107 protein-coding genes, 2 tRNA genes and 1 pseudogene (2 of these 110 running past the window's edge) are annotated in these 112,691 nt (G+C 67.8%); 66 read left to right on the top strand and 44 right to left on the bottom strand.

The window, feature by feature from the left end:
• The 5 genes in view from EOJ32_RS12795 to EOJ32_RS12775 are tightly spaced (at most 3 nt apart) and all read left to right on the top strand, a layout consistent with a single transcriptional unit that may run on beyond the window.
• Positions 1–614: the 3' portion of an ABC transporter permease gene (locus EOJ32_RS12795; protein WP_127898824.1), read on the top strand. The gene continues 268 nt to the left of window position 1, outside the view; only the last 614 of its 882 coding nucleotides appear in the window; the start codon falls outside the window, past its left edge; it ends in the stop codon at positions 612–614.
• Positions 601–1,614 carry an ABC transporter ATP-binding protein gene (locus EOJ32_RS12790; RefSeq protein WP_127898823.1) on the top strand — a complete coding sequence of 338 codons (1,014 nt, stop codon included), beginning with the start codon at positions 601–603 and terminating at the stop codon, positions 1,612–1,614. Before EOJ32_RS12795 ends, EOJ32_RS12790 begins: the two co-directional genes overlap by 14 nt.
• Positions 1,611–2,588, top strand: coding sequence for an ABC transporter ATP-binding protein (locus EOJ32_RS12785; protein WP_127898822.1), 978 nt, complete (start codon positions 1,611–1,613; stop codon positions 2,586–2,588). The genes EOJ32_RS12790 and EOJ32_RS12785 overlap by 4 nt, the downstream gene beginning before the upstream one ends.
• A gap of 3 nt (positions 2,589–2,591) precedes the next feature.
• Entirely contained in the window at positions 2,592–3,761 is a 1,170-nt protein-coding gene (locus EOJ32_RS12780; RefSeq protein WP_127898821.1) for an amidase, read from the top strand.
• Positions 3,758–4,228, top strand: coding sequence for a RidA family protein (locus EOJ32_RS12775; RefSeq protein ID WP_127898820.1), 471 nt, complete (start codon positions 3,758–3,760; stop codon positions 4,226–4,228). The genes EOJ32_RS12780 and EOJ32_RS12775 overlap by 4 nt, the downstream gene beginning before the upstream one ends.
• Here EOJ32_RS12775 and EOJ32_RS12770 read toward each other — a convergent pair.
• The gene (locus EOJ32_RS12770) at positions 4,215–5,105 is read right to left on the bottom strand and encodes a LysR substrate-binding domain-containing protein (RefSeq protein WP_127898819.1); all 891 of its coding nucleotides are present in this window, start codon (positions 5,103–5,105) and stop codon (positions 4,215–4,217) included. The genes EOJ32_RS12775 and EOJ32_RS12770 overlap by 14 nt on opposite strands.
• A gap of 106 nt (positions 5,106–5,211) precedes the next feature.
• Here EOJ32_RS12770 and EOJ32_RS12765 point away from each other — a divergent pair, with 106 nt between their 5' ends.
• On the top strand, positions 5,212–6,420 hold the full coding sequence (locus EOJ32_RS12765) for an acyl-CoA dehydrogenase (protein ID WP_127898818.1): 1,209 nt from the start codon (positions 5,212–5,214) through the stop codon (positions 6,418–6,420).
• Entirely contained in the window at positions 6,413–7,558 is a 1,146-nt protein-coding gene (locus EOJ32_RS12760) for a CaiB/BaiF CoA-transferase family protein (RefSeq protein ID WP_127898817.1), read from the top strand. The genes EOJ32_RS12765 and EOJ32_RS12760 overlap by 8 nt, the downstream gene beginning before the upstream one ends.
• On the opposite strand, the gene EOJ32_RS12755 is transcribed toward EOJ32_RS12760, so the two are convergent.
• Genes EOJ32_RS12755 through ribA form a run of 5 tightly spaced genes read right to left on the bottom strand, consistent with a single transcriptional unit; the run spans position 7,542 to position 11,655 of the window.
• Positions 7,542–8,372 (bottom strand): RibD family protein, encoded by an 831-nt coding sequence (locus tag EOJ32_RS12755; protein WP_127898816.1) that lies wholly within the window; start codon positions 8,370–8,372, stop codon positions 7,542–7,544. The two genes, EOJ32_RS12760 and EOJ32_RS12755, sit on opposite strands and share 17 nt — an antisense overlap.
• A 20-nt stretch (positions 8,373–8,392) precedes the next feature.
• Positions 8,393–9,166: a trans-aconitate 2-methyltransferase gene (locus tag EOJ32_RS12750; protein ID WP_127898815.1), complete on the bottom strand. Its 774-nt coding sequence runs from the start codon at positions 9,164–9,166 to the stop codon at positions 8,393–8,395.
• A gap of 2 nt (positions 9,167–9,168) precedes the next feature.
• Positions 9,169–9,564 (bottom strand): 6-carboxytetrahydropterin synthase, encoded by a 396-nt coding sequence (locus EOJ32_RS12745; RefSeq protein ID WP_127898814.1) that lies wholly within the window; start codon positions 9,562–9,564, stop codon positions 9,169–9,171.
• A 13-nt stretch (positions 9,565–9,577) separates the two neighbouring features.
• Positions 9,578–10,522 (bottom strand): zinc-binding alcohol dehydrogenase, encoded by a 945-nt coding sequence (locus EOJ32_RS12740; RefSeq protein ID WP_127898813.1) that lies wholly within the window; start codon positions 10,520–10,522, stop codon positions 9,578–9,580.
• Complete coding sequence (ribA, locus tag EOJ32_RS12735) at positions 10,519–11,655, bottom strand: GTP cyclohydrolase II (protein ID WP_127898812.1); 1,137 nt, start codon at positions 11,653–11,655, stop codon at positions 10,519–10,521. The genes EOJ32_RS12740 and ribA overlap by 4 nt, the downstream gene beginning before the upstream one ends.
• 195 nt (positions 11,656–11,850) lie before the next feature.
• Between ribA and EOJ32_RS12730 the strand changes: the two genes are divergently transcribed.
• A complete protein-coding gene (locus tag EOJ32_RS12730) occupies positions 11,851–12,582 on the top strand; it encodes an FkbM family methyltransferase (RefSeq protein WP_164871443.1) in 732 nt (243 codons plus the stop codon).
• On the opposite strand, the gene EOJ32_RS12725 is transcribed toward EOJ32_RS12730, so the two are convergent.
• Positions 12,579–13,361, bottom strand: coding sequence for an inositol monophosphatase family protein (locus EOJ32_RS12725; protein ID WP_127898811.1), 783 nt, complete (start codon positions 13,359–13,361; stop codon positions 12,579–12,581). The genes EOJ32_RS12730 and EOJ32_RS12725 overlap by 4 nt on opposite strands.
• A 185-nt stretch (positions 13,362–13,546) precedes the next feature.
• Here EOJ32_RS12725 and EOJ32_RS12720 point away from each other — a divergent pair, with 185 nt between their 5' ends.
• Positions 13,547–14,656, top strand: coding sequence for an efflux RND transporter periplasmic adaptor subunit (locus EOJ32_RS12720; protein ID WP_164871442.1), 1,110 nt, complete (start codon positions 13,547–13,549; stop codon positions 14,654–14,656).
• Positions 14,653–17,721, top strand: a complete 3,069-nt coding sequence (locus EOJ32_RS12715; RefSeq protein WP_127898809.1) for an efflux RND transporter permease subunit — start codon at positions 14,653–14,655, stop codon at positions 17,719–17,721. Before EOJ32_RS12720 ends, EOJ32_RS12715 begins: the two co-directional genes overlap by 4 nt.
• Before the next feature lie 3 nt (positions 17,722–17,724).
• Here EOJ32_RS12715 and EOJ32_RS12710 read toward each other — a convergent pair whose 3' ends face one another.
• On the bottom strand, positions 17,725–18,360 hold the full coding sequence (locus tag EOJ32_RS12710; protein ID WP_127898808.1) for a GntR family transcriptional regulator: 636 nt from the start codon (positions 18,358–18,360) through the stop codon (positions 17,725–17,727).
• 92 nt (positions 18,361–18,452) lie between these two features.
• Here EOJ32_RS12710 and EOJ32_RS12705 point away from each other — a divergent pair, with 92 nt between their 5' ends.
• The 6 genes from EOJ32_RS12705 to EOJ32_RS12680 all read left to right on the top strand — a co-directional run bounded on the left by EOJ32_RS12705 (position 18,453) and on the right by EOJ32_RS12680 (position 27,121).
• On the top strand, positions 18,453–20,030 hold the full coding sequence (locus EOJ32_RS12705) for a gamma-glutamyltransferase family protein (protein WP_240542431.1): 1,578 nt from the start codon (positions 18,453–18,455) through the stop codon (positions 20,028–20,030).
• Between the two features lie 10 nt (positions 20,031–20,040).
• The gene (locus tag EOJ32_RS12700) at positions 20,041–21,021 is read left to right on the top strand and encodes a bile acid:sodium symporter family protein (RefSeq protein ID WP_127898807.1); all 981 of its coding nucleotides are present in this window, start codon (positions 20,041–20,043) and stop codon (positions 21,019–21,021) included.
• A gap of 76 nt (positions 21,022–21,097) precedes the next feature.
• Entirely contained in the window at positions 21,098–21,625 is a 528-nt protein-coding gene (locus tag EOJ32_RS12695) for a 2Fe-2S iron-sulfur cluster-binding protein (RefSeq protein WP_127898806.1), read from the top strand.
• Positions 21,622–22,584 (top strand): xanthine dehydrogenase family protein subunit M, encoded by a 963-nt coding sequence (locus tag EOJ32_RS12690; RefSeq protein WP_127898805.1) that lies wholly within the window; start codon positions 21,622–21,624, stop codon positions 22,582–22,584. Before EOJ32_RS12695 ends, EOJ32_RS12690 begins: the two co-directional genes overlap by 4 nt.
• Positions 22,581–24,797 carry a xanthine dehydrogenase family protein molybdopterin-binding subunit gene (locus EOJ32_RS12685; protein ID WP_127898804.1) on the top strand — a complete coding sequence of 739 codons (2,217 nt, stop codon included), beginning with the start codon at positions 22,581–22,583 and terminating at the stop codon, positions 24,795–24,797. The genes EOJ32_RS12690 and EOJ32_RS12685 overlap by 4 nt, the downstream gene beginning before the upstream one ends.
• Before the next feature lie 50 nt (positions 24,798–24,847).
• Positions 24,848–27,121 (top strand): FdhF/YdeP family oxidoreductase, encoded by a 2,274-nt coding sequence (locus EOJ32_RS12680; protein ID WP_127898803.1) that lies wholly within the window; start codon positions 24,848–24,850, stop codon positions 27,119–27,121.
• Here the strand turns inward: EOJ32_RS12680 and EOJ32_RS12675 are convergent.
• Positions 27,025–27,606 (bottom strand): MarR family winged helix-turn-helix transcriptional regulator, encoded by a 582-nt coding sequence (locus EOJ32_RS12675; RefSeq protein ID WP_127898802.1) that lies wholly within the window; start codon positions 27,604–27,606, stop codon positions 27,025–27,027. The genes EOJ32_RS12680 and EOJ32_RS12675 overlap by 97 nt on opposite strands.
• A gap of 157 nt (positions 27,607–27,763) precedes the next feature.
• On the opposite strand from EOJ32_RS12675, the gene EOJ32_RS12670 reads away from it, so the two are divergent.
• Positions 27,764–28,951: a hypothetical protein gene (locus tag EOJ32_RS12670; protein ID WP_127898801.1), complete on the top strand. Its 1,188-nt coding sequence runs from the start codon at positions 27,764–27,766 to the stop codon at positions 28,949–28,951.
• On the top strand, positions 28,948–30,195 hold the full coding sequence (locus tag EOJ32_RS12665) for a Zn-dependent hydrolase (RefSeq protein ID WP_127898800.1): 1,248 nt from the start codon (positions 28,948–28,950) through the stop codon (positions 30,193–30,195). Before EOJ32_RS12670 ends, EOJ32_RS12665 begins: the two co-directional genes overlap by 4 nt.
• On the opposite strand, the gene EOJ32_RS12660 is transcribed toward EOJ32_RS12665, so the two are convergent.
• Both EOJ32_RS12660 and EOJ32_RS12655 read right to left on the bottom strand, forming a co-directional pair.
• Positions 30,192–30,764: a TIGR02281 family clan AA aspartic protease gene (locus EOJ32_RS12660; RefSeq protein WP_240542430.1), complete on the bottom strand. Its 573-nt coding sequence runs from the start codon at positions 30,762–30,764 to the stop codon at positions 30,192–30,194. The two genes, EOJ32_RS12665 and EOJ32_RS12660, sit on opposite strands and share 4 nt — an antisense overlap.
• Positions 30,761–31,381, bottom strand: a complete 621-nt coding sequence (locus EOJ32_RS12655) for a MarC family protein (RefSeq protein WP_045998899.1) — start codon at positions 31,379–31,381, stop codon at positions 30,761–30,763. The genes EOJ32_RS12660 and EOJ32_RS12655 overlap by 4 nt, the downstream gene beginning before the upstream one ends.
• Before the next feature lie 195 nt (positions 31,382–31,576).
• On the opposite strand from EOJ32_RS12655, the gene EOJ32_RS20435 reads away from it, so the two are divergent.
• The 14 genes from EOJ32_RS20435 to EOJ32_RS12585 all read left to right on the top strand — a co-directional run bounded on the left by EOJ32_RS20435 (position 31,577) and on the right by EOJ32_RS12585 (position 42,204).
• Positions 31,577–31,843, top strand: coding sequence for a twin-arginine translocase TatA/TatE family subunit (locus EOJ32_RS20435; RefSeq protein ID WP_045998900.1), 267 nt, complete (start codon positions 31,577–31,579; stop codon positions 31,841–31,843).
• 28 nt (positions 31,844–31,871) lie between these two features.
• Positions 31,872–32,363, top strand: coding sequence for a Sec-independent protein translocase protein TatB (tatB, locus tag EOJ32_RS12645; protein WP_127898799.1), 492 nt, complete (start codon positions 31,872–31,874; stop codon positions 32,361–32,363).
• Entirely contained in the window at positions 32,364–33,224 is an 861-nt protein-coding gene (tatC, locus tag EOJ32_RS12640) for a twin-arginine translocase subunit TatC (RefSeq protein ID WP_045998902.1), read from the top strand.
• Complete coding sequence (locus EOJ32_RS12635) at positions 33,221–34,060, top strand: ATP-binding protein (RefSeq protein WP_127898798.1); 840 nt, start codon at positions 33,221–33,223, stop codon at positions 34,058–34,060. The genes tatC and EOJ32_RS12635 overlap by 4 nt, the downstream gene beginning before the upstream one ends.
• A 3-nt stretch (positions 34,061–34,063) precedes the next feature.
• Positions 34,064–35,353 (top strand): short-chain fatty acyl-CoA regulator family protein, encoded by a 1,290-nt coding sequence (locus tag EOJ32_RS12630; protein ID WP_280115160.1) that lies wholly within the window; start codon positions 34,064–34,066, stop codon positions 35,351–35,353.
• A gap of 63 nt (positions 35,354–35,416) precedes the next feature.
• Positions 35,417–35,776, top strand: coding sequence for a response regulator transcription factor (locus EOJ32_RS12625; protein ID WP_127898797.1), 360 nt, complete (start codon positions 35,417–35,419; stop codon positions 35,774–35,776).
• A complete protein-coding gene (locus tag EOJ32_RS12620) occupies positions 35,776–36,051 on the top strand; it encodes a hypothetical protein (RefSeq protein ID WP_127898796.1) in 276 nt (91 codons plus the stop codon). Before EOJ32_RS12625 ends, EOJ32_RS12620 begins: the two co-directional genes overlap by 1 nt.
• Positions 36,041–38,686: a sensor histidine kinase gene (locus EOJ32_RS12615; RefSeq protein WP_127898795.1), complete on the top strand. Its 2,646-nt coding sequence runs from the start codon at positions 36,041–36,043 to the stop codon at positions 38,684–38,686. Before EOJ32_RS12620 ends, EOJ32_RS12615 begins: the two co-directional genes overlap by 11 nt.
• Before the next feature lie 61 nt (positions 38,687–38,747).
• Positions 38,748–39,857, top strand: a complete 1,110-nt coding sequence (locus EOJ32_RS12610; protein WP_127898794.1) for a FliM/FliN family flagellar motor switch protein — start codon at positions 38,748–38,750, stop codon at positions 39,855–39,857.
• A gap of 87 nt (positions 39,858–39,944) precedes the next feature.
• Positions 39,945–40,163: a translation initiation factor IF-1 gene (gene infA / locus EOJ32_RS12605; protein WP_010397442.1), complete on the top strand. Its 219-nt coding sequence runs from the start codon at positions 39,945–39,947 to the stop codon at positions 40,161–40,163.
• A gap of 37 nt (positions 40,164–40,200) precedes the next feature.
• Complete coding sequence (locus EOJ32_RS12600; RefSeq protein ID WP_371705532.1) at positions 40,201–40,803, top strand: nucleoside triphosphate pyrophosphatase; 603 nt, start codon at positions 40,201–40,203, stop codon at positions 40,801–40,803.
• The gene (locus tag EOJ32_RS12595; protein WP_127898793.1) at positions 40,800–41,855 is read left to right on the top strand and encodes a ribonuclease E/G; all 1,056 of its coding nucleotides are present in this window, start codon (positions 40,800–40,802) and stop codon (positions 41,853–41,855) included. Before EOJ32_RS12600 ends, EOJ32_RS12595 begins: the two co-directional genes overlap by 4 nt.
• Entirely contained in the window at positions 41,855–42,016 is a 162-nt protein-coding gene (locus tag EOJ32_RS12590; RefSeq protein ID WP_127898792.1) for a DNA gyrase inhibitor YacG, read from the top strand. Before EOJ32_RS12595 ends, EOJ32_RS12590 begins: the two co-directional genes overlap by 1 nt.
• Positions 42,017–42,128: 112 nt before the next feature.
• Positions 42,129–42,204 (top strand) — tRNA-Phe (locus EOJ32_RS12585).
• A 409-nt stretch (positions 42,205–42,613) separates the two neighbouring features.
• Here EOJ32_RS12585 and EOJ32_RS12580 read toward each other — a convergent pair.
• From EOJ32_RS12580 to EOJ32_RS20155, 6 genes and pseudogenes are all read right to left on the bottom strand, one after another.
• Positions 42,614–42,805 carry a hypothetical protein gene (locus EOJ32_RS12580; protein ID WP_127898791.1) on the bottom strand — a complete coding sequence of 64 codons (192 nt, stop codon included), beginning with the start codon at positions 42,803–42,805 and terminating at the stop codon, positions 42,614–42,616.
• Positions 42,806–42,816: 11 nt separating this feature from the next.
• Positions 42,817–43,167 carry a hypothetical protein gene (locus tag EOJ32_RS12575; protein ID WP_127898728.1) on the bottom strand — a complete coding sequence of 117 codons (351 nt, stop codon included), beginning with the start codon at positions 43,165–43,167 and terminating at the stop codon, positions 42,817–42,819.
• Between the two features lie 135 nt (positions 43,168–43,302).
• Positions 43,303–43,563, bottom strand: a complete 261-nt coding sequence (locus EOJ32_RS12570; RefSeq protein ID WP_127898727.1) for a hypothetical protein — start codon at positions 43,561–43,563, stop codon at positions 43,303–43,305.
• A 217-nt stretch (positions 43,564–43,780) separates the two neighbouring features.
• Positions 43,781–45,002: pseudogene (locus EOJ32_RS12565) on the bottom strand (IS3 family transposase).
• 198 nt (positions 45,003–45,200) lie between these two features.
• Positions 45,201–45,509, bottom strand: coding sequence for a DUF1153 domain-containing protein (locus EOJ32_RS12560; protein WP_127898790.1), 309 nt, complete (start codon positions 45,507–45,509; stop codon positions 45,201–45,203).
• Positions 45,510–45,714: 205 nt separating this feature from the next.
• Positions 45,715–45,876 (bottom strand): hypothetical protein, encoded by a 162-nt coding sequence (locus EOJ32_RS20155; protein WP_164871441.1) that lies wholly within the window; start codon positions 45,874–45,876, stop codon positions 45,715–45,717.
• A gap of 222 nt (positions 45,877–46,098) precedes the next feature.
• Between EOJ32_RS20155 and EOJ32_RS12555 the strand changes: the two genes are divergently transcribed.
• The 4 genes from EOJ32_RS12555 to EOJ32_RS12540 all read left to right on the top strand — a co-directional run bounded on the left by EOJ32_RS12555 (position 46,099) and on the right by EOJ32_RS12540 (position 51,449).
• A complete protein-coding gene (locus tag EOJ32_RS12555) occupies positions 46,099–46,848 on the top strand; it encodes an SDR family oxidoreductase (protein WP_127898789.1) in 750 nt (249 codons plus the stop codon).
• 391 nt (positions 46,849–47,239) lie between these two features.
• Positions 47,240–48,031 carry a DNA repair protein RadC gene (gene radC, locus EOJ32_RS12550; RefSeq protein WP_127899391.1) on the top strand — a complete coding sequence of 264 codons (792 nt, stop codon included), beginning with the start codon at positions 47,240–47,242 and terminating at the stop codon, positions 48,029–48,031.
• A 632-nt stretch (positions 48,032–48,663) separates the two neighbouring features.
• On the top strand, positions 48,664–50,370 hold the full coding sequence (locus EOJ32_RS12545) for a hypothetical protein (RefSeq protein WP_127898788.1): 1,707 nt from the start codon (positions 48,664–48,666) through the stop codon (positions 50,368–50,370).
• 26 nt (positions 50,371–50,396) lie between these two features.
• Positions 50,397–51,449: a TAXI family TRAP transporter solute-binding subunit gene (locus EOJ32_RS12540; RefSeq protein ID WP_127898787.1), complete on the top strand. Its 1,053-nt coding sequence runs from the start codon at positions 50,397–50,399 to the stop codon at positions 51,447–51,449.
• Here EOJ32_RS12540 and EOJ32_RS12535 read toward each other — a convergent pair whose 3' ends face one another.
• The 12 genes from EOJ32_RS12535 to EOJ32_RS12475 all read right to left on the bottom strand — a co-directional run bounded on the left by EOJ32_RS12535 (position 51,450) and on the right by EOJ32_RS12475 (position 67,275).
• Positions 51,450–53,156 (bottom strand): AAA family ATPase, encoded by a 1,707-nt coding sequence (locus tag EOJ32_RS12535; protein WP_164871440.1) that lies wholly within the window; start codon positions 53,154–53,156, stop codon positions 51,450–51,452.
• Between the two features lie 903 nt (positions 53,157–54,059).
• A complete protein-coding gene (locus tag EOJ32_RS12530) occupies positions 54,060–54,326 on the bottom strand; it encodes a hypothetical protein (RefSeq protein ID WP_127898785.1) in 267 nt (88 codons plus the stop codon).
• A 697-nt stretch (positions 54,327–55,023) separates the two neighbouring features.
• Positions 55,024–55,779, bottom strand: coding sequence for an ABC transporter ATP-binding protein (locus EOJ32_RS12520; protein WP_127898783.1), 756 nt, complete (start codon positions 55,777–55,779; stop codon positions 55,024–55,026).
• Positions 55,776–56,810, bottom strand: coding sequence for an iron ABC transporter permease (locus EOJ32_RS12515; protein WP_127898782.1), 1,035 nt, complete (start codon positions 56,808–56,810; stop codon positions 55,776–55,778). Before EOJ32_RS12515 ends, EOJ32_RS12520 begins: the two co-directional genes overlap by 4 nt.
• The gene (locus EOJ32_RS12510) at positions 56,807–57,817 is read right to left on the bottom strand and encodes an ABC transporter substrate-binding protein (RefSeq protein WP_127898781.1); all 1,011 of its coding nucleotides are present in this window, start codon (positions 57,815–57,817) and stop codon (positions 56,807–56,809) included. Before EOJ32_RS12510 ends, EOJ32_RS12515 begins: the two co-directional genes overlap by 4 nt.
• A gap of 188 nt (positions 57,818–58,005) precedes the next feature.
• Entirely contained in the window at positions 58,006–58,254 is a 249-nt protein-coding gene (locus EOJ32_RS12505) for a DUF2188 domain-containing protein (protein WP_127898780.1), read from the bottom strand.
• Between the two features lie 148 nt (positions 58,255–58,402).
• Entirely contained in the window at positions 58,403–59,587 is a 1,185-nt protein-coding gene (locus tag EOJ32_RS12500; RefSeq protein ID WP_127898779.1) for an alginate export family protein, read from the bottom strand.
• Between the two features lie 21 nt (positions 59,588–59,608).
• The gene (locus tag EOJ32_RS12495) at positions 59,609–61,765 is read right to left on the bottom strand and encodes an aminoglycoside phosphotransferase family protein (protein ID WP_127898778.1); all 2,157 of its coding nucleotides are present in this window, start codon (positions 61,763–61,765) and stop codon (positions 59,609–59,611) included.
• Positions 61,749–63,602, bottom strand: coding sequence for an ABC transporter ATP-binding protein (locus EOJ32_RS12490; RefSeq protein ID WP_127898777.1), 1,854 nt, complete (start codon positions 63,600–63,602; stop codon positions 61,749–61,751). The genes EOJ32_RS12495 and EOJ32_RS12490 overlap by 17 nt, the downstream gene beginning before the upstream one ends.
• Positions 63,602–64,762, bottom strand: coding sequence for a glycosyltransferase family 4 protein (locus EOJ32_RS12485; protein WP_127898776.1), 1,161 nt, complete (start codon positions 64,760–64,762; stop codon positions 63,602–63,604). The genes EOJ32_RS12490 and EOJ32_RS12485 overlap by 1 nt, the downstream gene beginning before the upstream one ends.
• The gene (locus EOJ32_RS12480) at positions 64,762–65,994 is read right to left on the bottom strand and encodes a glycosyltransferase family 4 protein (RefSeq protein ID WP_127898775.1); all 1,233 of its coding nucleotides are present in this window, start codon (positions 65,992–65,994) and stop codon (positions 64,762–64,764) included. Before EOJ32_RS12480 ends, EOJ32_RS12485 begins: the two co-directional genes overlap by 1 nt.
• A 27-nt stretch (positions 65,995–66,021) precedes the next feature.
• The gene (locus tag EOJ32_RS12475; protein ID WP_127898774.1) at positions 66,022–67,275 is read right to left on the bottom strand and encodes a glycosyltransferase family protein; all 1,254 of its coding nucleotides are present in this window, start codon (positions 67,273–67,275) and stop codon (positions 66,022–66,024) included.
• Positions 67,276–67,491: 216 nt separating this feature from the next.
• Between EOJ32_RS12475 and EOJ32_RS12470 the strand changes: the two genes are divergently transcribed.
• The 5 genes from EOJ32_RS12470 to arsJ are packed head-to-tail and all read left to right on the top strand — an operon-like array spanning position 67,492 to position 72,929.
• Positions 67,492–69,072, top strand: a complete 1,581-nt coding sequence (locus tag EOJ32_RS12470) for an ATP-binding protein (protein ID WP_164871439.1) — start codon at positions 67,492–67,494, stop codon at positions 69,070–69,072.
• Positions 69,069–69,755, top strand: coding sequence for a response regulator transcription factor (locus EOJ32_RS12465; RefSeq protein WP_127898772.1), 687 nt, complete (start codon positions 69,069–69,071; stop codon positions 69,753–69,755). The genes EOJ32_RS12470 and EOJ32_RS12465 overlap by 4 nt, the downstream gene beginning before the upstream one ends.
• A gap of 60 nt (positions 69,756–69,815) precedes the next feature.
• A complete protein-coding gene (locus EOJ32_RS12460; protein WP_127898771.1) occupies positions 69,816–70,652 on the top strand; it encodes an ArsR family transcriptional regulator in 837 nt (278 codons plus the stop codon).
• A gap of 4 nt (positions 70,653–70,656) precedes the next feature.
• A complete protein-coding gene (locus EOJ32_RS12455; protein ID WP_127898770.1) occupies positions 70,657–71,667 on the top strand; it encodes an ArsJ-associated glyceraldehyde-3-phosphate dehydrogenase in 1,011 nt (336 codons plus the stop codon).
• A complete protein-coding gene (arsJ, locus tag EOJ32_RS12450) occupies positions 71,664–72,929 on the top strand; it encodes an organoarsenical effux MFS transporter ArsJ (protein ID WP_127898769.1) in 1,266 nt (421 codons plus the stop codon). Before EOJ32_RS12455 ends, arsJ begins: the two co-directional genes overlap by 4 nt.
• Before the next feature lie 17 nt (positions 72,930–72,946).
• Here the strand turns inward: arsJ and EOJ32_RS12445 are convergent, their stop codons facing one another.
• Positions 72,947–73,507, bottom strand: coding sequence for a DNA topology modulation protein FlaR (locus EOJ32_RS12445; RefSeq protein WP_127898768.1), 561 nt, complete (start codon positions 73,505–73,507; stop codon positions 72,947–72,949).
• Between the two features lie 173 nt (positions 73,508–73,680).
• A tRNA-Ile gene (locus EOJ32_RS12440) sits at positions 73,681–73,757 on the bottom strand.
• A gap of 106 nt (positions 73,758–73,863) precedes the next feature.
• Here EOJ32_RS12440 and purM point away from each other — a divergent pair.
• The gene (gene purM, locus EOJ32_RS12435; RefSeq protein WP_127898767.1) at positions 73,864–74,904 is read left to right on the top strand and encodes a phosphoribosylformylglycinamidine cyclo-ligase; all 1,041 of its coding nucleotides are present in this window, start codon (positions 73,864–73,866) and stop codon (positions 74,902–74,904) included.
• Entirely contained in the window at positions 74,901–75,488 is a 588-nt protein-coding gene (gene purN, locus EOJ32_RS12430) for a phosphoribosylglycinamide formyltransferase (RefSeq protein WP_127898766.1), read from the top strand. The genes purM and purN overlap by 4 nt, the downstream gene beginning before the upstream one ends.
• On the opposite strand, the gene EOJ32_RS12425 is transcribed toward purN, so the two are convergent.
• Entirely contained in the window at positions 75,485–76,087 is a 603-nt protein-coding gene (locus EOJ32_RS12425) for a thiamine phosphate synthase (protein ID WP_127898765.1), read from the bottom strand. The genes purN and EOJ32_RS12425 overlap by 4 nt on opposite strands.
• 68 nt (positions 76,088–76,155) lie before the next feature.
• On the opposite strand from EOJ32_RS12425, the gene EOJ32_RS12420 reads away from it, so the two are divergent.
• From EOJ32_RS12420 to EOJ32_RS12410, 3 genes are read left to right on the top strand one after another with little or no spacing between them, the layout of a single operon-like run.
• Positions 76,156–76,884, top strand: coding sequence for an RNA methyltransferase (locus EOJ32_RS12420; RefSeq protein ID WP_045998933.1), 729 nt, complete (start codon positions 76,156–76,158; stop codon positions 76,882–76,884).
• Between the two features lie 35 nt (positions 76,885–76,919).
• Complete coding sequence (gene ctaA, locus EOJ32_RS12415) at positions 76,920–78,065, top strand: heme A synthase (protein WP_045982910.1); 1,146 nt, start codon at positions 76,920–76,922, stop codon at positions 78,063–78,065.
• The gene (locus EOJ32_RS12410) at positions 78,062–79,531 is read left to right on the top strand and encodes a carboxypeptidase M32 (RefSeq protein ID WP_127898764.1); all 1,470 of its coding nucleotides are present in this window, start codon (positions 78,062–78,064) and stop codon (positions 79,529–79,531) included. Before ctaA ends, EOJ32_RS12410 begins: the two co-directional genes overlap by 4 nt.
• Before the next feature lie 104 nt (positions 79,532–79,635).
• Here the strand turns inward: EOJ32_RS12410 and preA are convergent, their stop codons facing one another.
• The 5 genes from preA to EOJ32_RS12385 all read right to left on the bottom strand — a co-directional run bounded on the left by preA (position 79,636) and on the right by EOJ32_RS12385 (position 84,731).
• Positions 79,636–80,934 (bottom strand): NAD-dependent dihydropyrimidine dehydrogenase subunit PreA, encoded by a 1,299-nt coding sequence (gene preA, locus EOJ32_RS12405; RefSeq protein WP_045982912.1) that lies wholly within the window; start codon positions 80,932–80,934, stop codon positions 79,636–79,638.
• A gap of 10 nt (positions 80,935–80,944) precedes the next feature.
• A complete protein-coding gene (locus tag EOJ32_RS12400) occupies positions 80,945–82,300 on the bottom strand; it encodes an NAD(P)-dependent oxidoreductase (RefSeq protein WP_127898763.1) in 1,356 nt (451 codons plus the stop codon).
• A 97-nt stretch (positions 82,301–82,397) separates the two neighbouring features.
• Positions 82,398–83,696, bottom strand: coding sequence for an ATP-binding protein (locus EOJ32_RS12395; protein ID WP_127898762.1), 1,299 nt, complete (start codon positions 83,694–83,696; stop codon positions 82,398–82,400).
• A complete protein-coding gene (locus EOJ32_RS12390) occupies positions 83,693–84,352 on the bottom strand; it encodes a response regulator transcription factor (protein WP_127898761.1) in 660 nt (219 codons plus the stop codon). The genes EOJ32_RS12395 and EOJ32_RS12390 overlap by 4 nt, the downstream gene beginning before the upstream one ends.
• A 10-nt stretch (positions 84,353–84,362) precedes the next feature.
• Positions 84,363–84,731, bottom strand: coding sequence for a PepSY domain-containing protein (locus EOJ32_RS12385; protein WP_127898760.1), 369 nt, complete (start codon positions 84,729–84,731; stop codon positions 84,363–84,365).
• 132 nt (positions 84,732–84,863) lie between these two features.
• Here EOJ32_RS12385 and EOJ32_RS12380 point away from each other — a divergent pair, with 132 nt between their 5' ends.
• The 5 genes from EOJ32_RS12380 to EOJ32_RS12360 all read left to right on the top strand — a co-directional run bounded on the left by EOJ32_RS12380 (position 84,864) and on the right by EOJ32_RS12360 (position 89,998).
• On the top strand, positions 84,864–85,895 hold the full coding sequence (locus tag EOJ32_RS12380; RefSeq protein ID WP_127898759.1) for a hypothetical protein: 1,032 nt from the start codon (positions 84,864–84,866) through the stop codon (positions 85,893–85,895).
• A gap of 210 nt (positions 85,896–86,105) precedes the next feature.
• Positions 86,106–87,224, top strand: coding sequence for an extracellular solute-binding protein (locus EOJ32_RS12375; RefSeq protein WP_045981663.1), 1,119 nt, complete (start codon positions 86,106–86,108; stop codon positions 87,222–87,224).
• A gap of 50 nt (positions 87,225–87,274) precedes the next feature.
• Positions 87,275–88,339, top strand: coding sequence for an ABC transporter ATP-binding protein (locus EOJ32_RS12370; RefSeq protein ID WP_127898758.1), 1,065 nt, complete (start codon positions 87,275–87,277; stop codon positions 88,337–88,339).
• A complete protein-coding gene (locus EOJ32_RS12365) occupies positions 88,332–89,213 on the top strand; it encodes an ABC transporter permease (RefSeq protein ID WP_127898757.1) in 882 nt (293 codons plus the stop codon). Before EOJ32_RS12370 ends, EOJ32_RS12365 begins: the two co-directional genes overlap by 8 nt.
• On the top strand, positions 89,210–89,998 hold the full coding sequence (locus tag EOJ32_RS12360) for an ABC transporter permease (protein ID WP_127898756.1): 789 nt from the start codon (positions 89,210–89,212) through the stop codon (positions 89,996–89,998). The genes EOJ32_RS12365 and EOJ32_RS12360 overlap by 4 nt, the downstream gene beginning before the upstream one ends.
• On the opposite strand, the gene EOJ32_RS12355 is transcribed toward EOJ32_RS12360, so the two are convergent.
• Positions 89,995–90,612, bottom strand: coding sequence for a nucleoside/nucleotide kinase family protein (locus EOJ32_RS12355; RefSeq protein ID WP_127898755.1), 618 nt, complete (start codon positions 90,610–90,612; stop codon positions 89,995–89,997). The genes EOJ32_RS12360 and EOJ32_RS12355 overlap by 4 nt on opposite strands.
• Before the next feature lie 117 nt (positions 90,613–90,729).
• Here EOJ32_RS12355 and EOJ32_RS12350 point away from each other — a divergent pair, with 117 nt between their 5' ends.
• Together EOJ32_RS12350 and EOJ32_RS12345 are read left to right on the top strand one after the other, a co-directional pair.
• Positions 90,730–91,845 carry a PAS domain-containing protein gene (locus EOJ32_RS12350; protein WP_127898754.1) on the top strand — a complete coding sequence of 372 codons (1,116 nt, stop codon included), beginning with the start codon at positions 90,730–90,732 and terminating at the stop codon, positions 91,843–91,845.
• Positions 91,842–92,309, top strand: coding sequence for a response regulator (locus EOJ32_RS12345; protein ID WP_127898753.1), 468 nt, complete (start codon positions 91,842–91,844; stop codon positions 92,307–92,309). Before EOJ32_RS12350 ends, EOJ32_RS12345 begins: the two co-directional genes overlap by 4 nt.
• Here EOJ32_RS12345 and EOJ32_RS12340 read toward each other — a convergent pair.
• Entirely contained in the window at positions 92,290–94,428 is a 2,139-nt protein-coding gene (locus EOJ32_RS12340) for a histidine kinase dimerization/phosphoacceptor domain -containing protein (RefSeq protein ID WP_127898752.1), read from the bottom strand. The two genes, EOJ32_RS12345 and EOJ32_RS12340, sit on opposite strands and share 20 nt — an antisense overlap.
• A gap of 47 nt (positions 94,429–94,475) precedes the next feature.
• Positions 94,476–95,006 (bottom strand): biliverdin-producing heme oxygenase, encoded by a 531-nt coding sequence (locus tag EOJ32_RS12335; protein WP_127898751.1) that lies wholly within the window; start codon positions 95,004–95,006, stop codon positions 94,476–94,478.
• 164 nt (positions 95,007–95,170) lie between these two features.
• On the opposite strand from EOJ32_RS12335, the gene EOJ32_RS12330 reads away from it, so the two are divergent.
• Positions 95,171–96,436 carry a glycerate kinase gene (locus tag EOJ32_RS12330; RefSeq protein ID WP_127898750.1) on the top strand — a complete coding sequence of 422 codons (1,266 nt, stop codon included), beginning with the start codon at positions 95,171–95,173 and terminating at the stop codon, positions 96,434–96,436.
• Here the strand turns inward: EOJ32_RS12330 and EOJ32_RS12325 are convergent.
• Entirely contained in the window at positions 96,433–97,128 is a 696-nt protein-coding gene (locus EOJ32_RS12325; RefSeq protein ID WP_127898749.1) for a GntR family transcriptional regulator, read from the bottom strand. The genes EOJ32_RS12330 and EOJ32_RS12325 overlap by 4 nt on opposite strands.
• An 80-nt stretch (positions 97,129–97,208) precedes the next feature.
• Between EOJ32_RS12325 and uxaC the strand changes: the two genes are divergently transcribed.
• The 9 genes from uxaC to EOJ32_RS12280 all read left to right on the top strand — a co-directional run bounded on the left by uxaC (position 97,209) and on the right by EOJ32_RS12280 (position 106,293).
• A complete protein-coding gene (uxaC, locus tag EOJ32_RS12320) occupies positions 97,209–98,615 on the top strand; it encodes a glucuronate isomerase (protein ID WP_127898748.1) in 1,407 nt (468 codons plus the stop codon).
• A 23-nt stretch (positions 98,616–98,638) separates the two neighbouring features.
• A complete protein-coding gene (locus EOJ32_RS12315) occupies positions 98,639–99,610 on the top strand; it encodes a TRAP transporter substrate-binding protein (RefSeq protein ID WP_045981674.1) in 972 nt (323 codons plus the stop codon).
• Positions 99,611–99,677: 67 nt separating this feature from the next.
• Positions 99,678–100,271, top strand: coding sequence for a TRAP transporter small permease (locus EOJ32_RS12310; RefSeq protein ID WP_232303234.1), 594 nt, complete (start codon positions 99,678–99,680; stop codon positions 100,269–100,271).
• A 4-nt stretch (positions 100,272–100,275) separates the two neighbouring features.
• Complete coding sequence (locus EOJ32_RS12305; protein WP_127898747.1) at positions 100,276–101,559, top strand: TRAP transporter large permease; 1,284 nt, start codon at positions 100,276–100,278, stop codon at positions 101,557–101,559.
• 10 nt (positions 101,560–101,569) lie between these two features.
• Complete coding sequence (locus EOJ32_RS12300; protein WP_127898746.1) at positions 101,570–101,851, top strand: cupin domain-containing protein; 282 nt, start codon at positions 101,570–101,572, stop codon at positions 101,849–101,851.
• A gap of 10 nt (positions 101,852–101,861) precedes the next feature.
• Positions 101,862–102,686 carry a 5-dehydro-4-deoxy-D-glucuronate isomerase gene (kduI, locus tag EOJ32_RS12295; RefSeq protein WP_127898745.1) on the top strand — a complete coding sequence of 275 codons (825 nt, stop codon included), beginning with the start codon at positions 101,862–101,864 and terminating at the stop codon, positions 102,684–102,686.
• The gene (gene kduD, locus EOJ32_RS12290) at positions 102,683–103,423 is read left to right on the top strand and encodes a 2-dehydro-3-deoxy-D-gluconate 5-dehydrogenase KduD (protein ID WP_127898744.1); all 741 of its coding nucleotides are present in this window, start codon (positions 102,683–102,685) and stop codon (positions 103,421–103,423) included. The genes kduI and kduD overlap by 4 nt, the downstream gene beginning before the upstream one ends.
• Complete coding sequence (locus EOJ32_RS12285; protein WP_127898743.1) at positions 103,401–104,825, top strand: mannitol dehydrogenase family protein; 1,425 nt, start codon at positions 103,401–103,403, stop codon at positions 104,823–104,825. The genes kduD and EOJ32_RS12285 overlap by 23 nt, the downstream gene beginning before the upstream one ends.
• Complete coding sequence (locus EOJ32_RS12280) at positions 104,818–106,293, top strand: UxaA family hydrolase (RefSeq protein ID WP_205963148.1); 1,476 nt, start codon at positions 104,818–104,820, stop codon at positions 106,291–106,293. Before EOJ32_RS12285 ends, EOJ32_RS12280 begins: the two co-directional genes overlap by 8 nt.
• Here the strand turns inward: EOJ32_RS12280 and EOJ32_RS12275 are convergent, their stop codons facing one another.
• Positions 106,294–107,226 carry a sugar kinase gene (locus EOJ32_RS12275; RefSeq protein WP_127898741.1) on the bottom strand — a complete coding sequence of 311 codons (933 nt, stop codon included), beginning with the start codon at positions 107,224–107,226 and terminating at the stop codon, positions 106,294–106,296.
• Positions 107,227–107,239: 13 nt separating this feature from the next.
• Entirely contained in the window at positions 107,240–107,902 is a 663-nt protein-coding gene (locus tag EOJ32_RS12270; protein WP_045998957.1) for a GntR family transcriptional regulator, read from the bottom strand.
• 159 nt (positions 107,903–108,061) lie between these two features.
• On the opposite strand from EOJ32_RS12270, the gene EOJ32_RS12265 reads away from it, so the two are divergent.
• The 3 genes from EOJ32_RS12265 (at position 108,062) to EOJ32_RS12255 (ending at position 111,445) form a co-directional block, all read left to right on the top strand.
• Positions 108,062–108,520, top strand: coding sequence for a molybdopterin-dependent oxidoreductase (locus tag EOJ32_RS12265; RefSeq protein ID WP_127898740.1), 459 nt, complete (start codon positions 108,062–108,064; stop codon positions 108,518–108,520).
• On the top strand, positions 108,517–110,742 hold the full coding sequence (locus EOJ32_RS12260) for an ATP-binding protein (RefSeq protein WP_127898739.1): 2,226 nt from the start codon (positions 108,517–108,519) through the stop codon (positions 110,740–110,742). Before EOJ32_RS12265 ends, EOJ32_RS12260 begins: the two co-directional genes overlap by 4 nt.
• A gap of 130 nt (positions 110,743–110,872) precedes the next feature.
• The gene (locus tag EOJ32_RS12255; protein WP_045981684.1) at positions 110,873–111,445 is read left to right on the top strand and encodes a L,D-transpeptidase; all 573 of its coding nucleotides are present in this window, start codon (positions 110,873–110,875) and stop codon (positions 111,443–111,445) included.
• 32 nt (positions 111,446–111,477) lie between these two features.
• On the opposite strand, the gene EOJ32_RS12250 is transcribed toward EOJ32_RS12255, so the two are convergent.
• A protein-coding gene (locus EOJ32_RS12250; protein ID WP_127898738.1) for an aldehyde dehydrogenase family protein crosses the window boundary here: on the bottom strand, positions 111,478–112,691 show its 3' portion. The gene runs 244 nt beyond the window's last position; the window shows 1,214 of its 1,458 coding nt (coding positions 245–1,458); the start codon falls outside the window, past its right edge; its stop codon occupies positions 111,478–111,480.

The following is a 112,691-nucleotide window of genomic DNA, read 5'->3' as shown; positions in this document are numbered from 1 at the left end:
TTCATGGCGGTCGCCTGACGCTGTTCATCGGGCTGATGCCGGTGGTGTTGGCCTTCTTCATCGGCGGCACCCTGGGGATCATCGCGGGCTATGTCGGCGGCATCACCAACACGATCATCATGCGGGTCGTGGACGTGTTCTTTGCCTTTCCGTCGGTCCTGCTGGCCATCGCCATCTCGGGCGCCCTGGGCGCGGGGGTGCTGAACAGCCTGGTGTCGCTGACCATCGTCTTCGTGCCCCCCGTGACCCGCGTGGCCGAGGCGGTGACCTCGGGCGTGCGGTCCTTGGACTATATCGACGCGGCGCGGGCCTCGGGGGCGAATGCGCTGACGGTGATCCGGGTGCATGTGATCGGCAACGTGCTGTCGCCGATCTTCGTCTATGCGACCTCGCTGACATCGGTCTGCATGATCCTGGCGGCGGGGCTGTCCTTTCTGGGCATCGGCGTGCGCCCGCCCGAACCGGAATGGGGGCTGATGCTGAACACGCTGCGATCCGCCATCTATGTGAACCCGTGGCTGGCGGCGCTGCCGGGGGTGATGATCTTTGCCACCTCGCTGTGCCTGAACCTGCTCAGCGACGGTCTGAGGAGTGCGATGAATGTCCGCGACTGACAAAACCCTGCTGAGCGTGCGCGACCTGAAGAAGCATTTTCCCATCAATGGCGGCATCCTGGGCCGCACCCAGGCGATGGTCCAGGCCGTGGACGGCGTCAGCTTCGACGTCCGCGCGGGGGAGGCCCTGGGCATCGTCGGCGAATCCGGCTGCGGAAAGTCCACCACGGCGAAACTGCTGATCGGCCTGGTGGACCGCGACGAGGGCGACATCGACCTGGGCGGCAAGTCCCTTGGCCGCGACATCAGCCTGCGCGCGCTGCGCCGCGACATCCAGATGGTCTTCCAGGACAGCTATGCCTCGCTGAACCCGCGCATGACCATCCTGGACAGCATCGCGTTCGGCGCGCGCGTGCAGGGCCTGGACGATCCGGCGGGCCGGGCGCGCCGCCTGATGGCGCGGGTCGGTCTGGACCCCGACCGCTTTGCGGGCCGCTATCCGCACGAACTCTCGGGCGGGCAGCGCCAGCGCATCAACATCGCCCGCGCCCTGGTCATGTCGCCCAAGGTCGTGGTGCTGGACGAGGCCGTCAGAGCGCTGGACAAATCGGTCGAGGCGCAGGTCCTGAACCTGCTGTCGGACCTGCGCGCGGAGTTCGGGCTGACCTATATCTTCATCAGCCATGACCTGAACGTGGTGCGATACATCTCGGACCGCATCCTGGTCATGTATCTGGGCGAGGTCGTGGAACTGGCCCCGGTCGACATGATCTGGGCCGAACAGGCGCATCCCTATACCCGGTCGCTGTTTTCCGCGATGCCGTCGATGGACCCGGACAACCGCACGCAGAAGCCGCCGCTGACCGGCGATCCGCCGAACCCCATCGACCCGCCGCCGGGCTGCCGGTTCCACACCCGCTGCGCCTTTGCGGCCGACATCTGCAAGACCCGCCACCCCGCCCTGGGGCCGATGGTCGCCGGGTCGCCGCATTGGGTCGCCTGTCACCTCCACGACCCGGCATCCGGCCATCCGCGCGCCGGACAGGGGGTGCCCGCATGACGCCGCTGCTGCAGATCGACAATCTGGACGTCCGTTTCAAGGGCGGGCGCACGGTCCATGCCATCAACGACCTGTCCCTCACCCTGATGCCGGGCGAAACCCTGGCCCTGCTGGGCGAGAGCGGGTCGGGCAAGAGCGTCATGCTGAAGACCCTGCTGCGCCTGCTGCCCCAGAAACGCACCGACCTGTCGGGCGATATCCGCTTTGACGGGACCGACATCATGACCCTGTCGGGGCGGGCGTTGCGGTCCTATCGCGGGGGCGACGTGTCGATGGTCTTCCAGGACCCCGGCCTGGCGCTGGACCCGGTCTATACCGTGGGCCAGCAGATCGCCGAGACGGTGATGCGCCACAAGGGCCTGTCCCGGGAGAACGCGATGGACGTGGCGCTGGACATGCTGCACCGCGTGCGCATCCCATCGCCGAAACGGCGGCTGGCCAATTATCCGCACGAGCTGTCGGGCGGCATGCGGCAGCGGGTGATGATCGCGCTGGCGCTGGCTTGCCGTCCGCGCCTGCTGCTGGCGGACGAGCCGACGACCGCGCTGGACGCGACGGTGCAGATCCAGATCCTGCTGCTGCTGCGCGAATTGCAGCGCGAATTCGGCATGGGGGTGATCTTCGTCACCCACGACATCGGCGTGGCGGTCGAAATCTCGGAACGCATCGCTGTCATGTATGCCGGCCAGATCGTCGAGGAAGGCACTACGCGCGACGTCATTCGCAACCCGCGCCACCCCTATACCCAGGGGCTGCTGGCCGCGAACCTGCATGACGTGGCGCGCGGCGCGCGGCTCGACGCGATCCCCGGTGCCCCTCCGTCGCTGGAGGTGCGGCCGGACAGCTGTTCCTTTGCGCCCCGCTGTCCGATGGCGCTGCCGGCCTGCCGACAGGCGTTGCCGCCCGTCCTGACGCCCGGCCCCCGCCGCCGCGTGGCCTGCCTGCGCGCAGGCGAAACCCTTGCCGCAGAGTAGATCATGACCGACCCCTGGCACGCCTTTCTGCCCTATCCGCCCGTCCCGGTTCCCCATGCGGACCAGGGCCCGCTGTCGGGCCTGACCCTTGCGGTCAAGGACATCTATCACGTCGCCGGATACCGCACCGGGGCGGGGTGTCCGCTGTATCTGGCGGAAAGCCCGGTTCACGCGGACACCGCCCCCTGCGTCCAGCGCCTGCTGGATGCCGGCGCGCGCTTTGTGGGCAAGGTTCACACGGACGAACTGGCGTGGTCCATGTACGGCATGAATGCCCATTTCGGCACGCCCGTGAACCCGGCCGCCCCGGACCGCATTCCCGGCGGGTCGTCGTCGGGGTCGGCGGTTGCGGTGGCGGGCGGGCTGGCCGACATCGCCATCGGGTCGGATACCGGCGGCTCGGTCCGCGCACCGGCCAGCTTTTGCGCGACATGGGGGTGGCGGCCGACACACGGCCTGATCCCGATGGCGGGCGCGATGGCGCTGGCGCCCAGCTTCGACGCCTGCGGGCTGTTCGCGCGCAACGGGATGGTGCTGGCCCGTGCCGCCGCCGCGCTGGTCGCGGATGCAGCCCCCGTGACCGCGCCGGACCTGATGGTGCCTACCGACATGCTGGCCCTGCTGGGGCCTGAGGCGCGCGCGGTCTGGCAGGCCGGGTTCGGACATCTGCCTGCACGCGGGGTAAGTGTCTATCCCGACGGGGTGGATGCGGCCTATGCGACGTTCCTGACCGCGGTCACGGCGAATGCCAAGGAAACGATCCTGCCCTTCATCCGGGCCTCGCGCATGCCGCTGGTGCGCGGCATCGACGGGCGCGCCGACGCGGCCGACGCGCTGACCCCCGACCAGATCGCCCAGGGTCGCGGCGCGCGCGAGGCGTTCGCGCGGCACATGGACGCCCTGCTTGGCGCGAATGGCGTCCTGCTGGCCCCGGTCGTGCATGACGCGCCGTTCCGCCTGGACGCGCCCCAAGCGGTGTTCGACGGCTTTCGTCACGATGCGCAGCGGTTGCTGTGCGTGGCTGGCATGGCGCGGCTGCCGCAGGTCGTGTTTCCCGCCGGAACCGTCGACGGTGCGCCGTTCGGCCTGTCGCTGATAGGGCCGCGCGGGTCCGACCTGTCGCTGATCGCGCTGGCCTGCCAACTGTCCCGCCAACCGCAGGAGGCCGCATGACCTGTCCCATAGAGACGCGCCTGGCCGACCTGGGCCACGCGCTGCCGCCATCCGCCCCGTCGCGGGCGCTGTTTCTGCCCGGCAAGGTCAGCGGCAACCTGCTGTTCCTGTCGGGCCAGATCTGCGAATGGGAGGGGGTGCCGCAGTATTTCGGCCCCATCGGTCCCGGCTTTGATATGGCGGACGGGCAGGCGGCGGCGCGGATGTGCGCGCTGAACCTGCTGTTCTCGATCCGCGCGGTGGCTGGCTCGTTGTCACGGGTGTCGCAGGTGATCCGGCTGGGCGGGTTCGTCGCCGCGCCGCCGGGCTATGGCGATGGACCGGCGGTCGTGAACGGTGCGTCGCAGCTGTTCATCGACCTGTGGGGCGATGCGGGACGCCATGCCCGCACCGCGGTCAACGTGGCGTCCTTGCCCGCCAACGCGCTGGTCGAGATCGAGGCGATCGTCGAGCTTACCCCGCCGTGACCTGATCCGCGATCCAGGTGCGAAACCGGGCAAAGGCCGGGTCACCCTGACGGCGGTCGGGCCATGCCAGCCAATAGGCGCCCTCGCCGGGAACGCCTGCGCGCAGGATCGGCTCTAGGCGGCCCTCGTCGATCTCTGGCTGGGCGAGATAGCTGGGCAGCAGCGCCACGCCAAGCCCCGCGATCGCCGCCTGGATCATCATCGAGAACTGGTCCATCACCATGCCCGACACAGCCGGCGGCGTGCCGCCCTGGGCCGCGAACCACGCGGACCAGCCCGAAGGCCGCGTCTCCAGCTGCAGCAGGGGCAGGCCCGCCATGTCCGAGGGATGCGCCACCGGATGATGCGCCAGCATCTGCGGCGAGGCGCAGGCCGTCAGGCGTTCGTCGAACAGCCGCAGGTGATGCGCGTCGGGCCAGTCGGGCTGGCCGAAGAAGATCACCGCGTCAAAGGCTTCGCTGGCAAAGCTGAAACGCTGTATCTTGGTCGAAAGGTTGATCGAGATGCCGGGATTGTCCGACAGGAACTGTCCGATCCGCGGCGCCAGCCAGCGCGTGGCAAAGGTCGGCAGCACCGACAGCGACAGCACGCCCCCGCCCGGATTGGCGATCAGCCCCATGCTGGCCCGCTGGATCACGTCCAGCCCCTGGGTGACGGACGCGGCATAGGTCACGGCTTCGGGGGTGGGGGTCAGGCGCTTGCGGTCGCGGGTGAACAGGGGCTTGCCCAGCTGCCGTTCCAGTGACGCGACCAGCCGGCTGACGGTGCTTTGCGTCAGGTGCAGCTCGTCCGCGGCGGCGGTGACGGACCCGTGGCGCATCACCGCCTCGAAGGCGATAAGTTGGGACAGGCTGGGCAGGAACCGACGTTGGCGCATGAGATCATTCATAGAATGCATGAACGCATGAGGAAATAGCGTTTTTCATGCGACGCGTGCCGGGTTACCCTGTGTCCAACAGTCATCACATGCAGGACCCATCGCCATGCTGGACAAGACAACCGTCGATCACAAGGGTACGGCCTTTGCCTGGGAGGACCCCTTCCTGCTGGACGACCAGTTGGAGGAGGATGAGCGCATGATCCGCGATACCGCCGCCTCCTTTGCCGCCGACAAGCTGGCCCCGCGCGTCACCGACGCCTATCTGTCCGAGCAGACCGACCCCGAGATCTTTCGCGAGATGGGTGCCAGCGGCCTTCTGGGCGTGACCATCCCCGAGGAATATGGCGGGGTCGGCGCGGGCTATGTGGCCTACGGCCTGGTCGCGCGCGAGGTCGAGCGGATCGACAGCGGTTACCGGTCGATGATGTCGGTGCAGTCGAGCCTGGTGATGTTCCCGATCCATGCCTATGGGTCGGAGGAGCAGCGGATGAAGTACCTGCCGAAGCTAGCATCGGGCGAATGGATCGGCTGCTTTGGCCTAACCGAACCGGATGCAGGCTCCGACCCCGCCGGCATGAAGACCCGCGCGACCAAGACCGAGGGCGGCTATGTGCTGAACGGGGCCAAGATGTGGATCTCGAACAGCCCGATCGCGGATGTCTTCGTGGTCTGGGCCAAGTCCGAGGCGCATGGCGGCAAGATCCGCGGCTTTGTCCTGGAGAAGGGCATGAAGGGCCTCAGCGCGCCCAAGATCGGCGGCAAGCTGAGCTTGCGCGCCTCCATCACCGGCGAGATCGTCATGGAGAACGTGGAGGTGTCCGAGGACGCGCTGCTGCCCAATGTCAGCGGCATGTCCGGTCCCTTCGGGTGTCTGAACCGCGCGCGTTACGGCATCAGCTGGGGCGTGATGGGGGCGGCCGAGGATTGCTGGTTCCGCGCGCATCGCTATGGCATGGACCGCAAGCAGTTCAACCGGCCCCTGGCCGCGACGCAGCTGTTCCAGAAGAAGCTGGCCGACATGCAGACCGAGATCGCCCTGGGCCTGCAGGCGTCCTTGCGCGTCGGTCGCCTGATGGATCAGGGCCGCTTCGCGCCCGAGATGATCTCGATCATCAAGCGTAACAACTGTGGCAAGGCGCTGGATATCGCGCGGATGTCGCGGGACATGCATGGCGGCAACGGCATCCAGGCCGAATATCACGTCATGCGCCACGCGCAGAACCTGGAGACGGTGAACACCTATGAGGGCACGCATGACGTCCACGCCCTGATCCTGGGCCGCGCGCAGACGGGGCTGCAGGCCTTTGCCTGAAGGCCCGCTCTCCGGCCTGCGCGTCGTCGAACTGGCGCGCATCCTGGCCGGTCCCTGGATCGGCCAGACCTTGGCCGATCTGGGCGCCGAGGTCATCAAGGTCGAGGCCCCCGAAGGCGACGACACCCGCCGTTGGGGCCCGCCCTTCATCGACCGTCCCCGCGCCGACGGCACGGTGGAGACGGTCGCCGCCTATTTCCACGCCACGAACCGCGGCAAGACCAGCGTCACCTGCGACTTCAACGATGCGGGCGATGTGGAGCGTCTGCGTGCGCTGATCGACGGCGCCGATGTGGTGATCGAGAATTTCAAGGCGGGTGGCCTGGCGCGGTTCGGGCTGGATTACGCGACGCTTTCGGCGCGCAATCCGGGACTGGTCTATGCTTCGGTCACCGGCTTCGGGCAGACCGGGCCGCGCGCCAGCCAGCCGGGATATGACTTCATGATCCAGGGCATGGGCGGCATCATGGAGCTGACTGGCGATCCTGCAGGTGATCCGCAGAAGGTCGGCGTGGCCTGGATCGATATCTTCACCGGCCTCTATGGTGTCATCGGCATCCAGGCGGCGCTGGCGGAGCGGGCGCGGTCGGGGCGGGGGCAGCAGGTCGATCTGGCGCTGTTCGACTGCGCGGTGGGAGTGCTGGCCAATCAGGCGGCGAACCATCTGCTGGGCGGGGTCGAACCCGCGCGGTTGGGCAATGCCCATCCGAACATCGTGCCCTATCAGGTCTTTCCGGCGCGGGACGGCCATCTGATCGTCGCCTGCGGGAACGACCGTCAGTTCCGGTCGCTGTGCCTGGCGCTGGACCTGCCTGCGCTGGCGGATGATCCGACGCTGGCCACCAATGCGCAGCGGGTGGCGGGGCGCGAGGTGCTGTGCGCGACCCTGGCGCGGGCGATGACATCGCGCGACCGCGCCGACCTGATCGCGGCGCTGACCGCGGCCGGAGTGCCTGCAGGTCCGATCAACCGTGTGTCCGAGGCGCTGTCCGACCCGCAGGCGCAGGCGCGGGGCATGGTCGTGTCGCCCGAGGGCATCGCGGGGTTGCGCACGCCCATCACCCTGTCTCGCAGCCCGACGGTAGCAGAAGGTGCCGCCCCGGCCCTGGGCGAGGGTTCGTTTAGCTGGCGGCGGTGACCAGCGGCTGCGGCGCATGCAGCGGCAGGATCGCCCGCGCCGCCTGATCGCCAAAGGCGCAATCGAAGACGATGTCGCTGCCCATGCCGAAGACGCGCGTGTCCGGGCGAAGCGCATCTTTCAGCTTGTCCACCGGGGACAGGCTGGTCAGCCCCTGCGGCCCTGATCCGATGATCAGCGGTGCAATCGACACCTGCAGCCGGTCCAGCAGGCCAGCCTCCAGGAAACCGGTGATGGTGATGCCGCCACCCTCAATCAGCAGCGATCCAAGGCCCATGTTCCGCAAGCCTTCAAGCACCTGCGCCGGGTCCAGGCGTCCATCCGGGGCGGGCAGGCGCAAGACCTCGATCCCCGGGGCGCGGGGGCGGTTTACGCCGGTGACGATGATCCGCCGCGCACCATCCGCCATCAGCACCAGCGCATCGTCGGGCAGCCGCCCGCGCGGGTCGATGACGATGCGCGCAGGGTTGTGGCCGCTGCACAGGCGTACGGTCAGGCGCGGCTGATCGTGCAGCGCGGTCTTGACCCCGATCACCACCCCTTCGACCAGCGCGCGCAGGCGGTGCAGATGGGCTAGGCCTTCGGGGCCGGACACATCACGCGCATCGCCGGTGGCCGTCGCGACCCGCCCGTCCAGCGACTGTCCGATCTGCGCGATCGTGACCGGACCAAGATCGCGTCGCGCGACCGGCGCATAGAGGTCAAGCGCCGCGCGTTCGCCGGCGCTGAACCGACCGCAGCAGGCGCAGGCCTGGCCGGTGCGGACCGACAGAAGCCGGTCCCAGACCCGAGGGGTGACGTCGACGGCATGCATGGGCGGTCCTCCTCTGGGTGTCAGGCCGTGCCGGGGGGCAGGACCAGCATGTCATGATGCCCGATCAGGCAACGGCTGTCGCCTGCCATGGCGATCCGGCTGCGGCCCCAATCGGTGGCGACGGACAGGCCGGTCTCGGATGCGGCCTCGGCGATGCCCTGGACCAGGGCGCGGTGCAGCGGGGCCTGATCGGGGCCGATCCGCCACGGGCTTTGGCCGGTGTGGACGTCGAAGCCCGCGTCACGGAAGATCTGCGTGGCGGTCACGGCCGCATCGGGCCCAAGCGCGGGGCCAAGCCCCTTGTCGCCGCGCTGATGGTCGTTGAACGCCCGCGTGACGTCCGCATCGCGCGGCAGCGCCGGATCCCACGTCATGATGCCGTCATAGGACAGCGCCGCATAGAACGGCACGCCGGCATCGGCCAGTCGCGTGGCCAGCGCGGCGATCCAGTCAGCGGGCATCAGGTCCAGCAGAGCCGATGCCGTGACCAGCGTCACGCCATCCAGCGGCAGCCCCTTCAGGTCGCGCAGGTCCAGCTGGTGGACGGTGGCGCGGCCCGGCGCCTCGGTCGCCGCGCGCTCCAGCAGGGCTGAATCGTTGTCGACCAGGTGCCAGCGGGCATTGTCGGGCAGATGCGGGCCAAGCGTGCGCAGGGTCGATCCGGTACCGCAGCCCAGGTCCAGCACGACCGGGTCCGGCCCGGCCAGAACCGCCGCCTGCGCCATCAGGGTCGCGTCGCGGGCGGCCATGTCGGCGGGTTCGCGCAGGCCCAGCCATTCCGCCGAGAACCCCATGCTCAGATATCCCCTTCGTACCAGGCGCGGGCCATGTGGCTTTCGTGCAGCAGGACGCGCAGCTTCTTGACGCGGCCGCCATCCTTCAGCCCGCCGGCCCGCACGGTGCCGGCCATCTGATCGAAGATATGCTTGCACAGAAATTCGGTCGTAGTCATTTTCCCTTCGAATTCAGGAATGTCGTCCAGGTTCTTGTAGCGCAGCGGAGCCAGCGTCTCGGCCAGGGCTTCGGTTGCAAGGCCGATGTCGACGACCAGGCTTTCATCATCCATCTCGGCGGCGAAGAAGGCGCAGTCTACGGTGAATGTCGCGCCATGCACCCCTTGTGCCGGACCGAAGGTCGGCGAGGGGAAGGAATGGGCGATCATGATGTGGTCTCGGACTTCGACGGCGAACATGGTGTCTCCAAGGTCAGTAGATGATGCGGTGGCACAGCGTGGCGGGGTCCGCCAGAATGCCGGGATAGGCGTCGGGCAGGTCGGCAAACGCCGTCTGCCCCGAGATCAGGGCGTCCAGCCGCGCATCGCGAAGCAGGTCCAGCGCCTTGGTCAGGCGGCGGCGATAGGTCCAGCGCGGCGCACGGTCGGGCAGGATCCCGCCCACCTGCGTGCTGACGATGCGCAGGCGTCGGCTGTGGAACGCGCCGCCCAAGGGCAGGGCCACCTGTTCGGCGCCGTGCCAGCTGGCTTCGGCGATGGTGGCCTGCGGCCCGGCCAAGGACAGCGCCAGCACCAGCCCGGCTTGCGATGCGCTGGTATGGATCACCACGTCCTGATCACCGGGGGCATCATCGGGGGTTGTAAAGGCGCAGCGCAGGTCGCGCGCGATGGCGGCTCGATCGGGCAGGGGGTCGATCACCGTAACCTCGGCCCCCGGCAGTCGCGCGGCCAGAGAGGCCGTCAGCAATCCCACCAGCCCACCACCGACCACGGCGATGCGGTCACCCGCGCCCGCGCCGCTGTCCCACAGGATGTTTAGCGCGGTCTCCATGTTCGCGGCCATGATCGCGCGTTCAGGCGGCAGTGCGTCGGGCAGCGGGATCAGCGCATCCTCCGGCAGGCGAAATTCGGTCTGGTGGGGGAACAGCGAAAAGACCATGCGACCGGCAAGCGCCCCGTCGGTTGCCTGACCGACATTGGCATAGCCGTACTTGACCGGAAACGGAAAGTCGCCTTCCTGGAACGGCGCGCGCATGCGGTCATGTTCGCTGGACGGCACCTTTCCCGACAGGACCAACCGTTCCGTGCCCCGGCTGATGCCGGAAAACAGGCTGCGGACATGGATGCCGTCGCCGACCTGCGCGGGACGCAACTGCGCCTCGCCCGGTGCGGTGCACCAGAGTGCGCGGGCCGTCATGCCAGCAGATGTCCCGACTTGCGCGCCTTGGTGTCCAGATAGCGGGTGTTCTCGGGGCCGCGGCCAACCTTGAGCGCGACTCGATCTACGACCTCGATGCCCTCGCTGTCCAGGCGGGCGATCTTGGCGGGGTTGTTGGTCATCAGGCGCACGCGGCCGATCCCCATCTGGCGCAGCAACGCGGCGCCGGTGCGGAAATCGCGTTCGTCATCCTCGAACCCAAGGCGGTGATTGGCCTCGACCGTATCCAGTCCCTGATCCTGCAGGCTGTAGGCGCGCATCTTGTTGGCAAGGCCGATGCCACGGCCTTCCTGGTTCAGATATAGCAGGACGCCGGTCCCGTTCGCTTCCATAGCGCTCAGGGCGGCTTGCAGTTGCGGGCCGCAATCGCATTTCAGGCTGCCCAGCACGTCGCCGGTGAAGCAGGCGGAATGAAGGCGCACCAACACCGGCTGGCTGCGATCGGGTGTGCCGACCTCGACCGCGTAATGCTCGGGGCCGCCGTCGGGCGCGCGGAACACGTGCAGCCGTCCGTTTCGTGCCGCCAGCATGGGCACGCGGGCATCCGACACGGGGCGGGGATCGCGGGGCAGCAGGATCTGGTTCAGGACGTCATCGGCGGCCAGGATGCCCAGATCGTTGCGCAGGGCGGTCTCGACGACATCGGGGCCGGTCACGACCAGAACGGCGGGCAGCAGTTCGGCCGCCTTGACCAGACGGATGGCGGCGCGGTGCAGCGGGGCTGGGGCGTGCTGCGGTGCCTGGGGCACGGCGGCCGATGCGGGCATCTGGCGCGACGGATCGGCCAGCGCCTGGATCCAGTCCAGACGCGCGCCGGCGGGAACCGGGATCAGGGCGACCTCACCCTCGTGGGGACGATGGCGCAGGGCGTCCGCGCGACGGGCCGTCAGCACCAGTTCGCCCCCGGAACCAAGGGCCGCGAACCGTTCCGGCGACAGCGTCTCGACCGGCAGGATCAGTGCAGCGGCAGGCTCGCCCAGCAGCACGACGGGCAGGCCAAGCCTGAGGTCGGAGACCATGCGCGCAACCCGTTCGGCCGTGCGCAGCGCCAGCGGATCACCGGTCGCGGTGACCGAAAGCGCAGCGGGGGTGGTCGGGGGAAATACGTGCATTGGTCAACCTTCGTCCCTGCAAATTGAGGTGTCACGCAAGTCGCAACGTCTTGAAACACGTAGCAGTTCCGCAAAGGTTGCGGCGTTGTGGCAGAATGTCGCAAAGTTTCGCGCGGCATTTCGGCACGCCCCGGTTTTCTGGACGCGGGCCGCCGATGGCCCTAGGCTGCGACCGTTCAAACCTGAGGATACCCGATGCAACTGCGTGCCTATCTGGGGCTGATCCGGTCGCTTGCCATCTATTATAATCCGCTGCGGCGCAGGCAGCTGCGGGCGTTCTACGGCGGGCTGCTGCAACCGGGCGACCTGGCCTTCGACATCGGCGCGCATGTGGGCAGCCGGGCGCGCGCCATGCGGGCCGCCGGGGCGAGGGTCGTGGCCTGCGAACCGCAGGAGCCGTTCGCGGGCTTTCTGCGCCGCAGCCTGCCGCGCGACATCGTGCTGGTGCAGCAGGCCGTGGGCCCGACGGAGACGGTGGCCCGCATGGCGGTGTCGTCGCTGCATCCGACGGTGTCGTCGCTGAGCACCAGCTTTGCGGCCGAGGCGGCCGCTGCCCCCGGCTTCGAGCATGTCCGGTGGGACCGCAGCCAGGAGGTGCGGATGACCACCATGGACGCGCTGATCGCGGCGCATGGCCTGCCCGATTTCGTCAAGATCGACGTCGAGGGGTTCGAACTGGACGTGCTGTCCGGGCTGGGCCAGCCGCTGCCGATGCTGTCGGTCGAATACCTGCCGGCGTTCCGCGACCGGACGCTGGCGGTGATCGACCGGCTGCAGGATCTGGGCCCCTACCGCTTCAATCCGGTGACTGGCGAGGCGGGCGGGTTCCTGTGGGACGACTGGCGCGACGCGGATGCCGTGCGCGCTTGGCTGAAGGGCCTCGACCCGCAGGGCGGGTCGGGCGATCTTTACGCGCGGCTGGCCTAGCGGTCCGCACGCAGCGCCGCGGCCAGTCGGTCGAAGATCGGCACCGGGGCGGTGATGACGGTCCCCGTCTCCTCGGGGCGTTCGTTGGGGGTCCAGCCTTCGACCCGCATCCCGGCCTCGCGGACCAGGACCAGACCGGCACTGATGTCCCAGGGACGCAGGCGGCGTTCCCAGAACCCGTCCAGCCGCCCGGCAGCCACATAGGCCAGATCCAGCGCCGCGGCACCCATCCGGCGCACCCCCGCCGTGCCCGGCAGCACCCGCGCCAGGTCGGCCGCGTGATCGTCGATGTAAGGCATGTTGCCGAACGGCAGGCCCGTCCCGAACAGCGCCGCGTCAAAGCCCGGCGGCGCGGCAGGGTCCAGGCGGCGCCCGTTCAGCTGCAGCCCCGACCCTGTCATGGCGCTGAACGTTTCCGCCTTCAGCGGGTCGTGGACCACGCCCAGCACCAGCTGCCCGTCCTGTTCCAGCGCGATGGACACCGCCCAATGCGCGATCCCGCGCAGAAAGTTCGTCGTGCCGTCCAGGGGGTCCACGATCCAACGGCGCCGGCCGGGACGGGCGTCGGTCTCCTCGCCCAGCCAACCGTCGTCGGGGTTGGCGCCCAGCAGGCGGTCGCGCAGCAGCGCCTCGGACTGGTGGTCGGCCTGCGACACGAAGTCGCCCTGACGCTTGGCGTCGATGGTCAGCAGGTCGCGGTCGTTCCAGTGCGCCTGCAGCAGCGCTCCGGCTGCATGGGCGGCGTCGATCGCCAGGGTCAGGTCATCGGTGGTACCCATCGGAGATCCTTTCAGGGGGCGGGCCGCATGCCCCCTGCGGAGGCAACGGGGGCGTATCAGGCCCCCTACACGGGATTATCAGTTGCACGATGCGCACCAAGGGGCAATCTGCGCGCAGCACCGCCCGGCGACAAGGGCGGCAGGAGGCCGACCGACCCCAGGCCCGTCACGGGAGAATACAGACCATGCGCTTCGTCAAGGCAACCATCGGCGCCATCGTGATCATCGCCGCGGCCGCCGGGGGCATGACGCTGTCGGACCGTCTGGTGAGCGAACCCGAACAGGCCCGCCGCCCGTCCGACGGCGCCGGAGAGGCGGTGCCGGTCGAGACCGTGGCCGTCCAGACCGCGCGGTTCGTCGACAGCGTCCGCGCCGTCGGCACCGCACGTGCCCGCAGCGCGGTCGAGCTGATGCCCGAGGCGAGCGGCCGCATCACCCGCATCGCCTTTCGCCCCGGCGCACAGGTCGAACGCGGCGATGTCCTGCTGGAACTGGACGACCGCGCCGAACAGGCCGATCTGGCAGCCGCCGAGGCGACCCTGGCCGAGGCCGACGCCGCCTTTGCCCGCCAGGAACAGCTGAACGCAAGCGGATCGTCGTCGGACGCCGCCTTTCAGACCGCCCGCGCGGCCCAGCTGCGCGCCCAGGCCGAACGCGACCGCGCCCAGGTCCTGCTGGAGGATCGCCTGCTGCGCGCGCCGTTTTCCGGCGTCATCGGCCTGACCGACCTGGTCGAGGGGCAGATGCTGGACAGCGGCACCCCCATCGCCACGCTGGACGACCTGGAGGTGATCGAGGTGGATTTCGGCGTGCCCGAGACGCTGTTGCCGCGCCTGGCGGTCGGGCAGGGGGTCCAGCTGCGGTCCTCGGCCTGGCCCGACCGGGTCTTCGACGCGACGATCAGCCTGATCGACACGCGGGTCGATGCCGCCACGCGGTCGATCGCGCTGCGCGCGCAGATGCCGAACCCCGACCGCGCCCTGACCGGCGGGATGTTCCTGCAGGTCGAGCTGGTCCTGGATCAGCGCGAACGCCCCGCGGTCCCCGAATCCGCGCTGAGCGTCGAGGGCGATGTCCAGCGTGTCCTGATCGTGCAGGGGAACGAGGCGGCCTGGGCCGACATCCAGGTGGGCCAGCAATCCGACGGCCTGGTCGAGGTCCTGGCGGGCCTGGACCTGGGCACCCAGATCATCGTGTCGAACCTGCACCGCGTCGACGCCGGCACCGTCGTCACCGCCACGCCGCGCCCCGACCGGACCGCCGCCGCCGAACCCCTGGTCGGAGCCGACGGATGAGCGTCCCTGATTTCGCCCTGCGCCGCCCGGTCTTCGCAACCGTCATCAACCTGCTGATCGTGCTGATCGGGGCGGTGGCCATCACCCGCCTGCCGGTCCGCGAGCTGCCCTCGGTCGAGGCGGCCGAGGTCAGCGTCCGCGTGAACTATACCGGCGCCGCGCCCGATGTGGTCGACAACCAGCTGGCCACGGTGATCGAGGGCGCGCTGGCCGGGGTCAGCGGCGTGACCGCCATGCGCACCAGCTCTGACCGGGGACGGATGCGCAGCGTGCTGACATTCGATCCGGGACGCGACATCGACAGCGCCGCCAACGACGTGCGCGCCGCCGTCGAACGGGTGCTGAACGACCTGCCCGACGGGGCGGACACGCCCCGCGTGGAAAAGAACGACGACGAGGGCGACCCGGTGATCCGGCTGGCCCTGTCCAGCCCCTCGATGACGCCGCTGGAACTGTCCGATTACGCCAGCCGCTTCATCACCGATCGCCTGGCGCGCCTGCCCGGCGTGGCCAATGCGCAGATCTTTGGCGAGCGCGCGCCGTCGATGCGCATCTGGCTGGATCAGTCGCGCATGGCCGCCTATGGCATCACCACCAGCGACATCATCGGCGCGCTGCAGGCCAACAACGTCGAACTGCCCGCGGGCCAGATCGAGACGAACGCCCGACAGCTGCAGGTGCTGGCGCAGACGCGCTTTACCTCGGCCGACGTGTTCCGCCAAGTCGTGCTGCGCGACGAGGGCGGGCGCCCTTTGCGCCTTGGCGACGTCGCGCGGATCGAGGAGGGGGCCGAGGACACCACGACCATCTATCGCGCCAACGGCACCGTGGCCCTGGGCTTGGGCGTCCAGCCGCAGGCGCAGTCGAACACCGTCGCCATCTCGACCGCCGTCCGGGCGGAACTGGACCGCATCCGCGACACCCTGCCCGACGGCATGGCGCTGACCATCACCACGGACGAGGCGGTGTTCATCGAAAGCTCGATCGAACAGGTCCTCAAGGTGTTCCTGGAGGCGGTGGCCCTAGTCACGGCGGTGATCTTCCTGTTCCTGGGGTCGCTGCGGCTGTCGCTGGTGCCCATCGTGACCATCCCGGTATCGGCCTTGGGCGCCGCATTGGGGATGCTGGCCCTGGGGTTCACGATCAACATCCTGACGCTGTTTGCGTTGATCCTGGCGATCGGCCTGGTCGTCGACGACGCCATCGTCGTGCTTGAGAACATTCAGCGCCACCGCGCCATGGGCAAGTCGCGGGCCGAGGCCGCGCGGCAGGGCGCGGGGCAGGTCAGCTTTGCCGTCATCGCCACCACCGCCGTGCTGATTGCTGTCTTTGTCCCGGTCAGTTTCATGGACGGGGAACTGGGCCAGCTGTTCGCGGAATTCGGCATCGTGCTGGCCATTGCGGTCGCCGTGTCGGGCCTTGTCGCGCTGACCCTGTCACCGGTGCTGGCCGCGCGGGTGATGCCGCGCGAAGATCGTCCGAACCTGCTGACCCGCACAATGAACCGGGCCATCGTCTGGCTGGAACGCGGCTATGACCGCATCCTGCGGGTGCTGATCGCGCGGCCCGTGGTCATTCTGGCGGGCACGGCCTTCCTAGTCGCCGGGGCGGTGTCCGTCTATCAGGCGCTGCCGCGCCAGCTGACCCCGGACGAGGATCGCGGCAGCTTCCGCATCATTCTGAACGCGCCCCAGGGGTCGAACCTGGAATATACCGACGCGGCGACCCGGAAGGTCGAGGCGATGATCCAGCCGATGCGCGATCAGGGCATCGTGGAAAACGTCACCGCCATCGTCGGGCTTGGCGCGAATGCGCGCCGGGCGCTGCTGTTCGTTAACCTGTCGCCGTGGGACGGCCGCGATGTCAGCGTGGAGGAGGTCATGGCCGACCTGCGCCCGCAACTGTCCGCGATGACCGAGGTGTCGACCTCGATCCGCCCGTCTGGTGGCCTGGGCCTTGGCGGCGGCAGCGGAAGCATCAGCTGGTCCATCGGCGGGCCGGACCTGGACCGCGCCGCCGCGTGGGCCGAGGACGTGGCCGCCCGACTGGCCGATGCGCCGGGCCTGTCCGGGATCGAGGTCGATTACGCGGCCAACCAGCCGGGCGCGTCGCTGGACATCGACCGCACCCGCGCCCAGGACCTTGGCCTGGACAGCGAAACCGTGGCCCAGACCCTGCAGGTGCTGTTCGCGTCCCGCACCGTCGGTGAATACACCAGCGACGGCCGCCAGTACCCGGTCATCCTGCAGGCGGCCCCCGAAGACCGCGACAGCGTTCAGGACATGCTGTCCGTGCTGATCCGCAACACGCGCGGCGACCTGATCCCGCTGTCGGCCTTTGCCGACGTCACGACCGGGGCCACGGTCCCGTCGATCGCGCGGAACGACCGCCTGATCTCGGTCAACACCGAGGCCGATCTGGTCGAGGGGACCGACCTGGCCCGCGCCATCACCCTTGTCGAACAGGCCGCGGCCGAGCTGCCGGCGGGCGCTCTGCTGGTCTGGCGCGGTCAGGCGGCGGATTACCAGGAGAACCAGGGCGGCGTCGCGACGGTCTTCGGAATGGCGCTGCTGATCGTGTTCCTGGTGCTGGCGGCGCAGTTCGAGAGCTTTCGCACGCCGCTGACGATCATGCTGACGGTGCCCCTGGGCCTTGCGGGGGCGGTGGCGACGCTTCTGCTGACGGGGGCGTCGGTGAACATCTTTTCACAGGTGGGGATGATCCTGCTGATCGGGATCATGGCCAAGAACGGCATCCTGATCGTCGAGTTTGCCAACCAGCTGCGCGAGGAGGGCCGCGATTTGGTCACCGCCGCGCGCGAGGGGGCGGTGACGCGCCTGCGGCCCGTGCTGATGACGACCATCGCCACGATCCTGGGAGCCGTGCCCCTGGCGACCGCGACGGGGGCGGGGGCGGAAAGCCGCCGCGCCATCGGTGCGGTCATCGTGGGCGGGCTGTCGCTGGCCTTCGTGCTGACGCTGCTGCTGACGCCGGTGATCTATGTGCTGATCGAACGGATCGGGCGCCGGGACGTGCCCGCAACCGATCCTCAGCCCGCGGAATAGCGGTCAGTCCCGCCCCGCGATCATCTCCAGGATGACGCCAAGCGACGTGCCCATATGCGCCCGCATCAGGTCGGCCGCGCGATCCGCGTCGCGCGCCGTGATCGCCCTCAGGATCGCGCGATGTTCCGCCCGCGAGGTTTCGATGCGCGCCGCGCGGACCTGGAACTGCGCGTTGCGCCACGGCAGGCTGCGCCGGTTCAGGTCGGCCAGCAGGTCGGCCAGCACGGCGTTTCCCGCGCCTTGGCGCAAGGCCTCGTGAAAGCGCATGTTGGCCTGGGCGTAATCCGCGCCGGGCAGGTCGTCGCGGTCCAGGATGCCCGCCAGCAGCGCATGGTCGGTCGGGGTCATCCGCAGCGCGGACAGGCTGGCGCACAGCGCCTCCAGTTCCGCCAGGGCCTCGAACAGGTGGCGCAGGGCGTCGCTGCCCATGCGGCGCACCAGGAACGCCCGGCGGGGGCCGCGTTCCACCAGCCCTTCGGCGGCCAGCCGCTGCAACGCCTCGCGCACCGGGGTCCGGGACAGGCCGAACCGCGCGGCAAGGGTCGTCTCTCCCAACGGATCGCCGGGACGCAGCGTGCCCGCGATGATCTGCGCGGAAAGCGCACCGTGGATCTGATCGGCCGAACGGATGGGAGGCATCGGGAATTCCGTCAATTGTATTCCTGTGCCTGCAACATGTATACATACCGCAGCCGCTTGACCATGTGATTCCTCGCCGGAGAGCCTGTTCCATGACCGCATTCGATTTCCTGTCGGGCCGCAGGCCGTCCACCCTTGCCGGTCGTGCGATGGTCGCCACCTCGCACCCGCTGGCCAGCGCGGCGGGCCTGGCCATCCTGGCCGAGGGAGGGAACGCGGTCGACGCCGCCATCGCCGCCAGCGCGGTGCAGGCGGTAGTCGACCCGTTGATGACCGGGATCGGCGGCGACTGCTTTGCGCTTTATGCACCGGCAAACGGGCCGGTGCGCGCACTGAACGGGTCGGGCCGCGCCCCCGCCGCGGCGACGGTCGAGGCGCTGCAGGCCGCGGGTCTGACCGACACCATTCCCCAGACCAGCGCGCATGCGGTGACCGTGCCCGGCGCAATCTCCGCGTGGTGCCGCCTGCATGCCGATCTGGGCCGCCTGCCGCTGTCGCGCCTGTTCCGCGACGCGATCGGCTATGGCCGCGACGGGTTTCCCGTCACCCCCCGCGTCGCCCAGGACTGGGCCGAAGGGCAGGCCACCGTCGCAGGCGATCCGCATGCGGCGGCGCATTTCCTGCCTGTCCCGGATGCCGGCGCCCGCTTTGCCCAACCCCTGCTGGCCGACCGCTTGGAGGAGATCGCGGCCCATGGTCCGGCCGCCTTCTATCAGGGCGACACCGCGGCACGCATGGTCGCGCATCTGCGATCCTTGGGCGGGCTGCACACCCAGCAGGATTTCGCGGATGCCACCGACGGCGCCGAATGGGTCGACCCGATCAGCGCCCGCTATCGCGGGTTCGACGTCCATGAATGCCCGCCGAACGGGCAGGGGCTGGCCGCGCTGTTGATCCTGAAGATCATCGAGGGGTTCGACATGGCCGCGCTGTCCGTGGCCGACCGCATCCATGTCCAGGCCGAGGCGACGAAGCTTGCCTATCATCACCGCGACGAACTGCTGGGTGATCCCGATCATTGCGCTGGCCTGACCGAGGCGCTGATGTCGGAGGCCGCCATCACGGCCCTGCGCGCCCGCATCGACTTGGCCCGCGCCCAGGCCCCGGCCCTGTGGGACGAGCCCGAGCACAAGGACACCATCTATCTGTGCGTCGTGGACGCCGCGGGGAATGCGGTGTCCTTCATCAATTCGATCTTCCACGGCTTCGGGTCCGGGCGGCTGGACCCCGCGACCGGCGTGCTGTTCCAGAGCCGCGGTGCGTCGTTCCGTCTGATCCCCGGCCATCCGAACGCGATCGGCCCGCGCAAGCGCCCGATGCACACGATCATTCCCGGCGTGCTGACCCAAGGCGACCGCACGGTCATGCCCTTTGGCGTGATGGGCGGACAGTACCAGGCGGCGGGCCACGCGGCCTTCCTGTCGGCGGTGATCGACCGCGGCCTGTCGCTGCAGGCGGCCATGGACGAGCCGCGGACCTTTGCCACCGACGGCGTGCTGCAGGTGGAGCCGACCCTGCCGCAGGACATCTGCGACGACCTGGCCGCGCGCGGCCATGTCATCAAGCGCCTGACCGGCCCGATGGGCGGGGCGCAGGCGATCCGCATCGGCGACGGCCTGCTGGAAGGCGGGTCGGACAGCCGCAAGGACGGCATGGCCATCGGCCTGTAAGGAGACGGACATGGGCTTTCTGAAACGCATCGGAATCGACAGCTATATGCTGATGCTGCTGGGCACCGTCATGGTGGGCCTGGTGCTGCCGGCGCGGGGCGTGGCGGCCGACGCCCTGGGTCAGGTGACCTATTGGGCGGTGGCGCTGCTGTTCGTCCTCTACGGGGCCAAGCTGGACCCCGCTTCGGTCAAGGCGGGGATGCTGAACTGGCGCCTGCAGGGACTGACATTCGCCGCGACCTATCTGATGATCCCGGTGCTGGGCATGGCATTCGCGCTGATCTTCGGCGATCTGCTGGGACCGCAGGTCACGCTGGGGCTGGTGTTCCTGGCGGTGCTGCCCTCGACGATCCAAAGCTCGATCGCCTTCGTGTCGATGGCGGGGGGCAACGTCCCCGCGGCGATCTGCGCGGCGTCGCTGTCGAACCTGGTCGGCGTGGCGCTGACCCCGGCGCTGGTCGCGGCGCTGTTGAAGACCGGAGAGGGCGGCGTCAGCCTGGACGCCGTGCTGCGCATCGGCACGCAGATCCTGCTGCCCTTCGTCCTGGGCCAGGTCCTGCGCCCGTGGGTGGGGGCGTTCGTGCGCAACCGCAAGACGCTGACCCTGGTCGTGGACCGGGGCGCGATCCTGCTGATCGTCTATTCGGCCTTCAGTGCGGGCACGGTGTCGGGCCTGTGGGCGTCGATCCCGCCGACCGCCCTGATCGCGCTGATCGCGGTCATGCTGGTGCTGCTCGCCTGCGTCTTCGGAATGATGGCCGGGGCGGGCCGCGCATTCGGCCTGCCGCTGGAGGACAGGATCGTGCTGTTCTTCTGCGGGTCCACCAAGAGCCTTGCGACGGGCCTGCCCATCGCCACCGCGCTGTTCCCGGCCGAGACGGTCGGGGCCACCGTCCTGCCCGTCCTGGTCTATCACATGGCGCAGCTGCTGATCTGCGCGATGATCGCGCAGAACCGGGCGCGGCGGAACGCCACGGCCCTGGTGGCGTAAGGGCGAAAAGACATGGGAACCGGGTTGCCCGGCCCACGTTGCCTTGGACCCAGCACCGCGGTCCAAGGAGCCCCCAATGGCACAACGCCCCGCCGCCAGGTTGTCCGTCAACGGCCAATCCCATGAATATCACGGCGACCCCCGCCGCAGCCTGCTTGACGTCCTGCGTCTGGACCTTGGCCTGACCGGCACCAAGAAGGGCTGCGACCATGGTCAATGCGGCGCCTGCACCGTCATCGTCAACGGCCGCCGCATCAACTCCTGCCTGACGCTGGCCGTCATGCATGACGAAGATGAGATCACCACGATCGAAGGCATCGGCACGCCCGATGCGCTGTCGACCCTGCAGGCGGCCTTCGTGGCCCATGACGGGTTCCAGTGTGGTTATTGCACGCCGGGCCAGATCTGTTCGGCCACCGCGATGATCGAGGAGATCCGGCAAGGCTGGCCCAGTGCCGTCACTGCCGATCCGGCCGACAAGCCCGCCGTCGCCGATGCCGAGATCCGCGAACGGATGAGCGGCAACCTGTGCCGCTGCGGCGCCTATGACAACATCCTGGCCGCCATCCGCGACGCCATGGCCCAGACGGAGGCCGCGCAATGAAGGCATTCGAATACGAACGCGCGGGTGATCTGGCGCAAGCCGTCGGCAACCCCGCGATGCTGATCGCCGGCGGCACCAACCTGCTGGACCTGATGAAGCTGGAGGTCGCGACCCCGGATGCCCTGCTGGACATCACCCGCGTCGGCCTCAAGGAAATCACCTCCGAGGGTGCCGGTCTTCGCATCGGCGCGCTGGTCAGCAACTCGGACTGCGCGGCGCATCCGCGCCTCCGTGCCGACTGGCCGCTGCTGTCGCGCGCCATTCTGGCCGGTGCCAGCCCGCAGTTGCGCAACAAGGCGACGATGGGCGGCAACCTGTGCCAGCGCACGCGCTGCGGTTATTTCATGGACGGGCGGTCGCCTTGCAACAAGCGCGAACCGGGCACAGGCTGCGCGGCGCAGGGTGGCGTGAACCGCAACCATGCGATTCTGGGCGCGTCCGACGCCTGCATCGCGACCTATCCGGGCGACATGGCCGTGGCCCTGTCGGCCCTGCGCGCCACGGTCGAGACCGAAGGCCCTGACGGCACGCGTGAAATTCCGATGCGCGATTTCCACCGCCTGCCCGGAGACGATCCGTCGCGCGACAACGTGCTGAAGGCGGGTGAGGTCATCACCGCCATCCGCCTGCCGGCACCGTTCGGGGGGCGTCAGCTGTATCGCAAGGTGCGCGACCGGGCATCTTATGCCTTTGCGCTGGTGTCCGTGGCTGCGGCGGTCCGCATGGACAACGGCCGCATCGACGCCGCGCAACTGGCGTTCGGAAGCATTGCCCACAAGCCGTGGACCGACGACCGCGTCGAGACGCTGCTGGTCGGGGAACGCCCGACGCCCGCGCTGTTCGACAAGGCCGCGGATCTTCTGCTGGAGGATGCGCGCGGCCAGGGACACAACGATTTCAAGATCACGCTGGTCCGCCGCGCCCTTGCGGCCGTACTGGCGGAAGCCACGGGGGAATGACGATGAGCGATACCTATGACACCCCCGACACCCGCGACATGCTGGATCGCACCCGCCAGGGGGTGATCGGCAAGCCGCTGAACCGGCCGGAAGGCCCGCTGAAGGTGGCGGGCACCGCGACCTATGCCGCCGAATATGCACGCGAGAACTGCGTCGAGGGCGTGCTGGTCGGCGCGACGATCAGCACCGGTCGGGTCAGGAAGATCAACCGCGACGTCGTGATGGCGATGCCCGGCGTTCTGGCCGTCTATTCGTCGGAACGGATGCTGCGCCGTGCCGCGCAGGGTACCGCGGGCGAGGCCCCCGAGCAGGACGTCTCGAAGGTCGACTTTCCGATGCAGCCGGTGGCCCTGGTCGTCGCCGAGACGTTCGAGCAGGCGACCAATGCCGCAAAGGCGCTGGACATCGAATACGAGGACCAGTCCGGCGAGGCGCAGTTCCTGCCGGATGCCGCCGATGCGGAACCGGCCGCAGATCCGATCAAGGCGGGCAATCTGGACAAGGCCATGCGCGACGCCGCGCATTCCGTCGATCTGACCTTCACAACCCCCGGCCATGCCAGTGCCGCGATGGAACCGCATGCGGCGGTCGCGGAATGGGACGGCAAGGATCTGACCCTGTGGGGCAGCCTGCAGATGCTGAGCTACAACGTGGCGGAATTGGCTGACAGCCTGGGGATCGACCCCAAGCACGTGCATCTGCTGTCGCCCTATGTCGGCGGCGGGTTCGGGTCCAAGCTGGGCATCTCGCACGAGGCGGTCGCCGCGGCGATTGCCGCCAAGGAACTGGGACGCCCGGTCCGTGTGGTCATGAGCCGCCAGCAGGTGTTCCAATCGATCATGCGCCGGTCCGAAACCGAACAGCGCATCCGTCTGGGCTGCGGCCCCGACGGCCGCCTGATCGCCTTCGCCCATGAGGCGCTGGTGTCGAACCTGCCCGGGGAAAGCTTCTCCGAACCGGTGACGCAAGCCTCCGAGTTCCTCTACGCCGGCGAGAACCGCCTGCTGGCAGTGCGCAAGTCCGACATCACCCGTCTGACCGCCGGTTCTGTCCGGGCGCCGGGCGAGGCCGTCGGCATGCAGGCCCTTGAGGTCGCGATGGACGAACTGGCCGAAGCCACCGGCATCGACCCGGTCGAATTGCGCAAGCGCAACCTGCCCGACGAGGTGCCGGGCGAGGGTACGCCCTATTCCTCGCGCAGACTGGTCGAGGCTTTGGACGCCGGCGCTTCGGCCTTTGGCTGGGACAAGCGCAACGCCACACCCTGCGCGCGGCGCGAGGGTGAATGGTGGATCGGCATGGGCGTGGCATCCGCCGCCCGCGTGAACATCCTGGCCAAGGCCGAGGCCCGCGTGACCCTGACCGCCGATGGCCATGTGGTGGTCGAGACCGATCACACCGACATCGGCACCGGCAGCTATGCCATCCTGGGTCAGGTCGCAGCAGAAATGCTGGGCCAGCCGATCGAGCGCACCACCGTCCGTCTGGGTGACAGCCGCCTGCCGTCCGGCGCCGGTTCGGGGGGCAGCTGGGGTGCGTCGTCGACAGGTTCGGCGGTGTTCCTGGCCTGCGAGGCGATCCGCGCGACCCTGGCGCAGGCGCTTGGATGTGCATCCGACGACCTGCTGCTGCAGGACGGCAAGGCCTGGGCCGAGGGCGTCGAGCCGCGTCCCGTGACCGACCTTCTGTCCGAGGATCTGACGCGGACCGGCAAGATCGAACCGGGCAAGCTGATGGAGAAGGTCAACCAGTCGACCTATGGCGCCTTCTTCTGCGAGGTCGCGGTCAATGCCTTCACCGGAGAGACGCGTCTGCGCCGCATGACCGGGGCATTCGGCTTTGGCCGGGTGCTGAACGCCAAGACGGCGCGGTCGCAATGTCTGGGCGGCATGGTCTGGGGCATCGGCAGTGCATTGACCGAGGAGTTGTCCTTTGACAGCCGCGACGGTCATCTGGTGAACCACGACTTGGCCGAATACCATGTGCCGGTCCATGCGGACATTCCCGACATGGAGGTCATCCTGCTGGAGGAGCGTGATCCGCACGCATCGCCCATCCAGGCCAAGGGTGTCGGCGAACTGGGCATCTGCGGGGCGGCGGGGGCGGTGGCAAACGCCATCTACAATGCCTGCGGCGTGCGTCTGCACGAATTCCCGATGACGCCGGACAAGCTGCTGGCCCATCTGCCCGATCCCTTCGCCCCGGCGGCGTGATCGCATCCGGGGGCGGTGCGCCGCCCCCGAACCCCTGACAGGAGCCCGACATGTCCGACGACCAGCCCAAGACCGACGACCGCGTTTTCTCCTATGACGGCCCCGTCGGGGGGTGGGGATCGGCAAAGGGGATGGCCCAGGTGGCCCGTGCCGCAAAGCCGGGGCCGGGCGCGTTGGAAACCTTGCGGGGTCAGAACAAGGCGGGCGGCATGATGTGCGCGTCCTGCGCCTGGGGCAAGCCGCCCAACCCGCATGTCGTCGAATTCTGCGAGAACGGCGCCAAGGCGACGCTGTGGGACCTGACCTCGGAACGCTGCGGGCCCGACTTCTTTCTGGATCACACGGTGGCCGAACTGGCAACCTGGTCCGAATACGACTTGGAGATGGCGGGACGGCTGACCCACCCCCTGCGCTATGACGTGCCCAGCGACCGTTATCTGGAAACCACGTGGGATGAGGCCTTTGCCGAGATCGGCCAGGGCCTGCGTGCGCTGGACCCCAAGACCGTGACATTCTATGCCTCCGGCAAGGCGGGGCTGGAGGCGTCGTTCCTCTATGGGCTGTATGCGCGTGCTTATGGGCATGTGAACCTGCCCGACAGCTCCAACATGTGCCATGAGACGACATCCGTGGGGCTCAAGACCGTTGTCGGATCGCCGGTCGGCACCTGCGTGCTGGAGGATTTCGATCATTGCGACATGATCCTGCAGATCGGCCAGAATCCCGGCACGAACAGCCCCCGCATGCTGCACCCGTTGCAGCAGGCGGCCAAGCGCGGCTGCTGCATCGTCGCCATCAACCCGCTGCGCGAGAAGGGTCTGCTGGAATTCGCAAACCCGCAAAGCCCGTGGCAGATGACCGTGGGCGCACCCACCGAGATCGCCGACCGCTATCTGCAGGTGCGCGCGGGCGGCGACATCGCCGCATTGACCGGTATCGCCAAGCATGTGCTGGCGTTGGAACGCAGCCAGGGCGGCGTGCTGGATCATGACTTCCTGAACAGGCATGCACATGGGTTGCAGGATTGGATGGATTGGGTCGATGCGACCGACTGGACCGAACTGGAACAGGTTAGCGGCCTGACCCGCGCGGCGATGGAGGGGATCGGTGCGATCTATGCCCGGTCGCGCGCCGTGATCGGCGTCTATGGCATGGGCCTGACGCAACATGTCCATGGGTCGGCCGCCATCGGCGCGCTGGTCAACCTGCTGCTGTTGCGCGGAAATATCGGGCGCAAGGGTGCGGGCTGCAGCCCGGTCCGTGGCCATTCCAACGTGCAGGGGCAGCGCACCGTCGGCATCACCGAAAAGCCCGAACTGGTCCCGAACGACCACCTGCGCGCGCTGTTCGACATGCAGCCGCCGATGGAGGAGGGGTGGAACACCACCGCCTTTGTCGAGGCGCTGCTGGAAGGGCGGGCCACGGGGTTCGTGGGCTTGGGTGGCAACCTTGCGCGCGCGGTGCCCGACACCGATCGCGTGGCCGACGCCTGGCGGTCGATGCCGTTGACCGTCCACGTGGCGACGCGACTGAACCGCACCCACCTGATGCCGGGACAGGCGTCTTGGATCTTGCCCTGCCTAGTCCGGGCCGAACAGGACATGCAGGGTGGCGTCAACCAGCAGGTCTCGGTCGAGGACAGCTTCAGCCATATCCACGGATCGATCGGCAATCGCACGCCCGCCAGCCCGCACCTGCTGTCCGAGACCGAGATCGTCGCCCGGATGGCCGCCGCGACCCTGGACCCCAACCCCAAGATGCCGTGGAGGCATTGGGCAGGCGATCATGCCCGCATCCGCGCGTTAATCGAGGCGGTCTATCCCGATGATTTCCGCGATTTCGAGACCCGCATGAACCAGCCGGGCGGATTTTATCGCGACAACGCCGCCCGCAACCGCGTCTGGAAGACCGAGAGCGGCCGCGCGCAGTTCACGCGACCCGCCGATCTGGACGCGACCGGCCTTGGCGCGCAGGAAGGCGTGTACCGCCTGATGACGCTGCGGTCGAATGATCAGTTCAACACCACCGTCTATGGCATGTCCGACCGCCTGCGCGGGATCGAGGGCGACCGGATGCTGGTCATGATGTCGCCCGACGACATGGCGGCGGCGGGGCTGGCCGCGGAGCAGCGCATCACCCTCACCTCGGCCGCCGAGGACGGGATCGCGCGGCGGGTCAATGGGCTGCGCGTCATCCCCTATGACATCCCGCGCGGCTGTCTGGCCGGCTACTTCCCGGAGCTGAACCCGCTGTCGCCGCTGTCGCGTGGGGATCTGGCATCGGACACCCCGGCGTCCAAGGGCATCCCGGTCCGCCTGGCCTGATCGGGCATCACCTGGGATCTCACCAGCCGTGGTCCCGCGGCGATCTTTCGGCATAATGCCAGAAAGGTCGCCCGTTCCCCGGCATCCAGCACGCCGAACATTTCGTCCTGACGCAGCCTTGCGGTCTGGCGGATGGTGGCCAGCAGGTCGGACCCGTCCGGGGTCGGATAAAGCCGTTTGGCCCGCGCATCCTGAGGGCAGGGACGTTGTTCGATCAGGCCGCGCGCCTCCAGCAGGGCCAGGGCGCGGCTGACGGTGTTCTGCGGGCGCGGGAACAGATGCAGCAGATCGCGTGCCCGGAGTCCCGGAAAACTGACCGTCGCCAGCAGCGCGGACCAGCATTGCACGGGCATGTCGTGGAAACGCTCGATATGGCGGTTCGTCACCTGGTTGTTGGCCAGCACGACATAGCTGATCGACAGCAGCTCTGACAGGTCGCTGTCCAGCAGCTGCGCCAGCATCGCATCGAGGTCGTCGGTCTGCATCGGCTCCTCCTGCCATGGCCGTCGCGTGGACGCGACGATTGACCGTTGCACAATACATCCAGATGGATCAATTGTAACGCGCATCACGGCCGGCGCGCGGGTTTGTTGCGTCATGCGGCCCCTCTTTGACAGATCCTGATCCGAAAGGCTTGGACCCATGCCGCAATTGCTGGCCTTCTCCATCTTGGCGCTGATCCTGTGGATCGGCGATGTCGTCTCGACCCGGACGCGGTCCTGGCTGCCGTCGGTCTTCGTCTGCGCGATCCTGTTCCTGGTGGGCTACTGGACCTTCTTCCCCGAGGACATCGTCCAGGTCGCGGGGTTCCAGACGCCAATCGTCTTTCTGGCCATGTACCTGCTGATCACCAACATGGGGACGCTTCTGTCCTTCGCCGAACTGGCACGGCAGTGGCGCACCGTCGTCGTGGCGTTGGCCGGAATCGGCGGCATCGTGGCGCTGCTGTTCACACTGGGCGTGATGCTGCTGGACTGGCAGACGGTGGTCGTGGCGACGCCGCCGCTGGTCGGCGGGGTGGTGGCATCGCTGATCATGTCGCAGGCGGCAGCGGATGCGGGCCTGCAGGCGTTGTCGGTTCTGGCGATCCTGATCTACGTGATGCAGGGCTTTGCGGGCTATCCGCTGACCGCCATCATGCTGAAGCGCGAGGGGCGGCGCGTTCTGGACCTGCACCGTGCGGGCCGCTGGCACGGAACGGCACCGGTGGCCGACAGCGCCGATGCGCCGATGCCGCCGCGCCTGTTCGCGCGTCTGCCCGCTGCCTATGACACCGTCTACTTCAAGATGCTGCGGCTTGGAGTCGTGGCCTTTGCGGCCTGGGGCCTGTCCGAACTGGCCGCGCCGGTCGTCACCATCAGCCCCTTCGTGCTGTGCCTGGTCTTCGGCGTCATCGCGACGTCGGTCGGGTTCCTGGAGCGTGAGCCGCTGCGCAAGGCCAATGCCTTCGGCTTTACCGTACTGATCCTGATGGTCTTCATCTTCGACGGGCTGAAGCGCGCAACGCCCGAGATGCTGGGCCAGCTGGCAGTGCCGCTGGTCACCATCATCGCGATCGGGCTGGTGGGGATGTACATCGCGTCCTGGATCGTGGGGCGCCTGCTGGGCATCACGCCCGCGATGGCCTTTGCCTGCTCGCTGACCGCGCTGTACGGGTTTCCCGCCGATTACATCATCACCAAGGACGTCATCGACACGCTGACCGACGATGCCGCCGAACGCGAGGCATTGACCGCGCATCTGCTGCCGCCGATGCTGGTCGCGGGCTTTGTCACGGTTACGATGGTGTCGGTCGTGCTGGCAGGTTTGTTCGTGGGGCTGATCGGATGACAGGATTTGCGGATGCACGCCGGATCGAGGCGCTGATCGATGGCATCGACCGTTTCAACGCAACCCCCGGCAGGGGTACGACCCGGCTGACCTACAGCCCCGAATACCGCGCCGCGCGCGATTTCGTGGCGGGCCAGATGGTCGAGGCCGGGCTGGAGGTCCGAGAGGACGCCGTCGGCAACGTCTTTGGCCGGCTTGAGGGCAGGCGCCCGGATCTGGCGCCGATCCTGGTCGGATCACATCTGGATTCGGTGCCCAACGGCGGGCGGTTCGACGGCCCCGCGGGCGTCGTGGCGGGGATCGAGACCGCGTTCCTGTTCCGCGACCTCGGCCTGCAGCCGGATCGCCCCGTCGAGGTGGTGGCCCTGATCGAGGAGGAGGGCACCCGCTTCGGCGGCGGCCTGTTCGGATCGCGGCTGCTGACCGGGCAGGTGGACCCGGCCGGGCTGGACGACCTGCGCGACGATGCGGGCGTGTCGGCCGCGAAGGCGATGACCGATTATGGGCTGGACCCGGCACGGGCGGGGCAGGCGGCCCTGGCGCCCGGATCGGTGCATGCGTTTCTGGAACTGCATATCGAACAGGGCCCGGTGCTGGAAACCGAGGGTCAGGACATCGCCATCGTCGACCGCATCGTGGGGTTGGCGCAGCTGCGTGTGACCGTGCGCGGTCAGGCGGGCCATGCCGGCACCACGCCGATGGATCAACGCCGCGACGCGCTGACCGGTGCGGTCGGCATCCTGTCACTGCTGCCCGATCTGGCGCGGCAGGTGGGGCGGCAATCGGTGCTGACCGTGGGCAAGATGGAGGTGCTGCCCGGTGGTGCGAACGTGATTCCCGATCTGGTGACCTTCACCGTCGATCTGCGCGCCCCCGCCGAGGAGGACGTGCTGCGCCTGATCGAGATGGTGCAGGGCGCCGTGGCGCATGCGCAGGGCAACGGCCTGACCGCCCAAGTGGAACGACAGCTTTATGCCGCGCCCACGCCGCTGTCGGGTCAGATCCACGCGGCCCTGTCCGCGCAGGCCGAGGCGCTTGGCGTGTCGCATCGGGTCATGGTCAGCGGCGCGGGCCATGACGCGATGATCATGGCGGGTTTCGCGCCCACGGGGCTGATCTTCGTGCCAAGCCGGGGCGGCATATCGCATGCGCCCGAGGAATGGACCGACTATGCCCAACTGGCGCGCGGCATCGACGTGATCTTTGCAACCATCCGCCAGATGGCCGGTGCGATGCCGCGCTAGCGTTCCAGGATCAGCAGGTCGCCCTCGAAGCTGACACGGGCAAAGCGGCGCAGATAGGACATGCCCAGCAGGCTGTCCTGCAGTGCGCTGTCGATCACCACGGCGCGCACGTCGCGGTCCACCGCATCGCCGATGGCGAATTCCGCGATCGTCACGGGGGCCGTCGCCACGCGGCCGTTGGCCGTCACCGCCTGGCCGCCAAAGCGCAGCGTGTCGGGGTCCAGCCCGATCGCACGCGCATCGTCGCGGCTGAGTGCGACGCTGGTGGCGCCGGTGTCGACGATGAAGTCGATGGGCGTGCCGTTCAGCACGGCTTCCAGGTGGAAATGGCCGCCGGGGCCTGCGGGAACCTCGATCCGGGCGCCGTTCTCCAGCACCTGCTGGCGGGGGCCATAGGTCTGCTGCCACCAGTCGTATCCGGCGGCCAGCCCGGCGATGATCACCGCCCACATCAGCAGCGCGCGCAGGGCGCGGCCGCCCCGGCCCGCGAATTCGAACACCATCGCGCCGCCGATCACGACCAGCAGCATCGCATAGAAGGCCAGGCGGGCGATGTCGTCGCCGCTCACCCGAACAGGCCCGATCCGCGCAGCCCGTCGATCACGAACTGCACCGACAGCGCCGCCAGCAGCATGCCCAGCAGCCGGGTGACGACCATCACCCCCGTGCGCCCAAGCGCGCGCGCCAGGGGCGTCGCCAGCGCGAACAGGACCATGCAGATGCCCAGCACGATCAGCATCATCAGGTGGACCATGACGACATGACCCACGCCCTGGTTCTCTCCGACCAGCAGGATCATGGTGGCCAGCGCGCCGGGCCCCGCCAGCAGCGGCATGGCCAGCGGAAAGACCGAGGGGTCGTGGCTGGGCTGGTCCCCGTCGGCCTGGCCCTCGCGGCGTTCGGTGCGGCGTTCGAACAGCATGTCCAGTGCGGTCAGGAACAGCAGCAGCCCCCCCGCGATGCGGAAGGCCGAGATCGAGATGCCGATCGCCGACAGGATCGCATCGCCCGTCAGGCCGAACAGCGTCAGCAGGACGGCGGCGATGACCAGCGACCGCGCGCCGATGCGGCGACGTTCCGCCCCCGACTGGCCGGGGGTTAGCGCGATGAAGATCGGGGCCAGGCCGATCGGGTCGATGACCACGAACAGGGTGACGAAGGCGGTCAGGTACAGCTGCAGGTCCATGCGGCCCTTATCGCGTGCCGCGCCGCCCCTGCCAAGCCGGGACGCGCCGTCAAAATCGCGTCATCGCAGGCTGCGCCGGAGGGGGGCGGGGCTTTATCGCGCCGGGTGGGCTTTCAACGGCTGCGGACTGGGCCTATAGTTGGTTGCAGTCCTTGAAATCAGGTCAACGGCCTGACACCGGTACGGAGAACTGAAATGCACGCACCGTCCCCCATGGCCCTTCTGGTCATCGCCATCGTCGTCCTCGTCCTGTTCGGACGCGGCAAGGTTTCGTCCCTGATGGGCGAATTCGGCAAGGGAATCACCGCCTTCAAGAAGGGCCTGAACGATCCTTCCGCCGAACAGACCGCCGACAAGCCTGCGGCAAGCCTGGACACCCCGACCCAGCCCGTCGCACCGGTCCACACCGTCCCGGGCACCGATGCACGCGACGTGACGCCGCATACCGACACCCGCACCTGAACCGTGCGCCCCAAGGTCGAGTGCCCGAATGCTTGATATCGGCTGGAGCGAGTTGCTGCTGATCGGGGTGGTCGCGCTTGTCGTCATCGGCCCCGAGGATCTGCCCAAGCTGTTCCATACGCTTGGGCGGCTGACCTCGCGCGCCCGATCGATGGCCCGCGAGTTCACCAGCGCAATGGAGGATGCGGCCAAGGCCAGCGGCCTGGACGACGCGGCCAAGGGGATGAAGAACCTGTCCTCGATGACCTCGAAGAACAGCCGTGGCCTGGACGCGCTAGACCGCGCGGTCACCAAGTTCGAGAAGTGGGACCCCAAGACCAACATGGGCCAGCGCATCCAGCCAGACCCCGCGGCCCCGGTCGCGGACAAGGGGGCCGATGCGGCCATCCCCGCGGCGCCCGCCGCACCGACGGTCCAGCCTGCGAACACGGCCACCCAGCCTGCCGCCGACGTGGCGCCTAATCCCGATTCGCGCCGCCGCATCTCCGGCGTGCGGCGGACGGACACGAAGGACCTGTAAGTGTCAGCGCATACCCCGATCGACGACGATCTCGACGGCAGCTCGGCCCCCCTGATCGAACATCTCAAGGAACTGCGCACGCGGATCATCTGGTCCGTGCTGGCCTTGGTCGTGGCGATGATCCTGGCCTATCTGGTCTGGAACCCGATCTACAACTTCCTGACCCGGCCCATCTGCGCCGCGCTGGAGGAGCGGGGCCAGGAATGCGGCCTGATCCTGCTGAAGCTGCAGGAGGGCTTCTCGGTCGCGATCCGCATAGCCTTCTTCGGCGGGTTCATCCTGTCGTTCCCGGTGATCGGGTACCAGCTGTGGCGTTTTGTTGCGCCGGGCCTGTACAAAAGTGAACGCCGCGCCTTTCTGCCCTTCCTTCTGGCATCGCCCATCATGTTCGTGCTGGGCGCCGCCTTCGCCTATTACATCATCCTGCCGATGGTCTTCGCGTTCTTCCTGGGCTTTCAGCAGGGTCCGCTGGCCCTGCCGGACGATCCGGCGGCCGTGGCGGGCGAGGGAAGCCGACTGGCCGGCATCGTGTTCCAGGGTTCTGTCAGCGAGTATCTGACCCTGACCACGCGGTTCATCCTGGCCTTTGGCCTGTCGTTCCAGCTGCCGGTCGCGCTGGCGCTGCTGGGCCGGGCGGGGCTGGTGTCGTCGCAATCGCTGGCCAACACGCGCCGCTATGCCGTGGTGATCATCCTGACGCTGGCCGCCTGCCTGACGCCGCCCGATGTCGGCAGCCAGCTGGTGCTGTTCTCGGTCGTCTATGGCCTTTACGAGATCTCGATCCAGATCGTCCGCCGCATCGAGGTGGTGCGCGAGCGTGACCTGCGGGCCCAGGGCCTGTGGATCGAGGATGACGAATGACGGCTGCGCTGACGCGCATCGCCGATGCGCTTGAACGGCTGGCCCCGCCGGCCGTTCCGGTGCCCCGGTTCGACGAGGCCACGGCATTCGTGTGGCAGGCCGACCCCGACCGGCTGGTGCCCGTGGCGCATGTCGCCGGTGTGCCGCTGGACCAGCTGATCGGCATCGACCGGTCGCGGCGCACGCTTCTGGACAACACGCTGCAGTTCGCGCGCGGCCTTGGGGCGAACAACGCCCTGCTGTGGGGCGCGCGCGGCATGGGCAAGTCGTCGCTGGTCAAGGCGGTCCATGCCGAGGCCGTGGCCCAAGGCCTGCCGCTGGTCCTGGTCGAGATCGCCCGCGACGACCTGCATTCGGTCGGACGGCTGCTGGCGATCCTGGGCGCGGCACCCGAGCGGCGCTTCGTGCTGTTCGCGGACGATCTGTCCTTCAGCCACGACGACACCCAGTACAAGTCGCTGAAGGCGGTCCTGGATGGCGGGATCAGCGGGCGGCCCGCGAACGTGATCCTCTATGCGACCTCGAACCGCCGCCACCTGATGCCGCGCGAGATGATCGACAACGAACGCGCCAGCGCCATCCACCCCGGAGAGGCGGTCGAGGAGAAGGTGTCCCTGTCCGACCGCTTTGGCCTGTGGCTTGGCTTTCATCCCTGCGACCAGGACCAATTCCTGGCGATGATCGACGGCTATTGCGCGGCCTATGGGCTGTCGGTCGACCCCGATGAACTGCGCGCGCAGGCGATCGAATGGCAGGCCACGCGGGGTGCGCGATCGGGACGCGTGGCGTGGCAGTTCTTCACCGATCTTGCCGGGCGCCACGGTCTGGCGGTCTAGGCCGTGCCCGCGCGCGCAGCCACCGTCCTGACGGGGACGCGGATCCGGGAACGCCGCCTGGCGATGGCCCGGCGTCAGGCCGACATCGCGCGCGCCGTGGGCATCTCGCCCGCCTATCTGAACCTGATCGAACACAACCGCCGCCCCGTCGGCGCCGACCTGATCGCCCGCTTGGCCGAGGTTCTGGAGGTTCCCCCCGACGAACTGGCCGAAGGCCGCGAGGAGGTCCGCATCGCGGCCCTGCGCGAGGCTGCGGCCCATCCCGTCGCCGTCGGCACCGTGCCGGAACTGGACCAGATCACCGAATTCCTGGCCCGCTTTCCGGGCTGGTCGGGCCTTTTGATCGCCCATGCGCGGCGGGGCGCCGGATTGGAACGGCAACTGGTCGACCTGTCCGACCGCATGACCCGCGATCCATATCTGCTGACCACACTGCACGAGGTGCTGTCGGCCGTGACCTCGGTCCGCTCCACCGCGGCGATCCTGGTCGAGGAGGGCGAGATTTCCGCCGAATGGCGCCAGCGGTTCCATGCGAACCTGCACCAGGACAGCCAGCGCCTGTCGCTGACCGCACAGGCCCTGGTCGCCTATCTGGACAGCTTCGAGGCCGAAGGTCAGGCCACCACCCCCCAGGAGGAGGTCGAGGCCTGGCTGGCCGAACCCGGCGTTGCGGACCCCGATCCGGGCGATCTGACCTCGGATGCGGCGCGGGCGATGGCCGCGGATCTATTGGCCGGGATGCTGGACGACCGGGACGCGTTGTCGGACCGCGCGCTGACCGAGGCGATCCCCGCGGCGGGAACGCCGCCCGACCCGGTTCGGCTGGCCGCGCGGCTTGGCCAGCCCCTGGACCTGGTGATCCGGCGGCTGGCCGATCTGCGCCCCGAGGGGTTCCAGGGCGCGGGCCTGCTGGTCTGCGACGGATCGGGCGTCCTGACCCTGCGTCGCGCCGCGCAGGGTTTTGCGCTGCCACGGCCTGGGGACAGCTGTGCGCTGTGGCCGCTGTATCATGCCCTGGCGGTGCCGCAGTTGGCACTGGCACGGATCGTCGTCACCCCGGATGGGCGCGCGTTCCGCACCCTGTCCTTTGCGCAGCGCCGTCAGCCCCTGGGCCTGGACGGCCCGCTGCTGACCGAGGCGCTGATGCTGATCCTGCCGTTCGACGGACCACCCCCCGACGATGCACTGCCCATCGGGCCCGCCTGCCGGATCTGCCCGCGTGCCGACTGTCCGGCGCGCCGCGAACCCTCGATCCTGGTGCCGCAGGGCGGGCAGGCGCAAAGGTCCCTTTGACACGGGGCCGTGATCCGGCCCATGATCCGCCCCGGCCCGCCGGGCCGCACGCGGGGAGGGCGGATGCAGCCGGACATCCTGATGATCGAGGACGAGCCCAACATCGCCGAGGCGGTGCGCTTCATCCTGTCGCGCGAGGGGTGGTCGGTCGACCTGCATTCCGACGGCGCAGGCGGCATCGAGGCGATCCTGGCCGCGCGCCCGCGCCTGGTGATCCTGGACCTGATGCTGCCCAACCGGTCGGGGACCGAGATCCTGCAGGATCTGCGCGCCGCCAATGACGCCGATCTGGCCGCGACGCCGGTGCTGATGCTGACTGCGCGGGGGCAGACCGGCGATGACGGCGCGCGCGCGGATGCGGTGCTGGCGAAGCCCTTCGACAACCAGGAACTGCGTGCGACGGTGCGCCGGATGCTGGCCTGATGCCCGACCGGCCGCTGTTTCTGGAACGCGCCTCGTTCCATCGCCGCCGCCTTGGCGATGCGGCGCGGGTGCTGCCGGTGATGACGATGATGCTGCTGCTGGTGCCGGTCTGGTGGATGCCGGGCAGCCTGTCCTATGCCGGGGGCGCGGTCTGGCTGTTCGGCCTGTGGGCGGTGCTGATCGTGGTCATCCGCGCGCTGCACCGCGCCCTGCTGCGGGCAGAGGCCGCGACCATGCGCGCCGAGGCACCGACGGGGGGCCCCGATGCCCTTTGAGGCGCTGGTCGGCGCCTGCCTCGCCTATGTCGCGCTGATGTTCGGGGTCGCCTATGCCGCCGACCGGGCGGCGGCGCGCGGGCATGTGCGGTGGCTGGACCATCCGCTGGTCTATACGCTGTCGCTGTCGGTCTATTGTTCGGCATGGACGTTCTATGGCGCGGTGGGCTATGCGTCCCGGTCCGGGCTGGAGTTCGCGACGATCTATCTGGGGCCGACGCTGGTCTTCACCGGGGCGTGGTGGGGGCTGAGGCGGCTGGTTCGCGTTGCGCGGATGCATCACGTCACCTCGGTCGCGGACCTGATCTCGGCCCGGTTCGGAAAATCGAACCGGCTGGCGGCCATCGTGACGCTGATCGCGGTCATCGCGTCGACACCTTATATCGCGCTGCAGCTGCAATCGGTGCGGCTGTCCTTCGACATCTTCGCCACCGACGTCCCCAACGGCGCCGATGCGGGCGCGATGGGGGGAACGGCCCTGTGGGTCGCGGCGGGGCTTGCGCTGTTCACCATCCTGTTCGGCACCCGCAACCTGGCGGCGGATGAACGCCACCACGGCGTCGTCACCGCGATCGCGCTGGAGGCGGTCGTGAAGCTGGCGGCCTTCGTGGCGCTTGGCCTGTTCGTGGTCTGGGGGCTGGCCGACGGGCCTGCGGACATGCTGGCGCGCATCGCCCGTGCCGCGGCCGATCCCGACGTGGCGCAGGGCTGGCTGCTCAAGCCCGACCGCTGGACCGCGCTGATCCTGGTGTCCGCCGCCGCCATCCTGACCCTGCCGCGCATGTTCCAGGTCATGGTGGTCGAGGCCGCGGACGAGGAGCGTCTGCATGTCGCGGGCTGGGCCTTTCCCGCCTATCTGTTCGTGATGTCGCTGTTCGTGCTGCCCATTGCGGTGATGGGGCGTGAACTGCTGCCCGCGGGGTCGGACCCGGACCTCTACGTGCTGACCCTGCCCGCGGCGGCGGGCCAGGACATGCTGGCGCTGCTGGTGTTCCTGGGCGGGTTTTCTGCGGCGACGTCGATGGTCGTCATGTGTGCGATCGCGGTCGCCACGATGGTGTCGAACCACTGGCTGGTCCCCGCCTGGCTGGCGCTGCGCCGCATCCCCGCCCCGGACGAGACCGACGATCTGCGCGGCTTCGTGCTGAACGCGCGGCGGGTCGCGATCCTGGCGGTGGTCGCGGCGGGCTGGGTCTATCACCAGGCGTCGGGGGGCACGGCGGCACTGGCCGCGATGGGGCTTGTGGCCTTCACCGGCATGGCGCAGGTGCTGCCCGCGATGCTGGGTGGGCTGTTGTGGCGTGGCGCGAACCGCAAGGGCGCCTATGCCGGTATCGGCACAGGGTCGGTCCTGTGGATGGCGCTGATCTTCCTGCCGTCGGTGGGGGTGGGGGGCGATCTGCCGGTGCCGCCGGGGGTCGATCCCTGGACGGCCGCCGTGGCGCTGTCCCTGACGCTGAACACGCTGGCCTTCATCGGAGTGTCGATCTTCGGGTTCCCGGACCCGGTGGAACGCCTGCAGGGCCTGTCCTTCGTGTCCGCGGTCGAGCCGATCCGCCACAGCCGCATGCTGCGTGCCGACGACCGGGCCGAGCCGCTGTTGGCCATGGCGCGACGGGTCTGGGGACCGGACGCCGCGCTGCGCTATTTCCAGGCCGAGGCGCGGGCGCAGGGCAAGACCGGCTATCTGCCAGACCTGACGCCCCGGTTCCTGACCCGACTGGAGCGGCGGCTGGCGGGGTCGATCGGGTCGGCCACGGCGCATGCGATGATCGACCGCGTGGCGGGGGGCGTCGCGCTGACGGTGGCCGACCTTCTGCAGGTCGCGGACGAGGCGCAGCGTGCCAAGGAGGAGACGCAGCGCCTTGAGGCCGCGCAGGCCGAGCTGACCCGTACCGCCCGACAGCTGCGCGAGGCCAATGACAAGCTGACCGCCCTGTCGGTCCAGAAGGACGCCTTCCTGGGCCAGATCAGCCACGAGCTGCGCACGCCCATGACCTCGGTCCGGGCGTTCTCGGAGATCCTCAAGGAGCCCGACCTGACCGCAGAGGAGCGCGGCAAGTTCGCAGGCATCATCCATGACGAGGCCGGCCGCCTGACGCGGCTCTTGGACGACCTTCTGGATCTGTCCGTGCTGGAAAGCGGGCGGGCGCAGCTGACGATCTCGGTCGCGAACCTGCACGACCTGATCACGCGCGCGCTGGCCGCGGCGTCGGCCACGCGGCCCGAACGCGGCTTTCTGATCGACCGCGACCTGCCATCGGAACATCTGGGCCTGATCACCGATGCGGACAGGCTGCTGCAGGTGCTGATCAACGTCATCAGCAATGCGCGCAAGTATTGCGATGCGGCGCATCCGGTGCTGATCATCCGCGTCCGTCATCCGGAAGGCGGCGGCGCGGTCATCGACATCGTCGACAACGGCAGCGGCATCGACAGCGGCCGCCAGACGCTGATCTTCGAGAAATTCGCGCGTCTGAACGACCCCGCCCGCGCGGGTGGCGCAGGCCTGGGGTTGGCCATCTGCCGCGAGATCATGCTGACCCTGGGCGGCGACATCAGCTATTTGCCGGGGCAGGGGGGTGCGGCGTTCCGCATCCAGCTGCCGGCGCGGCCGCCGGTGCCTTCCGGTTAACCCTTTCTCAATCCTGACGGTCCATTTTGAACAGGCAGCGACAGCCTGATTCGGACGTGACATGACCCATGCAGACCCCGCCACCCAAGCCCCTGGCGTCTTGCGCCGCATGCTGCAGGCGCGTGCGCAGGTCAGGCTGGGCCAAGGCGGGGCCCCGCAGCTGCCCGCATCTCCCGCGCCGACCCCGGCCCGCGCCGCCGCCACTGCGATCGGACGCGCCGCCGACCGGCTGTACCAGCTGCCCGTACGGGCGCTGTCCGTCCAGCCCGGCGCGCTGACGCTGGCAGAGCTGCCGGAGCTGCTGCCGGAACTGCCGCTGGTCGTCGTGCTGCAGGGGCCGGGCGATCTGCTGGGGGCGATCGCGCTGTGCCCGCAGGCGGTGGCGGCGCTGGTCGAATGGCAGGCCCTTGGCCGCGTGACGTCGCGCGGGCTGGAGCGGCGCCGACCCACCCGCAGCGACGCGCTGCTGTGTTCCGACTTCATCAACGCCCTGCTGACAGAGCTGACTGCCGAGATGGAGGGAGTCGAGGGGTTCGAGGCCGTCGGCGGCTATCAGTTCCTGACCCATCTGGACGATCCCCGGCCCCTGTCCCTGATGCTGGAGGATCGGCCGCTGCGCAGCCTGTCGTTCCACCTTGCGATGGGGGCGCCCGACATGCGCGAGGGACGCGTGCTGCTGGCCTTGCCGCAGCCCGCGAACCAGGCGCGTCCGCGCCCCGATGCCGCCCCTGTCGCGGCCCCGGCGCCGCCGGTCGCCGCCCCCGTTCGGGTCAGCCTGGCCGCGGCGATGCAGGACGCCCCCGTCTCGGTGACCGGCGTGCTGTGCCGCAAGCGCGTGTCGCTGGCCGAGCTGCGGGGATTTCTGGACGGGCGGCTGCTGAGCCTGCCGCGCACCTGTCTGACACAGGCCACGCTGGAGACGCAGGACGGCCAGGTCCTGGCCACCGGAAAATTCGGCGAGGCCGAGGGATGCCACGCGATCCGTCTGCGCGACCCCGCGTCGGCGGCGACAGATGACGGCATGGTCCCGGTGATGGGCCAGGCAGCCGCGATGATGGCCGCGCATGCCCCGAGCGACCTGTCCCAGCCCGACCCGTTTCGCGCCCAGGGCCTGTCGATTGACGACCTGGGGCTTGCCACGGGCACCGACCTGACGGCGCTGCGCGGCTGACCGGGCGCTTTTTCCTTGAATTCCCCGCATTCTGGTCGCATGTAACGTCGGTCCCGAATCTGACGGGATGACAAGAACGGAGTGACCATGGCCAAGGAAGAAATGCTCGAATTCCCCGGCGTCGTGAAGGAACTCCTGCCCAATGCGACATTCCGGGTCGAGCTTGAAAACGGCCATGAGATTATCGCACATATGGCAGGCAAGATGCGCAAGAACCGCATCCGTGTTCTGGCCGGCGACAAGGTTCAGGTGGAAATGAACACCTATGACCTGACCAAGGGGCGGATCAATTACCGCTTCAAGTAAGCCGTCCCCCGGGACGGCCGACACCACCGGAGGCCGCATGATGGCCGATACGCCCCCCAGGCTGATCCTGGGATCAGCCAGCCCGCGGCGGTTGGAACTGCTGGCCCAGATCGGGATCGTTCCCGACGCGCTGCGCCCCGCCGATATCGACGAGACCTCCCGCAAGGCCGAACCACCCCGCGACTATGTCCGCCGCATGGCCGCCGAAAAGGCCGCCGCGCTGGATCTGGCCGAGGGCGAGGCGTTGCTGACCGCCGACACCACCGTGGCCGTGGGCCGCCGCATCCTGGGCAAGCCCGCCGATCGCGACGAGGCTGCTGCCTTCATGCGGCTGATGTCGGGGCGCCGCCACGTCGTGCTGACCGCCATCGCGCTGCGCCACGGATCCCGCACCGCCCTGCGCCTGGTCGAGACCAAGGTCCGCATGCGATCGATCGATCCGGCCGCGCTGGAGCGGTACCTGGATGCGGGCGACTGGCAGGGCAAGGCGGGCGGCTATGCCATCCAGGGGGCGGCGGCCGCCTTCATCCCGTGGCTGGAGGGGTCGTTCTCGGCCGTTGTCGGCCTGCCTCTGTCGGAAACCGCCGCCATGCTGGGCGCGATCGGCATCCATCCCAAGATCAAGGAAGACGCCCGATGAAGGGTCGCCAAGTCGTTCTGGGGCATCTGTTCGGCCTCGAAGCTGCAGCCCTGATGCAGGACGGTCACCTGATCGACCTGCTGGTCGCCAGCGATCCGCTGACCGCGCTGGCGCCCGGCGCGATCTGTCGTGCCGCGACCGACCGCTTCATGAAGGGGCAGGGCGGCGTTTTCCTGCGCCTGCCGGATGGCCAGACGGGCTATCTGCGCGATCGCAAGGGCGTGTCCGAGGGCAAGCCGCTGCTGGTACAGGTCGCGGGCGTGGCCGAGGACGGCAAGGCCGTGCCCTTGTCCACGCGCCTGCTGTTTCGCGGCCGTCACGCGCTGGTCACGCCGGGCGCGCCGGGGGTCAACGTGTCGCGCAGCATCCGCGATGAGGATCGCCGGGATGAGCTGGCGGCGATCGGCCGGGCGTCCTTGGGCGATCGCGATCATGGCCTGATCCTCCGCAGCGTCTGCCTGGACGCGGAGGACGACGACATCCGCGCCGAGTTGGACGACCTGATCGAACTGGCGGATCGCGTCTGCGCCGAAACCGTGGGCGCGCCGGAACTGCTGCTGGACGCGCCCACGCCGTGGGAGCAGGCATGGATGGACTGGGCCGAGCCCGCCCCCGACGCCGTCGAGGAAGGCGAAGACAGCTTTGATCGCTGCGGCGTGCTGGACGCCGTCGATGCGCTGCTGTCTTCCCGCGTGCCCCTGTCGGGCGGCAGCGATGCGCATGTCGAGGCGACCCGTGCGCTGGTCGCGGTCGACGTGAACACCGGCAACGACACCTCGCTGGCCGCGGGACTGAAGGCGAATATTGCACTGGCCCGCGAACTGCCCCGGCAGCTTGCGCTGCGCGGTCTGGGTGGACAGATCGTGGTCGATTTTGCGCCTATGCCAAAGCGAGACCGCGCGACGCTGGATCAGGTCCTGCAGGGGGCGTTTCGGGGGGCTGGGTCGGAAACGACCTTGGTCGGTTGGACCGCGATGGGTCTCTACGAATTGACGCGCAAGCGTGACCGCGTGCCGCTGGCACGACTGGCCTCCGCAAGCGGGGACGCGTGATGGCCTGCCCGATCTGCAAGAAGGACAGCCAGCCGCAGTATCGCCCGTTCTGTTCCAAGCGGTGTGCGGATGTCGACTTGGCCAAGTGGCTGCGGGGAGCCTATGTCATCCCCGGCCCGCCGCTGGAGGACCTGCCGCGCGATGATGCCGGTGACGACTAAGCAGCGCGCCGAAAAGCGCCGCAGGTCGTCGAAAAACCGCAGATTCGGTCTGGACAGTTCTGCCGTCGCTTCGTAAACACCGCCTACCCAAGACCCGCCAGGGTCCACCGGGGCCCGGATAGCTCAGTTGGTAGAGCAGCGGATTGAAAATCCGCGTGTCGGCGGTTCAAATCCGTCTCCGGGCACCAAAAAAGCTCATATTTTATTAATATCTTAGGTCATATTTGATATACGATTGATCTATGCTGTTTTGGTCGGTCTCCGGTCCGTGGCACATCAGTGGCACAAACGGTCTAGGTGCAGATACCCCTCAGAAAAAATGACGGATCGCTGTTATGTGATCGTCTGGAGGTATCTACGGACGTCTTCGGTTAAGAATCTGGTAAGTGACCCATGTGAGTCTGAAGCTTGAGCTTGTTTGGGAAGGTTGGGCGCTCACGCGTCCACCTGTCGATGGTAGTGCGGCTAACCCCGAAAAGACGCTGAAGGTCCTTATTGGTGCAGAGGTGCTTTCGCGAAAGCCAAATTGGCAAGATGTCAGTGTCACGATTCATGGGTTCTACCTTCCTGTGCTAATTGGTCTGAGATCGCCTGCATTCATGGATGCAAAGAGGGATCACTTTCCGCCCGATGTTCATGGTCAACGGGATCGAAGCACCTTCCAGCGTGTTGCCAGATTTGACTGCCGATCTGGACGATCATCAGCGACCCGAGTTCATCGGCAATGAAGCGAAGCCCCGTGACGGGTTCTCCGAAAGCATCAGCCTGATGATGCGCCGCGCGGATCATGTCGGCCCGGGTCAGTCGTCGGACGGCCCGGGCATCGGGTGCCCGAGGAGGTCGAGGACCTCGTTGGTCTGCGCCTCCAGCCGTCCAAGCCTCTCCAAGATGGCCTGATCCCAAGACGACCGGTCGAGCGCCTCCTGACGACGCAGTGCGGCGATCAGATGCTCGGTCGCGGCCGTGAAGCTGGCCTCGATCCTCTGCACCGCGATGAGGTGATCCCGGATCACGTCCGAAATTGCCGGCTGATCGCGGTCCCGGAGCAGTTCGGCCAAAATGTTGTTGAAGGTCCTCAACTGCGCGATGAGGTCGTGAACCTGCTCCACCGAGACGGTGGTGCCCGTATTGGGCGCGGTTGTATCGGTCATTGGTGTTCTCCAAGGTGGTGATCAGATTTGAAATTGTGGGCAGAGCAGCCGCAGCATGAACCTCAAGGTTCGCGGCAATCGCCACAACCATACGGTTCCTCCGGATGCGGGCCATAGTCCGCTCGAAGATAGGTTTCAGCTTTCTGACGAGGTGAATGAGCTGAGAATGTCCGAAGTGATCTGCAGGTCCCGGATCTTTCGGTTTCCCTCGGTGATTTGCTCCCGGAGATGTCGGTTTTCCTCGGTCAGGACTGTTAGCCTCTCTTCCAGACGGGTCAGCGCGACCCTCAACTGCTGAATGCCCTGCCAATGCAATTTCAGTGCCGAAGCCATCCGGTCCATCCGGTGCCGGAACGGGGAAAGCGCTGCCGTCGTGTAGGGGTATTCTTTCGTCATAAGAGTGTCCTGCATCGGGGTGGCACGCGGGCAAGATTACCCGCGGGATATCGGCCAGATCCGCGATCGGGTTAGGCCTAGGATGGTCCTCCCTCTGCGCGCGTTCGTTTGCATATCTGTTCCGGTATTCGATAAACCTCGTCTCAGCGGTCCGCAGCCGGATCCTTCGTTCGATTTTCATCGTGGCCTGCCCCTATCGGGTGGTCCGGTTTCAGTCTTAGTGCATTTCGGGTCTTGGCGCTACAGCTGGGGTGGCCGGCGAAGCGGCTCCGGATGGCGAAGCCGGCCACTGGATGGCCTGGGGAGTTGGCGGGCGATACCCCAGTGATGAGTGCGGGCGCTTGGTGTTGTAATGGCGGCGCCAACTCTCGATGATAATCTTCGCCTCAGCGAGGCTGTAGAAGATCTCCCCGTTCAGCAACTCGTCGCGGAGCTTGGAATTGAAGCTCTCACAGTAACCGTTCTCCCAGGGGGACCCCGGCTCGATGTAGGCGGTCTTCGCGCCGACGGCGACGATCCATTCCCGCACCGCCTTGGCGATGAACTCCGGGCCATTGTCGGACCGTATATGATCCGGCACACCGTGCAGGATGAAGAGATCGGACAAGACGTCGATGACGTCGGTCGATCGGAGCCTCCGGTCGACCCGGATTGCCAGACACTCCCGGCTGAACTCGTCGATGAGATTGAGCATGCGGAACTTCCTTCCATCGTGGGTCCGGGCTTCGACGAAGTCGTAGGACCAGACATGGTTCGAACGCTCTGGCCGCAGACGGATGCATGACCCGTCGTTCAGCCAGAGCCGACCCTTCTTTGGTTGCTTTTGTGGCACCTTCAGCCCCTCCCGCCGCCGTCGGACGCATGCGTCCGACCCCTCGACCCGTTTCACGTTCACCGCCCAACCGGCCTCGCGCAGAAGGGCGTCGCCGGTGGTCGCTCGGACCAGTGGCGCAACCACCGGCAACTCCGGCGGTATCCGTAGCGCCCATATTGCGAGGCGAGCGCGATGATGTCGGCCGTCAGGACGTTTTCATCGGCCCGTCCGCTCGGCACTTTCCGCCGTGTCGAGCGATGCTGCCCGAGCACGCGACAGGCGAGCCGTTCCGAGATCCGGAGCTTCTGCCTGACATGCTCGATGCAAGCACGGCGGCGGGCGGGGCTCAGAAGTTTCCCGATGCCGCTTCCCGAAGGATGAGCTTCTCGAGCGTCAGGTCAGAGACGGCCTTCCGGAGCCGCTCATTCTCCTTCTCCAGCTCCTTCAATCGCTTCACTTGGTCGGTTTTCAGCCCACCGAACTCCTTGCGCCACCGATAGTAGGTGAACTGCGTCACGCTGATCGACCGCACGGCTTCGGCCACCGACTGGCCTTGCGACACCAACACGTCGACCTGCCGGAGCTTGGCGACGATCTCCTCCGGCTTGTGCTTTTTCTGGGGCATTCCTGCATCCTCCAAATGGCTCAAAAGCCATACCTTAGGGAGGACCACTTTTCAGGGGGCAGACCAGTGCCAAACTACACGTCGACCCTTGAGTAGCTGGAGATGACTTGTCGAGCAAATGCTATGCCATTAGGCACAACGTAACCGTCGATGAAACAATCGCAAGACCGATGCTCAAGCCGATGCTGACCTTTGCAGCTAGTCCGCAGAAGTATCAGTCGATTGATCAGATTGTGGCTGACGGTATTGCAGCAGTGCGGTCACCGTCAGGGCTGCCTTTCCACGGGCCGCGCAGGCACGGCACCACGAGTTGAACTCGTCGTCCGACAGGCCATAGCGCCGCAATGCATCATCCCTGTCGATCAGTCCGTGCAGCACGGCGAGCACCACTGTCTGCTTGCGCGAGGCAACCCAACGCGTGTCGGCATCGGGCAGATCGGCGACGCTGAGGATGCTGCCGTCATCGATCGTGACGGTGCGGAGGCGGGATGACTTTCGAATGAACATGATGAACCTCTTACGCGACAATAGATGGACAGGCGTGCATTGGGCAGGAAGGGAAGTCGGCGGGCCCACGCATTGTCTGGATTGTGACAGGCTGCGATTGGATCACGAATATGACGGCACACGGAACTAGCATGCCGCGTGATGTGACTTATCGTCTATATTCTAAAGGCATGTCAGTTATGTCGATTGAGCCTACTGACTGGGCTCAGCCTGCGCGGAACACGCCCCAGGTGACGGCCTGGTGCTGCAGCCTGTCGCGAAGGTCGCGGAACTCTGCGTTGTGGGAATAGGCGCCGATGGCGGAAAGGATCATCGCCAGGTCTTTCGCCGAAACGACGGGACGCAGATCGGTCTGGTTCTGGTGCATGGGAAAAATCCAACTCAATAAACTATACAAATTTAACTAGCCGACACCCGCCGTCCTGAGAACCTGCCTTTTCGCACAGGTTGTGACACCTGCTCTGCGAAATTCCTACGATTGCATGGCGCAGGCGGCTTGGGATGCACGCAGCGGTGCCGTAATGTCATAGTCTGGTGGACCGGCTTGCTGGCCGTGTCCGTGAGACTGATGGCAAGGCAGGAGTGAGGAATGGTCGATCTGAGGGGCAAGGCGGTTCTGGTGACCGGGGCAAGCCGGGGCATCGGTGCGGCGACGGCGCGGGTGCTTGCCGAGGCCGGGGCGCTCGTCGGCCTCATGTCCCGTGATGCACGCGCGATCTCACCGCTGGCCGACGAAATTGGCGGCATGGTTTTGGAAGGCGATGTCGCACGTGCCGCCGACATGGAACGGGCGGTCGCGTCCTTCTGTGATCGCGCGGGCCGGTTGGACGTCCTGATCAACAATGCCGGTGTCATCGGACCGATCGCCGGCATGTCCGATGCCGATCCGGATGCCTGGGGACAGGCCATCGACATCAACCTGAAGGGCGTCTTTCACGGGATCCGTGCCGCACTGCCGGTCATGCGGTCAGCCGGCGGCGGGACCATCCTGACGGTGGGGTCGGGTGCCGCCCATGCTCCTCAGGAGGGGTGGAGCGCATATTGTGCCAGCAAGGCAGGCGCATTGATGCTGACGCGCGCGGTGGATCAGGAGGCGCGGGCGGACGGCGTTCGGGCGATCAGCCTGTCGCCGGGTACCGTGGCGACAGACATGCAGGCGGCAATCCGCGACAGCGGCGTCAATCCGATCAGCCAGCTGGATTGGACGGTGCATATCCCGCCGGAATGGCCCGCACGTGCACTGCTTTGGATGTGCGGGCCGGACGCGGATGCGTTTCTGGGTGCCGAGATCTCGCTGCGCGATGAGGCCATTCGGCGGCGTGTGGGCCTGATCTCCTGAGCGGCCGAGAAAGGGACCATGCACGCTTGTGAAAGAGATATTGGCCCCCTGCGGCAGCACCAACCGCGGTAATGAAACACACGTAGTGGCTTGGGCTACCGGCAATGAGTTTGTTGCATCAAGCCCGCATATTCAGTGCCTGCCGTGTTGCCCGTTAAGGTTTGATTTACCTTATTTGCGCAATGTGTCCCGCTGAGGGCCGGGAATGCGCAAGACGATTGCCCGGCATCGTATTTCGGTATGACGGGGGCGCATCATGATCTGGGGTCGAAGCGGCAAGGTGCAGGCGTCGGAAACGGAGGAGGTGCGGGATACGGTCGAGCTTCCGATTCGGTCGCCGGGCGGGTTCTCCGAAGAGGCGCTCAAAGGTCTGGCCGACCTCGAGGCTCGCATGCCGCCCCCCGAGGCGGTGACCGAGCCCGCGTTCACCAGGTCCTTCCGCATGACGGACCGGCTGAAGCCCGATGCCGCGGCGGGCGGCGGGCTGGTGACAGGGACGGACGGGACCGCCCGGCCGCATTACTGGGGTCATCGTGAACGGCTGCGGACCCGCTTTCTGGAGGGCGGTCATGCGCCGATGCCCGATTACGAGATGCTGGAGCTTTTGCTGTTCAATGCTGTGCCCAAGATCGACGTCAAGCCCTTAGCCAAGCGCCTGCTTGCCACATTCGGGGATCTGAACGGAGTCGTCGCCGCATCCGAACATCGCATCCGGCAGGTCGAGGGCGCGGACCGTTGGGTCTATCTGCAACTGCGGCTGGTGGACGCGTTCGCGCAACGGATGGCCCAGGCCAAGGTTCTGCAGCGCGAGGTGCTGTTGTCCTGGCAGGCGCTGATCTCCTATTGCCGCACCTGCATGGCCTATCGCGAGACCGAACAGTTTCGGGTGCTGTTCCTGGATCGCAAGAACACGATCATCGCCGATGAAGCCCTGGGCAGCGGTACCGTCGGGCACGTGCCGGTCTATCCCCGCGAGGTGGCCAAGCGGGCCTTGGAGCTGAATGCAAGCGCCGTGATCCTGGTCCACAACCATCCTTCCGGCGATCCGACCCCCAGTGATGAGGACATTACCATGACCGCCCGCGTCGCTGCGGCCTGTGAGGCGATCGATGTCTTGGTCCACGACCACGTCATCATCGGCAAGGATGCGGAGGCGTCATTCCGGGAGCAGGGGCTGTTGTAGTCCATTCGGGTGTCGGCTGCCGCCAAGACCGGTTGTACCGTGCCGTATCTAATCGATATGATGCCAACGGCGGAACCGAGCGATGGCATAATCGGATCGACTTGGTATTGGTCGAGTAACGGAAAGGACCCGTCCGAATCGGACGCGGTTCCTGTGATGGGGATCGGCTCTGGGCTGGTCGACGTGGCCACGGCGCGCCGGCTTGTTGGTAGACCATTATGTCAGGTATTGACTGGATCAGTCTCAGAACTGACGCTCGCTGCCATCATTTCGTCGCGCAGGATTTCATCGCGCAGGGAACAGGGCACGTTCGTAACATCACAGCCGGCCCTAATTACCTCGTTGCTCCGCGATAGAATGTACAGATACCAAGGAGGGACATGACTGTCTGTGCGTCTGTAGCATGGTACCTAGGCTCAATAGAACCTGCGACTCTGCCGCCAAGTTCGCGGACAGATCTCTCTATCCCGAAATAGGCATCTCGCAGAGCTGAAGTTTCAATGCATGCAGAACCTTGCGCGCTGCCCGTCCTTGACAGCGTAGGTTTTCTCGTGTCGCGGCGACATGTACGTCCGCAAATTTGGCGTTCCGATCAGGCGATAGCGCGCCGGATTTGCACGGTGGTGGTTCAGATGCGCTACGCGCTATCAGGAGCGTTTGCGGGGATTTCTCTACAGATGATCCCCGCGTCTGGGCTGGCCAAACTTGACAATCCGTCATGTGGCTTCATTATGAAACTACGGAGGATTTTAATTGTGTTCGTGTTTTCTCGTGTTCCGATAGCCGCTCTGGCAGCGGTCGGCTTTCTGGGGACGGCTCCCTTGGCATCGGCGCAGGCGGCGCCGGATGATCTGGCCGCGCAGGCGCAGGCCTTGCGTCAGATCATCGCGCAAATGGAGCTTGAGGCTGCCGAGCTGGAGCCCCAAGTCGAGGCAGCGCGCACGGAGCTGAGCGACCTGACGGCCAGGATCGAGGCGGCGACCAGCCAGCTTGCGCAGGAGCAGGAGAGCCTTACCGGCGCGCAAGAGAACCAGGGCACGGTTGAAAGCGGCACCGAGAGTGCAGAGGCGCAGGATGCTGATCTGAGAACCCGGATCGCGGCGGCTGAGGCGGAACTTGAGGACTTGAACACCACCCTCGAAGCGCGGCGCGCCGAGGCGGAGGAACTGGCTCAACGGACGGAAGATCTTCGCACGACCGAGCAGGAGCAGGCACAGAGACTTGCCGTGCTGGAGGAGGAGATAGCAGCCGCCACCGCCAGCCGTGTCGAGATGACCTCTGCGCGGCAGGAGATTGAACCGCAGCTTGACGCGATGCGTGCAGAGCTGGCTGATCTGACAAGGCGTCGCGATGCGATGCAGGCGGAATTGGAGCGGTCCGAAAGCCTTTCTGCACAGGTTGCGGACCAAGAGGAGCAGGCTTCTGCCGTTGAGGCACAGCTTGCCGCTGCGCAGGCTGAACTGGCTGAGCTGACCACACGCCGCGACGCGGTGCGGGCGGAACTGGAGCAGTCCGAAGGCCTCTCTGCACAGGTTGCAGAGCGGGAGAACCAGATGGCCGCCGCTCAGGCCCAGCTGAACGACGTTCAGACGGAACTCTCGGAGTTGACTGCCCGTCGCGATGCGATGCAGGCAGAGCTTGAGCAGGCGGAAGGCCTCTCCACGCAGGTTGCGGAGCGAGAGGAGCAGGCTGTCGCTGCGGAGGCGCAGCTGAATGCCATCCGGACGGAACTGGCAGAGCTGATCACGCGTCGCGATGCGATGCAGGCTGAGTTGGAGCAGTCCGAAAACCTCTCCGCGCAAATCGCGGAGCAGGAGGAACAGGCGGCCGCGGCCGTGGCCGAGTTGAATGCAGTGCAGTCGGAACTGGCGGAGCTGACCACGCGTCGTGACGCGATGCAGGCCGAGCTGGACCGGTCCGAGAGCCTTGCCGCACAGATCGCCGCGCAGGAGGAGCGTGCCGCAGCGCTGCAGACGCAGATCGAGACGCTGAGCAGCGACCTGGCCGCACAGCAGGCTGAGCCGGAGCAGGAAGCCGCCCCCGAGCCGCCGACGGATGCGCCCGCCGAACCGGCCCCCGTGGCAACGCAGGAACCTGCGGCAGACGCGCAACTGGCGGTCACCGGTGACGACGGCTTGGCTTTGCAAACGCGGGACGCGGATCAGGTCAGCGCCATCCTGGCCACCACGCCCGGTCTTCCGCAATCACAGGCGTCGCGCGACCGGCTGCGCGACCTGCTGGTCGAAGGCCAGTGCACCATCGACGCGCTGCGCGAGGTCCAGAACCCCATCAACCGCCAAGCGTTGCTTGTCCTTCTGGCCGGGCTGGACGGATGCTGACATTCCTCAAGCGGAAAGAGACGACGATGCCAATTTCCAAGCTTCTGCAACGCCTTGCCTTCGGGATCTGCGTGGCGTCCGGCATGTCCGTCGCAGGCCATGCCCAGAACGCCGACATGACGATCATGACCGGATCGCCGACCGGCACTTATATCCAGATCGGTCGCGACCTGAGCGGCCTGATGCAGCAATGCGGCCAGAACCTGGAGGTCGTCGAATCGGCCGGCTCGCTGGAGAATTTCCTGGCCGTGCGTCAGCGCCCCAACACCCAGTTCGGCATCGTCCAGAACGACGTGCTGGAGTACATGCAGACATTCGCAAGCGATGATCCTGCCGTGGCGCGGGCCATCGCCGGCGTTCGGATCGCCTTTCCCCTGTACGAGGAGGAAGTCCACATCCTGGCGCGCCGCGACATCGCCGACTTCGGCGGGCTGAACGGCAAGCGGGTCGCCATCGGGGTCGAGGACAGCGGCACCTATCTGACCGCGTCGCTGATGATCTCTCTGGCCGGCATCGAACCGGCCGAGGTGCTGCCCATCGCACCCGGCGATGCGCTGCCGCAGCTGGAAGCGGGCGACATCGATGCCTTCTTCTATGTCGCGGGGGCGCCGGCCGCACTGTATGCCGAAAACGAGATCGACGGAGAGCAGTTCCACCTGCTGCCGATCCAGGATGACACGCTGCAGGCGGTCTATACCCCGGCGACGCTGGCGGGCGGGACCTATGCCTTTCAGCCGGACCCGGTGGACCTGGTCGCCGTCAAGGCGGTGCTGATGACCTATGAATACGATCCGCGCGGCAACCGCTATCATCAGGCCAGCTGCCGCGGCGTGTCGGACCTTTCGTCGCTGATCCTGTCGAACATCGACACCCTGCGCTCCGACGGTCATGCAAAATGGCAGTCGGTCGACCTGACCGACATTCCGCCGGGCTGGGACATCTCGACCTGCGTGAACCGGGGGATCGACCCGGAATACGTGCCCAGTTGCACCCCCGTCGCGCCAGAGGCCGAGACGCCGACCGACAGCGAGGCCAACGCCGCCTATCGTCGCAACATCTGCGCCGTTCTGGGCTGCTGATCAGGGCGCCGTCGGCACCGCCCAGTCCGATGCCGGGCCGGGCGTACCGTCGGCGCGCAGGGCCGCGACCCGCCACCGTGCAACGGGCTGTTCGATCAGGGCTGCTGTCAGGTCGGTGTCGATCTGTTCGATCTGCTCCGACCCTTCGATGCTGAACTCCACGCGGTACTGCACCGGGTCCGGCCCCTCGGGTGCGGACCAGTACAGTTCGGACTGACCTGCCGTCAGGATGGTCTGGCGGTTCGGGGTGGGCATGCCGGGAACCTCGGCGGGGGACGCATCGGCGACATCAAGCTCGCGCAGCCGTGCAACGGCCCCCGAGATATCGGGCGCCTTGCGATACCATGCGCGGGCGCTGTTCGGATCGGCCTCGACCCCGATGCCGGTCTCGTACAGCTGACCCAGATAGTACGCCGCCCGTTCATTGCCCCATAGCGCAGCACGCTTGTACAGCGCCAGCGCCGCCGCCTGATCGACGATATCCGCCTCAAGCGCCTGCGTCAGGAGAATCTGCGCGTCCGGAGCGTTCTCCTCGACCTCCGTCACGATCGCGGCCTGCCGCGGGGTGGGCTCGGCCACGGGTTCCGGTGCGATGGGCGCGGGTGCAGGGGGCGCCGCTTCGGGTGCTTGGACAACCACCGCCGGAGTTTCCGCGGCCTGATCGACGGGCGCCCGGTCCGGGGTCAGCAGATAGCCGCCGACTGCGACAAGACCGATCACGGCCGCGCCGGCCAGGGCGGGCGTCTGCCACCGACGCGCGGGCGGCTCCTCCAGCAGCAAGGGCACATGCCCCGCGGGCGCCGTCCCGACATAGGGTTCCGGAAAAGACGGCGGTGCAGCGGGTTCTTCGATGGATGCCGCTTCATCGCGGTACCCGCCTGCAGGCAGGTCGGGCAACGGATGGGGCAGGGTCCCGGCCTGCGCCAAGTCGGACAGACATGCATGCACGAACACTTCTTCCATCCGGCCGCCTGGAGCCATGCGCTCCCGGGACAAGCAGTGCCGCACCAGGCGGTCGATCTGGCCGGGATTGCCGCCGGAGGCCTCATGGATCAGCCAAAGCCCGCCGGCATCGAACGGCTGGCGTCCCCCGTGACAGGGGCATTTCCGAATGCGGAAGCGATGAGTGATATAGGCGGCGGTCTCTGCCTGCGTCAGGGGCTGCATCCGCAGATGCCCCCCGATCCTGCGCCGCAACTCGTCATGAATTGGGGGGTCGAGCAGGGCGGCGGCCTCTCCACGTCCGACCAGCAGGACATACAGCGGCTGCGGCAAGCCCGAGGCGGCCGTGATCTCCTCCAGAAACTCCTTGGAGGGTTCGGACAACAGATGCGCATTGTCGACGATCAGGACACATTTCCGGTAGGTCGAGCGCCCTTTCTCCAGAAGCCGTGTCAGTTCCGTCAGCGGGTCAGGGGAACTGATGCCGAACGCTTTAGGCGCTTCCTGCGACAGATCCATGCCCGGACGATCCAGCGTGACCCGTCCGATCTTCATGTCACCGGAGGATTGCGCGATGAACTCCGACGTCAGGACCGTCTTCCCGATCCGGGCCGGCCCCGACAGGACCAGCAGCCCACGGTCGAACTTGGTCCAGGCCTTGATCATCGCCAGATGATCGCGATGCGCTTCGGTCAGATACAGTTGATGTCGGCCCGGTGCCGACGCGAAACTGGGGCAGGACAGTGTATCAAAGGCGTTGTCCACTGCTCTCTCCACCAAGGCACGAGGTCCAGGCATACCGCAACGAATGCCACACAATCGAAATGCTCTGTTAACCAAGGTAAACAAGAATGGCGCGAGGGTCCATCGGCCACCTGCTCAGGTCCCTTAAAAGTGCATGTCAATTGTTGGTATTGTCCGGCGGTATGACGGTGCCGTGATGAACGCCTCTGTTGAACCCTTTACAGACGCTCCGAGACAATATGTGGCATATATATTATTTAGGGGTCTTTAGTATGATCGCTTAAAATTCAGAATTTTCTAAATTACACCAGTATGGGCTTGTATTTATGGTATGACTGACAGATGCGTTAAGGATAGGGATAGAATATTCGTAAGGCAATTTTTGGAATTTTCATTATAAATCAACTTCATGTAATTTAATGGTCTTGGAGTTTTGAGAACGATATCCACTAAATAATGTACGTCTCCACGTTAATTCTTTTGGTATCTCAAAATGTCCTTCTAGGTGTAATTAGCGCAGACGGCGTTGCATCTGTTGATGCCGTGGCGCATAAGCATAATGGAAAGTCCTGCCCGGACTTTGAAGTATAGAACGGCATATTTGATTTCTTTTACCTCCATGGATGGTCAAGCCATATTCTCCAAAAGGTTGATCGAAAAATAATCTATCAACCATGTAGCGAATATTGGAGTAGAGCTTGTCGCTTTCGGCACCACTGGAGCGTTCAGGAAAACTGCAAGTATACTGAGCTTTTAAATGATCGGCAGGCCAGCGCAATCGAGACGCCCAGTACTAGGCGCTGGCGATTTCATGGCCTGTTTTATAGTGGAAAGGCCAGCCAACCCGGAAAGGCAAGTCACGATCGCCCTGGCTTTACGCCAAAGTATTCCGCTCTCCGGAGGCGCCAATACAGACGCCCCCAATCACGGCAGCCAGATTTCGATCGTGCCGTCCCGCGGGGTGGGGCGGAAGAAGGTGAAGTCTGCCACCGTCGCCCGGCCACCCCCGCCGATGAGGTCGGCGATGGTCCCGGAAACCTCGCGGTCGGCGTCCTGAAAATAGCGGATGCTCTGGCGGTCCACCGCGTAGCGGACGGGACGGGTCTCGACCTCGGCGGTGCCCAGGGCGCGCAGCAAGCGGCTGATTTCCTGCGAACGCTCGAACCCGCCACGTTCGGGATAGTGGATCACGACCCGCGCCTGCGCCAATGTCCGCGATCCGAAGGACGGTGTCGCAGCGGGGATGCCATTCCACGGCACGGGGGCTGTCGTGGCAGGGGGTTGCGTGAATACGGGTGCACCGGGAGGTGAGACGGGCACCGGCGATGGCGCAACGGGCACAGGCACAGGAACCGGCACGGGCGCCGGTGATGGCGCGACGGGCACGGGTACCGGCGCCGCGACAGGCGGGCTGGGTGGCGCGACGGCGACCGGCGTGCGGGGAGCGGGCTCCACCGGTGCCGCCCGCTCGGGTCGGGGCGCCGGGGGTGCTTCGGGCGCCGGCTGCGGTTCGGGCGCGGCAGCCTGGCCGGGCAGGGGCGGCAGGTGCCGCCAGATGTCCTGCGCAGTGGGAATGCCCCCCGTGTTGCCCTGCGCTCCCGCCTGCGCGGCGATCAGGCAGGCGGTCATGGTCAGTGCCCCAAGACGGGCTGTCAGCTGGCTGCGGCGTTGGATCATGTCACGGGCCTTTGCTGTGATGCGTGCATCCCGGCACCTTGATCAGCCACCAGGGCGTTGCACGCGTTGTGGGATGCATAACGGACCCCGCCCGCGTGTCACGTCAAGTTCCGGTTATCCCAGCTGAGCGGCAAAAAATCGCTTAATTTCAACGCTTAATTGCGGAAGGCGCCATACCTTTCCGTCTAGGTTGTTGGTCCGACCGCTGGTCCTACTGGAACAGGATGTGACGCCGTCCGTCGCGCGCGTGATGAAAATCGCATGTCACCCGGAACACGTCGGCCAACAGGTCCTGCGTCAGCACCTCGGCCGGGGGACCATCCGCCACGACGCGGCCCTGGTCAAGCACCAGCAGGCGGTCGCAGAACATGGCCGCGTGGTTCAGATCGTGCAGCGCCACGATGCTGGTCAGCCCCAGTCGGGAAACCAGCCGCAGCAGGTCCAGCTGATGCTGGATGTCCAGATGATTGGTCGGCTCGTCCAGGAACAGCTCTCGGGGCTGCTGGGCCAGGGCACGGGCGATCTGGACGCGCTGACGCTCGCCGCCCGACAGGCCCTGCCAGCTTTCATGGCGGAACGCGGTCATGTCGACCTGTTCCAGCGCCCGTTCGACCGCGATCATGTCGGCCGTCGAACATCCCGCCAGAGGCGCGCGGTGGGGTGTCCGTCCCAGCATCACGACCTCCTGGACGGTCACGTTCATTTCGGTCTGCGCGTGCTGCTGGACCAGAGCCACGCGCCGTGCCAGGTCGCGCCGGCGCATTCCGGCGATGTCCTGTCCATCCAGTGTGACCTGACCCCGATCCGGCCGCCGCAGCCCCGCCAACAGCCGCAGCAGAGAGGACTTGCCCGACCCGTTCGGCCCCAACAGCCCCAGGATCGTGCCCGGCTGAACGCGCAGCGACACGTCATGCAGGATCGCCTTGCGCCCGACGCCCCAGGACAGGTTGGTGGCTGCGATGCTCATGCCGTGGCCCTCGCGCGGTACAGGATCAATGAAAAGCATGGGACGCCCACCAGCGCGGTGACGATGCCGATGGGCAGGGTCTGCTGGGTCATCACGCTGCGCGAGACGATGTCGGCCATGACCATGAAGACCGCGCCGACCACCGCGCAGGCGGGCAGCAGACGCATGTGTCCCGGCCCGATCAGGAACCGCACCGCGTGGGGGACGACCAGCCCGACAAAGCCGATGGATCCGACCATGCTGACGATGGTCGCGGTGATCAACGCCGTCGTCGCGAACAGGACGATCCGCACCCGGCCCACCGCGATCCCCATGGACGCGGCCGCGTCGTCGCCGAAAGTGAAGGCATCCAGCGCGTGTGCATACCAGATGCAGACGACAAGCCCGATCAGCATCACCACGGCCAGCAGCTGGAACTCCGGCCAGCGCACGCCGCCAAAGCTGCCCAGCAGCCAGAACATCACGTCACGCGCCTGCTGCGCGTTGCCCGAGGTGGTGACGACATAGGCGGTCAGCGCGTTGAACAGCTGTGCGGCCGCGACCCCGGCCAGGATCGTGCGATCCGGTCCGCCGCGCCCGCCATCCGACAGCAGCGCCACAAAGGCAAAGGCCGCAAGCGCCCCGGCAAAGGCGCCGGCCGACAGCGACACGGTGCCCGCGCCGACGCCCAGGATGATCACCGCCACGGCCCCCGTCGACGCACCCGCGGACACGCCCAGCACATAGGGTTCGGCCAAGGTATTGCGCAGCAGCGATTGCAGGATCGCACCGCAGATCGCCAATCCCGCCCCGCACAGCGCCGCGACCAGCGCCCGGCTGAGACGCAGATCCCAGATCACGCTGTCCTGGATGCGGCTGATCTGCGCATCGGTCCAGCCCACGTGGTTGGTGGCCGACAGGCCGACGGTCGCCAGCGGGATCCGCATCTCTCCAATGCTGACGGCCAAGGCCACCGCGACCGTCAGGGCCGCGGTCGCGATCATCAGCAGGGCGGCGAAACCGCCCCTGCCGCGATGGGCCGAAACGCTCATTTCCCCTGCAGCGCGTCCAGCTGACGGGCCAGCTCCTCGGCGCCATAGATGGTGCGGATCGTCGGGTTCATCGCCGCGCCGTTCATGGTCAGGATGTGGCCCTGCTGCACCGCGGGCATCTGGCTGACCGAGGGGTCGCTTTCCAGGAACGCGATCTTGTTGTCGGCGCGGTCCAGGTCCCACCGGTCGCGGTCCAGCGATGCGGCGACGATATAGGTCGGATCGGCGGCGATGATGCCCTCCCATCCGACGGTCGGCCATTCCGCCTCGGTCGTGATCGCGTTGCGGCCGCCCAGCAGGTCGGCGATGAAGCCCGATGCACCGTTCTTGCCGCCCAGATAGGCGTCCTCTCCGGCAGAGGGGCTGGAGAACCAGAACAGGAAGGTCGTGTCGTCGTCGCGGTCGAACCGCGCCCGCAGGTCGGCCTCGCGCTTGCGGAAGTCGGCGATCAGCGCCTGCCCGCGATCGGCCACGTCAAAGATGCGCGACAGCTCGTCGATCTCCTGGTACAGAAGATCCATGTTCCACAGCTGATCACGGCTGCCATAAATGTCGCCGGCATCGTCGCGGGTGTTGCAGATGCCGGGCGACAGATAGCTTGGAATGCCCAGATCGGCAAAGTCCTGTCGCTTGGCGACCTTGCTGTCATCGCCCAGCAGCAGCGGCAGCTGTGCCGCCACGAAGTCTGGCTCCTTGGTCAGGATCCCTTCCAAGGTGGGCTGTTCGACAGTCAGGATCTCGACGGCGGCATTCGCCTCCTCCAGCTCGGGCAGCACCTTGGTGGGCCAGAAGGCAGACGCGGCCAACCTGTCCTGCAGCCCCAGCATCAGCAGGATCTCGGCGCTGTTCTGGCCCAAGGCCACGGCATTCTGGGGTGCCTGCTCGATGGTGATCTCAACGCCGCAGTTCTCCAGCGTCAGCGGATACTGCGTCGGTTCGGCCCACAGCGTCGTGGGCGCTGCAAGACAGGCCAAGGCCGCAAGGATGAATCGGGTGGGCTGGTGCATGGTCTGCTGCCTGATCGTGTATGACGTTGCGAGGCCGATAGCACCGCCGGATCGGGTCAGCAACGAAAATAGTCAACTTTAGCGCCCCTCAACGAGGGCGTCGCAGGATAGCGGTCTTGCGGCGACGGAAATATCAGCGTCGGCACAGGGGGTTGTGCCGACGCTGTCAACTTTAAGGCCTATCCTGCTTATGTCGCGCCGTCGCGAACGTCGACCTCGGGGCGGTCGTCGCCCGACACGTCCTCCTCGCGCCAGGTGCCCTTTTCGTCCTGATACTGGACGACTTCCGGCTCGCCGCTCAACTGCTGCCGCGCGGCGACGTCGTTGGCGGCGGCGGTCGCCTGTTCCTTCGTGGGATAGGTTTCCGAGAACACGTCGTCCAGCTTGTAGGCCCAGCCACCGTCATGCTCGACGATCTCGTACACGATCTTGGTCATTCGCTTTGTCCTTGCTTGGGCAGGCGCACGGTCACGGGTCGTCCGGTCCGCGCGATTGCCTGTTTTCGCAGCTTCTGCATCAACGGCCGGCCCGCTCGCTCCGTTCCGCGAAAACTTTCCTGGCCCTGCATGCCCGCTGGCAGGTGCGTCAGAACGCGTATTCCATCTCGATCCGGGCAGCCATGCCGCGGTCGGGGTCGGTCGCGTCGGACCCCCCGGCGAACCAGCCGATCGCCGCGTCGATTTCCAGTGCATCGGTCGGACGAAGGCCCAGGACCAGGTCCAGCGCGTCGCCCAGGTGGCTGTCCTGTCCCTGTGTTACCGATACGCGGCGATAGTGGTGATACAGCAGATCGACCGATACCGCGTCGTTTGCGGTCAGGCCGACGCCGGCGGTCGCGATGCGGATGTCGCTCAGATAGGGATCAAGCGCCTCTCCATAGTATTTCAGCTTGGCGAACCCGCCCAGACGCGCCTCGTTCGACTGCAGCCCGGTCTGGCGATAGGCACGGTCGGTGCCGTCGTCGGGGTCGCCGTCGCCGCTGCCTTGGGCAAAGGCCACCGTCACGCGCGGCTGCAGGTCGTGATCCTCCCACAGGCGGGTCGCGCCGATGTCGAACCCATATCCCTTCAGGCGGCGGTCGTCGTCCGATCCGCGCGACAGCCCCGCATCCGCCCAATAGGTCAGGCCGTCGCCCAACTCTCCCCAGGACCGCAGGCCCAGGGACAGCTGCTCTCCGGCGCCCCTCTCGCGGTCGTCTCCAAGGATGGCGAAGGCCTCGACAAAGCGGTCATCAACGGGTTCCATCTGCGCAAGCAGGCCGTAATAGGCGATGCGGTCGCCGCGCGACCCCGGCTCGAACAGGGTGCGGGGCAGCCAGCCCACGCGGCCTGCCAGCGCGTCGATGCGTACCGGGCCCGCGTCGAAGCGGGCCATGACACCGTCGATGTTCTCGTCGATCAGCCATTCGCGTTCGTCGCGGTACAGCCAGCGCCCGGCGCGAATGCGAAAGCCGTCGTCATACTGCAGATAGGCCTGATTGACGCGCGCGGTGTTGGTCGTGCTGCGCGGCTCTCCACGTTCCCAGACCCGTTCGGAGAAGACGTCGAATTCGAAGAAGCCGGACCAGGTTTCCTCTGACGCGACCTCGCCGATCAGGCGGAACAGCGGGCTGACGGCCCCCTCACGGTCCCGGTCGCCATCATCCGTCTGCCGTTCATAGGCCAGGTCCAGCTGCAGCGACCGACGGAACTCGATCGCGGGCGGGTCGGCCAGGGCCGGGACGGGAAGGGACAGGGTCGCGGCAATCAGCAGGGGGCCGATACGGTCCATGCGCAGGGTCTCTCTTGGAAATCAGGTTGGCTGGTGGCAGGTGGCGCAGGCTCTGAGGGACTGCTCGATCAGCGCGTCCGTGGTGTGCCTGCGATCATCGAAACGAAGGCTGATGCGGATGTGGCGGGCCAGCGACAGCGTGCGCATGGTTGCGATGCGCCGGGGGCAGGGCAGGGGTCGGATGCCGGCATAGCCGTCCAGGAAGGCCCGGGCCGATGCACTCAGCGCGCCGACGTCGCCCTTGCTCCGCAGGGTGTATTCGTCCAGATGCGCCAGGAAATTGCCCAGGTCCACCGCCGGGTCGCCCACCGCGTAGAGGTCCAGATCGACCAGCCAGACCTGCGCATCGGCGATCAGCACCTGGTCGAAATAGAAATCGCGGTGGATGCCGCAATGCTGGTCGTCGCGCAGCCGGCCCATCCGATCCCTGGCGGCGTGCAGGATGCGCCGCAGTTCCGCCTTTCGCGCGGGCAACAGCTCTGCCGCCTGGGTCAGGGCGCGATCCAGGACCGACAGCTCGTCCGCGTGGGTCCAGCGGCGGTCGGTGACAGGGGGAACCCCATGCAGGTGGGCCAGCGCCACGCCGGTCTGCGCCATCGCCGCGACATCCGTCGGGGTCAGGGGGCGGCCGGGCACCTCGTCCTGCAACCACATCCGCATCGTGTCGACGATGCCGCGGGCGCGCGGGACACCCGCCCCGTGCGGTGCCCGACCGTCCAGACCGGCACCGCGCAGGGCATCGTGGATGGCAGGCATGCGGCCGTCCGTTCCCTTGGCACGCAGCTTGCCCAGGATGGCCGTGGTCGCCTCGCCAGTCGGATAGCGGACCAGTGCCCTGCGGCCCGGCTTGTGGCGGAGGAGCTGGGGCCGGCTCGTGAGATCAAGCCCCGTCGCCGCCTGCAGCGCGGGCCGCGCTTGGTCTGGGTCCAGGGCGGCGTCCAGCTGCGGCATGGCGGGGTCCGCGGATGCGCCGCGCATGACCTGGGCCGCACGGTCCAAGAGGGTCCGCGCGCGCGCAGGCCAGTCGGGATGGCGGGCACGAAACCCCTCGGTCACCAGCAACATTAGGGCGCGGGCATGGTGGTGGGGCAGCGTGACGGGCCCGCCGCCATAGCCGCGCAGGACCGCGCCCGTTATGTCATCGGCCTCGACGCGCGACAGGATGCCGTCCACCACCTGCGCATCGATCCGGGCCAGGAAGCTGCCCAGATCGCGGGCCGGATCGCCGCAGCCGGCGTTGTCCCAGTCCAGGATGACGGGACCAGCGGCCCCCATCACCACCTGATCCGCGCTGAAATCGCCGTGCACCATCACCGGATCGAACGTGGCCTGGGCCAGCCGGTCGGCCAGATCGGTCGCGATGTCACGGGCTTGGACGCTCAGGTCGGCGTCCAGCGGCGCAAGATCGGCGGCGGCGGTCAGGACCGACCTTGCATCGGCCGGGGCGGTCCATGCGGCGGCGGGTCGGAACGGATCGGCATGCAGCGCGGCCAGGGCCGCGCCGATCCGCGTGCAGGTGTCCGCGTCTGGCGCGTGACCGGTCATCTGCGGGCAGACGGGGCGGCCCGGCACCCACGCGGTCATCATCGCGCGCAAGCCGCTGTCGGCCCCCAGCAGGGCGGCCTGCCCATGCGCCATGGCCGCAGTCGCGCCGACAAGCGCCTGGTCAAAGCCCGCCCCGGCCATGATCTTCAGAACTCCTCGCGGCTGACCGTCAAGGTCGAGGCGGGCCACCAGCCGTCGCCCCGGCTTGTAGCGCAGCAGGATCAGGTCGCCCGCGGCCAGATGCGGCTGCACACCGGTCACGCGCCGCAGGGCGTCCTGTCGCCGTGCAGGGTCCAGGAACCGCGCAAGGCTGCGCAGATGACGGTCCAGCCGCGCCGGGATGACGATCACGCCGCGGTCGGGCAGCATCACGACATCGGGGTTGTCGCGCCAACGGGACCGGCGGCTTTCCTCGGCATACCGGTCGGGGGCATAGGCATAGGCGGCCAGCGCCTCTCCGTCCGTGGACAGGAACGACGCGACGCAGCTGACCCCGGGTTTGTAGCGCAGATAGGCTGGCTGCAAGGCGTCACGGCCCGAGGCCGCCGCCATCGCCTGCGCGTCCAGCATCAGCGGCAGACCGACCAGCGCCGGATCTCGGTCGCAGATCGCGCGATCAGCCGGCGACAGCATGCAGCGCCCCCCCATCCTGACCACGACCCTGCAGCGCCCACAGACGGGCATAGCGTCCGCCGCGCGTCAGCAGGTCGGCATGGCTGCCCTGTTCGGCCACCCGGCCCGCCTCCAGGAACACGATGCGGTCCGCGCGGGCGGCCTGGGACAGGTCGTGGGTGATCAGCAGGCTGGTGCGGCCCTTGGCCAGGCGCCAGATCGCCTCGGACACGGTGGCCTCGTTGCTGCTGTCCAAGCCGGTCGTGGGCTCGTCCAGGACCAGCACCGGACAGCGGCGCAGGGCGGCCCGGGCGATGGCGATGCGCTGGCGCTGGCCCGCCGACAGGGTGGCGCCGCGTTCCGCGACCTGGGCGTCATAGCCGTCGGGCAGGGCCGCGATGAAGTCATGTGCGTTGGCCAGGCGGGCGGCTGCCTCGATCTCGTCCCGGGTGACGTCGCGGCCCGCGCCCAAGGCGATGTTGTCGGCCAACGTGCCGCTGAACAGGACCGTCTCCTGCGGGACAAAGCCGATCTGGCGGCGCAGGCTGGTCATCGTCACGTCGCGGATGTCCTGCCCGTCGATCAGGATGCGCCCGCCCGACGGATCGTAAAGGCGCAGAAGCAGTCCGGCCAACGTCGACTTGCCCGCCCCGGACGGCCCGGTCAGCGCCACATTCGTGCCCGCCGGAATGTCCAGCGTCAGCCCGTCCAGCGTGGGCCGACCCCCGCCATAGCCGAAGGTCAGGCCGTCGAAGGTGATCCGGCCGGCATAGGCGGGGGCGGCCACGGCATCGGTGCGGTCGCGGATTTCGGGCACCTCGTCCAGCAGCTGGACGACCCGCTCGCCCGCGGCGCTGGCCTTGGCCAGGCGGGACGCGTATTTGGCATAGCCCCGGATGGGCCGGAACGTCGCCTTGAGATAGGTGATGAAGACCAGCAGGTCGCCCGGCGTCAGCCGCCCGCGCAGCACCTGCAACGTGCCGAAATAAAGGACCAGCGCGATGGCGCAGGCGACCAGTAGGTCGACCAGCCGTTCCAGCCCCGCCGCGATGCGCTTGGCCCGCACGTCGCCCGCCATGCTGGTGCCGTTCGCGCCGGAGAAGGTGTCGGCCGCGCGATCCTCGATCGACAGGGCCTGAACCGTGCGCATGGAGGACATCGCCTCGGCCGCGGTGGCGGCCATCTGGCCCTCGACCTTGCGCTGCTTGCGGCTGGCGGCCTGGATCTTCTTTCCTGCGCGGATGGACGCGAACCACAGAACCGGCAGCGGAATCAGCGCGATCAACGCCAGCTGCCAGTCCAGCACCATCATCACGGCGACCATGCCCAGCAGGACCAACACGTTCGCGGCCAGCGGCAGGGCGGCGGTGACGGCAGTCTCCTTGAGCATGGCCACGTCGCCGATCAGGCGCATGGTCAAATCGCCCGCCTTGGACCGGGTGTGAAAGCCAAGCGACAGTCCCTGCAGGTGCCGGAACAGGTCGCCGCGGACCTGGGTCAGCACCCGGTTGCCGACGATCGCAAAGCCGATGGTCGCCAGGTACTGGAACAGCGCGCGCAGCCCGATGATGCCCACCAAGCCAACCGCGCACAGCGCCAGAAGCGTCATGGAGTCCAGCGTATCCACCGCCGCGACCCCCGATCCGCCTGTTCCCGCCGTGCCGGACGGCACCACGCGGTCGATGACGAATTTCAGCGGCCAGGGTTCCAGCAGTCGCATCAGCGTCGCGCTGACCAGCGCGGTGGTCGCCCCCGCCAGCACCGCCCGATGCGGGCGCAGATAGGGGGCAAACCGATGCAGCACGCGGCGCAGGCCCGGCAGCGATTCCGTCAGCGTCTCGGGACGCGATCGTGACATCACGCGGCCTCCTGTCCTGCGGCGCCGGCACGGGCGATGATGCGGGACACGATGCGGTCCCACCCGTGATGGGCCAGAACCTCGGCGCGGGCGCGTACGCCCATCGCGGTGGCCGCCGCGGGATCGCGGGCCAGACCCGCAAGGGCTGCGGCCAAGGCGTCCGGATCATCCGGTACCACGGTGGCGCCAAGCCGGCCCCGGTCCAGCACCTGGGCCAGATCGCCCACGTCGCTGGCCACCACGGGCAGCCCCGCAGCCATGTATTCGTAGAGCTTCAGCGGAGAGAAATAGAACGGCTGATCGCCCCGATAGGGGGCCGTGGCGACATGCATCCGTGCCAGCCAGCCGGGGATCTGGTCGGGCTGGACCGCCCCCGTCAGGTGAGCCGCATCCGACAGGGAAAGCTGGTCCAACCGGTCCAGGATCGCCGCCCGTTGCGGCCCGTCACCCACGATCAGCAGGCGCGCATCGGGAAGGGCGCCCCGTCGCAGCAGGGCAAAGGCCTCGACCAGGGTCGCGGTGTCGTGCCAAGGCTTCAGCGTGCCGACGAAGCCCACGGTGAACGGCCCATCCGGCGCAGGGCTGCCGTCGAAACGTGCCGCATCGACGCCGTTGGGGATGACCGCCACCCGGTCGGGCAGGGCACCCAGATCGCGGGCGTAATCCGCCGCCACCGCCGACACCGCCGCGACCAGACGGGCGGCCCCGAAAGCCCGGCGGGCGCTGGCTTGTGCGTCCGACTGGCGGACCATGTGGCGGTGACGGGTCTGCTCGGCGATCAGGGGGGCGTTCAGCTCCAGCGCCGACGGCACGCCGCCGCGACTGGCCCATTCCATCGCCCCATGCGCGAACAGCGCGTGGCGTTCATAGACCAGGTCGAACGGCCCCGCCTGCGTCAGCGCCGCGGCGACCGTCTCGTTCAGCGCCAACGCCCAAGCGGCACGCGCTTCCGCGTCGTCGCCACGCGGCGCGCCGGGCAGGGGGTGCAGCGCGACAGTCGCGAACTCCGCCGCGGGCGCCACCGCCAGGCACGGAGAGAACAGCGTCACCCGGTGGCCCATCGCCAGCAGCACCCGCAGCACGGATTGCACATGGATCGACGCACCCTTGGTGCCGAAGGGCGGAATGCCAGGATCGGTGGTGACATAGGCGACGTGCATCACGCGGACCTCTGCTGGGGAAGGTCGGTGCCCGCGATGGCGTCGTGCCAGATGGCGCGAAGCCGCGCGGCGTTGACGTGCTGGTCGAATTCCTGCGCGATCAACGCGCGTGCCGCGGTCGAGAACTGCTGCCGCAGGTCCGCATCGTCCAGCATCCGCGCAAGCGCCGTGGCCAGCGCCTGGGGGTCGCCTTCCGGGACGCAGAACCCGGTCTGCCCGTCGCGGACCAGTTCCGGGATGCCGGTGACGGCAGTCGAGACGCAGGGCGTTCCCAGGGCCATCGCCTCCAGCAGGACGGTGGGCAGGCCGTCGCGGTTGCCGTCGTGGCCCACCACGCAGGGGCAGGCGAAGACGGCAGCCTGGCGCATCATCGAGATCACCTCGGATTGCGGACGCGGGCCCGCCAGGGTGACCGCATCGCCCAGGTCGGCGGCGGCGATCTGGGCCACCAGATAGGACGCCTCGTCCCCGCCGCCCACGATGGTGCAGCGCACGCTGCGCCCCTGGTCGCGCAGCAGGCGCACGGCCTCGATCAGGATGTGGAACCCCTTCTTCTCGACCAGGCGTCCGACCGCCAGGATGTCGGTCGCATCGGGTGCGGGGTTCTGATGGGCGAAACGGTCCAGGTCCAGGCCGTTGTAGATGCGGCTGACATTGGTCGCGTCCTGGCCGAAGCGCTGTTCCAGATAGCCGACATTGTAATCCGACACGGTGACGACATGGGCCGCGTCGCGCAGCTTCTCGTCCAGGCGGATGTTCTCCTCGTAGTCGAAATAGATGTCCTTGGCATGCGCCGTGAAGGTATAGCCGATCCCCGCCAGCTGTGCCGCCAGCCGCGCCACCGTCGTGGACACGGTGCCGAAATGCGCGTGCAGATGCGCCACCCCGCGTTCGCGGCAGGCCAGCGCCAGCTCCAGCGCCTGCGCGACATCCTGGCCGCTGCTGTTCTTCATCTGGCCCAGCAGGGTCCATGACGCCGCGGGCAGCCCGGCCCGGGCGCGCATCATCAGCCGCCAGAACGCGTCCGGGTTCTTCAGCCGTTCGGTCAGTCGGGTGACGGGCGCGCGGACCTTGCCCAGGTTGTCCTGAAAGTGCGTCTCCTCGACCGGGCGCAGCGAGAAGATCTCGATCGGCTGGCCCGCGGCCTCGTGCGCCAGGATCTCGTTGACGATGAACGTCTCGGAATAGCGGGGATAGCGCTTCAGGACATAGCCGATCTTGGGTGCGGACATGGGAGGACGGTTCCTTGTGTCGGGTCTTCAGGCCAGGCGGCGCAGGGATTTGCGGGGGGCCAGCATCCGCGTGGCCATCGCGGTGACGCGCGACAGCCCGTCCAGGTCCACGCCGCGGGGTCCGGCCTGCCGGGTCACCGCGCGGCCCAGCCAGTCGCCGATGGCGGCGGGCGACAGCGCATCGGGATGAATCATGTCGGCGATGCCGCGATCCTGCATGCGCTGCGCGCGGATCAGTTGTTCGGTGCGCGGCCGGACCCGCGGGACCATCAGCGACGGCAGGCCGAACGACATCATCTCGCAGGCGGTATTGTAGCCGCACATCGCCACGAGCGCCGCCGCGCGCGCGGCCAGCCCCACCGGTTCGGCCACGAAATCGACCACGGTCAGGTCGGTCCGGCCCTGCGCCAGCGCCGCCACGCGGGCCCGTGCCTCGGGCGGCATCTGCGTGCCAGTGATCAGGATGCCCTGATGGCCCGCGGGCATGGGCGCCGCGGCGAAGGCCGTGCACAGGGCCACCCCGTCGCGCCCGCCGCCCACCTGGCACAAAACGAACGGGCGTGCATCGCCTCCCGTCACCTGCAGCGGGTCGGCCCCCTGCGCATCGGGCGACAGGCGCGCCCGCTGGTCCAGATAGCCGGTATAGGTCACGCGGGCGGACAGTTCGGGGCCCAGCCCGTATTCGTCGGCCGTGGGAAAGAACGCCGGGTCGCCATAGACCCAGATGTCGTCGTAATGATCTTGCAGCGCCTCGAAGTTGCGCTGGCGCAGCCATTGCTGTCGCATGACGGACGGCCGGTCGATGATGTCGCGCAGCCCCAGCACGATCCGCGTGCGGCCCGACCGCTTCAGTGCGCGCAGGGTCGGGCCCAGCTCGTACTGGGCACCGCGGGGCACGTTGTCGACGATCATCAGGTCGGGCTGAAAGTTCTTGACGGCGGCCCGGATCGTCGCCGCGCGGATGTCGCACAGCGCGTCGACCCCGATGCCCAGGTCGCGGGCATGATAGGTGCCGTCGGAGGCCTTGGCATAGGCCGGCAGCGTCAGGCAGTCGACGCCCGCGGGCAGGGCGAATGCCCCGGCCTCGCGCATGCCGGCCACCAGCAGCACCTCGGGGTCGTGACCGCAGTCGCGGATCGCCTGCGCCAGCAGCATGTTGCGCCGCAGATGACCAAAGCCCAGAGTGTCGTGCGAATACAGGACCACCCGCGGCGCGCGGGTCCGCTGACGGCGCAGCGCGGCGGCGTATTGCAGCGGATCGGCGGGGTTCATCTTGGTCATCGGGCCCTCGGGATCTGGGTGTGCGAAGGTGATTGGACGGCAGCGTCTTCGTGCTTCCAAAATATTGGCGTGCGATCCAAAGCTGCAAATTAGAAGATCATTAGAGCCGCGCATCGGCGTTTTTACGGCTGCGAAGTTGCGCTAGTCTGCCGTCTCAGGCGGCACCGTGCCGCCACCGGCCGGGAACGCAAAGCCATGAGAATCCGCACGAAAATCATGCTCAGTCATTTGGCCGGCCTAGTCACGGTCACGCTTGTGTGTCTGGCGATCATCATCGGGCTGGGCCTGACGCGCGAGGACCGGCGGCAGCTTCAGACATCCTATGCGCAGCTGCGCAACATCAACCTGGTGGCGGTCGACGCAAACAAGCTGTCCGCTCAGATCGCAGAACTGTTCGTCGCCGGGGACCAGGACGCCGAGATCCGCGAGGCGCGCGATTCGCTGCTGTCCGGGCTGCAGCGCCAGCGCGACCTGATCCGCGAGGAGCATGCGCTGGCCGGAGAGCCCGATGCGACCTGGGGCGGACTGGACCGCGTCGCCCAGATGGAGATCAAGGTGCAGGAGATCGACCAGTCGCGCCTGCTGATCCAGGATCACCTGCAGGCGGGTCGGCGCGCAGAGGCGCTGCAGGTGTTCAACACGCGCATCTATCACCAGCTGGGGCAGGTGCTGCTGGAGCTGGTCGAGGAGGCGACGGTGCGCGAACGTGCCGAGGTTGCCGAGGCGCTGGCCAGTTCGTCCCGCCTGTCGGAGCGCGCCGTCGATCTGGCCATCGGGCTGATCGTGGTCGTGGCGGTCTTGGGCGTCGCGAACATCGTGATGATGAACCGCGCGATCCTGCGCCCCGTCTCGGCGCTCTACGCGGGGGCCGAGGCAGTCGGGCGGGGCGATCTGACGCATGTGATCGACAATCCGTCGCCCGACGAGCTGGGCAACCTGTCGCGCCGCTTCAACCAGATGACCGGACAGATCCGCGACCAGCGCGACAGCCTGCTGCAGGCGCAGTCCACGCTGTCCCAGCAGGTCGAGGAGCGCACCCGCGAACTGCGCGAACGGTCGGAGGCGCTGGTGGCCAGCAACGATCGGCTGCGGTCGGTCGATGCCAGCCGCGCGAACTTCTTCGCCGATATCAGCCACGAGCTGCGCACGCCGCTGACGATCCTGCGCGGCCAAGCCGAGATGGCGATCCGCACCCCCGACGCCGATGCCGCCACCCTGCAGCAGGTGCTGTCCGAGATCGTGCGCAAGACCGACCAGATCGGGCGGCTAATCGATGACCTCTTGTTCCTGGCGCGGTCGGAATCGGGCTCGATCATGGTCAACCGCACGCGTGTCGTGCTGCAGGACATCGTGGGCGACGTGCTGCTGGACGGCCAGAACATGGCGATGCGCCCCGGCGTGCGCATCCGTCCCAGCCAGCCCAGCGAACCGGTCGAGGTGCGCGGTGACCCCGACCGCCTGCGTCAGGCCGTGCTGATCGCGCTGGATAACGCGATCCGCCTGGCGCCCGCCGACACCACCGTCAGCCTGGAGCTGGCGCAGTCACAGGATCACGCCCATATCCGCGTGCGCGACCAGGGACCGGGCTTTACGGGCGATGAACTGGGCAGCGCCTTCACCCGCTTTTACAGCGCGCGCCCGTCGCGGCCGCGGTCGGGTCGCGGGTTGGGCCTTGGGCTGTCCATCGCGAAATGGATCGTCGACCAGCATGACGGCGCCATCCGCATCGACAGCGCGCCCGGCCGCGGCGCCGTGGTCGAGATTACCATGCCGTTGGCACGCAGGGCCGTCGCATGAGCCCCGATCGCGTCCTGGTGGTCGAGGACGACACCGAGATCGCCGCCCTGCTGGCCGGTGGCCTGACGGCCGAGGGCTATCACGTCGATCTGGCCGACTGCGCGGCTGGGCTGGACCAGCGGTTGCGTGACGGGGGCTATGACCTGGTGGTGCTGGACCGGATGCTGCCCGACGGCGACGGCGCCGACCTGTGCCAGGAGATCCGCGCGGCCGGCCATGACGTGATGATCCTGATGCTGACCGCCAAGGACGCGCTGGCCGAGAAACTGGAGGGGCTGGGCGCAGGGGCCGACGACTACATGACCAAGCCCTTCGCCTTCGAGGAACTGCTGGCCCGCATCGCGGTCCTGCTGCGCCGTGCGCCTGCGCGCGAGGACCGCCCGTCCCGCATCGTCATCGGCGATCTGTGCCTGGACCTGGACACCAAGACCGCGACGCGACGCGACCGCGACCTGGACCTGACGGCGACCGAGTTCTCGCTGCTGCGGTTTTTGGCAGAGCGTCCCGACAAGGTTCAGTCGCGCGTGGACATCCTGAAGGGTGTCTGGGGATACAATTTCGACCCGCAGACCAACATCGTCGAGGTCTATATCGCCTATCTGCGCAAGAAGCTGGATCAGGACGGTGATGAGCGGATGATCCACAACCAGCGCGGCTTCGGGTATCTGCTGTCGGCCCGGTGACGCGGTCCTGTCATGAAAGCTTCACTGGCGCCGGGGTCATTATTCTATTATTCGGGAATCATGGAACATGACCGCGCCGCCAATGCCTTCGCTACCCTTGGCCATCCCGGGCGCCTTGCCGTCGCCCGGCTTCTGATGCGTTTTGCCCCCCGCGCCGTCCGCCCGACCGAGATCGCGCAGGCGCTGGGGCTGAAGCCGAACACCCTGTCGCACTACCTGTCCGACCTGACGGGATGCGGCCTTGTCGCCGTGCGGCGACAGGGGCGGTCGCTGCTCTATTCGATCGATGTCGATGCGACGGGCCGCCTGCTGGGCTATCTGGCAATGGACCTTGGCCGCGCGCGCCCGGACGTTCTGACCAGCATCCCACAATCCAAGGAGCCGACCGTGACGCATACCGGTTTCCATGTCCTGTTCATCTGTTCAGGCAATTCCGCCCGATCGCTCTATGCCGAGGCGCTGCTGCGCGATCTGGGCGGCGATCGGTTCATCGCCCATTCGGCAGGCACCCGGGCGGGGACGCATCCGAACCCCCTTGCGCTGCAGGTGCTGGACCGCAACGGCCACGACACGACCACCCTGCGGTCCAAGCATCTGTCCGAGTTCCAGTCACCCGACGCCCCCAGGATGGATTTCGTCTTCACCGTCTGCGACACCTCCGCGGCCGAGGAATGCCCCCCCTGGCCCGGCCAGCCGATCACCGGGCATTGGGGACTGTCCGACCCGGTCAAGGCGCAGGGGACGGACGCCGAACGGGCGCTGGTCTTTGCCCGGACCTATGCCGCCCTGCGCCGCCGGATCGAAGCCTTTGCCGCCCTGCCGGTGGCCAGCCTGGACCGAATCTCGCTTCAGAACCGGGTTGATCAGATTGATGCCCGCGAACTTGCCAAGGACTGATCCCATGACCCGAATCGCACTGAATGGCCTGGGCCGCATCGGAAAGCTGGCCCTGCGCCGGATGTTCGACCTGGGCCTGGGGGACCGGATCGTCCTGCTGAACGACGCGGCGGGCGATGCCGATCAGCACGCCCTGCTGATGGAATTCGACAGCGTTCACGGCCGCTGGCCCAAGCCCGTCGCGGCAGACGGCGCAGCGTTGGTCCTGGATGGCAACCGCATCCCGCTGACGCATCACCGGACCATCGACGCCCTGCCGCTGCGTGACCTGGAGGTCGACCTGGTGATCGACGCGACGGGCGTGTTCAAGACCGCGGACCGGATCGCGCCCTATTTCGATGCGGGCGTGGCGCGTGTCGTGGTCAGCGCACCGGTCAAGGATGGCGGGGCGTTGAACCTGGTCTATGGCGTGAACCATCACCTCTATGACGGCAGCCAGCGGATCGTGACGGCGGCCAGCTGCACGACGAACTGCCTGGCCCCGGTGGTCAAGGTCGTCCACGAGGCCCTGGGCATCCGCCACGGGTCAATCACCACGATCCATGACGTCACCAACACACAGACCATCGTCGACCGACCGGCCAAGGATATGCGCCGCGCGCGCTCGGCGCTGATGAACCTCATTCCCACGACGACCGGCAGCGCCACGGCGATCACGCTGATCTATCCCGAACTGAAGGGTCGGCTGAACGGCCACGCGGTCCGGGTGCCGCTGCTGAACGCCTCGTTGACCGACTGCGTGTTCGAGGTCGAGCGCCCGACAAGCGTGGAGGAGGTCAACGCCCTGTTCGCCGCCGCCGCGGCGGGACCGCTGGACGGCATCCTGGGCTATGAGACGCGGCCGCTGGTGTCGACCGACTATGTCAACGATCCGCGCAGCGCGATCATCGACGCGGGATCGACGATGGTCGTGAACGGGACGCAGGTCAAAATCTATGCCTGGTACGACAACGAATGGGCCTATGCCTGCCGGCTGGTCGATGTCGCGCGCATGGTCGCGGGACGGATGGCATGAACCCGGTCCGCGCCTATGCCGCGGTGACGGCGGCCTATTGGGCGTTCATGCTGTCGGACGGCGCGTTGCGCATGCTGGTGCTGCTGCACTTCAACGGACTGGGCTTTTCCCCGGTCCAGCTGGCGTGGCTGTTCCTGCTGTACGAGGCTGCGGGGATCGTCACGAACCTGGCCGCGGGCTGGCTGGCGGCCCGGTTCGGGCTGGCGGCGACCCTGTACGCGGGCCTGGGCATCCAGATCGCGGCTTTGGCGACGCTGGCGCAGCTGGACCCGGCATGGAGCGTCACGGCATCGGTGATGTTTGTGATGGCGGTGCAGGGCGCGTCGGGTGTCGCCAAGGATCTGTCCAAGATGTCGTCGAAATCCGCGGTCAAGGTCCTTGCCCCCGCCGCTGATGGCGGGCTGTTCCGATGGGTGGCTGCGCTGACCGGGTCCAAAAACGCCGTCAAGGGCCTGGGCTTTTTCCTGGGCGCCGCACTGCTGGCCCTTGCGGGGTTCCAGGCAGCGATCTGGGGCATGGCCGCGGTGCTGGCCGCAATCCTGGTGGCGGTGGTCCTGTTCCTGCCCGCGGGCCTGCCCGGTCGGGTGAAGGCGGCCGAAGGATGGTCAGGCTGGCGGTCGCGGGACAGCCGCGTGAACCGGCTGTCCCTGGCGCGCATGTTCCTGTTCGGTGCGCGCGACGTGTGGTTCGTGGTGGGCATCCCGATCTACTTTCAGGCCGTCCTGTCCGATGGCACCGCCGAAGGGCGGCGCGAGGCCTTCTTTCTGGTCGGCGGTTTCATGGCGCTGTGGATCATCCTTTATGGCGCGGTTCAGGCCGCCGCCCCGCGCATCCTGGGCGGCGCCGGCCGACCCGAGGCGCAGATCACCCGGGACGCGGTCCGGTGGGCAGGTCGGCTGGTGCCCATCCCCTTCGTGATGGCGGCGGCGGTCGTGATCGCGGGCGATCCTGCGCCGTGGCTGACGATGCTGCTGGTTCTGGGGCTGCTGGTCTTCGGCTTCGTCTTTGCGGTCAATTCGTCCGTTCATTCATACCTGATCCTGGCCTTTGGTCAGGCACAGCGGATCACGCGGGATGTCGGGTTCTATTACATGGCGAACGCGGCGGGCCGCCTGATCGGGACGCTGCTGTCGGGCCTGTCCTATCAGGTCGGTGGGCTGCCGCTGTGCCTGGCCACCGCCGGCGCGATGGCGGCGGCCAGCTGGTGGGCGGCACGCCGCCTGCTGATCGACAACCCGGAAAGCGTGGGGCCGGCCCGCTGAAGGCCGTCCCGCATCCTTTACGGTTGCAGCAGAAAACCCCGCGTGCGCGGCACGGACGCGCAGCGGCGCAGGAACCGCCGCGCCTGCCACCCTGACCGGATATGCGCAAGCGCCAGGCGGGGTCCTGCGGCAGCGATGACCTCGGACGCGCGGTCGCGATGAAACTGCCGCGAGGTGCGGGCATAGGCGATGGCATCCAGCGTGTGCCAGCCGAACGTCTCGCGGCACCCCTCTCCCATGCCCGGCCGCGTGCGGTTGTGATAACGCAGCGACCGCCATGCGACGCGGGCGACCTGCACCGGCCTGGATGGATCGACCCAGATCAGAAGATGGGCGCGGGCGGCGCGTTCATGCATCGTCTCGTAATGACCGCCCTCGATGATCCAGTGCTCCTGCGCATGGATCTCGCGGGTCAGGGCATCAAGCTCGCCGGTGCTGCGATGGACAAAGCCCGGCATCCAGCTCAGCTGGTCCATGTGGTACGCGGGCAGGCCGGCCAATGCGGCCAGCCGCATCGCCAGCCAGGACTTTCCCGTCCCTGACCCGCCCAGAACCATCACCCGTGTCACCAAACTCATCCATCCCCCAACCGCTCACGAACGCGCGATCAACACGATCTACGCGGATTGGTTCGGATTTGGCAGGATAATTTCAGCTTGGGACGATTCACGCCGATCCTTGCGAGACGCTGGTTCCGCAACCTCGCGGCGCGGAGGACGTCCATGCGTGGGATCGGTCGGCGGTGTGGGGATGGTAGGCCCGGCAGGACTTGAACCCGCAACCAAGGCGTTATGAGCGCCCTGCTCTAACCAATTGAGCTACAGGCCCCCGCAGCACGCATTGCCTAGTGCCGCATGGCGGTCAGGTCAAGCTTGGGCGTTGCCCAATGGGTGCGGTTCCGCTATCGGGGGGCCGACATCAGCCGGGGGCCGACATGACACAGAACGGGATCAGCTATCGCGACGCAGGCGTCGACATCGACGCGGGGAACGCGCTGGTCGAACGGATTAAGCCCGCCGCCGCCGCCACGCAGCGGCCGGGCGTCATGGATGCGCTTGGCGGGTTCGGCGCGCTGTTCGACCTCAAGGCTGCGGGCTATGACGACCCGATCCTGGTCGCCGCCACCGATGGCGTGGGCACCAAGCTGCGCATCGGTATCGACACCGGGCATCTGGACGGTCTGGGCCAGGACCTGGTCGCGATGTGCGTGAACGACCTTGTCTGCCAGGGCGCCGAGCCGCTGTTCTTCCTGGACTATTTCGCCACCGGCAAGCTGTCCGTAGACGAGGGTGCCCGCGTGGTCGAGGGGATCGCCCGCGGCTGCAAGGCCGCCGGCTGTGCCCTGATCGGCGGAGAGACCGCCGAGATGCCCGGCATGTATCACGACGGCGATTTCGACCTTGCGGGCTTTGCGGTGGGCGCGATGAACCGCGACGCGGCGCTTCCCGCGGGCGTGGGGCAGGGGGACGTGCTGCTGGGCCTGGCCTCGGACGGCGTGCATTCCAACGGCTATTCGCTGGTCCGCAAGGTCGCGGAACGCGCCGGTCTGGCGTGGTCCGACGCCGCGCCCTTCGCCGACACCACCCTGGGAGAGGCGCTGCTGACGCCCACGCGGCTCTACGTCAAGCCCGCCCTGGCCGCGATCCGCGCTGGCGGCGTGCATGCGCTGGCCCATATCACCGGCGGCGGCCTGACCGAGAACCTGCCCCGCGTCCTGCCCAAGGACTTGGGCGCGGACATCGACCTGGGCAGCTGGCCGCTGCCCCCCGTCTTCGCCTGGCTGGCCCAGGCCGGAGGGATTGAGACGTCCGAGATGCTCAAGACCTTCAACAGCGGCATCGGCATGATCCTGGTCGTGGCCGCCGACCGCGCCGATGCGCTGACCGACCTGCTGTCCCAGCAGGGAGAGACGGTGCATCGCCTTGGCACCGTCACGGCGGGCGCGGGCGTACGCTATTCCGGCACGCTTGCGTGAAACGGGTCGCGATCCTGATCTCGGGGGGCGGGTCGAACATGATCCGCCTGCTGCAGGACATGACCGGCGATCACCCGGCGCGCCCCGTACTGGTCGCGTCGAACGATCCGCAGGCGGGCGGACTGGCCCGTGCCGCCGAACTGGGCGTGCCGACCGCGTCCGTCGATCACCGCGACTTTCCGCGCGACCGGGCGGGGTTCGAACAGGCGCTGCTTCAGCCGCTGCTGGCGGCCCGGCCCGACATCATCTGCCTGGCTGGCTTCATGCGCATCCTGACGCCCGAATTCGTGCAGCGGTTTCAGGGGCGGATGCTGAACATCCATCCTTCTCTTTTGCCCAAGTACCCCGGTCTCGACACCCATGCCCGCGCCATCGCCGCCGGTGACGCCGAGGCCGGCTGCACCGTGCACCTGGTCACGCCGGAACTGGACGCAGGGCCGGCCCTGGGGCAGGCGCGCGTGCCGATCCTGCCCGGCGATGACGCCGCGACCCTGGCCGCGCGTGTGCTGGTGCAGGAACACCGCCTGTACCCGGCGGTGCTGCGGCGGTTCGCGTCAGGCCACCGGACGCCCCTGGTCCTTTAGCCCCAAAGCAGGGCCAGTGTCGCGGCCGGGTCTTCCTGGGTCCAGATCTCGGGGCCCAGGGCGATGAAGTCGGTGATCGGCGTCAGCTGGGTGATCAGCTCTCGCGTGATGGCGCCTTCGGCCACGACCGGCACCTCGATCATCTCGGACCACCACTGGAACAGCTCCAGCTCGACCGGATCGCCACGATAGAGCGCACTGTCGCTGACCGGACCAAAGGCGACGTAATCCGCACCCGCCTCGGCCGCGTTCATGCCCTCGTGGCGCGACGTGCCGCAGAACGCGCCGACGATCGCGTCGTCGCCCAGCTCCTTTCGGGCATAGCGCACGGCCTTGGCCCCGTCGTTCAGGTGCACCCCGTCCAGCCCGTGGCGCAGCGCCAGCTTGACGTGATCGTCGATCACCACGGCCACGTCGCGGGCATGGGCGATCTCGCGTGCCATGTCGGCCAGGCGGCCCAGCTCGTCCTCCTCGGCGCCGCCGCGGATGCGCAGGCAGGCGGGGGCCACGCGGTCCATCACCTCGGCCAGCATCGGTGCCAGGCTGGATGCCTGGGCGCCGGCAGGGGTCATCAGGTACAGTTGAGGGGCGTCGGTCATGGCGATCTCCTTTGTGTCGCAGATAGCGCAGCTTGCCCGCCGCCGCCAGACGGACTATCTGCCGGACCATGCAGATCGAACGCCAACCCGTCATCATCCTCGTGCGCCCGCAGATGGGCGAGAACATCGGCGCGGCCGCCCGCGCCATGCTGAATTTCGGCCTGACCGACATGCGCATCGTCGATCCGCGCGACGGCTGGCCCAACCCCAAGGCCGTCGCCATGGCCTCGGGGGCGGCGGGCCGCGTGCTGGACACGGCCCGCGTCTATCCAACGCTGGCCCTGGCGATGGAGGGCATCGACTATGCCTATGCCACCACGGCGCGCGGGCGCGAACTGACCAAGCCCGTCTTCACGCCCGCCACCGCGATGGCCCAGGCCCGCGCCCATGATGGCCGCTCCGCGATCATCTTCGGCCCCGAACGCACGGGGCTGGAGAATGACGACATCGCGCGGGCCAACGCCATCGTGACGGTGCCGGTGAACCCCGATTTCCCGTCGCTGAACCTGGCCCAGGCCGTCCTGCTGATGGGATACGAATTCGGCCGCGACATCCTGCCGCCCGAACCCGCGCCCCATCTGCGCCGGTCGGAGGCCGAAGCCCCCGCCGACCGCATCGAGATCGAGCGGTTGGGCGACCATTACGACGACCAGCTGACCCAGGCCGGGTTCTTCTTCCCGGAAACCAAGGCCGCGTCGATGCGTCTGAACATGCGCAACATGTGGTCGCGCCTGACCCTGACCAAGGGCGACGTGCGGATCCTGCACGGCGTCCTGCGTCAGTTGACCCGGCGCTGACCCGCCCCTAACCTCCGCCCGAAAGGAGCCTTGCGATGGCCAAGCGACCTGTCTTCCAGGAAGTCTCGGACCCGACCGCAGCCCGACCCGTCCAGACCACCGGCATGATCGATGCCCGCCCCCGCGGCGCGCGGCGCGCGATCCGCGCCTGGCTTGCCGTGCTGTTCGTGCTGGTCCTGGCGATGATCGTCGTGGGCGGCGCCACGCGCCTGACCGGGTCGGGCCTGTCGATCACCGAATGGAAACCCGTGACCGGGGCCATCCCGCCCATGAACGCCGCCGACTGGCAGAGCGAATTCGACCTCTACCGCCAGATCCCGCAGTACCAGGAGCTGAACCGCGGCATGTCGCTGTCGGAATTCCAGTACATCTACTGGTGGGAATGGGGGCACCGCCTGCTGGGCCGCGTGGTCGGTCTGGTCTGGGCACTTGGCTTCGTCTTCTTCTGGGCCACGTCGCGCATTCCCACAGGCTGGACGCCCCGCCTGCTGTCCCTGGGGGCGCTTGGCGGCCTGCAGGGCGCGATCGGCTGGTGGATGGTCAGCTCGGGCCTGAACGAGGGGATGCTGCGTGTCGCGTCCTATCGCCTGGCCACGCATCTGGGCATCGCCTTCCTGATCCTGGGCCTGATCACCTGGTACGTCCTGCAATTGTCGCGGTCCGAGGCCGAGCTGATGCGCGCGCGCCGCGCCGGAGAGGCCAAGCTGTTCCGCATGTCCACGGGGCTGATGCACCTGACCTTCGTGCAGATCCTGCTGGGCGCGCTGGTCGCGGGCATCGACGCGGGCCGCACCTATACCGGCTGGCCCACCATGGGCGGCGAATGGATCCCGGCGGCGATCTGGGACGGCACCCTGGGCTGGCGGAACTTCTTCGAGAACCCGGCCCTGGTCCAGTTCATCCACCGCATGACCGGCTATCTGCTGGCGATCTTCGCCGTCGTCGTGTGGCTGCGGGCACGCCGGTCGCCCCATCCGGTGACGCGCGGCGCCTTCAGCGTCATGATCGTGGCGATGGCCGCACAGATCGGGCTTGGCATCCTGAACGTGATCCACGCATCGCCCCTGCACCTGGCCCTGACGCACCAGTTCGGCGCCGTCGTGCTGTTCGCGATGATCCTGCGGGCGCGCCACCATGCGCGCTATCCCTTTGAAACCTCGATCCGGGGGGCGATCCGATGACCGCGCTGACCGACCTGCTGGCCTTCCAGCGCCAGACCGAAGCCCTGTCCTCCGTCGCCGAACGGTTGGGTTGGGACCAGGAGACCGTGATGCCCCGCGGTGCCGCCGAACAGCGTGCCGAGGAGATGGGCGCGATGGAGGAGGTGCTGCACGACCGCCGCACCGATCCGCGCATCGGCGAATGGCTGGACGCGGCCGATCCGCAAAGCCCCGCCGACCGCCGCGCCGTAGCCCTGATCGCGCGCGATTTCGCCCGCAGCAGCCGCATTCCCGCGCGGCTGGCCTCCGAACTGGCGCGGCTGACCTCGCTGGCCCAGGGCATCTGGGCCGAGGCCCGCGCCAAGGACGCGCCCGCGGATTTCCTGCCGACCCTGGATCAGGTCCTGATGCTGAAGCGCGAGGAGGCCGCGTGCCTGGCCGATGGCGGCGATCTTTATGACGCGCTGCTGGAGGATTACGAACCCGGCATGACCGGGGCGCGTCTGGCGACGCTGTTCGACGCGATGCGCCCGCGCCTGGTCGCGCTGCGCGACGACGTCCTGGGTGCCGATCAGCCGCAGGCGCTGAAGGGCCATTTCCCGCAGGAGACCCAGCTGCGTCTGGCCCGCGCCTGCGCCACGGCCTTCGGTTATGACTGGACGCGGGGGCGGATGGATCTGGCCGTGCATCCCTTCAGCTCGGGGCGCTGGCAGGACAGCCGCATCACCACGCGGGTGGTCGAGACGGATCCGTTCAACTGTCTCTACTCCACCATCCACGAGGTCGGCCATTCCAGCTATGAGCTGGGCATAGACCCCGATTACGCCTTCACCCCCCTGGGGCGCGGCGTGTCCATGGGCGTCCACGAAAGCCAGAGCCGCATCTACGAGAACCAGCTGGGCCGCGGCCGCGCCTTCACAGGCTGGCTGTTCGAACGCATGTCCGAGGCCTTCGACGGGCTGAACATCACCGATCCCGACGCCTTCTATGCGACGGTCAACCGCGTCACGCCGGGCTATATCCGCACCGAATCGGACGAGGTGCAGTACAACCTGCACGTCATGCTGCGCTTTGATCTTGAACGAGACCTGATCTCGGGGCGGCTGGATACGCAGGACCTGGAGGCGGCGTGGAACGCGCGCTTCCTCAAGGATTTCGGCGTCGCGGTCGATCGTCCCGCGAACGGCGTGCTGCAGGATGTCCATTGGTCGGTGGGCCTTTTCGGCTATTTCCCGACCTATGCCCTGGGCAATGTCTATGCAGGCTGCCTGAACCAGGCCTTGCGCGGCGCGGTGCCTGATCTGGACGCGTCCCTGGCCCAGGGCGACGCGACCCCCGCCACCGAATGGCTGCGCGAGAACGTTCAGCGCCACGGCGGCCTGATGACCCCGACCGAGGTGATCGAGACCGCCGCGGGCCGGCCCATCGGCCCCGACCCGCTTCTGGACTATCTGGAACAGAAGTTCGGCCGCATCTACGGTCTGTGATCGTCCCGCATGACAAAGCCCCGCGGCCGGCGCCGCGGGGCTTTTTCGTTCACCAAATACCCTGCGGATGGCCCGGGGGCGCAAGGCTTCCCAGCCGCATCGGATCACTCGGCAGCGCGGGCCATCGGGTTGTTCGGATGGCTGGTCCAGTTCGCGTATTCGCCGCGAGGAATGCCGGTGCGCTTGTCGATCTCGCCGATCTCCAGCTCACGCATGGTGATGCAGTCCTCGACCGGGCAGACATCGACACACAGATTGCAGGCGACGCATTCCTCCTCGATCACCTCGAAGACGCGGCCCGGCTTCATGGCGATGGCCTGGTGGCTGGTATCTTCGCACGCGGCATAGCAGCGGCCGCAGCTGATGCAGGCATCCTGGTCGATCACCGCCTTGGTGACATAGTTCAGGTTCAGCTGCTGCCAGTCGCGCACGTTGGGCACCGCGCGGCCGATCAGGTCGGACAGGCCCATCTCATGGCTGTCCAGATAATCGTGCAGGCCGGTGATCATCTCCTGGACCACCTTGAAGCCATAGGTCATCGCCGCCGTGCAGACCTGCACATTGCCCGCGCCAAGCGCCATGAACTCGGCTGCGTCGCGCCATGTGGTGACGCCGCCGATGCCGCTGATGGGCAGGCCTGCGGTTGCCGGGTTGCGCGCGATCTCGGCCACCATGTTCAGCGCGATGGGCTTGACCGCCGGGCCGCAATAGCCGCCATGGCTGCCTTTGCCGTCAATGGTGGGCTGGGGCGCGAACAGGTCCAGATCGACCGAGGTGATCGAGTTGATCGTGTTGATCAGACTGACCGCATCGGCGCCGCCCCGCCTGGCGGCCTCGGCCGGCTTGGTGACATCGGTGATGTTGGGCGTCAGCTTCACGATGCAGGGCATGCGGGAATACTGCTTGACCCACCGGGTCACCATCTCGATGTATTCCGGCACCTGGCCCACGGCCGATCCCATGCCGCGCTCGGCCATGCCGTGCGGGCAGCCGAAGTTCAGCTCGACCCCGTCGGCGCCGGTATCCTCGATCTTGGCCAGGATGTCGCGCCAGCTGTCCTCGTCGCAGGGCACCATCAGGCTGATGATCAGCGCCCGGTCGGGATAGTCGCGCTTGACCGACTTGATCTCGCGCAGGTTCACCTCAAGGGGTCGGTCGGTGATCAGCTCGATGTTGTTGATGCCCAGGACGCGGCGGTCGGCACCGTGGATCACGCCGTATCGCGGGCCGTTCACGTTGACGACGGGCGGGCCTTCGGACCCGAGCGTCTTCCACACCACGCCGCCCCAACCGGCCTGGAAGGCGCGGCGGACGTTGTATTCCTTGTCGGTCGGCGGGGCCGAGGCCAGCCAGAAGGGGTTCGGGGACTTGATCCCGATGAAATTGCTGCGCAGGTCTGCCATGGGTTCGTCCTCAGCCGGGGATTTCGACGGGACGTCCGGTCAGCCGGGCGTCGATGTCTTCTGCCGCGTCGCGGCCTTCGGCCACCGCGGTCACGGTCAGGTCGTCGCCGCCGGATGCGCAATCGCCCCCGGCCCAGACCCCGTCCAGCGTCGTGCGGCCCGGCCCGGTCACCAGGATCTTGCCCCCGGCCAGCTCCAGCCCCTCGGGCGGGCCGTCCAGGCGCTGGCCGATGGCGCGGAACACCTGGTCGGCCCGCAGGCGGAACCGGTCCTCGGTCACGTGCAGCCCGTCGGGGCCGTCCTGGGTATAGGCGAACTCGACCTCGGTCACCGCGCCGTTGCCATGGACCGCCAGGGGCGCCGCATTGCAGATGATCCGCACGCCGCTGGCGGTCGCGTGGTCCTGTTCATGGCGGCTGGCGCCCATGCGGTCCTGACCGCGGCGATAGACGATGCTGACGTTCTCGGCGCCCAGCAGGCGGACCTGTACGGCGGCATCCACGGCGGTCATGCCGCCGCCGATCACCACCACGTCGCGGCCGACGGGCAGGGTGCCCAGATCGCTGGCCTGGCGCAGGTCGCGGATGAAGCTGACGGCGTCCAGCACATGCGTGCGGTCCTCGCCGTCGGCGCGCAGCGCGTTCACGCCGCCCAGGCCCGTGCCCAGGAACACCGCATCGTATTCGGACTGCAGCGAGGCCATGGTGATGTCGCGGCCGATCGCCTGGTCGTGGCGCAGCTCGATCCCGCCGATGCCCATCAGCCAATCGACCTCGGCCTGCGCAAACCCGTCCACGGCCTTGTAGCTGGCGATGCCGTATTCGTTCAGGCCCCCCGGCTTGGGCCGCGCCTCGAAGATCACTATGTCATGGCCCTTGGCGGCCAGGCGGTGCGCGCAGGCCAGACCCGCGGGGCCCGCGCCGACCACGGCCACGCGCTTGCCCGTGGGGGCGGCGCGCTTGAAGGGGTGCGACCCTTGCGCCATCAGCCCATCTGTCGCGTAACGCTGCAGCGCCCCGATCTCGACCGGCTTGCCCTCGGCCTCCATGCGCACACACGCACCCTCGCACAGCTGTTCCGTGGGACAGACACGGGCGCACATGCCGCCAAGGATGTTGGCGTGAAAGATCGTCATCGCCGCCGCGTCCGGCGTGTCGGTCGCGATCTGGCGGATGAACAGCGGGATATCGATGCTGGTCGGACAGGCCGTGATGCAGGGCGCGTCATGGCAGAAATAGCACCGGTCAGCGGCCACATGCGCCTCGTGGCGGTCCAGCGGCGGGGCGACATCGACGAAGTTCGCCGCCAGCTGGTCGGGGGTCAGTCGTCCCGGCACCACGCCGGGGCTTAATCTCGCTTGGGACATTTTCGTCTCCTGGCTCACCTGTTGGTGAAATCAGGCTGACACAGGTCCATTTTTTTATCAAATGGTAAAATATGGGCCGCAAAGCTTTGCGGAAATTTCAGGCAGGCAGGTCCAGGACGGCGGCCAGACCGCCCAGATCGGAACGTTCCAGCCGCAATTCGCCGCCATGCAGCGCCGCCAGATCGGCCACGATGGCCAGGCCCAGCCCCGCGCCGGGGGCGCCCAGTTCGTCCAGCCGCGCGCCGCGCATCAGGGCAAGGGGCGCCTGGTCGGGCGGCAGGCCGGGACCGTCATCCTCGATCCGCAGGATCAGGCGGTCCGGCGGGGTGCGCACGGTGATGCGCAGGCGCGTGCGCCCCCATTTGGCGGCATTCTCGGACAGGTTGCCGATCATCTCCTCCAGGTCCTGGCGTTCGCCGGGAAAGGCCGCGTCCGGGGGGCAATCGACATCGGCGGTCATGCCGCGGTCGGCCAGGGGCCAGCGGAGCACCAACAGAATGTCGTCGACGACCGGCGCGACCGGGGTCCGCTGCCCCAGCAGGCGCGGCCCGGCCTGACGCGCGCGACGCAGGTGCCAGCCGATCAGGCGATCCATCCGCGTGATCAGGGCCTGGCCCTGATGATCGGGCGGCAGCTCGTTTGACAGAGCCGCCAGCGGCGTCTTCAGCGAATGGGCTAGGTTCCCCAGATGCTGGCGCGACCGGGTCAGAAGGGCCGCGTTCTGATCCAGCGCGGCGTTGATCTCTGACGCCAGGGGGCGCAGTTCGGACACGTCGGGGCGGGCCAGCCGGTCGCTGTCGCCCGCGCGCACGCGGGCCAGGTCGGCCCGCAGGCGGTCCAGGCTGCGCAGGCCAAGCGTCACCTGGATCACGCTGGCGGCGGCCAGGCCCAGCCCCAGCACCACCAGCGCGACCGCCAGCGGGCGCACGATCTGCGCCAGGCTGCCCTCGATCTCGGCCAGGGGGGCGGTCACGGTGACCGCGATCAGGGCGTCGCTGTCGGGAATGGTCAGCTCTCGGCGCAGGACGCGCAGGCCCGCCGCATCGGCGTCGCGGCCCGTCGCGCCGGTCAGATCGCCCGCGGGCCCGGTCAGCTGCCCGTCCAGCAGCGACGGAGATCGCGCCACCGTCGCATCCCCCGCCATGACCTGCCAGTACCAACCCGACAGCGGCAGGGTGAAGCGCACGTCCAGCGGCGTGTCGTCCAGTTCGACCCGGTCGTCGTCGACCTCCAGCTGGCCGATCAGGCTGTCGGCGATGGCCAGCGTCTCGGCGTCGAACCGGTCGGTGACGAAATCCTCCAGCAGCTGCGCGATCAGCAGGAACGCCCCCAGCAGCGCCGCCGTCAGCCAGACCGCCGCCAGCAGCAGCAGCCGGCCGCGGATCGACCGCGTCACGCCGACCTCAGGACATAGCCCTCGCCGCGGCGGGTCTCGATGATCCCGTCGCCGACCTTCTTGCGCAGGCGGCCGATGACGACCTCGATCGACTTGAAGTCGCGGTCCGTCTCGGCTTCGTAGAGGTGTTCGGACAGTTCGGTCCGGCTGATGACGCGGTCCTGATGGGTGATCAGATAGGTCATGATGCGTTGTTCAAACGCCGTCAGCCGCAGCGCCATCCCGTCCAGGGTGATGACGCCCAGCTGACCGTCCAGCTGCAGCCGCCCGGCCGCGATCTGCGGGCGCGCATGGCCCGCGGCACGGCGGATCAGGGTCTGGGCGCGCAGCACGACCTCCTCCAGGCGGAAGGGCTTGACGGCGTAATCGTCGGCGCCCGCGCGAAAGCCCGCCACCTTGTCGGTCCAGTCGCCGCGCGCGGTCAGGATCAGGACCGGCATGGCGATGCCCTGGTCGCGCCAGCGGGTCAGGACCTCGATGCCGGGCAGGCCGGGCAGGCCCAGGTCCAGCACAGCCACGTCATAGCTTTCGGTGGCGCCCAGGAACTCTCCCTGGGTGCCGTCGGGGGCGATGTCGGTCACGAAGCCGGCCTGGATCATGGCCTGCGACAGCTGGTCGGCCAGCAGGGGGTCGTCCTCGACGATCAGGGCGCGCATGTCAGGTCCTTCAGTCTTGGGTGCGGGGCGCGCGGCGCGCCTCCAGCTGGCCGCGTCCGGCCACTTCCAGGAAACGCCCGGTGCGGGCATCCACGCGGATATTGAGGATGTTGCGCTGCGTGGTCAGCAGGCGGAACTCATAGACCAGCTCGACCCCCGCGGCGCGTTCGGCGGGGCGGGGCGGGCGCGTCTCGGCCGCGACCAGGCGGCCGTCATAGCGCGCGGTGACCGCCTCGGCCATGCGGTGGAACGGTTGCGGCTGAAAGCTGGTGGCCCAGGGGTCCGGCGGGGGGGCGGCCGGGGGCGCGGGCTGGGGCAAAGCCGCCAGCGGTGCCATCAGGGCCAGGACCAGGATCAGAGGATTCGGGGCACGTGTCATGGGGCCACTATGCCCTGTCCGGGGGAAATGGAAACCAAACGGCGCATTGGCGATCCGTTCGGGTGCATTGGGCTAGAAACGATTCGCAGAGGGCCGGAACCGCCGGCCGACATCGACCCAAAGGAGTGTCACATGACCCGCAAGCATCTTGCATCCACCGCCGCCCTGATCGCCGTCATGGCCGGGACCGTTCCCGCCATCGCCCAGACACCCGGCGTCGAGCTGCCCTCCATGCTGCAAGGGCTGGACCTGGACCGCATCAGCTTCGAGACCAAGCGCGACGGCCAGCGCGAATATGAGGGCTATCTGCCGGACGGCACCCAGATCGAGGCCGAGTTCGACATGGCCGGCAACCTGATCAAGATCGAGGCCGACGACGGCAGCCTGCCCGCGCCGCTGATCGATGCCGCATTGCCCGGTGCCGTGCGCGGCACGCCCGCGATGGCGCTGTTCGCCCGCTTCGAGGAGATCAAGCAGACCCCGCGCCACCTGGAGGTCAAGGGCTGGCAGGAGAACGGCGCCGAGGTCGAGGTCAAGTTCGCCCCCGACAACAGCCTGATCGAGATCGAGACCGACGACACCGCCCTGCCGCAGCCGATCATCGACGCAATCCTGCCGCAGGCCGTGCGCGGCAACGAGGTCATGGCCCAGTTCGGCATGATCGAGGAGATCAAGGCCGAATACGGCCGCTTCGAGGTCAAGGGCGAGGATACCGGCGGCCAGGACATGCGCGCGGCCTTTGACGAGGCGGGGGCCGTCCTGCGGTTCGGCCGCGACGACGACCGCCGCGGCGGGCGTGACCACGATCGCGGCCCGCGCGGACACGGCCCGCGGGGTGACGGCCCCCACGGCGATGGTCCCCGCGGCGACGGTCCGCGCGCCGAAGGCCCCCGGGGTGATGGCCCGCGTGCCGAAGGCCCCCGGGGTGATGGCCCGCGTGCCGAAGGCTCCCGGGATGACGGTCCGCGCGGCGACATGCCCCCCGCGCCGCAATTCGACACCGTCGCGGCGAACCAGCGCCTGACGCAGGCGGGCTACAGCGCGTTCGGCCTGATGCGCCAGGAGGGACCGCGGGTCCTGCTGGACGCGACCAATCCCGACGGGGAGACCGTCACCCTGGAACTGGACCCGCAGGGCCAGCTGGTGCGCGAAACCGCCCGCTGATCGCGGCGCCGGCTGCGCCGCAAGGGCCGTCCCGTCCGGGGCGGCCCTTTTTCCATGCCGCGACGGGCTGGCCAAGAAGACACTTTGCCTTGGCGCGGCCCCGGTCTAGGCTGCGGGCCAAGCCAAAGCCCTTGGCGTCGTGTCATTTTATCGACACGCATGCCCGATAACGGGAAACGGCTGAGTGACAACGACATGGAGGATCTTTCTATGACACGGATCGACCGACGCGGCCTTCTGCGCGGGGCTGCGGCCACGGCTGGCGTGGCGCTGGCCTCTCCCTATCTGGCGCGCGGCGCCATGGCGCAGGGTGCGGGGCAGGTGAACATCTTTGCCTGGGCCGGCTATCTGAACGACGAGATCCTGGGCGCCTTTCAGGAGGCCACGGGCATCACCCCGAATTTCACCCCCTATGGCACCAACGACGAGCTGCTGAACCAGCTGCGTGCCAACAACGGCGCCGGGTTCGACCTGATCTGGCCGACCGTCGACCGCGTCCCGAACTATGTCGAGTTCGGCCTGATCCAGCCGCTGGACGAATCGCGCATCGAGGTCGCCAAGGTCCTGCCCAGTGCCTGGGAGAACTCGGTCAACCTGGGCGCGGTCGTGGACGGCAAGCGGTACCAGGTGCCGACCGACTGGGGCACCGAGGCGATCGCCTTCGATACCGAACAGAACCCGCTGGAATACGGCACCGCGTCCTATGGCGATCTGTGGAAGGACGGCGCGCAGGCGACCGTGCGCGGGCATTCCTCGCTGATCGGCCTGGGCCTGTGGCTGGAGGCCGAGGGCAAGCTGCCGCGGCCGCTGCTGGATGCGTTCACCGATCCCGATGCGCAGATCGAGATCTTCGACGTGATCCTGGCCGAGGCCATCGCGCGCAAGGGCAACATCATCCAGTTCTGGACGAACGAGAACGAGGCCCAGGGCGCGTTCCGCGTCAACGGCGCCACCGTGGGCCAGACCTGGGATTCGACCGCGGCCGCCCTGGCGTCCGAAGGTCTGCCCGTGGGCTTCATCGCGCCCAAGGAAGGCGCGCTGGCCTGGATGGAGGGTCTGTCGATCCCGACGGGGGCCGCGAACCTGGACGGTGCCTATGCCTTCATCAACTGGTTCCTGACGCCCGAGGCCGGCGCGATGTACACCAACGCGACCAAGATCAACTCGACCGCGGTGGGCTCCGATCAGCTGACCTCGGACGAGGCCAAGGCCTTCTTCGCCGCCGCCTATCCGGGCGACGCGCTGGAGAAGCTGTGGTGGTGGCCGATCCAGGAAAGCTGGTACATCACCAAGCGCAACGAGTATCAGGACCGCTTCCTGTCGGCCTGAACCCAACCGGGGGCGGTTTGCGCCGCCCCTCAATTCCTGCAGGAGACACAATGTCCCATTCGGTCGAACTTGCCGGCATCGGCATGACTTTTGGCACCACCCGCGCCGTCAGCGATGTCAGCTTCAAGGTCGAGGCCGGAGAGTTCTTCTCCATCCTGGGGCCGTCGGGCTGCGGCAAGACCACGATCCTGCGCATGATCGCGGGCTTCATAGAGCCGACCGAGGGGCGCGTGCTGATCGGCGACCGGGACATGAAGGGGCTAGGCCCCAACCAGCGCCCGACCGCGATGATCTTTCAGTCGCTGGCCCTGTTCCCGCTGATGTCGGTGCGCGACAACATTGCCTTCGGCCTGGAGGCCCGCGGGGTCGGCCGCGCCGAACGCCGGGCCAAGGCCGACGACCTGCTGCGCCTGATCGCGCTGGAGGGATACGGCGACCGCATGCCGGGCGAACTGTCCGGCGGCCAGCGTCAGCGCGTGGCCATCGCCCGCGCCCTGGCCGTGGAACCGGGCGTCCTGCTGCTGGACGAACCGCTCTCTGCTCTGGACCTGAAGCTGCGCCAGCACATGCGCGCCGAACTGCGCGCCCTGCAGAAGCGCACGGGCGTCACCTTCATCTATATCACCCACGACCAGTCCGAGGCGTTGGCCATGTCCGACCGCGTCGCCGTGATGTCGGCGGGGCTCTTGCAACAGGTCGCCACGCCGCGAGAGTTGTACGACAACCCCGCCACGCCCTTCGTGGCCCGCTTCGTGGGCGAGACGAACGCCATTCCCGGCCGTATCACCGACGTGCAGGCCGGCACCGCCCGGATCGAGACCGACTTGGGCCCGCTGACCGGTCGCGCGGGACAGGGTGCCGCGCCGGGTGTGCAGGGCACGATCTATGTCCGCCCCGAGGCGCTGGTGCCCGGTATCGGCCAAAACCCCCTGCAGGCGCAGATCGAGCGCGTCGATTTCGAAGGCTCCTTTGCGCTGGTCCACGGCCGGTTCGACGGCGGGACGGCGCTGACGGCATCGGTGCCCTCGACGCGGCTGGCCGATGCGCCGGTTCCGGGCAGCCGGGCAGGGTTCGGGTTCGACGCGGGACATGCGGTGGTGCTGGGCGATGGGTGATCTGAAAAACCGTTTCGGACCGGGGCTTTCGACGATATTCCTAATCCTGGTCCTGTTCTGGCTGGCCGTGATGGTCCTGGCCCCGAACCTGATGATGATCGACTATGCCCTGCGACCGAACCTGCCGCCCGCGGCGCTGGGGGGGCCGGACGACACCTATACGCTGTCGAACATCCTGTATCTTGCCGGAGAGCCCACGCACCGCGCGATCTTCCTCAAGACGATCTGGGCCAGCGGCCTGGTGGCGGCGGTGACCTTTGCCGTCTGCTATCCCATCGCCTTCTGGATGGCGCAGCGGGCCACGACGGGGCAGTTGGCCATCGCGATGATGCTGATCATCATCCCCTTCTTCATCAACGAGGTGCTGCGGACGCTGGCTTGGTTCATCATCCTGGCCTATCGCGGGCCGCTGAACGCGGTGCTGACGAATATCGGCCTGATCGACGCACCGATCCGCTGGCAGGGCGACGGAGGCGTGCTGGCGGCGATGGTCTATGCCTATATCCTGTTCATGCTGCTGCCGATCTACAACGCCATCGAATCGCTGGACAAAGCCCAGGTCGAGGCCGCCCGCGACCTGGGCGCGTCGCCCTGGCGCATCCATACCCGCGTGGTGATCCCCCATGCCAAGGCCGGGATCGCGACGGGTTTCGTGTTCACCTTCATGCTGGCCGCCGGCAGCTATGTCGCGCCCGCGCTGCTGGGATCGCCCGGCAGCCGATGGTTCACCGAGATCATCTACAACTGGTTCTTCGAGGGCGGCGACTGGAACCGCGGCGCGGCCTATGCGCTGGTGCTGCTGGTGCTGTGCCTGGCGGTCGTCCTGATCACCTTGCGGCTGTTCCGCGTCAACCTGACGGATGTCGCGAAATGAGGGCGGAACGCATCTTCGGCGCCATGTTCCGGCTGTATCTGATGGTCTTCGCGGCCTATCTGTTCGCACCGCTGATCATCATGGGCGCGGCCAGCTTCAATGAAAGCCGCTTTCCCACGGTGATCCCGTGGCAGGGGACCACGACGGAATGGTTCGCCGCCATGTGGGCGGACGCCGCCATGTGGCAGTCGCTGTGGACATCCGTGCTGGTCGCGGTCTGCGTGGTGGTGATTGTGGTGCCGGTGGGCACGGCGGCGGCGCTGGTCCTGACATCGCTGCATGCGCGGGCGCGCAGCTTTGCCTATGCGGTGATGGTGTCGCCCCTGCTGACGCCGGGGGTGGTGATCGGGATCTCGACCCTGATCCTGTGGCGGCAGATGGGCGTGGGCGGCGGGGTGTTCCTGATCGTGCTGGCGCAGTCGACCTTCATCATCTGCTATGTCATGCTGATGGTCATGGCCCGCCTGCAGCGGTTCGACCGCACGCAGGAGGAGGCGGCCCTGGGTCTCGGCGCCAGCCGCGTGATGGTGTTCCGCCGCGTGACGCTGCCGTTCCTGCGGCCCGCGCTGATCGCATCGGCCGGCCTCGCGGTGCTGCAATCGATCGAGAACTACAACACCACGCTGTTCGTGCGCGGGTTCGAGACGCCCCTGACCGTCTTCATCGCGACCAAGGTCCGCACCGGCCTGACGCCCGCGGTGAACGCGTTGGCGCTGGTCATCATCGTGGCCACGGTCATCGGGGCCATCGCCTATGAGGTCGCGCGGCGCCGGCGCGCGGCCTAGCCGTTCGGCAGGATCAGGTCGGGTGCACGGCTGGCGGTCAGCACCAGTTCCATGTTGGGCAGGTCGTTGGCCTCCAGCTTGGCGCTGGCCTGATCGGCGGGCAGGTCGCGCCAGCGGGCCGTCAGGCGGGCCCGCAGCACAGCTTGCGGCACGTCCAGCATCACGGTCAGCGCGAAATGATGCCCCAGGTCGCGCCAGCCGGGCCGGTCCAGCAGCAGATAGTTCCCCTCGACCAGGATCAGCCGGGCGCTGGCGGGGATCTCACGCGCGGCGGCGCGGCTGATCTCCAGGTCGCGGTCGAATACGGGGACCAGCACGTCGCGGCCGTCATCGGCGGCCAGCCGCTCCAGCATGACCGCAAAGCCGTTCAGGTCGAACGTCCAGGGCGCCCCCTTGCGCGGCAGATCGCCGCGTGCCGACAGCAGCCGGTCGTCCAGGTGATACCCGTCCATCGGCAGCAGCGCCGCCCCCGGCAGATCGGCCAGAAGCGCGTCGGTGACATGGCTCTTGCCCGCGCCCGGAGGGCCCGCCAGGGCGACCATGGTCCGGCCGGGGCCGCGGGCCATTGTCCGCAGGCGCTCTCTCAGGTCGGGAAGATCTGTCGTCGTGGTCATCATGTCACCTTTGAGGGCCTGTCACCGCGATCCTTTTCCGATATTCCGGAACCATTCAAGGCGGCAGTGCCTTGAAGCAGACGACAGGGTCTGGGGCAGGCTTACAAGGGACGCGACGTGGACGAACGGGACGACTGGCACCTGACCGAGGCGCTGCATCATGAACACGGACGCGGCGATCCCTTCGCGGCCGCGGTGCGGGCAACGCGCATGCCGATGATCATCACCAACCCCAGCCTGCCCGACAATCCCATCGTCTTTGCCAATGACGCGTTCCAGCGCCTGACCGGGTACGACCGCGACGAACTGATGGGCCGCAACTGCCGGTTCCTGCAGGGGTCGCAGACAGACCAGGACACGATCCGCCGCCTGCGCGAGGCGGTCGAGAACGGGACCGACATCTCGGTCGATATCCTGAACTATCGCAAGGACGGGACGTCGTTCTGGAATGCGCTGTATCTCAGCCCGGTGCGTGACGATGCGGGCCGCATCCGGTTCTTCTTTGCATCGCAGCTGGACGTCACCGACCGGATCGACGTGCAGTCCCGCATGGCGCGCGAGAAATCGCGGGTCGAGGCCGAGGTGACCCGCCGCGTCGCCGAACTGCGCGATTCGCTGGATGCACAGCGTCTGCTGCTGCACGAGGTCGATCACCGCGTGAAGAACAACATGACCATGATCGGGTCGATCCTGCGCCTGCAGCTGCGCGAGGCGGCGGACAGCGACACGGCCGACATGCTGCGCGCGATGATGACCCGGATCGACGCCTTGGCCACGGTGCATCGCCACCTGTACCAGTCCGACGACGTGACGCGGTTCGACATCGGATCCTACGCCGTCAACCTTGCCTCCGACCTGACGCAAAGCCGGGCCGATTGCGACATCCGCATCCGCGCCGATCTGGGCCGGGCCGAGGTGCCTGCGGGGCAGGCGGCGGCGATCGGGCTGATCGTGAACGAGATCCTGGCGCACATGATCCGCCCCGAGAACGTCGCGAAGGGCCAGGTCTTCGACATCTCGTCGCGGACGACGCCCGCGCGGGTCGAGCTGTCCATCGGCTTCGGACCTCCGGGCCAGGGGGACGCCGAGGCCGATCCGGTCTATTCGCCGTCCGGGGTGAACGAACAGATCATCTCTCGGCTTGCCGCACAGACACGAACGCGCGTGGCCTGGTCCAGGACCGATCAGGGGTCGATTCAGGTCAGCGTCGTCATCGACAAGGAAATTCCATGAACCGCCCCAAGGCGCCGCTGTCGATCCTCGTGGTCGAGGATGAGTTCATCATCGCGATGGACATCGAGATGATGATCGAGGATGCCGGCCATCAGGTGCTGGCCGTGGCATCGTCGCTGCAGGACGTGATGGCCCTGCCCACGGACAAGGCCCCGGACGTCGCGCTGGTGGACATGCAGTTGGCACGCGGCAGCACCGGCCTGCAGGTCAACAGCGCCATCCAGAAGCAGTGGCCCGACACCATCGTGGTCTTTGTCACGGCCAATCCCAAGAAGATCCCCGACGATTTCGACGGCGCGCATGGCGTCATCGCCAAGCCGTTCTCATCGGCGGGGTTCGTCGCCGCGCTGAAATACCTGGAGGAGGGCGTGTGCGATCCGCCCCCCGTGTCGCCCGAACCCGGCAGCTTCGTGGCCTCGCCCGCCTTCGCCGCGCAATGGGGCGTCAGTCCAGGGGAGCGGTGATCACCACCCGCAGACCGGGCGCATTCGTGTCCGACTGCAGCTTGCCGCCCAGCTGCTCGACCAGCGACGCCACCATCCGCATGCCAAAGCCGGTGCCCTTGATGGACCCGTCCGACCCCACGCCGTTGTCGGTCACGGACAACAGCATCCCGTTGCGCGTCTGCGACAGCACGACCGACACCGGGCCGGGCTGGCCGTCATAGGCGTACTTGATGGCATTCGCGACGATCTCGTTGGTCAGCAGGCCGATGCTGACCGCACGGTCCGCCGATACCAGAATTGGCGCGAATTCGGTCTGGATAGCGTCGGCCCATGCCGGGTCCAGCGACGATTTCATGTCACGCAGCAGATCGTCCAGATAGATCGCCAGATCCACGATCTGGGCGCTGTCGTCCTGATAAAGGCGGCGATGGACCAGGCTGACGGCCGACAGTCGGCTTTGCGCCTCGTCCAGCTGGGTGCGGACCAGGGGATCGGCGCCGCGGCCCTGCATGCGCAGGAAGGATGCCACCAGGGCCAGGCTGTTCTGGACGCGGTGGTTGACCTCGCGCAGTAGGAATTCCTTTTGCTGGATCAGGCTCTCGTTCTCGCGCAGCGTGATGGACAGTTCGGCGTTCAGCCGGCGGATGCGTCGCGAGCTGCGGGCTTCCAGCATCAGGCGAACCAGGCGGCTGGCGGCCTCGACCTCGGCGGCGGTCCAGGGGCGCGACTTGCCCCGTACCTCGTCGGACCAGGCCGCAAAGGATGCGCGCGGCTCCAGCGTGGCGCCGGGGACCGTGGGGACGTCCTTGTGCGGGTTGCCGGCCCAGGTCACGACCTGCAGCTTTTCGGCGCGGAACCACATCAGGATCGTCGGCACCTCGGTCGACATGGTGACCGACAGCATGCCGCTGGCAACGTCGCGATAGGCCGCCGCCGCAGGGATCACGCGTTCCAGGTTGGAACTGACAAAGGGGGTGATCGCCGCCGACTGGCGCACATGGTCGGCCAGATGGCGCAGCGCCGCCGGATCGGGGCAGCTGCCCGACGAGAACAGCTCGCTGCCCTGAACGGCGGCAAAGCCGTCGGCGCCCACCAGCTCGGCCAGCGGTCCCGCGGATTGCGCGAAGAACTGGTCCAGCTGGTCGTCAGGACCAAGACGGGCCAGCACGGTATCCTCGTGCGCGCGCAGCCGGATGCGTTCACGGTACAGCACCGTCTCCTCGCGTAGGCGGATCTGGCGGGCTAGGCTGTCGGCCAGGGACTGGCAGGCCAGGCGCGTGGCCAGCGACAGGTCGCGCGGTTCGGGATGGTGGCAGGCGACAAGACCCCATAGCGCCCCGTCCTTGATGATCGACATCGACGCCGATGCACCCACCCCCATGTTGCGCAGATAATGCAGGTGCACCGGAGAGACGCTGCGCAGCATCGAATCGCTGAGGTCGATGGCCTCGATCCCGGGAACGCTGCCGGTGATCGGCTGGACCGGGGCATGCACGTCGGCGATGACCCGCACGCGGTTGCGCACGTAGAGGGCGCGCGCCTGGCGGGGAATGTCGGATGCCGGGAAATGGTGGTTCATGAACGTGCCCATGCCCTCGGCACGGCTTTCGCCCACCACGGCCCCGGCCTCGTCGTCGATGAAGCGATAGATCATCACCCGCGCGTGGCCGGTCAGCTGGCGGAACACGCCCGCCGCGTTCCGCATCAGGTCGGGCAGGGACGACGCCCGCTCTAGCACCGCGTCCAGCGCCTGCATCCGGCCCAGGAAACGTGCATCCAGCGGCGGCTGATCCAGCGCGGGCAGCATCTCGATCACGACATGCGCGCCGCTGCGATAGGCCAGCAGGTCCCAGGATGCCCCGTCGATCATCACGGGTGCCAGGGGAACGGGACCAATATCGGGCAGATCGTCGATTGCATTGCGCAGCACGCCGCCAAGCGCCTGCGACAGGGTCTGGCCGATCATGTCGCGCGTCAGGCCGTCGGCGCGTCCCGCGGCGCCGACGATCCGGCCGTCGCCCGGGTCGACGATCAGAAGGTGGCCATGCGCCTGGATCGATCCGGGAACATGGATCGGTTCGCGGTCGCAGGCAGTCAGATCACGGGCATCGGCAGGGTTGGGCAGGGCTGTGGACATTACGGATTTCTAAGGCGGCCCAGGTCAGCCGTCCAATTGCTTTTCGTTTACCGTTGCGTAAATGCGGTCATGGCGGTCTGGAACACCGCCCGCGCGGCCTTGACCGCCCGCGCGGGGTCCGGGTCCGCGGCATGAAGCCAGTCCAGGAACCGCCGCCACCGGCGCGGATCGCCCGTCTGCAGCGCCAGGTGGGACGCGCCGTGGCCCGTGGTGTACCCCAGGGCCGCCGCCCTGCGCGCGATCAGCGTCGCACCGATGGACGATCCTTCGACCACATACAGCGCACCCGCGACGGCCGCGGCGTCGGGCAGGGCAGGCGAGGCCACCGGGGTCGGGCGCCCTGCGCCAAGGTCCGCCAGATCGCGCGCCGTCGCATCCGACAGCATCACCGGCCGCCAGCCGATCCGGGCGGACCCGGCCTCCAGCAGCGGATCGATGGCGCTGCGAAACGCGTGGCTGCCGCGCAGATAGGCCAGATAGGCCGCCGGGCTGTCCAGCGCGCCCACCTGCGCATCCAGCGTGGCGTGCAGATCGCCGGTGCCGTCGCGAAGGACGCTGCGCAGAACATGCTGGGTCACCGGGGCCTCGGGCGGGTTGGGGCGGCGCGGGGCCGCAATCCGGGGCGCCCTAGCAGATCGGCGGGGCAGGGGCCAGCGGCGGCGGTGCTGGCAAACCGCGGCACCATCCCTATGATGGCGCCACAGGCGCGCCCCCGGGCGACGCGATCACCGATGGAGGCGGAATGAACCAGGACCAGGCACAGGCGCTGTTGCGCGACATGTTCGATGCGGCGGTGGGCGCCGCCGATCCCGCGCAGGTGCTTGCCGATCACCTGCCGCCCAAGCCGCAGGGCCGCTGCATCGTGGTGGGCGCGGGCAAGTCCGCCGCCGCCATGGCCGCCGCGCTGGAGGCCGCCTGGCCCGATGTCGACCTGTCCGGCATCGTGGTCACGCGGCATGGGCACCAGGTTCCGACGCGGCGCATCACCGTGTGCCAGGCGTCCCACCCTGTGCCTGACGCGGCGTCGCAGGATGCCGCCGAACGGATTCTGGCTGCGGCCAAGGCGGCGGGACCGGACGACCTGCTGCTGGCGCTGATCTCGGGCGGGGGGTCGGCGCTGATGGCGGCGCCCGGCGCGCCGCTGACGCTGGAGGACAAGATCGTGGTCAACCGCCTGCTGCTGCGGTCGGGGCTGACGATCGAGGACATGAACCGCGTCCGCCGGCGCCTGTCGGCGATCAAGGGCGGGCGGCTGGCGCAGGCGGCCGCGCCCGCACGGCTGGTGACGCTGGCGATCTCCGATGTGCCGGGCGACGATCCGGCGGCCATCGCGTCCGGTCCGACGGTGCCGGACCCCACCGCCGGACAGGACCTGTCCTGGCTGGTCGACCGGCTTGGCCCGGCCCTGCCGCAGGCGGCGCGTGATCTGCTGATGGCGCCGCCGCAGCCCGCTGCGGCCTTCGACGCCGATTACCGCCTGATCGCCACGCCGCAGATGTCGTTGCTGGCGGCCGCCCGCGTGGCGGAGCGGGCCGGGGTGACACCGGTCCTCTTGGGCGACGCGCTGGAGGGAGAGGCCGCGCAACTGGGCATCGCCATGGCCGGCATCGCCCGCGCGACCGCCGCCCATGGCACCCCCGCCCCGGCCCCCGCGGTCCTGCTGTCGGGCGGAGAGACGACCGTGACCATCGGCCAGGGCGATCCCGGCCGCGGCGGGCGCAACACCGAGTTTCTTCTGTCCCTGGCCGTGGCGTTGCGCGGGCAGCCGGGCATCCACGCGCTTGCCGCGGACACCGACGGCATCGACGGGACCGAGGATGCGGCGGGCGCCATCATCGGCCCCGATCTGCCGCAGCGGGTCGCGGAGTTGGGCCTGGACATGCGTGCGGCCTTGGCGGGGCATGACAGCTACAGCCTGTTCGACGCGACGGACAGCCTGATCCGCACCGGGCCGACGCTGACCAATGTCAACGATTTCCGGGCGGTGCTGGTGGTCCCGGCCGGCTAGGCCAGGATGCCCGGCTGGTCGATGCGCAGCCGTTCCAGGATGTGTTCGATATGGCTTAGATGGTCGCGCAGGGCGCCTGCGGCGGCCTCGGGGTCGCGGGCACGCAGGGCGGCCAGGATTTCCCGATGCTCGATGAACGCGGTCGAGGCGCCGTAGGACAGCGACAGAAAGCGCGCGCGGTCCATGTGGCCCTTGTTGTCGCGCACCAGGTTCCAGACGAATTCCTTGCCCGCCGCCGCGCAGATGTCGCGGTGGAACTGGTCGTCCAGGGCATGGAAATCGCTGCGCCGGTCCTCCCGGCTGGCGGCTTCCTGCAGGTCGATCAGGCGTTCCAGGCCATCCCAGTCCGACGGCTGCAACGTCAGCGCCGCGACCCGCATGGTCGCCTGTTCCAGCGCGCTGCGGATGAAATAGGCCTGCATCACCGCCTCGGTCGAGATCGGGGTGACGGTGGTCGCGCGCTGCGGGCGGATCTGGATGAAGCCCAGCTGCGACAGCCGATAGAAGGCGTCGCGCACCGGTTGGCGCGACACGCCCATCCGGGCCGCGACCTCGGCCTCGGACAGCTTTGCGCCGGGGGGCAGGTCCAGCCCGACGACCCGTGCATAGAGATGCTCGAAGATCTGGTCGGTGACGGTGCGGGGGCGCAGATCCTGCAGCGGTGGCAAGCTGTCCAGTTCCTGAACCGACATGATCATCCCCGCGTTGACCGAACCTGTAAACTAGCATATTAGACGACTAGCGGAATGGCAAGTGAGTCGGAGGGGATCACATGACACTGCTGGACGACGACCGCCTGTTCCCGACCCAGGGCCGCGCCCGCGATCTGGCCCGCGCGCTGTACGAACAGGTGCGCGACCTGTCGATCATCAGCCCACACGGCCATACCGATCCGCGTTGGTTTGCGGAGAACGAGGCGTTTCCCGACCCCGCGCAGCTGTTCGTGACGCCCGACCATTACGTGTTCCGCATGCTGTGTTCGCAGGGGGTGGCGCTGACCGACCTGGGGGTGCCCCGCGCCGATGGCGGGCCGACCGAAACGGATGGGCGGACCATCTGGCGGCTGTTCGCGCGGCATTATCCGCTGTTTCGCGGCACGCCGTCGCGCCTGTGGCTGGACCACAGCTTCCAGCACGTCTTCGGCATTGACCGCCGCCTGTCCGAAGACACGGCCGACTGGTATTACGATCACATCGCCGAGTGCCTGGCCCGACCCGAATTCCGGCCCCGCGCGCTGTTCGACCGTTTCAACATCGAGGCGATCGCCACGACCGAGGCCGCGACCGACGATCTGCGCTGGCACCGGATGATCCGCGACAGCGACTGGGGGGGAAGGGTCATCACCGCCTATCGTGCGGACGGCGTGATCGACCCCGAGATGGCCGGGTTCGTCGACAATGTCGCGCTGATGGGCCAGCAGACCGGGTTCGACACCGCGACCTGGGACGGATACCTGGACGCGCATCGGGCGCGTCGGGCGTTCTTCATCGACCATGGCGCGACGTCCAGCGACCATGGCCACGCCTCGGCCCGGACGGAGGATCTGCCCCGCGACCAGGCCGCTGCGCTGTTCGCCAAGGCCCTGCGCGGCACCTGCACCGCAGAGGAGGCAGACGCGTTCCGCGGCCACATGCTGACCGAGATGGCGCGCATGAGCCTTGACGACGGGCTGGTCCTGCAGATCCACCCCGGGTCGCGCCGCAACCATTCCGACGACGTGCTGGCGATGTTCGGCCGCGACAAGGGCTTCGACATCCCTGGCCGCACGGATTACGTGACCGCGCTGCGGCCGCTGCTGAATGCGGTGGGCATGGACCCGCGCCTGACGGTGATCCTGTTCACGCTGGACGAGACCGCCTATGCCCGCGAACTGGCACCGATGGCCGGGGTCTGGCCCTGCCTGCGGCTGGGTCCGGCCTGGTGGTTCCATGACAGCCCCGAAGGGATGCGCCGCTTTCGCGAGATGACCACGGAAACGGCGGGGTTCTACAACACCGTGGGGTTCAACGACGACACACGCGCCTTCTGTTCGATCCCGGCCCGTCACGACGTGGCGCGCAGGGTCGATTGCGCCTGGCTGGCCGACTTGGTCGCATCGGGACGTCTGGAGGAGGACGAGGCCCCCGAGGTGGCGCGCGACCTGACCTATGGCCTGGCCAAGCGGGCCTACAAGCTTTGAGCATCTGTATCTGGGAGGATAACATGAAACTGCTGATGACAACTTTGGCCGGCCTGCTGGCCTCGGCCAGCTTCGCCACCGCCTGCGAGATCACGCTGCGGTCGTCCGACACCCATCCCGACGGCTATCCGACGGTCGAGGGCGTCAAGGCCATGGCCGAGGAGGTCCGCGAGAAGACCGACGGCCGCATCTGCATTGAGGTGTTCCCGTCGTCCCAGTTGGGCGAGGAGAAGGACACGATCGAGCAGACCCAGTTCGGCGTCATCGACATGGTCCGCGCCAGCTTCGGGTCGTTCAACGACATCGTGCCGGTCACCCAGATCATGTCGCTGCCCTATCTGTTCACGTCCGTCGAGCACAGCCACGCGGTCCTGGACGGTCCCATCGGCGAGGAGATCGCCGCCGCGTTCGAGGAGCGCGATCTGGTGGCACTGGCCTGGTATGATGGCGGGGCGCGCAGCTTCTACAACTCGCAGCGGCCGATCCAGTCGATCGCCGACCTCGAGGGGATGAAGTTCCGCGTCATGCAGAACGACGTGTTCGTCGACATGATGGATGCGCTTGGCGCCAACGCCACGCCGATGCCCTATGGAGAGGTCTATTCCAGCATCCAGACCGGCGTGATCGACGGGGCCGAGAACAACTTTCCCAGCTATGACAGCTCGGGCCACGCCGAGGTCGCCAAGTATTTCACCCTGGACGAGCACCTGATCGTTCCCGAACTGGTCGCGATGTCCAAGACCAGCTGGGACAAGCTGACCCCCGAGGATCAGGCGATCCTGCGCGAGGCGGCGCAGAATTCCTCGACCCTGCAGCGCGAGCTGTGGGCGGCGCAGGAACAGGAATCGCTGGACAAGGTGACCGCCGCCGGTGCCGAGGTCATCACCGAGATCGACAAGACCCCGTTCATCGAGGCGATGGTGCCCGTCTACGACAAGTACGTGACCACCCCCGAGAACAAGGACCTGGTCGAACGCATCCGCGCGACCCAGTGACATCACGCCGCCCGCGGACCTCGCGGGCGGCCTTTTCTTTTCCGGGGGATGCGCGATGCGCGAGGGGATGATCAGATTTGCCACGCTGACCGGCGCGGTCGCGCAGGCGGCCTTGTGGCTGGCGGGAATCGGGCTGGTCCTGATGACCGCCTTTGTCTTTGCGCAGGTGTTCTTCCGTTACGTGATGGGGTCCAGCCTGTTCTGGGCCGAACCGGCCGCCGTCATGCTGATGGGCTGGTTCATCTTCCTGGGCGCCGCCGTGGGGGTCAAGGAAGGCTATCACCTGTCGTTCGATGTGGGCCTGATGGTCGTGCCGGAAAGCTGGCGGCCGTGGTTCCACAGCCTGTCCGACGTGGTCGTGACGGCCTTCGGCTTCGGCATGGCGTGGTTCGGCTGGCAACTGGCGGCGCGCGCGGCCAGCGGCGTGGTGCCGGGCATCGGCATTTCGCGCCTGTGGGATTTCGCGCCGCTGATCGGGGGCGGCATCCTGCTGATGCTGTTTTCGGTCGAACGCATCCTGCGCCGCGCGGCGGGGCTGAAGACGATGCGCTTTGGTGACATGGACGATGCCGCGGACGGCGTCGTCGACGGCGCGCCGGGTGCGGTGCGCGCCGATGACCTTCTGGACGGCAAGGCTGCGCGCCCCCGCGAAAGGACCTGAGATCATGGAATTGTGGATCCTGTTCGGCAGCTTCGTCACGCTGCTGATGATCGGCACGCCGGTGGCCTTCTGCCTGGGCGTGGCCAGTTTTCTGACCGTCCTCTATATGGGGCTGCCGCCGGTGGTGGTGTTCCAGCGCCTGAACAGCGGCATCTCGGTCTTTGCGCTGATCGCCATCCCGTTCTTCATCTTCGCGGGCGACCTGATGGTGCGGGGCGACATCGCCCGGCGCCTGGTGGCGCTGGCCGGTGCGATGGTCGGGCACATGCGCGGCGGGCTGGGCCAGGTCAACATCATGGCCTCGCTGATGTTCGGCGGCGTGTCCGGGTCGGCCGCGGCCGACGCCAGCGCGGTGGGCGGCCTGATGGTCCCCCAGATGAAGGCGCGCGGTTACGACGTCGATTACGCCGTGAACATCACGGTCGTCAGTTCGATCATCGCGCTGATGATACCGCCCAGCCACAACATGATCATCTACTCCATCGCCGCCGGGGGCCGTCTGTCCATCGCAGACCTCTTCACCGCCGGCATCATTCCAGGTCTGCTGCTGGCGGTATCGCTGATGGTCACCGCCTGGTGGGTCGCGCGCCGGAAGGGCTATCCGACCGAGCCGTTCCCGGGCCTGCGGATGCTGGGCGCGCTGTTCGTGTCCGCCATGCCCGGCCTGATCCTGATCGCGATCATCTTCGGGGGCGTGCGGTCGGGCTGGTTCACGGCGTCCGAATCCTCGAACGTGGCGGTGGTCTATGCGCTGCTGGTGACGGCCCTGGTCTATCGCAGCCTGCCTTGGTCCGAATTTGTCGAGGCGACCAAGGGTGCTGTGCGCACCACCGCCATGGTGCTGCTGGTGATCGGTTGCGCGGCCTGTTTCGGCTGGCTTCTGGCCTATCTGCGCGTGCCGACACAGCTGGTCGAGATCCTGCAAAGCGTGTCCAGCAACCCCATCGTGATCCTGTTGATGATCAACATCGTCCTTCTGATCCTGGGGACGTTCATGGACATGTCGCCGCTGATCGTCATCACCACGCCGATCTTTCTGCCGGTCGCCACCGCCTTCGGCGTCGATCCGGTGCATTTCGGGGTCATCATGATCCTGAACCTGGGGATCGGCCTGTGCACGCCGCCCGTCGGCGCGGTGCTGTTCGTGGGCTGCGCGGTGGGCCGCATCAGCATCTGGCAGGCGATGCGCACGATCTGGCCGTTCTACGGCGCGGCCTTCGCCACGCTGATGCTGGTCACCTATGTCCCGGCGCTGTCGCTGTGGCTGCCCTCCGTGTTCCGCTGGTGAAGGTGTCGCAATGACCGATCCCGTCCGCACCGTCCTGGCCCATGCGCCGGACCTGATGGTCGTCCGCTTCGCCTTTGCGGCGGGCGACCGGGGCGCGCTGCACAGCCATCCGCATGTGCAGTCGACCTATGTCCAGTCGGGCCGCTACCGCTTCACCGTCGACGGCCAGCCGTCCGAGGTCGGGCCCGGCGACGCCTTCATCATTCCCTCGGGCGCCGAACACGGCTGCCTGTGCCTGGAGGAGGGTGTGCTGATCGACAGCTTCACCCCCCGCCGCGACGATTTTCTGTGAAAGGACCCCTATGACGCATGTCGAAACCCGCCACGCGATCCACCCGGACCACGCCCGCGGCATGGACACCGCCCAACTGCGGCAGCATTTCCTGGTCGAGGGTCTGTTCGCCGCCGGTCAGATCCGCCTGACCTATACGCATTACGACCGCTTCGTGGTTGGCGGCGCGGTGCCGGACGGGGCGCCCCTGACCCTGGACGCCATCGACGAGACCCGCACGCCCAGTTTTCTTGACCGCCGCGAGATGGGCATCGTCAATATCGGCGGGCCGGGCCGGGTGGAGGCCGCGGGGCAGGGTTGGGACATGGCCAATGGCGACGTGCTGTATCTGGGCATGGGTGCGGGGGCGGTGACGTTTTCGGGCGGGGGGCGGTTCTACATCACCTCGGCGCCCGCGCATCGTGCGCTGCCGCACCGGCTGATCACCGTCGATCAGGCCAAGAAGGTCGAGATGGGTGCGACCGCGACCTCGAACAAGCGCGTCATCAAGCAGTTCATCCACCCGCTGGTCATGGAAAGCTGCCAACTGGTGCTGGGCTATACCTCGTTGCAGGAAGGGTCGGTCTGGAACACCATTCCCGCCCACGTCCATGACCGCCGGATGGAGGCATACCTCTATCACGGCATGGCGCCGGAATCGCGGGTCCTGCACCTGATGGGCGAACCGCAAGAGACGCGCCACCTGTTCGTGGCCAACGAACAGGCGGTGCTGTCGCCGACCTGGTCGATCCATTCCGGCGCGGGCATTGGCGAATACACCTTCATCTGGGCGATGGCGGGGGACAATGTCGATTACACCGACATGGACTTCATCCAGCCGGAGGACCTGCGGTGACCCCCTTTTCCCTTGAGGGACGCACAGCCCTGGTCACCGGCGCGAATACCGGCATCGGCCAGGCCATCGCCGTGGCCTTGGCGCAGGCCGGGGCGGACGTGATCGCCAGCGGCCGGCGCGACTGCGCCGAGACGGTGGCGATGATGGGCCAGGTGTCTGACAAGGCGGGGCGGTCGCTGACCTTGGATTTCGCCGATCCGATGGTGGCGCGTGACGTGTTCGCGGACCAGCCGATCGACATCCTGGTGAACAATGCGGGCATCATCCGCCGCGACGATGCGGTCGATTTCACCGAGGCCGATTGGGACGCGGTGATGGACGTGAATGCCAAGGCGCTGTTCTTCACCTGCCAGGCCTTCGCGCGCGCCGCCCTGCCACGGGGAAGGGGCAAGATCATCAACATCGCGTCGCTGCTGTCCTTTCAGGGCGGCATCCGGGTGCCGTCCTATACCGCGTCGAAACATGGCGTGGCGGGGCTGACCAAGCTGATGGCCAACGAATGGGCCGGGCGCGGCCTGAACGTCAACGCCATCGCCCCGGGCTATATCGAGACGAACAACACGCAGGCACTGCTCGCCGATCCCGACCGCAGCCGCGCCATCCTGGAGCGCATCCCCGCCGGCCGGTGGGGTCGCCCCGAGGATATCGCCCAGACCGCCGTGTTCCTGGCCGCGCCCGCGTCCGATTACGTCAACGGCGCGATCCTCAACGTCGATGGAGGCTGGCTTGCCCGCTAGGTTGCACCATACCCCGTCCGCCGGACCCGCGGGCATCGTTCATCTGGGCCTGGGCGCGTTCTTTCGCGCGCATGGCGCCATCTATGTCGAACAGGCCATGGCGGCTTTTGGCGGTGACTGGGGGATCATCGGCGTGTCGTTGCAATCGCCCGGCACGCGCGACCGGCTGGCCCCGCAGGGCTGGGCCTATACCGCGCTGCAGCTGGGACCGGAGGGAGAGACCGCGCAGGTCGTCACCGTGCTGCGCGACGTTCTGCTCGCGCCCGAAAACCCCCAGGCCGTGCTGGACGCGATGACCGCACCCGCGGTACGGATCGTCAGCCTGACGGTCACCGAAAAGGGCTATTGCCATGAGCCTTCCACGGGGCGGCTGAACGCCGATCACCCCGACATCCGCCATGATCTGGACAATCCGCTGCCCAGATCGGCGCCGGGTTTTCTTGTCCGGGCCCTGCAGGCGCGTCGCGCGGCGGGCATCCCGCCCTTCACCGTGCTGTGCTGCGACAACCTGCCGGAAAACGGCCATGTCGTGCGTGGCGTCGTGCTGGACCTGGCGCGGCTGATCGACCCCGATCTGGCCGTCTGGATCGAGGCGCAAGGGGCCTTCCCCTCGACCATGGTGGACCGCATCGTTCCGGCGACCACGCCCACTGATCTGGACCGGGTCGAGACCCTGACGGGCCGGCGCGACGAAGCCCCGGTGATGCACGAACCCTTCCGCCAATGGGTGGTCGAGGATCGGTTCTGCAACGGCCGCCCGGATCTGGGCGCGGTCGGTGTGCAGCTGGTCGACGACGTGACGCCGTTCGAGCACATGAAGCTGCGGATGCTGAACGGCACCCATTCCAGCCTAGCTTATCTGGGCTATCTGGCCGGGCACCAGACCATCGCCGACACGATGGCCGACCCGGTGATGGCGCAATTCGTCGACCGTCTGTGGCGGTCCGAGATCATCCCGGCGCTGACGCCGCCGCCGGGCACCGATCTTGCGGCCTATGCCGACGCGCTGGCGGCGCGCTATGCCAATCCGGCGATCCGTCACCGAACCTGGCAGATCGCCATGGACGGCAGCCAGAAGCTGCCGCAGCGCATCCTTGGCACCATCGCCGAAGGCCGCGCCGCCGGGCGGCCCGTACCGGGGCTGACCTTGGCCGTGGCGGCCTGGATGCGCTATGCCTCGGGTCGCGACGAGACGTGCGGGGCGATCGAGGTCAAGGACCCGCTGGCCCTGCAGATGGCCGCGCTGTGGCGCGACGATCCGGCGGCGACGGTCGACGGGTTCCTGGCCCTGTCGCAGGTCTTTCCCGCCGTACTGCGCGACGATGCGGGGTTCCGCGCGGACCTGACCGATGCGCTGACCCGGCTGGTGCGTGATGGCGCGCGGGTCGCCGCAAGTGGCTGAACCGCTGGTCCTGAATCCGTCGGACACCGTCGCCATCCTGACCGCGCGCGGCTTGGCGCCTGCCGGACACAAGATCGCCCGCACGGACATCGCGCGGGGGGCGGCGGTGGTGAAGTACGGGCAGGTCATCGGCTATGCCACCTGCGACATCGCGTCGGGCGATCACGTTCACAGCCACAACCTGGCCTTTGGCGATCACGACCGCGACCAGACCCCCGGCGCCGGGCTTGCGGCCGCGCGGGCGGCTCTTGACCGGCATCGCGGGCGGGAATTGCAGTTTCAGGGCTATCACCGCGACGGCGGACAGGTCGGCACGCGCAACTTCGTGGCGCTGGTGGCGACGGTCAACTGTTCGGCGACGGTCATCCGCCGCGCCGCCGACGAATTGCAGGCCGAGGGCGCGCTGGCCGATTATCCGAACGTGGACGGGGTGGTGGCCTTTGCCCATGGATCGGGCTGCGGGATGGCCGACAGCGGACCGGGCTGGATCGCGCTGCAGCGGGTGCTGACCGGGCATGCCGGGCACCCGAACGTCGGGGCCGCACTGTTCGTGGGTCTGGGCTGCGAGGTGATGCAGATCGCCCGCATGAAGCAGGAGCTGGGACAGGCCGCGCGCTTTCATGGGCTGACGATCCAGGACAACGGCGGCACCCGCGCGACCATCGACGCCATCAAGGCCCGTGTCCGCCAGATGCTGCCGCAGGTCAATGCGGTGACGCGCGCACCCGCCCCGGCATCGGCCCTGCGGATCGGGCTGCAATGCGGCGGGTCGGACGGATTTTCGGGCATCACGGCAAACCCGGCACTTGGGGTGGCCTGCGATATCATGGCCGCGCAGGGCGCATCGGTCGTGCTCTCCGAGACGCCCGAGATCCACGGCGCGGAACGCCTGCTGCTGGACCGCGCCGCCGACCCCGCATTGGCCGACCGGCTGCTGGCCCGCCTGCGCTGGTGGGAGGGGTATGCCGCGATGAACGGTGCCTCGCTGGACAACAATCCCAGCCCCGGCAACAAGGCGGGCGGGCTGACGACGATCCTTGAGAAATCCCTGGGCGCGGTGGCCAAGGCGGGCGCCACGCCGCTGAACGCCGTGCTGGATTATGCCGAACCCATCACCGCGCCGGGCCTGAACTTCATGGACACGCCGGGTTACGACCCGGTCTCGGCCACGGGTCAGATCGCCGGGGGTGCGCAGCTGATCGTGTTCACCACCGGGCGCGGATCAGCCTTCGGGTCGAAACCCGCGCCCACCCTCAAGCTGGCGACGAACGATGCCCTGTTCGCCGCAATGCGCGACGACATGGACCTGAACTGCGGCGACGTGCTGTCCGGTGTCAGCCTTGACGACAAGGGCCGCCAGATCGTCGATCTGATCCTGCGCACCGCCTCGGGCCAGGTCACCCGAAGCGAGGCCCTGGGCCTGGGCGATCACGAGTTTCTGCCCTGGCAGATCGGCGCGGTGCTGTAGTCAGCGCCGCGCGTCCTCGACCGCCTGCCGGATCAACGCGCCCGGATGGCGGATCACCTGTCGCCCAAGCGCGTGCCCGGCCCGGATGGCACCGGCGCAATCGGCCCCCGTCAGCCGTGCCGCCAGATAGCCCGCATTGAAGCTGTCGCCCGCGGCGGTGCTGTCGACCGGGCTCTCGACGCTGAGATCGTCGATGTGGCCCGCACCATCGCGCCCACCGAACCGGATCGGCCCACCGCCATTCTTGACCACCACCTGGCCCGCGCCCAGGGCCAGATAGCGGTCCAGCGTCGCCTGCGGATCGGCATCGCCGAACAGCGCGGCCTCGTCGTCGAAGCTGGGCAGGACCAGATCCGCGCGGCCGGCGGCGTCCTGCGTGACCGCACGCATGGTGTCCGCGTCGGCCCAAAGGCGCGGCCGCAGGTTGGTGTCGAAGACGACCGTGGTGCCGGCCTGCCGCGCCCGGTCCAGCGCCTGCATCAGGCCGATGCGTCCCTGCGGGGGCAGGATCGCCAGCGTGATCCCCGACAGATAGGCCATTGCGCAGCCCTGAAGGGCGGCGTGCAGCAGGGTCGGGTCGTCGGCCAGCCGCCGCGCCGCGGACGTGTCGCGCCAGTAGGAGAAGCTGCGTTCCCCGTTCGTCAGGCTGATCGCATAGAGGCCGATCTCGGCATCGGGCTGACGGCTGACATGGGCGGTGCCCAGCCCTTCGGCCCGCAGGAACTCGACCATCCGGGTCGAAAAGTCGCCCGTGCCGACCCGCGTCAGATAGTCGACCTGCCAGGCGTCGTCCAACAGGCGGCGCAGATACCAGGCCGTGTTCAGCGTGTCGCCGGCAAAGCCCATCCGCCACAGGTCCGGATCGGGGGCGCGTGACATCTCGACCATGGCCTCGCCGATGGACAGGATGCGGATAGGGTCGGCTTGCGGCATGCTTCGGGACCTTTCAGTCGGTGAAATAGTCGGGATGCGCCGCGGCCATCTGCGGCAGTTCGGTCAGCATCTGGCGCAGATGCGTGCGGATGGCATCTTCGGCGCCATCGGCGTCGCCGGCCTGCAGCGCGGTCAGGACGGCACGGTGCTGGGCGATGGTCTGGCTGCGGTCGAAGACGCGCATCGACAGGTGCCGCAGGCGGTTCATCTGGGCCTTGAGCCGTTCCAGATCCTGCCAGACGGCGCCCTGATCCGCCGCCAGGGCCATGGCCCGGTGGAACCGGTCGTCCGATTCGATGAACCCCGGCACGTCGCCTTCGACATCGCACCTTTCCTGCACGGTCAGTTCGGCGGCCATCGCGGTCAGGTCGGGGCGGGTGGCGGCCACATGGCGGGCCAGGTCGCTTTCCACCGCCTCGCGGATGAAGCGCGCCGACAGCACCGCCCGCATCGAGATGCGCCCGATATAGGTGCCCCGTTGGGGCAGCACTTCGGCCAACCCATCGGCGGCAAGCCGGATGAAGGCCTCGCGCACGGGTTGGCGCGACAGGTTGACCTGGGCCGCGATCTCGGTCTCCGACAGGCGCGTGCCCGGCAGCAGGTCGCCGCGCAGGACGCAGCGGTACAACCAGTCATGGACCTGCTGGGCGGTCGTGGCAGCGCGGATCGGAATCATGTCAGGCCCTTTTCGGCAAATTTATACCATACTTCCATACCAGTAAAGAGCATCGGTCGGTCGATAGCATTTTAGAAAGGATTCGCTGCCAGAATGGCGCAGCGGACGTCAAGATGACGCGACACCGCAACCCCGACCAACCCTGTCGACGGCAGTTTCATGAAGATCGCAGCCCTTTCCCTTTTGCTTGCGCTGGCGGGTCCGGCGCTGGCCGACGATCCGTTGCTGACCGTCGTCGGTCTGGACGGCACGCAGACCTATGATCAGGCGGCGCTTCAGGCGTTTGGGCCGGTTAGCTTTGCCACCTCGACCATCTGGACGGAGGGGCAGCCGACCTTCACCGGGGTCCCGCTGCAGACGATCCTGACCGATGCAGGCATCGATCAGGGCACGGTCTCGGCCGTGGCGATCAACGATTACGCGGTACAGATTCCCGTGGACGAGGTGACGGCGGATTATCCCATCGTCGCGTTCCAGCAGGACGGGCAGGCGATGTCCGTGCGCGACAAGGGGCCGCTCTGGGTCATCTATCCCTATGACTCCGATCCTGCGCTGCAGTCCGAAGTGACCTATGCCCGCAGCATCTGGCAGCTGGTCCGGATCGAGGCCGTGAGGTGATCAACGCGGTGGGCACCGACCTGCATCCCCCGCGCATCGCGCGGGCGGTCAGGATGATGCCCGCCTTCTTCGGTTGCGTGATCCTGGCCCTGGGGCTGGTCGTCTGGCTGCTGCAGGTCGATGCGCGCCGTCAGATCGACGAGATGGGGACCGCCGCCACGGACAACACCCAATGGTTCCTGGCCCAGTCCGAGGTCGAGGTTCTGGCCCTGCAGCGTGCCGCGCTGCTGCTGGCCGCGCCCGGTGCCGGCGCGGATCAGGCGCAAGATCTGCGGCAGCGGTTCGACATCTTCTATTCGCGCATCCAGACGCTGCAGCAGGGGCGGACCTATGACCACCTGCGCGCGGAACCCGGCATCTCGACCGCGCTGATGGCGATCCAGTCCGGGCTGGACGCCGCCGTGCCGGTGATCGACGGCGATGACGCGGGACTGATCGCGGGTCTGCCCCGGATCATGCCCATCGTCGACGCGGCCGTGCCCTTGGTCAGGCAGGTGTCGCTGGAGGGGGTGCGGCTGTTCGCCGAGAAATCCGCGCTGCGCCGCGAAGGCGTGGCCCGCGCATTGACGACCCTGTCGCTGCTGGTCGTTCCGTTGTTCATGGTGCTGGCGGGCAGCGTCGTGGTCCTGGCCGCGATGGTGCGCAGCGCGGGCGAACGAAACCGCCGCATCGCCGCGGTCAGCAATCGCCTGAATTCGCTGTTCGAGGCGTCGATCGACGCAATCCTGGTGGCGCGCCCCGATGGGCGGATCCTGGGTTTCAACGCCGCAGCACAGCGCATCTACGGATATGACCGGGCCGAGGCCGTGGGCGCGGACGTCGTCGACCTGCTGACCCCGCACGACCGGCGTGCCAAGGTGCGCGAGGTTCTGGCCCGGGTCCGTGACGGCACCACCCGCCCGCGCGCCGGCGGGCCCGATATCATGCAGACCGCCGCCCGGCACAAGTCGGGCCGGATCATCCCCGTCGAACTGTCCATGTCGGTCGCCCGAGGAGAGGACGGACCGCTGGTGGTCGCCTTCGTGCGCGACGTGTCCCGACGCGCGGCCGAGGAGGCCGAACTGATCGAGGCCCGTGACCGCGCCGTCGCGGGCGAACAGGCCAAGACGCGCATGATCGCCGTGATGAGCCATGAGATGCGGACCCCCCTGAACGGCATTCTGGGCTTGCTGGACCTGCTGAGCCTGACCGAACTGGACGACCGCCAGCGCCAGTACGTCGCCGCGATGGAGCATTCCGGCCGCATGCTGCTGGGCCATGTCAACGATGTGCTGGACACCTCGCGAGCGCGCAGCGGTCAGTTGGTTCTGGCCCGGAACCCGGTCGACCTGCGCAGCTTGGTCGATTCGGCGATCCTGGGTCTGCAGACGCAGGCACAGGCGGCGGGCAACCAATTGATGGCGGTATATTCCGGCGACGATATGGCGCCGGTCCTGGGCGATGCGGCGCGGCTGGAACAGATCGTCGTGAACCTGGTCGGCAACGCCATCAAGTTCACCGAGAACGGACATATCACCGTGCTGGTCGATACGTCGGGGCCACCGGGACACGTCACGTTGCGCGTGACCGATACGGGTATTGGCATCCCCGCAGGCGATCTGGACAGGATCTTCGATGCGTTCGTCACGTTGGGTTCGACCTTCGACCGCAAGGTAGAGGGGACGGGACTTGGTCTCAGCATCGTCAAGGGCCTGGTCGATGCCATGGGCGGAAAGATCACGGTCTCAAGCCAGCCGGGCAGGGGGACCGCGTTCCGGATCATGCTGCCTCTGGAGCCTGCGCCCGTTGCGCCCGACACGGTGCCCCAGCAGGCGGTGGCCAGTCCGGACTGTCCCGGCCTCAGCATTCTGATGGTCGAGGACAATGCCATCAACCGTCTGGTCGCCCGCGAGATGCTGCGCCGCCAAGGATGCGAGGTGACCGAGGCCGAGGATGGCCTTGCCGGCGTCGCCGCCGCCCAACAGCGCCGGTTCGACCTGATCCTGATGGATATCAGCATGCCCCGCATGAACGGCATCGACGCGGCCCGGCGCATTCGCGCGGGTGACGGCCCCAACCGCGACTGCCCCATCGTGGCCCTGACGGCCCATGCCATGCCAGCGGATCTGGCAAGCTTTCGTCAGGCCGGGATGGACCGGTCGCTGGTCAAGCCGCTCAGCCGGGCGGCGCTCAATGCGCTGTTGCAGGCGGTGCGTCCCGCGGGTCCGTTGCCGCAGGCGTGATCGGCCGCGTGCCCCTGCATCTGTTGCAGAATCTCCGGGGTGGGCCGTCAACCTTGCGGCGGGGGCTTGGGGGAAGGCACGCGCGGGGCTATTGTCGCTGAAAAGGCCAATACAAGCACGAGGCAGCAGCATGTCCACGAATCGTCCCTTCGGCGACCGAAGAACCTTCCTTCAGGGTCTTGCGGCGACGGGCGTCCTGATCCCCGCCATGGCCTATGGCCAGGAAAACCCGGGACCGCAGCGCAACCAGTCGTCGTTCCGCGCGCGGCATTGGCAGGATTTCTATCCGTCCTTGGGCAAGGGGGTTCTGCTGGCCGACGTGACCTCGCGCGCGGTGCATTTCTGGTCGGGTGACGAAAGCGTGCATTTCGTCTTTCCCTGCGCGATCCCGATGACAGACGAACTGACCCGCCGCGGCCAGACCGAGATCGTGCGCAAGGTCGCCAACCCGCCCTGGACGCCCACGCCCAGCATGCGCGTCAAGGATCCGACCCTGCCGCAGCGGGTCGAGGGGGGCGCGCCCGAAAACCCGTTGGGCAAGTTCGGCCTGTACCTGGGCTGGCCGGCCTATCTGGTCCACGGCACCCATGACACGCGCAAGATCGGGCGGCGGTCGTCGTCGGGCTGCTATGGCCTGTATAACGAGCATGTCGAAAAGCTGTATGCGGTCGCAGAGATCGGCACACAGGTGACGGTGTTCTGATCGCCAGGGCGGGGCGCATGGCGCCCTGCCTTTCAACCGTGGTGGATCGCGATGGTCTTGGTGCGGGTGAAGCCGTACAGCGCCTCGAACCCCTTTTCGCGACCATGCCCCGACTTGCCGATGCCGCCGAAGGGCAGCTCGACCCCGCCCCCCGCGCCATAGTTGTTGATGAAGACCTGGCCGCAGTTCAGCCGGCCCGCCAGGCGCAGCTGTCGCGCCCCGTCGCGGGTCCAGATGCCGGCGACCAGTCCGTAATCGGTGCCATTGGCAATGCGAAGGGCCTCCGCCTCGTCGGCAAAGGGCATCATGACCTGCACCGGACCAAAGATCTCCTGCTGCGCTAAGGTGTGATCGGGGGGTACGTCCGCAAACAGCGTGGGTCGCACGAAATGGCCGCCGGCCGCCGCGTCAGGATGCAGGCGCCCCTGAGCCGCCAAGGTCAGTTCGCGGGTGCCAAGATCGATGAAATCCTGCACCAGTCGCCTCTGGCGCGCCGACACCAGCGGACCCAGGTCGTGGCTGTCGGGCGCCGGTCCGGCCACAAGCCCGTTGAAGATGTCGGACATGCGGCGACGCACCTCGTCGTAGACACCGGCCTGCACCAGGACGCGCGACGCGGCCGAACAGGTCTGCCCGGCATTCTGCATGCAGGCCCCGACCAGAACCGGGATCGCCCGGTCCAGGTCAGCATCGTCAAAGACGATCTGGGGCGACTTGCCCCCCAGTTCCAGCGTTACGGGCACGGCGTTGGCCGCCGCCGCGCGCTGAATGCCGGCTCCGGTCCCGACCGAGCCGGTGAAGGACAGATGATGCACGCCCGGATGTGCGGACAGTGCCGCGCCCACCTCGGCCCCCAGGCCGGTCACGACGTTCAACGCGCCGGGAGGCAGGCCCGCCTGATGGGCGATCTGCGCAAAGACCAGGGCCGAGAGCGACGCATCCTCGGCCGGCTTCAGCACCACGGCATTGCCCGCGGCAAGCGCCGCCGCGACGGCCCGGCCCAGGATCTGCATGGGATAGTTCCATGGGATGATGATCCCGCAGACGCCATGCGGCTCGCGCAGGGTATAGGCGGTATAGCCCTGCTGATAGGGAATCGTGCTGCCCATCAGCTTGTCCGCCGCACCGCCGTAGAACTCCAGATAGCGGGCCAGGGCCACCGAATCGCGGCGCGACTGGTCCAGCGGCTTGCCCACGTCCAGCGTCTCGATCATCGCAAGATCCTCGGCCCGGTCCAGGACCAGGG

Origin of the sequence: Paracoccus sp. Arc7-R13, from assembly GCF_004010775.1 — a bacterium.
Taxonomy (GTDB): Bacteria; Pseudomonadota; Alphaproteobacteria; order Rhodobacterales; family Rhodobacteraceae; genus Paracoccus; species Paracoccus marcusii.
The sequence above is the reverse complement of the archived record's forward strand: the minus strand, read 5'-3'. Positions and strand labels throughout refer to the sequence as shown.

Bases quoted from the DNA above. Each gene is read 5' to 3' on its own strand.
- EOJ32_RS12375 (WP_045981663.1), top strand. From the start codon at position 86,106: ATGACACGGATCGACCGACGCGGCCTTCTGCGCGGGGCTGCGGCCACG.
- EOJ32_RS12265 (WP_127898740.1), top strand. From the start codon at position 108,062: ATGAAGATCGCAGCCCTTTCCCTTTTGCTTGCGCTGGCGGGTCCGGCG.
- EOJ32_RS12670 (WP_127898801.1), top strand. From the start codon at position 27,764: ATGCCGCAATTGCTGGCCTTCTCCATCTTGGCGCTGATCCTGTGGATC.
- purM (WP_127898767.1), top strand. From the start codon at position 73,864: ATGACACAGAACGGGATCAGCTATCGCGACGCAGGCGTCGACATCGAC.
- EOJ32_RS12455 (WP_127898770.1), top strand. From the start codon at position 70,657: ATGACCCGAATCGCACTGAATGGCCTGGGCCGCATCGGAAAGCTGGCC.
- EOJ32_RS12770 (WP_127898819.1), bottom strand. From the start codon at position 5,105: ATGCGCCAACGTCGGTTCCTGCCCAGCCTGTCCCAACTTATCGCCTTC.
- EOJ32_RS12775 (WP_127898820.1), top strand. From the start codon at position 3,758: ATGACCTGTCCCATAGAGACGCGCCTGGCCGACCTGGGCCACGCGCTG.
- EOJ32_RS12500 (WP_127898779.1), bottom strand. From the start codon at position 59,587: ATGGACCGTATCGGCCCCCTGCTGATTGCCGCGACCCTGTCCCTTCCC.
- EOJ32_RS12675 (WP_127898802.1), bottom strand. From the start codon at position 27,606: ATGCAGACCGACGACCTCGATGCGATGCTGGCGCAGCTGCTGGACAGC.
- EOJ32_RS12345 (WP_127898753.1), top strand. From the start codon at position 91,842: ATGAACCGCCCCAAGGCGCCGCTGTCGATCCTCGTGGTCGAGGATGAG.
- uxaC (WP_127898748.1), top strand. From the start codon at position 97,209: ATGACACTGCTGGACGACGACCGCCTGTTCCCGACCCAGGGCCGCGCC.
- EOJ32_RS12725 (WP_127898811.1), bottom strand. From the start codon at position 13,361: ATGGGTACCACCGATGACCTGACCCTGGCGATCGACGCCGCCCATGCA.
- EOJ32_RS12285 (WP_127898743.1), top strand. From the start codon at position 103,401: ATGGAGGCTGGCTTGCCCGCTAGGTTGCACCATACCCCGTCCGCCGGA.
- infA (WP_010397442.1), top strand. From the start codon at position 39,945: ATGGCCAAGGAAGAAATGCTCGAATTCCCCGGCGTCGTGAAGGAACTC.
- EOJ32_RS12590 (WP_127898792.1), top strand. From the start codon at position 41,855: ATGGCCTGCCCGATCTGCAAGAAGGACAGCCAGCCGCAGTATCGCCCG.
- EOJ32_RS12700 (WP_127898807.1), top strand. From the start codon at position 20,041: ATGGGCTTTCTGAAACGCATCGGAATCGACAGCTATATGCTGATGCTG.
- EOJ32_RS12715 (WP_127898809.1), top strand. From the start codon at position 14,653: ATGAGCGTCCCTGATTTCGCCCTGCGCCGCCCGGTCTTCGCAACCGTC.
- EOJ32_RS12490 (WP_127898777.1), bottom strand. From the start codon at position 63,602: ATGTCACGATCGCGTCCCGAGACGCTGACGGAATCGCTGCCGGGCCTG.
- preA (WP_045982912.1), bottom strand. From the start codon at position 80,934: ATGGCAGACCTGCGCAGCAATTTCATCGGGATCAAGTCCCCGAACCCC.
- EOJ32_RS12485 (WP_127898776.1), bottom strand. From the start codon at position 64,762: ATGCACGTCGCCTATGTCACCACCGATCCTGGCATTCCGCCCTTCGGC.
- EOJ32_RS12520 (WP_127898783.1), bottom strand. From the start codon at position 55,779: ATGAGCATCGCAGCCACCAACCTGTCCTGGGGCGTCGGGCGCAAGGCG.
- EOJ32_RS12325 (WP_127898749.1), bottom strand. From the start codon at position 97,128: ATGTCGGTTCAGGAACTGGACAGCTTGCCACCGCTGCAGGATCTGCGC.
- EOJ32_RS12540 (WP_127898787.1), top strand. From the start codon at position 50,397: ATGCCAATTTCCAAGCTTCTGCAACGCCTTGCCTTCGGGATCTGCGTG.
- EOJ32_RS12310 (WP_232303234.1), top strand. From the start codon at position 99,678: ATGATCAGATTTGCCACGCTGACCGGCGCGGTCGCGCAGGCGGCCTTG.
- tatB (WP_127898799.1), top strand. From the start codon at position 31,872: ATGCTTGATATCGGCTGGAGCGAGTTGCTGCTGATCGGGGTGGTCGCG.
- EOJ32_RS12690 (WP_127898805.1), top strand. From the start codon at position 21,622: ATGAAGGCATTCGAATACGAACGCGCGGGTGATCTGGCGCAAGCCGTC.
- EOJ32_RS12560 (WP_127898790.1), bottom strand. From the start codon at position 45,509: ATGTTCATTCGAAAGTCATCCCGCCTCCGCACCGTCACGATCGATGAC.
- EOJ32_RS12305 (WP_127898747.1), top strand. From the start codon at position 100,276: ATGGAATTGTGGATCCTGTTCGGCAGCTTCGTCACGCTGCTGATGATC.
- EOJ32_RS12340 (WP_127898752.1), bottom strand. From the start codon at position 94,428: ATGTCCACAGCCCTGCCCAACCCTGCCGATGCCCGTGATCTGACTGCC.
- EOJ32_RS12475 (WP_127898774.1), bottom strand. From the start codon at position 67,275: ATGACCAAGATGAACCCCGCCGATCCGCTGCAATACGCCGCCGCGCTG.
- EOJ32_RS12515 (WP_127898782.1), bottom strand. From the start codon at position 56,810: ATGAGCGTTTCGGCCCATCGCGGCAGGGGCGGTTTCGCCGCCCTGCTG.
- EOJ32_RS12620 (WP_127898796.1), top strand. From the start codon at position 35,776: ATGCCCGACCGGCCGCTGTTTCTGGAACGCGCCTCGTTCCATCGCCGC.
- EOJ32_RS12385 (WP_127898760.1), bottom strand. From the start codon at position 84,731: ATGACACGTGCCCCGAATCCTCTGATCCTGGTCCTGGCCCTGATGGCA.
- EOJ32_RS12360 (WP_127898756.1), top strand. From the start codon at position 89,210: ATGAGGGCGGAACGCATCTTCGGCGCCATGTTCCGGCTGTATCTGATG.
- EOJ32_RS12445 (WP_127898768.1), bottom strand. From the start codon at position 73,507: ATGAGTTTGGTGACACGGGTGATGGTTCTGGGCGGGTCAGGGACGGGA.
- EOJ32_RS12420 (WP_045998933.1), top strand. From the start codon at position 76,156: ATGCAGATCGAACGCCAACCCGTCATCATCCTCGTGCGCCCGCAGATG.
- radC (WP_127899391.1), top strand. From the start codon at position 47,240: ATGCCGCCCCCCGAGGCGGTGACCGAGCCCGCGTTCACCAGGTCCTTC.
- EOJ32_RS12275 (WP_127898741.1), bottom strand. From the start codon at position 107,226: ATGCCGCAAGCCGACCCTATCCGCATCCTGTCCATCGGCGAGGCCATG.
- EOJ32_RS12355 (WP_127898755.1), bottom strand. From the start codon at position 90,612: ATGACCACGACGACAGATCTTCCCGACCTGAGAGAGCGCCTGCGGACA.
- EOJ32_RS12425 (WP_127898765.1), bottom strand. From the start codon at position 76,087: ATGACCGACGCCCCTCAACTGTACCTGATGACCCCTGCCGGCGCCCAG.
- EOJ32_RS12740 (WP_127898813.1), bottom strand. From the start codon at position 10,522: ATGACGGCCCGCGCACTCTGGTGCACCGCACCGGGCGAGGCGCAGTTG.
- EOJ32_RS12315 (WP_045981674.1), top strand. From the start codon at position 98,639: ATGAAACTGCTGATGACAACTTTGGCCGGCCTGCTGGCCTCGGCCAGC.
- EOJ32_RS12665 (WP_127898800.1), top strand. From the start codon at position 28,948: ATGACAGGATTTGCGGATGCACGCCGGATCGAGGCGCTGATCGATGGC.
- kduI (WP_127898745.1), top strand. From the start codon at position 101,862: ATGACGCATGTCGAAACCCGCCACGCGATCCACCCGGACCACGCCCGC.
- ctaA (WP_045982910.1), top strand. From the start codon at position 76,920: ATGGCCAAGCGACCTGTCTTCCAGGAAGTCTCGGACCCGACCGCAGCC.
- EOJ32_RS12680 (WP_127898803.1), top strand. From the start codon at position 24,848: ATGTCCGACGACCAGCCCAAGACCGACGACCGCGTTTTCTCCTATGAC.
- EOJ32_RS12465 (WP_127898772.1), top strand. From the start codon at position 69,069: ATGAGCCCCGATCGCGTCCTGGTGGTCGAGGACGACACCGAGATCGCC.
- EOJ32_RS12470 (WP_164871439.1), top strand. From the start codon at position 67,492: ATGCTCAGTCATTTGGCCGGCCTAGTCACGGTCACGCTTGTGTGTCTG.
- EOJ32_RS12390 (WP_127898761.1), bottom strand. From the start codon at position 84,352: ATGCGCGCCCTGATCGTCGAGGACGACCCCCTGCTGGCCGACCAGCTG.
- EOJ32_RS12730 (WP_164871443.1), top strand. From the start codon at position 11,851: ATGCAACTGCGTGCCTATCTGGGGCTGATCCGGTCGCTTGCCATCTAT.
- EOJ32_RS12745 (WP_127898814.1), bottom strand. From the start codon at position 9,564: ATGTTCGCCGTCGAAGTCCGAGACCACATCATGATCGCCCATTCCTTC.
- EOJ32_RS12750 (WP_127898815.1), bottom strand. From the start codon at position 9,166: ATGGGGTTCTCGGCGGAATGGCTGGGCCTGCGCGAACCCGCCGACATG.
- EOJ32_RS12400 (WP_127898763.1), bottom strand. From the start codon at position 82,300: ATGTCCCAAGCGAGATTAAGCCCCGGCGTGGTGCCGGGACGACTGACC.
- EOJ32_RS12495 (WP_127898778.1), bottom strand. From the start codon at position 61,765: ATGCTGTCGCCGGCTGATCGCGCGATCTGCGACCGAGATCCGGCGCTG.
- EOJ32_RS12505 (WP_127898780.1), bottom strand. From the start codon at position 58,254: ATGACCAAGATCGTGTACGAGATCGTCGAGCATGACGGTGGCTGGGCC.
- EOJ32_RS12555 (WP_127898789.1), top strand. From the start codon at position 46,099: ATGGTCGATCTGAGGGGCAAGGCGGTTCTGGTGACCGGGGCAAGCCGG.
- EOJ32_RS12410 (WP_127898764.1), top strand. From the start codon at position 78,062: ATGACCGCGCTGACCGACCTGCTGGCCTTCCAGCGCCAGACCGAAGCC.
- EOJ32_RS12580 (WP_127898791.1), bottom strand. From the start codon at position 42,805: ATGATCCGCGCGGCGCATCATCAGGCTGATGCTTTCGGAGAACCCGTC.
- EOJ32_RS12790 (WP_127898823.1), top strand. From the start codon at position 601: ATGTCCGCGACTGACAAAACCCTGCTGAGCGTGCGCGACCTGAAGAAG.
- EOJ32_RS20155 (WP_164871441.1), bottom strand. From the start codon at position 45,876: ATGCACCAGAACCAGACCGATCTGCGTCCCGTCGTTTCGGCGAAAGAC.
- EOJ32_RS12655 (WP_045998899.1), bottom strand. From the start codon at position 31,381: ATGGACCTGCAGCTGTACCTGACCGCCTTCGTCACCCTGTTCGTGGTC.
- EOJ32_RS12705 (WP_240542431.1), top strand. From the start codon at position 18,453: ATGACCGCATTCGATTTCCTGTCGGGCCGCAGGCCGTCCACCCTTGCC.
- EOJ32_RS12600 (WP_371705532.1), top strand. From the start codon at position 40,201: ATGATGGCCGATACGCCCCCCAGGCTGATCCTGGGATCAGCCAGCCCG.
- EOJ32_RS12575 (WP_127898728.1), bottom strand. From the start codon at position 43,167: ATGACCGATACAACCGCGCCCAATACGGGCACCACCGTCTCGGTGGAG.
- EOJ32_RS12615 (WP_127898795.1), top strand. From the start codon at position 36,041: ATGCCCTTTGAGGCGCTGGTCGGCGCCTGCCTCGCCTATGTCGCGCTG.
- EOJ32_RS12635 (WP_127898798.1), top strand. From the start codon at position 33,221: ATGACGGCTGCGCTGACGCGCATCGCCGATGCGCTTGAACGGCTGGCC.
- EOJ32_RS12780 (WP_127898821.1), top strand. From the start codon at position 2,592: ATGACCGACCCCTGGCACGCCTTTCTGCCCTATCCGCCCGTCCCGGTT.
- EOJ32_RS20435 (WP_045998900.1), top strand. From the start codon at position 31,577: ATGCACGCACCGTCCCCCATGGCCCTTCTGGTCATCGCCATCGTCGTC.
- EOJ32_RS12625 (WP_127898797.1), top strand. From the start codon at position 35,417: ATGCAGCCGGACATCCTGATGATCGAGGACGAGCCCAACATCGCCGAG.
- EOJ32_RS12480 (WP_127898775.1), bottom strand. From the start codon at position 65,994: ATGTCCGCACCCAAGATCGGCTATGTCCTGAAGCGCTATCCCCGCTAT.
- EOJ32_RS12365 (WP_127898757.1), top strand. From the start codon at position 88,332: ATGGGTGATCTGAAAAACCGTTTCGGACCGGGGCTTTCGACGATATTC.
- arsJ (WP_127898769.1), top strand. From the start codon at position 71,664: ATGAACCCGGTCCGCGCCTATGCCGCGGTGACGGCGGCCTATTGGGCG.
- EOJ32_RS12545 (WP_127898788.1), top strand. From the start codon at position 48,664: ATGCGCTACGCGCTATCAGGAGCGTTTGCGGGGATTTCTCTACAGATG.
- EOJ32_RS12695 (WP_127898806.1), top strand. From the start codon at position 21,098: ATGGCACAACGCCCCGCCGCCAGGTTGTCCGTCAACGGCCAATCCCAT.
- EOJ32_RS12300 (WP_127898746.1), top strand. From the start codon at position 101,570: ATGACCGATCCCGTCCGCACCGTCCTGGCCCATGCGCCGGACCTGATG.
- EOJ32_RS12570 (WP_127898727.1), bottom strand. From the start codon at position 43,563: ATGACGAAAGAATACCCCTACACGACGGCAGCGCTTTCCCCGTTCCGG.
- EOJ32_RS12685 (WP_127898804.1), top strand. From the start codon at position 22,581: ATGACGATGAGCGATACCTATGACACCCCCGACACCCGCGACATGCTG.
- EOJ32_RS12720 (WP_164871442.1), top strand. From the start codon at position 13,547: ATGCGCTTCGTCAAGGCAACCATCGGCGCCATCGTGATCATCGCCGCG.
- EOJ32_RS12765 (WP_127898818.1), top strand. From the start codon at position 5,212: ATGCTGGACAAGACAACCGTCGATCACAAGGGTACGGCCTTTGCCTGG.
- EOJ32_RS12510 (WP_127898781.1), bottom strand. From the start codon at position 57,817: ATGCACCAGCCCACCCGATTCATCCTTGCGGCCTTGGCCTGTCTTGCA.
- ribA (WP_127898812.1), bottom strand. From the start codon at position 11,655: ATGCACGTATTTCCCCCGACCACCCCCGCTGCGCTTTCGGTCACCGCG.
- EOJ32_RS12460 (WP_127898771.1), top strand. From the start codon at position 69,816: ATGGAACATGACCGCGCCGCCAATGCCTTCGCTACCCTTGGCCATCCC.
- EOJ32_RS12270 (WP_045998957.1), bottom strand. From the start codon at position 107,902: ATGATTCCGATCCGCGCTGCCACGACCGCCCAGCAGGTCCATGACTGG.
- EOJ32_RS12380 (WP_127898759.1), top strand. From the start codon at position 84,864: ATGACCCGCAAGCATCTTGCATCCACCGCCGCCCTGATCGCCGTCATG.
- EOJ32_RS12710 (WP_127898808.1), bottom strand. From the start codon at position 18,360: ATGCCTCCCATCCGTTCGGCCGATCAGATCCACGGTGCGCTTTCCGCG.
- EOJ32_RS12370 (WP_127898758.1), top strand. From the start codon at position 87,275: ATGTCCCATTCGGTCGAACTTGCCGGCATCGGCATGACTTTTGGCACC.
- EOJ32_RS12755 (WP_127898816.1), bottom strand. From the start codon at position 8,372: ATGCATGCCGTCGACGTCACCCCTCGGGTCTGGGACCGGCTTCTGTCG.
- EOJ32_RS12785 (WP_127898822.1), top strand. From the start codon at position 1,611: ATGACGCCGCTGCTGCAGATCGACAATCTGGACGTCCGTTTCAAGGGC.
- EOJ32_RS12255 (WP_045981684.1), top strand. From the start codon at position 110,873: ATGTCCACGAATCGTCCCTTCGGCGACCGAAGAACCTTCCTTCAGGGT.
- EOJ32_RS12330 (WP_127898750.1), top strand. From the start codon at position 95,171: ATGAACCAGGACCAGGCACAGGCGCTGTTGCGCGACATGTTCGATGCG.
- EOJ32_RS12595 (WP_127898793.1), top strand. From the start codon at position 40,800: ATGAAGGGTCGCCAAGTCGTTCTGGGGCATCTGTTCGGCCTCGAAGCT.
- EOJ32_RS12610 (WP_127898794.1), top strand. From the start codon at position 38,748: ATGACCCATGCAGACCCCGCCACCCAAGCCCCTGGCGTCTTGCGCCGC.